The organism is Pseudoalteromonas sp. Of7M-16, from assembly GCF_022347805.1.
GTDB classification, from domain to species: domain Bacteria; phylum Pseudomonadota; class Gammaproteobacteria; order Enterobacterales; family Alteromonadaceae; genus Pseudoalteromonas; species Pseudoalteromonas luteoviolacea_F.
Map to the genome: position 1 here is coordinate 173,014 of NZ_JAKRFY010000005.1, position 115,343 is coordinate 288,356.

98 protein-coding genes (2 of these 98 only partly in view) are annotated in these 115,343 nt (G+C 41.4%); 44 read left to right on the forward strand and 54 right to left on the reverse strand.

The window, feature by feature from the left end:
- Positions 1–211: the final stretch of a carboxy-S-adenosyl-L-methionine synthase CmoA gene (cmoA, locus tag MHN81_RS07170; protein ID WP_036977273.1), read on the forward strand. It extends 515 nt beyond the left edge of the window; only the last 211 of its 726 coding nucleotides appear in the window; the start codon falls outside the window, past its left edge; the stop codon is at positions 209–211.
- A gap of 10 nt (positions 212–221) precedes the next feature.
- A complete protein-coding gene (gene cmoB, locus MHN81_RS07175) occupies positions 222–1,190 on the forward strand; it encodes a tRNA 5-methoxyuridine(34)/uridine 5-oxyacetic acid(34) synthase CmoB (protein WP_239425405.1) in 969 nt (322 codons plus the stop codon).
- 47 nt (positions 1,191–1,237) lie between these two features.
- Here cmoB and MHN81_RS07180 read toward each other — a convergent pair whose 3' ends face one another.
- Positions 1,238–2,791 (reverse strand): AbgT family transporter, encoded by a 1,554-nt coding sequence (locus MHN81_RS07180; protein WP_023401594.1) that lies wholly within the window; start codon positions 2,789–2,791, stop codon positions 1,238–1,240.
- 213 nt (positions 2,792–3,004) lie between these two features.
- Between MHN81_RS07180 and MHN81_RS07185 the strand changes: the two genes are divergently transcribed.
- The 3 genes from MHN81_RS07185 to MHN81_RS07195 all read left to right on the forward strand — a co-directional run bounded on the left by MHN81_RS07185 (position 3,005) and on the right by MHN81_RS07195 (position 7,124).
- Entirely contained in the window at positions 3,005–3,847 is an 843-nt protein-coding gene (locus tag MHN81_RS07185) for an HDOD domain-containing protein (RefSeq protein ID WP_023401593.1), read from the forward strand.
- A 251-nt stretch (positions 3,848–4,098) separates the two neighbouring features.
- On the forward strand, positions 4,099–5,649 hold the full coding sequence (locus tag MHN81_RS07190; RefSeq protein ID WP_023401592.1) for a response regulator: 1,551 nt from the start codon (positions 4,099–4,101) through the stop codon (positions 5,647–5,649).
- 173 nt (positions 5,650–5,822) lie between these two features.
- A complete protein-coding gene (locus tag MHN81_RS07195) occupies positions 5,823–7,124 on the forward strand; it encodes an amidohydrolase family protein (protein WP_052027441.1) in 1,302 nt (433 codons plus the stop codon).
- A 278-nt stretch (positions 7,125–7,402) separates the two neighbouring features.
- Here MHN81_RS07195 and MHN81_RS07200 read toward each other — a convergent pair whose 3' ends face one another.
- Entirely contained in the window at positions 7,403–8,209 is an 807-nt protein-coding gene (locus tag MHN81_RS07200) for a WYL domain-containing protein (RefSeq protein WP_023401590.1), read from the reverse strand.
- Positions 8,210–8,252: 43 nt separating this feature from the next.
- Here MHN81_RS07200 and MHN81_RS07205 point away from each other — a divergent pair, with 43 nt between their 5' ends.
- The 8 genes from MHN81_RS07205 to MHN81_RS07240 all read left to right on the forward strand — a co-directional run bounded on the left by MHN81_RS07205 (position 8,253) and on the right by MHN81_RS07240 (position 14,462).
- Positions 8,253–8,648, forward strand: coding sequence for a DUF4345 family protein (locus tag MHN81_RS07205; RefSeq protein ID WP_023401589.1), 396 nt, complete (start codon positions 8,253–8,255; stop codon positions 8,646–8,648).
- A gap of 327 nt (positions 8,649–8,975) precedes the next feature.
- The gene (locus tag MHN81_RS07210) at positions 8,976–9,392 is read left to right on the forward strand and encodes a VOC family protein (protein ID WP_239425406.1); all 417 of its coding nucleotides are present in this window, start codon (positions 8,976–8,978) and stop codon (positions 9,390–9,392) included.
- Positions 9,393–9,798: 406 nt separating this feature from the next.
- On the forward strand, positions 9,799–10,188 hold the full coding sequence (locus tag MHN81_RS07215; RefSeq protein WP_239425407.1) for a hypothetical protein: 390 nt from the start codon (positions 9,799–9,801) through the stop codon (positions 10,186–10,188).
- Between the two features lie 142 nt (positions 10,189–10,330).
- On the forward strand, positions 10,331–10,738 hold the full coding sequence (locus MHN81_RS07220; protein WP_239425408.1) for a hypothetical protein: 408 nt from the start codon (positions 10,331–10,333) through the stop codon (positions 10,736–10,738).
- Positions 10,739–10,831: 93 nt separating this feature from the next.
- Entirely contained in the window at positions 10,832–11,551 is a 720-nt protein-coding gene (locus MHN81_RS07225) for a glycosyltransferase (protein ID WP_023401584.1), read from the forward strand.
- Between the two features lie 819 nt (positions 11,552–12,370).
- Positions 12,371–12,811, forward strand: a complete 441-nt coding sequence (locus MHN81_RS07230) for a hypothetical protein (RefSeq protein WP_239425409.1) — start codon at positions 12,371–12,373, stop codon at positions 12,809–12,811.
- 105 nt (positions 12,812–12,916) lie between these two features.
- Complete coding sequence (locus MHN81_RS07235; protein WP_023401581.1) at positions 12,917–13,411, forward strand: hypothetical protein; 495 nt, start codon at positions 12,917–12,919, stop codon at positions 13,409–13,411.
- A gap of 244 nt (positions 13,412–13,655) precedes the next feature.
- Positions 13,656–14,462, forward strand: a complete 807-nt coding sequence (locus MHN81_RS07240) for an alpha/beta fold hydrolase (protein ID WP_239425410.1) — start codon at positions 13,656–13,658, stop codon at positions 14,460–14,462.
- 394 nt (positions 14,463–14,856) lie between these two features.
- On the opposite strand, the gene MHN81_RS07245 is transcribed toward MHN81_RS07240, so the two are convergent.
- The 4 genes from MHN81_RS07245 to MHN81_RS07260 form a co-directional block, all read right to left on the reverse strand.
- Complete coding sequence (locus tag MHN81_RS07245; protein ID WP_239425411.1) at positions 14,857–15,930, reverse strand: hypothetical protein; 1,074 nt, start codon at positions 15,928–15,930, stop codon at positions 14,857–14,859.
- 433 nt (positions 15,931–16,363) lie between these two features.
- Positions 16,364–16,765, reverse strand: coding sequence for a hypothetical protein (locus MHN81_RS07250; RefSeq protein ID WP_239425412.1), 402 nt, complete (start codon positions 16,763–16,765; stop codon positions 16,364–16,366).
- 17 nt (positions 16,766–16,782) lie between these two features.
- Positions 16,783–18,093: a hypothetical protein gene (locus MHN81_RS07255; protein WP_023401577.1), complete on the reverse strand. Its 1,311-nt coding sequence runs from the start codon at positions 18,091–18,093 to the stop codon at positions 16,783–16,785.
- A 435-nt stretch (positions 18,094–18,528) separates the two neighbouring features.
- Complete coding sequence (locus MHN81_RS07260; RefSeq protein ID WP_239425413.1) at positions 18,529–20,520, reverse strand: winged helix-turn-helix domain-containing protein; 1,992 nt, start codon at positions 20,518–20,520, stop codon at positions 18,529–18,531.
- A gap of 310 nt (positions 20,521–20,830) precedes the next feature.
- Between MHN81_RS07260 and MHN81_RS07265 the strand changes: the two genes are divergently transcribed.
- Positions 20,831–22,660, forward strand: a complete 1,830-nt coding sequence (locus MHN81_RS07265; protein ID WP_239425414.1) for a fused MFS/spermidine synthase — start codon at positions 20,831–20,833, stop codon at positions 22,658–22,660.
- Between the two features lie 123 nt (positions 22,661–22,783).
- Here the strand turns inward: MHN81_RS07265 and MHN81_RS07270 are convergent, their stop codons facing one another.
- The 4 genes from MHN81_RS07270 to MHN81_RS07285 all read right to left on the reverse strand — a co-directional run bounded on the left by MHN81_RS07270 (position 22,784) and on the right by MHN81_RS07285 (position 27,557).
- Complete coding sequence (locus MHN81_RS07270; RefSeq protein ID WP_023401574.1) at positions 22,784–23,167, reverse strand: nuclear transport factor 2 family protein; 384 nt, start codon at positions 23,165–23,167, stop codon at positions 22,784–22,786.
- Positions 23,168–23,523: 356 nt separating this feature from the next.
- Complete coding sequence (locus MHN81_RS07275) at positions 23,524–24,765, reverse strand: hypothetical protein (RefSeq protein ID WP_023401573.1); 1,242 nt, start codon at positions 24,763–24,765, stop codon at positions 23,524–23,526.
- 178 nt (positions 24,766–24,943) lie between these two features.
- Positions 24,944–25,996: a hypothetical protein gene (locus MHN81_RS07280; protein ID WP_023401572.1), complete on the reverse strand. Its 1,053-nt coding sequence runs from the start codon at positions 25,994–25,996 to the stop codon at positions 24,944–24,946.
- Positions 25,997–26,588: 592 nt separating this feature from the next.
- A complete protein-coding gene (locus tag MHN81_RS07285) occupies positions 26,589–27,557 on the reverse strand; it encodes an aldo/keto reductase (protein ID WP_239425415.1) in 969 nt (322 codons plus the stop codon).
- Between the two features lie 124 nt (positions 27,558–27,681).
- Here MHN81_RS07285 and MHN81_RS07290 point away from each other — a divergent pair, with 124 nt between their 5' ends.
- The gene (locus tag MHN81_RS07290) at positions 27,682–28,572 is read left to right on the forward strand and encodes a LysR family transcriptional regulator (protein ID WP_023401570.1); all 891 of its coding nucleotides are present in this window, start codon (positions 27,682–27,684) and stop codon (positions 28,570–28,572) included.
- 127 nt (positions 28,573–28,699) lie between these two features.
- Entirely contained in the window at positions 28,700–29,875 is a 1,176-nt protein-coding gene (locus tag MHN81_RS07295; protein ID WP_052027451.1) for a divalent metal cation transporter, read from the forward strand.
- A gap of 60 nt (positions 29,876–29,935) precedes the next feature.
- On the opposite strand, the gene MHN81_RS07300 is transcribed toward MHN81_RS07295, so the two are convergent.
- The 11 genes from MHN81_RS07300 to MHN81_RS07350 all read right to left on the reverse strand — a co-directional run bounded on the left by MHN81_RS07300 (position 29,936) and on the right by MHN81_RS07350 (position 44,114).
- Positions 29,936–30,214 carry a YfcL family protein gene (locus MHN81_RS07300; protein WP_023401568.1) on the reverse strand — a complete coding sequence of 93 codons (279 nt, stop codon included), beginning with the start codon at positions 30,212–30,214 and terminating at the stop codon, positions 29,936–29,938.
- A 13-nt stretch (positions 30,215–30,227) separates the two neighbouring features.
- Entirely contained in the window at positions 30,228–31,349 is a 1,122-nt protein-coding gene (locus tag MHN81_RS07305; protein WP_023401567.1) for an ATP-NAD kinase family protein, read from the reverse strand.
- The gene (locus MHN81_RS07310) at positions 31,339–31,893 is read right to left on the reverse strand and encodes an elongation factor P hydroxylase (protein WP_023401566.1); all 555 of its coding nucleotides are present in this window, start codon (positions 31,891–31,893) and stop codon (positions 31,339–31,341) included. Before MHN81_RS07310 ends, MHN81_RS07305 begins: the two co-directional genes overlap by 11 nt.
- Positions 31,894–32,041: 148 nt before the next feature.
- On the reverse strand, positions 32,042–32,737 hold the full coding sequence (locus MHN81_RS07315) for a TorF family putative porin (RefSeq protein ID WP_023401565.1): 696 nt from the start codon (positions 32,735–32,737) through the stop codon (positions 32,042–32,044).
- A gap of 2 nt (positions 32,738–32,739) precedes the next feature.
- Entirely contained in the window at positions 32,740–33,957 is a 1,218-nt protein-coding gene (locus tag MHN81_RS07320; protein ID WP_023401564.1) for a BCCT family transporter, read from the reverse strand.
- Between the two features lie 172 nt (positions 33,958–34,129).
- Entirely contained in the window at positions 34,130–35,782 is a 1,653-nt protein-coding gene (gene betA, locus MHN81_RS07325; protein WP_239425416.1) for a choline dehydrogenase, read from the reverse strand.
- Between the two features lie 9 nt (positions 35,783–35,791).
- A complete protein-coding gene (gene betB, locus MHN81_RS07330; protein WP_023401562.1) occupies positions 35,792–37,255 on the reverse strand; it encodes a betaine-aldehyde dehydrogenase in 1,464 nt (487 codons plus the stop codon).
- Position 37,256: 1 nt separating this feature from the next.
- Entirely contained in the window at positions 37,257–37,847 is a 591-nt protein-coding gene (betI, locus tag MHN81_RS07335) for a transcriptional regulator BetI (protein ID WP_023401561.1), read from the reverse strand.
- A 465-nt stretch (positions 37,848–38,312) separates the two neighbouring features.
- A complete protein-coding gene (locus tag MHN81_RS07340; protein WP_239425417.1) occupies positions 38,313–41,417 on the reverse strand; it encodes an efflux RND transporter permease subunit in 3,105 nt (1,034 codons plus the stop codon).
- Positions 41,414–42,730: an efflux RND transporter periplasmic adaptor subunit gene (locus MHN81_RS07345; protein ID WP_239425418.1), complete on the reverse strand. Its 1,317-nt coding sequence runs from the start codon at positions 42,728–42,730 to the stop codon at positions 41,414–41,416. The genes MHN81_RS07340 and MHN81_RS07345 overlap by 4 nt, the downstream gene beginning before the upstream one ends.
- The gene (locus tag MHN81_RS07350) at positions 42,717–44,114 is read right to left on the reverse strand and encodes a TolC family protein (protein ID WP_023401558.1); all 1,398 of its coding nucleotides are present in this window, start codon (positions 44,112–44,114) and stop codon (positions 42,717–42,719) included. The genes MHN81_RS07345 and MHN81_RS07350 overlap by 14 nt, the downstream gene beginning before the upstream one ends.
- 379 nt (positions 44,115–44,493) lie before the next feature.
- On the opposite strand from MHN81_RS07350, the gene MHN81_RS07355 reads away from it, so the two are divergent.
- Positions 44,494–46,335, forward strand: coding sequence for a S8 family peptidase (locus MHN81_RS07355; protein WP_239425419.1), 1,842 nt, complete (start codon positions 44,494–44,496; stop codon positions 46,333–46,335).
- A 182-nt stretch (positions 46,336–46,517) separates the two neighbouring features.
- Here the strand turns inward: MHN81_RS07355 and MHN81_RS07360 are convergent, their stop codons facing one another.
- The 3 genes from MHN81_RS07360 to fadI all read right to left on the reverse strand — a co-directional run bounded on the left by MHN81_RS07360 (position 46,518) and on the right by fadI (position 50,667).
- Positions 46,518–46,748, reverse strand: coding sequence for a hypothetical protein (locus MHN81_RS07360; RefSeq protein WP_239425420.1), 231 nt, complete (start codon positions 46,746–46,748; stop codon positions 46,518–46,520).
- 505 nt (positions 46,749–47,253) lie between these two features.
- Positions 47,254–49,356 carry a fatty acid oxidation complex subunit alpha FadJ gene (fadJ, locus tag MHN81_RS07365; RefSeq protein ID WP_239425421.1) on the reverse strand — a complete coding sequence of 701 codons (2,103 nt, stop codon included), beginning with the start codon at positions 49,354–49,356 and terminating at the stop codon, positions 47,254–47,256.
- Positions 49,357–50,667 carry an acetyl-CoA C-acyltransferase FadI gene (gene fadI, locus MHN81_RS07370; RefSeq protein ID WP_239425422.1) on the reverse strand — a complete coding sequence of 437 codons (1,311 nt, stop codon included), beginning with the start codon at positions 50,665–50,667 and terminating at the stop codon, positions 49,357–49,359. It lies immediately after the preceding gene.
- Between the two features lie 292 nt (positions 50,668–50,959).
- Between fadI and MHN81_RS07375 the strand changes: the two genes are divergently transcribed.
- From MHN81_RS07375 to MHN81_RS07415, 9 genes are all read left to right on the forward strand, one after another.
- Positions 50,960–51,916: a MoxR family ATPase gene (locus tag MHN81_RS07375; protein ID WP_023401554.1), complete on the forward strand. Its 957-nt coding sequence runs from the start codon at positions 50,960–50,962 to the stop codon at positions 51,914–51,916.
- 16 nt (positions 51,917–51,932) lie between these two features.
- A complete protein-coding gene (locus tag MHN81_RS07380) occupies positions 51,933–52,874 on the forward strand; it encodes a DUF58 domain-containing protein (protein ID WP_023401553.1) in 942 nt (313 codons plus the stop codon).
- Positions 52,875–52,879: 5 nt separating this feature from the next.
- Positions 52,880–53,314 carry a DUF4381 domain-containing protein gene (locus tag MHN81_RS07385; RefSeq protein WP_023401552.1) on the forward strand — a complete coding sequence of 145 codons (435 nt, stop codon included), beginning with the start codon at positions 52,880–52,882 and terminating at the stop codon, positions 53,312–53,314.
- Entirely contained in the window at positions 53,307–54,293 is a 987-nt protein-coding gene (locus MHN81_RS07390; RefSeq protein WP_239425423.1) for a VWA domain-containing protein, read from the forward strand. Before MHN81_RS07385 ends, MHN81_RS07390 begins: the two co-directional genes overlap by 8 nt.
- Before the next feature lies 1 nt (position 54,294).
- Positions 54,295–56,181: a VWA domain-containing protein gene (locus MHN81_RS07395; protein ID WP_023401550.1), complete on the forward strand. Its 1,887-nt coding sequence runs from the start codon at positions 54,295–54,297 to the stop codon at positions 56,179–56,181.
- Positions 56,175–57,821: a BatD family protein gene (locus tag MHN81_RS07400; RefSeq protein ID WP_239425424.1), complete on the forward strand. Its 1,647-nt coding sequence runs from the start codon at positions 56,175–56,177 to the stop codon at positions 57,819–57,821. Before MHN81_RS07395 ends, MHN81_RS07400 begins: the two co-directional genes overlap by 7 nt.
- A 51-nt stretch (positions 57,822–57,872) precedes the next feature.
- On the forward strand, positions 57,873–58,388 hold the full coding sequence (locus MHN81_RS07405; RefSeq protein ID WP_023401548.1) for a sigma-70 family RNA polymerase sigma factor: 516 nt from the start codon (positions 57,873–57,875) through the stop codon (positions 58,386–58,388).
- Positions 58,388–59,113: a DUF3379 family protein gene (locus tag MHN81_RS07410; RefSeq protein WP_023401547.1), complete on the forward strand. Its 726-nt coding sequence runs from the start codon at positions 58,388–58,390 to the stop codon at positions 59,111–59,113. Before MHN81_RS07405 ends, MHN81_RS07410 begins: the two co-directional genes overlap by 1 nt.
- A 110-nt stretch (positions 59,114–59,223) precedes the next feature.
- The gene (locus MHN81_RS07415; RefSeq protein WP_023401546.1) at positions 59,224–60,090 is read left to right on the forward strand and encodes a Tim44-like domain-containing protein; all 867 of its coding nucleotides are present in this window, start codon (positions 59,224–59,226) and stop codon (positions 60,088–60,090) included.
- Positions 60,091–60,306: 216 nt separating this feature from the next.
- Here MHN81_RS07415 and MHN81_RS07420 read toward each other — a convergent pair whose 3' ends face one another.
- From MHN81_RS07420 to pgi, 14 genes are all read right to left on the reverse strand, one after another.
- Entirely contained in the window at positions 60,307–61,149 is an 843-nt protein-coding gene (locus MHN81_RS07420) for a putative kinase (RefSeq protein ID WP_023401545.1), read from the reverse strand.
- Positions 61,150–61,821 (reverse strand): response regulator, encoded by a 672-nt coding sequence (locus tag MHN81_RS07425; protein WP_023401544.1) that lies wholly within the window; start codon positions 61,819–61,821, stop codon positions 61,150–61,152.
- 84 nt (positions 61,822–61,905) lie between these two features.
- A complete protein-coding gene (locus tag MHN81_RS07430; RefSeq protein ID WP_023401543.1) occupies positions 61,906–63,381 on the reverse strand; it encodes an ATP-binding protein in 1,476 nt (491 codons plus the stop codon).
- 209 nt (positions 63,382–63,590) lie between these two features.
- Entirely contained in the window at positions 63,591–63,887 is a 297-nt protein-coding gene (locus MHN81_RS07435) for a PilZ domain-containing protein (protein WP_023401542.1), read from the reverse strand.
- Positions 63,888–63,896: 9 nt separating this feature from the next.
- Positions 63,897–64,280 carry a response regulator gene (locus MHN81_RS07440; protein WP_036977231.1) on the reverse strand — a complete coding sequence of 128 codons (384 nt, stop codon included), beginning with the start codon at positions 64,278–64,280 and terminating at the stop codon, positions 63,897–63,899.
- An 85-nt stretch (positions 64,281–64,365) separates the two neighbouring features.
- A complete protein-coding gene (hrpA, locus tag MHN81_RS07445) occupies positions 64,366–68,247 on the reverse strand; it encodes an ATP-dependent RNA helicase HrpA (RefSeq protein ID WP_239425425.1) in 3,882 nt (1,293 codons plus the stop codon).
- Positions 68,248–68,326: 79 nt separating this feature from the next.
- Complete coding sequence (locus tag MHN81_RS07450) at positions 68,327–68,755, reverse strand: CBS domain-containing protein (protein ID WP_023401539.1); 429 nt, start codon at positions 68,753–68,755, stop codon at positions 68,327–68,329.
- A gap of 87 nt (positions 68,756–68,842) precedes the next feature.
- Positions 68,843–69,874: an isoaspartyl peptidase/L-asparaginase gene (locus tag MHN81_RS07455; protein ID WP_023401538.1), complete on the reverse strand. Its 1,032-nt coding sequence runs from the start codon at positions 69,872–69,874 to the stop codon at positions 68,843–68,845.
- Between the two features lie 184 nt (positions 69,875–70,058).
- Positions 70,059–70,769, reverse strand: a complete 711-nt coding sequence (locus tag MHN81_RS07460; protein ID WP_023401537.1) for a SapC family protein — start codon at positions 70,767–70,769, stop codon at positions 70,059–70,061.
- Positions 70,770–71,108: 339 nt separating this feature from the next.
- Complete coding sequence (locus tag MHN81_RS07465) at positions 71,109–72,629, reverse strand: tryptophan halogenase family protein (RefSeq protein WP_239425426.1); 1,521 nt, start codon at positions 72,627–72,629, stop codon at positions 71,109–71,111.
- A gap of 54 nt (positions 72,630–72,683) precedes the next feature.
- Complete coding sequence (locus MHN81_RS07470; RefSeq protein ID WP_023401535.1) at positions 72,684–75,362, reverse strand: TonB-dependent receptor; 2,679 nt, start codon at positions 75,360–75,362, stop codon at positions 72,684–72,686.
- Between the two features lie 896 nt (positions 75,363–76,258).
- Positions 76,259–76,969, reverse strand: coding sequence for a 6-phosphogluconolactonase (pgl, locus tag MHN81_RS07475; protein ID WP_023401534.1), 711 nt, complete (start codon positions 76,967–76,969; stop codon positions 76,259–76,261).
- Positions 76,969–78,441, reverse strand: coding sequence for a glucose-6-phosphate dehydrogenase (zwf, locus tag MHN81_RS07480; RefSeq protein WP_239425427.1), 1,473 nt, complete (start codon positions 78,439–78,441; stop codon positions 76,969–76,971). The genes pgl and zwf overlap by 1 nt, the downstream gene beginning before the upstream one ends.
- Positions 78,442–78,761: 320 nt before the next feature.
- Positions 78,762–80,408 carry a glucose-6-phosphate isomerase gene (gene pgi / locus MHN81_RS07485; protein WP_239425428.1) on the reverse strand — a complete coding sequence of 549 codons (1,647 nt, stop codon included), beginning with the start codon at positions 80,406–80,408 and terminating at the stop codon, positions 78,762–78,764.
- Positions 80,409–80,779: 371 nt separating this feature from the next.
- Between pgi and MHN81_RS07490 the strand changes: the two genes are divergently transcribed.
- Entirely contained in the window at positions 80,780–81,841 is a 1,062-nt protein-coding gene (locus MHN81_RS07490; RefSeq protein WP_023401531.1) for a LacI family DNA-binding transcriptional regulator, read from the forward strand.
- Between the two features lie 21 nt (positions 81,842–81,862).
- On the opposite strand, the gene MHN81_RS07495 is transcribed toward MHN81_RS07490, so the two are convergent.
- Entirely contained in the window at positions 81,863–83,917 is a 2,055-nt protein-coding gene (locus MHN81_RS07495) for an aminotransferase class V-fold PLP-dependent enzyme (RefSeq protein WP_239425429.1), read from the reverse strand.
- A gap of 153 nt (positions 83,918–84,070) precedes the next feature.
- Positions 84,071–85,138: an AI-2E family transporter gene (locus MHN81_RS07500; protein WP_023401529.1), complete on the reverse strand. Its 1,068-nt coding sequence runs from the start codon at positions 85,136–85,138 to the stop codon at positions 84,071–84,073.
- A gap of 493 nt (positions 85,139–85,631) precedes the next feature.
- On the opposite strand from MHN81_RS07500, the gene MHN81_RS07505 reads away from it, so the two are divergent.
- The 5 genes from MHN81_RS07505 (at position 85,632) to MHN81_RS07525 (ending at position 89,209) form a co-directional block, all read left to right on the forward strand.
- Complete coding sequence (locus MHN81_RS07505) at positions 85,632–86,297, forward strand: hypothetical protein (protein ID WP_023401527.1); 666 nt, start codon at positions 85,632–85,634, stop codon at positions 86,295–86,297.
- 1 nt (position 86,298) lies between these two features.
- Entirely contained in the window at positions 86,299–87,747 is a 1,449-nt protein-coding gene (locus tag MHN81_RS07510) for a M48 family metalloprotease (RefSeq protein WP_239425430.1), read from the forward strand.
- Positions 87,748–87,873: 126 nt separating this feature from the next.
- Positions 87,874–88,221, forward strand: coding sequence for an arsenate reductase (glutaredoxin) (arsC, locus tag MHN81_RS07515; RefSeq protein WP_023401525.1), 348 nt, complete (start codon positions 87,874–87,876; stop codon positions 88,219–88,221).
- Positions 88,222–88,223: 2 nt separating this feature from the next.
- On the forward strand, positions 88,224–88,775 hold the full coding sequence (gene wrbA, locus MHN81_RS07520) for an NAD(P)H:quinone oxidoreductase (RefSeq protein WP_023401524.1): 552 nt from the start codon (positions 88,224–88,226) through the stop codon (positions 88,773–88,775).
- The gene (locus MHN81_RS07525; RefSeq protein WP_239425431.1) at positions 88,772–89,209 is read left to right on the forward strand and encodes a DUF2069 domain-containing protein; all 438 of its coding nucleotides are present in this window, start codon (positions 88,772–88,774) and stop codon (positions 89,207–89,209) included. Before wrbA ends, MHN81_RS07525 begins: the two co-directional genes overlap by 4 nt.
- 69 nt (positions 89,210–89,278) lie before the next feature.
- Here the strand turns inward: MHN81_RS07525 and MHN81_RS07530 are convergent, their stop codons facing one another.
- Together MHN81_RS07530 and MHN81_RS07535 are read right to left on the reverse strand one after the other, a co-directional pair.
- A complete protein-coding gene (locus tag MHN81_RS07530; RefSeq protein ID WP_023401522.1) occupies positions 89,279–89,593 on the reverse strand; it encodes an RnfH family protein in 315 nt (104 codons plus the stop codon).
- Positions 89,594–90,028, reverse strand: coding sequence for a type II toxin-antitoxin system RatA family toxin (locus MHN81_RS07535; protein ID WP_023401521.1), 435 nt, complete (start codon positions 90,026–90,028; stop codon positions 89,594–89,596).
- Between the two features lie 141 nt (positions 90,029–90,169).
- Between MHN81_RS07535 and smpB the strand changes: the two genes are divergently transcribed.
- Positions 90,170–90,649: an SsrA-binding protein SmpB gene (gene smpB / locus MHN81_RS07540; protein WP_023401520.1), complete on the forward strand. Its 480-nt coding sequence runs from the start codon at positions 90,170–90,172 to the stop codon at positions 90,647–90,649.
- Positions 90,650–90,710: 61 nt separating this feature from the next.
- On the opposite strand, the gene MHN81_RS07545 is transcribed toward smpB, so the two are convergent.
- The 3 genes from MHN81_RS07545 to fabB all read right to left on the reverse strand — a co-directional run bounded on the left by MHN81_RS07545 (position 90,711) and on the right by fabB (position 93,084).
- Positions 90,711–91,217 carry a hypothetical protein gene (locus MHN81_RS07545; RefSeq protein ID WP_023401519.1) on the reverse strand — a complete coding sequence of 169 codons (507 nt, stop codon included), beginning with the start codon at positions 91,215–91,217 and terminating at the stop codon, positions 90,711–90,713.
- A gap of 17 nt (positions 91,218–91,234) precedes the next feature.
- Positions 91,235–91,672: a hypothetical protein gene (locus MHN81_RS07550; protein WP_023401518.1), complete on the reverse strand. Its 438-nt coding sequence runs from the start codon at positions 91,670–91,672 to the stop codon at positions 91,235–91,237.
- A gap of 197 nt (positions 91,673–91,869) precedes the next feature.
- Positions 91,870–93,084 carry a beta-ketoacyl-ACP synthase I gene (fabB, locus tag MHN81_RS07555; protein WP_023401517.1) on the reverse strand — a complete coding sequence of 405 codons (1,215 nt, stop codon included), beginning with the start codon at positions 93,082–93,084 and terminating at the stop codon, positions 91,870–91,872.
- 181 nt (positions 93,085–93,265) lie between these two features.
- Here fabB and mnmC point away from each other — a divergent pair, with 181 nt between their 5' ends.
- Positions 93,266–95,251 carry a bifunctional tRNA (5-methylaminomethyl-2-thiouridine)(34)-methyltransferase MnmD/FAD-dependent 5-carboxymethylaminomethyl-2-thiouridine(34) oxidoreductase MnmC gene (mnmC, locus tag MHN81_RS07560; protein WP_239425432.1) on the forward strand — a complete coding sequence of 662 codons (1,986 nt, stop codon included), beginning with the start codon at positions 93,266–93,268 and terminating at the stop codon, positions 95,249–95,251.
- 25 nt (positions 95,252–95,276) lie between these two features.
- On the opposite strand, the gene MHN81_RS07565 is transcribed toward mnmC, so the two are convergent.
- Positions 95,277–96,119, reverse strand: a complete 843-nt coding sequence (locus MHN81_RS07565; RefSeq protein WP_052027448.1) for an OmpA family protein — start codon at positions 96,117–96,119, stop codon at positions 95,277–95,279.
- A gap of 244 nt (positions 96,120–96,363) precedes the next feature.
- Between MHN81_RS07565 and rnt the strand changes: the two genes are divergently transcribed.
- Positions 96,364–97,029: a ribonuclease T gene (gene rnt, locus MHN81_RS07570; RefSeq protein WP_239425433.1), complete on the forward strand. Its 666-nt coding sequence runs from the start codon at positions 96,364–96,366 to the stop codon at positions 97,027–97,029.
- A 49-nt stretch (positions 97,030–97,078) separates the two neighbouring features.
- Here rnt and MHN81_RS07575 read toward each other — a convergent pair whose 3' ends face one another.
- The gene (locus tag MHN81_RS07575; protein ID WP_023401512.1) at positions 97,079–98,710 is read right to left on the reverse strand and encodes a FapA family protein; all 1,632 of its coding nucleotides are present in this window, start codon (positions 98,708–98,710) and stop codon (positions 97,079–97,081) included.
- A 617-nt stretch (positions 98,711–99,327) separates the two neighbouring features.
- On the opposite strand from MHN81_RS07575, the gene MHN81_RS07580 reads away from it, so the two are divergent.
- Positions 99,328–99,747, forward strand: coding sequence for a hypothetical protein (locus MHN81_RS07580; protein WP_023401511.1), 420 nt, complete (start codon positions 99,328–99,330; stop codon positions 99,745–99,747).
- A gap of 317 nt (positions 99,748–100,064) precedes the next feature.
- Here MHN81_RS07580 and MHN81_RS07585 read toward each other — a convergent pair whose 3' ends face one another.
- Complete coding sequence (locus MHN81_RS07585) at positions 100,065–100,565, reverse strand: hypothetical protein (RefSeq protein WP_239425434.1); 501 nt, start codon at positions 100,563–100,565, stop codon at positions 100,065–100,067.
- A 163-nt stretch (positions 100,566–100,728) separates the two neighbouring features.
- A complete protein-coding gene (locus MHN81_RS07590) occupies positions 100,729–101,490 on the reverse strand; it encodes an isocitrate lyase/phosphoenolpyruvate mutase family protein (RefSeq protein WP_239425435.1) in 762 nt (253 codons plus the stop codon).
- A gap of 156 nt (positions 101,491–101,646) precedes the next feature.
- Here MHN81_RS07590 and MHN81_RS07595 point away from each other — a divergent pair, with 156 nt between their 5' ends.
- The 7 genes from MHN81_RS07595 (at position 101,647) to MHN81_RS07625 (ending at position 108,887) form a co-directional block, all read left to right on the forward strand.
- Positions 101,647–102,543 (forward strand): LysR substrate-binding domain-containing protein, encoded by an 897-nt coding sequence (locus MHN81_RS07595; protein ID WP_036977259.1) that lies wholly within the window; start codon positions 101,647–101,649, stop codon positions 102,541–102,543.
- A 354-nt stretch (positions 102,544–102,897) separates the two neighbouring features.
- Complete coding sequence (locus MHN81_RS07600; RefSeq protein WP_239425436.1) at positions 102,898–103,704, forward strand: hypothetical protein; 807 nt, start codon at positions 102,898–102,900, stop codon at positions 103,702–103,704.
- Entirely contained in the window at positions 103,694–106,450 is a 2,757-nt protein-coding gene (locus MHN81_RS07605) for an Ig-like domain-containing protein (RefSeq protein ID WP_239425437.1), read from the forward strand. Before MHN81_RS07600 ends, MHN81_RS07605 begins: the two co-directional genes overlap by 11 nt.
- A gap of 307 nt (positions 106,451–106,757) precedes the next feature.
- The gene (locus MHN81_RS07610) at positions 106,758–107,411 is read left to right on the forward strand and encodes a DUF2589 domain-containing protein (RefSeq protein ID WP_239425438.1); all 654 of its coding nucleotides are present in this window, start codon (positions 106,758–106,760) and stop codon (positions 107,409–107,411) included.
- Positions 107,412–107,482: 71 nt separating this feature from the next.
- Positions 107,483–107,977 carry a DUF2589 domain-containing protein gene (locus MHN81_RS07615; RefSeq protein ID WP_023401504.1) on the forward strand — a complete coding sequence of 165 codons (495 nt, stop codon included), beginning with the start codon at positions 107,483–107,485 and terminating at the stop codon, positions 107,975–107,977.
- A gap of 23 nt (positions 107,978–108,000) precedes the next feature.
- Positions 108,001–108,666, forward strand: a complete 666-nt coding sequence (locus MHN81_RS07620; protein WP_023401503.1) for a DUF2589 domain-containing protein — start codon at positions 108,001–108,003, stop codon at positions 108,664–108,666.
- Positions 108,667–108,677: 11 nt separating this feature from the next.
- Positions 108,678–108,887, forward strand: a complete 210-nt coding sequence (locus MHN81_RS07625) for a hypothetical protein (protein ID WP_023401502.1) — start codon at positions 108,678–108,680, stop codon at positions 108,885–108,887.
- Between the two features lie 85 nt (positions 108,888–108,972).
- Here MHN81_RS07625 and MHN81_RS07630 read toward each other — a convergent pair whose 3' ends face one another.
- Positions 108,973–110,898, reverse strand: a complete 1,926-nt coding sequence (locus MHN81_RS07630; protein ID WP_239425439.1) for a S9 family peptidase — start codon at positions 110,896–110,898, stop codon at positions 108,973–108,975.
- 482 nt (positions 110,899–111,380) lie between these two features.
- Here MHN81_RS07630 and MHN81_RS28065 point away from each other — a divergent pair, with 482 nt between their 5' ends.
- Entirely contained in the window at positions 111,381–112,688 is a 1,308-nt protein-coding gene (locus tag MHN81_RS28065) for a PAS domain-containing methyl-accepting chemotaxis protein (RefSeq protein ID WP_275446954.1), read from the forward strand.
- 494 nt (positions 112,689–113,182) lie between these two features.
- Here the strand turns inward: MHN81_RS28065 and MHN81_RS07645 are convergent, their stop codons facing one another.
- From MHN81_RS07645 to MHN81_RS07660, 4 genes are all read right to left on the reverse strand, one after another.
- A complete protein-coding gene (locus tag MHN81_RS07645; protein WP_023401499.1) occupies positions 113,183–113,380 on the reverse strand; it encodes a hypothetical protein in 198 nt (65 codons plus the stop codon).
- A 246-nt stretch (positions 113,381–113,626) separates the two neighbouring features.
- Positions 113,627–113,962, reverse strand: a complete 336-nt coding sequence (locus MHN81_RS07650) for a hypothetical protein (protein WP_239425440.1) — start codon at positions 113,960–113,962, stop codon at positions 113,627–113,629.
- Positions 113,963–114,034: 72 nt separating this feature from the next.
- On the reverse strand, positions 114,035–114,424 hold the full coding sequence (locus MHN81_RS07655; RefSeq protein WP_239425441.1) for a hypothetical protein: 390 nt from the start codon (positions 114,422–114,424) through the stop codon (positions 114,035–114,037).
- 88 nt (positions 114,425–114,512) lie between these two features.
- Positions 114,513–115,343 carry the 3' portion of a cytochrome P450 gene (locus tag MHN81_RS07660; RefSeq protein WP_239425442.1) on the reverse strand. 546 nt of this gene lie beyond the right edge of the window, so only the last 831 of its 1,377 coding nucleotides appear in the window; the start codon falls outside the window, past its right edge; the stop codon is at positions 114,513–114,515.

Consider the following 115,343-nt stretch of genomic DNA (forward strand, 5'->3'; position numbering starts at 1 on the left):
AGACAATCTCTTGATTGACTTACACCATGACTTTAAACGCCAAAATGGCTATTCGGAGCTAGAAATCAGTCAAAAAAGAACCGCCATTGAGAACATTATGCGTACGGATGCATTAAGCACTCACCTTGATCGACTCAATACCGTTGGATTTGGAAACACCCAAGTTTGGTATCAATGCTTTAACTTTTGCTCAATGGTAGCAATCAAATAACGAGAACATTATGAATACCTGGTTTAACGACTTTTATGCAGCTATCGCCAAAAATCAATTGTGTCATTGGTTAGATACTTTGCCTGCACAATTAACGCACTGGCAAAAAGAAGCACAGCACGGTGATTGGCCAAAGTGGGAAAAAGTCCTTAAGAATTTACCACAGTCACAAACAAACCATATTAATATCACTGACCGTGTTGAGTTTGGCCTCTGTGAGGAACTTTCAGAAGGCCATACGAAACAGCTGACACACCTGCTCAAACGCATGATGCCTTGGAGAAAAGGCCCTTTTCATATACACGGAATTCACATTGATACTGAGTGGCGTAGCGACTGGAAATGGGATCGCTTATTACCACATATTAGCGATTTGCACGGCAGAACGGTATTGGATATCGGGTGTGGCTCAGGTTATCACCTATGGCGTATGAAAGGCGCTGGGGCTGAATTTGTCGTTGGTATTGACCCATCAGACTTATTCTTGAGCCAATTTCAAGCAATCAAACACTTTAACCCAGATCCGAATGTACATTTGCTGCCACTTGGAGTGGAACAACTGCCCGAGCTAAAAGCATTCGATACCGTATTTTCTATGGGTGTACTTTACCACAGACGCTCACCTATCGACTTTTTAAGCCAATTACGTGCGCAATTACGTAAAGGCGGTGAACTGGTGCTAGAGACCTTAGTCATTGAAGGTGATGTCAATACTGTGTTGGTCCCGACAGACCGCTATGCAAAAATGCGAAATGTTTGGTATATACCGAGTTGCGACGCTTTAAAGCTTTGGCTTGAACGTGTTGGATTCAAAAACGTCAGGGTCGTTAACGAAGATACTACGTCATTAGATGAACAGCGAAGAACAGAGTGGATGGAAACCGAATCACTGGCAGACTTCTTAGATCCATTAGATCCAAGTAAGACCATTGAAGGATACCCCGCTCCACTGCGTGCAATTTTTATCGCAGAAGCTTAAACAATCCAAATGAAAAAAGCCGCTCGATTGAGCGGCTTTTTTATGACTTACCCAGCAGGATATATGTAGCTTGATTGCAAGCCTAATGGAATGCTAAGACCCCAATAAGCTAACAAGAAGATACTCCAACCAACTAGGAAAGCGATAGAGTACGGGATCATAAGGGCAATTAGCGTACCAATTCCCGTATTTTTAACATACTTCTGGCAGTAAACAACAACCAGTGGGAAATACGGCATCAATGGTGTAATGATATTTGAGCTGGAATCACCCACTCGGTATGCCGCCTGCGTCAAATCAGGAGACAGACCTAGTTGCATCAACATAGGAACAAAGATAGGACCCAACAATGCCCATTTTGCCGAGCTTGAACCGACAAATAGGTTTACAAACGCTGTTAAGAAAATAATACCAACAACCGTTACAGAGCTTGGAAGCGCAAGTGCTTTAAGTACTTCAGCACCTTCAATTGCAAGTAACGCACCCAAATTAGACTGACTAAATGCACTGATAAAGAGCGCACAGAAAAACGCCATAACAATGTAATACGCCATGCTACCCATGGATTTACTCATTGCATCAATCATATCTTTAGATGACTTAAATGTGCCGACAAGGAAGCCATATACAGCACCGGGGATCCAAAACAGCAAGAATATAAGCGGCACAATGGATTGCATTAATGGGGCACTAAATTCAGTTAACGCACCACTTGGGCTTCTAAGTGCTGAATCTTCGCCACTTGCCGCATAAATTAGCAGAGCAATACCTGAGAGCATAACGCCAGACGCTGCTAAAAACGCACGTTTTTCTTTTGCATTTACTTCGTCAAAAGAAGGCAAGCTATTTGTGTCACCATCAATTTCAGTATTTTTTAAACGAGGCTCGATGATTTTATCTGTAATGTACCAGCCTAGTAAGATGATGAATAAACTAGAAGCTGAAGTGAAAAACCAGTTATTTAATGGATTCACCGCAATATCTGGGTCAATGATTTGCGCCGCGCTTTGCGTGAAGCTCTGCAACAAAGGGTCTATTCCAGATGGAATAAAGTTTGCGCTAAATCCACCACTCACACCGGCAAATGCCGCTGCAATACCAGCTAGCGGATGACGGCCCATCGCGTAAAAAATAACACCGGCAAGAGGGATAACCAATACATACCCAGCATCAGTTGCCGTGTGGCTAACAATCGCAATCAAGATAATTGAAGGCGTTAGTAGCGCTTGTGGTGTACGTTTTAACATGAGCTTTAAGCCCGTATTGATGTAGCCAGAATGCTCAGCTACACCCACACCTAACATAGCAACCAATACAACACCTAAAGGCGCAAAACCTGTGAATGTTTTAACCATGTTGGCTAAAAAGTTAGCAAGTGAATCACCGCTTAGTAGATTGTGGATCACAATAGCCTCACCGGTACGAGGGTCTATTGCATCAAAAGTAGTACTTGAAAATATCCAAGAAAGGAACCATATCAGCAACATTGCCGACAAGAAAATAATAGCTGGATCGGGCAGTTTATTCCCTACACGTTCGATCCCGTTAAGAAAACGCGCAACTGCCCCACTCGGCGCTGCCGTTTCAGGTGATTGACTCATAATTATTCCCAAACAATAAAATTATCTAACCTTAACTTAACAAAGCAAATGAAAGCAATAAAACGTCCCTGAATTACCAACTGGTTGATTATTTAACAGGCAAAAAACACAAAATCTGCTAAGCTCGCTCAAAAATTAACAAGGTGGGACTATACTCAAATACAGTCAGTGTTAATATCTCAGTTAGATGTCATTCATCACAATGGAAGAACTATGATAGAAATAGACAATGTTGTTCTAAATGATGTAGAAAAAGGTTTTTCTCTTCCTCCAAAGCCTGAATTACTTTCAGATCTACACGATTTACTACAATCAGATGAACCAGAGTTAGGTCAAATAGCAGATCTCATTGCCACCGATGTTGCAACGTCAGCAGCGGTATTAAAAGTCATCAACTCTTCATCTTACGGCTTCTCGCGGACGATCACAGATATTCGGCAAGCGGTAATGTTCCTCGGTTTAAACAGCGTCACTCACCTAGTAACCGGCTTTTTGCTCAAGCAAGCTTTTGATCAATCCCAATGCTGCATTAGTTTGGAACGGTTTTGGGATACTGCGAACGAAATATCTGAAGTCGCAATGATAATTGGCCGAAAGATCCCGGTAAAAATACCGTTAGAAAGTTTGCATATGTTAGGGCTATTTCATGATGCGGGCATACCTGCAATGGCACTCAAATTCGATGATTATGCCAATGTTTTGTCCTGTGCAAACAGCAACTATGACATGTTATTAGTAGACCAAGAAGAGGCCATCTATAACACCAATCATGCAACCATAGGATACTTTTTGGCAAACAGCTGGAATTTACCAAAGCCAATTTGCAAACTCATCCTAAGACATCATGATATGGAGTATTTCAAAGAAAACCACGAACAAGAGCTCGCTTGCACCATGGCCACTTTAAAGATGGCAGAGCATTTAGTGCAGATTAATAAACGCTTTGTATCTGTTCCTGATTGGGCCCATATAAAAGCAGACGTACTACATGTTTTAGAGCTTGACGAAGACGCATATCAAGATATCAAAGATGATGTAGAAGAAATATTCAATTAGACCTTATCAGACCAATTGTGTTTTGCATCACAAGTGCTTATTCAGTCAAGTGACATGTGGTGCAACAATTACTCAACATTACAAAATAACGGCCCTTTCCAGTTAAATTTTAAATAAATGTAAATGAAATTACATTTAACGCTATGATTATGTGTGTAAAGCGATTAGAATAGTGAGTTCCAAATTTAACTACAAACTGGATGTTTTTTCAGCATTGTCAACATTGCTAAAGACTGAACAAGGGAAAAAGAGTGCAGTATACAGATCTAAAAATTGCAATAGTCGATGATAATAGCGACAACATCAGATTTTTAGAGGCTTTGTTGAATAAACAAGGTGTTTCTCATGTTCGTTCGTACCGCTCAGGCAGCGCTTTTGAAATTTCAGCGAAACAAAATACCTATGACATTGTCTTTTTAGACAACCGAGTCGACACAATAAAAAACCTATATGACCTTGTTAGTGAGTTGGTATATAACGAAACTTTACCACCAACCACACGACTCGTTTATATGGCCAAGCGGCAAAGTGCTTTTGACTATGCCTGTGAATACCCATTTCACAGTAATCAACACCTTGAAGTACCTTACACGCCACAAGATCTAGCGACCATATTGGAAGAGCATACCCTTCAGGTTCAAGAGTTCAAAAGTGCCTATCAATTTATACGCAATAAACAGTATAAAAATGCCCTACTTAAACTTAAAGAGCTGCGCAAGCAAGAGTATCCTAACTATTTAAAAAAGGCGCGCAATCAATTACTCGTTAACTTATTGCTTAAATTGGGCCATTATTCTCTGGCTAAAAAACTGCTATTGCCACTGACGGAGCGTAATATACAGTGGGCAAAGTGGTCGCTATTTCATGTTAATTATGAACTTAAAGATTTCGAAGCATGTAAATCTTTCTTGTCGGAACCTCAAACTAGGTTGGACTACCCAGTACGCGTATTTTATTGGCAAATTTACATCGCATTTCAAATGAACAACCGGGAGCTTGCAACAGCTCAGGTACTTGCATTTCCCATAGAGGATATGTCACCAAGTATGTTCCGGTTGAGTTTAATGGTTTTGCATGTTTGTAATGAGCGCGATGCAGTAGACAATTTGATAAAGCGCAAAGAGCGAACATACCAAGAAGATGCAGCGCTGACAGCACTGCTATCCGCCTTAACTATCAAGATTAGTCTATTAGAAACCCTTAATAAAAAAAGCACCTTAGACGCTAAAGTGTTCAAAGTAATACAGGGAGACTTAAAGTGCGCTCTTACTAGAAACGCTAGCAACATTCAAAAGTATTGCCCTGATGAGTTCAATCTATTGCTGATCATGATGATGCTATTGGAAAACAAAACCTCAGGTGCAAGTGCTAAGCTTTTACAACTAAGCCAAACTTTGATGGATGACCCCTGCGCCATTACTGTCATTGCTTATCTGTTTTATTTTGTCGACGATATGGAACGTGCCAAAGAGATGCTTTTCAACGCACATAGAGCGCTTGGTAAACAACATAGAAATAGTCATTATGTTCTGGCTGGTTTAATGCATCGGGAGATCTTCGCTCGAATTTATACGGTAGAATCCGAACAGCAGGATGCGTATATGCAATTTGCTTCTCGACTATTCGAGTCTGGTGAATACAGAGACACCATAAAAATGTGCAGCAAAGCACTCAGAAGCGGCATAAATAACCAAGCTTTGAATGATTTATTACTTCGCTCTAGCCGTGAAGCCGGTCTAAAAGAGCAAGATTATCTCCACTACCTTCAATTGAGCAAACCGCGAGAAACCATTGTTAGTTAGCTAACTATCTGCAAAGTATCGTAGATCCCCAGCCTTTTACGGATTTACAGCAATACCGATTGGTAATATTAAAATACCCCTGTAGTTACAAAAACATCACATATTTTATGCCACCAATCGTAAATTGCTTGCGCACAAAAAGCGCCAATGGATAGACTGTAGTCGAAAAAATAATGATAAAAGAGGGGATAATTTTGAAATCAACGCTTATTGGCACAGCCTTACTATTTACCACCACCAGTGTGTTTGCCGATACACTTATTCTCAATGCGGATGCCGCACTTGATGTCAAAACCGGTAAGTTGATTAGTCCAGCGACTATTGTCGTCGAAGATAACACCATTGCATCTATCTCTAAACGAACGCCTAGAAATGCCCCAAAAAACGCTACAATCATTGATTTAGATGGCCACACGCTCATACCTGGTTTATTTGACATGCATGTTCATCTAACTGGGGATGCACAGGTTCACGGCTATAAAAGATTGCGCCGAACAGTGCCTCGCTCTGCAATTACCGGAGTTAGAAATGCCAAACGTACCCTAGCAGCTGGTTTTACCTCAGTGCGCAACCTAGGCGCTGGTGGCTATGCTGATTTGGCGCTACGCGATGCGATTTATGACGGCGATGTACCCGGCCCTCGTATATTTGCGTCTGGGCCTGCGCTAGGTATCACTGGCGGTCACTGTGACAACAACCTGTTTACCCATGAGCATCAAGTCACTGCGGCAGGCGTCGCAGACGGACCATGGGCTGTTCGAAAAAAGGTCCGAGAAAATATTAAGTATGGCGTCGATGTCATTAAATTCTGTGCCACTGGCGGTGTTTTATCAAAAGGCACAAAAGTTGGTGCACAACAATACTCGCTCGAAGAAATGCAGGCGCTGGTTGCGGAAGTGCATTTAAGAGGCCTCACTGTTGCCGCCCATGCACATGGCACTGATGGTATAAAGTCTGCTATTCGAGCTGGTGTTGATTCAGTTGAGCATGTTAGCTTTTTAGATGATGAAGCCATCAAGCTCGCTCTTAAGCATAGAACCTACTTCTCAATGGATATTTACAACACTGAATATATCCTAGGCGAAGGAGAGAAAGCGGGAATATTGCCAGAAAGCCTCGATAAAGAACGTAAAGTCGGAGCGAAACAGCGCGCCAGTTTTTCAAAAGCGGTTGAGGCAGGCGTCAATATGGTATTTGGCTCAGACGGTGGTGTCTACCCTCACGGTGACAATGGCAAGCAGTTCAGTCGCATGGTTAAATTCGGTATGACCGAGCTACAAGCATTGCAGGCGGCAACGATAAACTCTGCAACTTTACTAAAACAACAAGAGAAACTCGGCTCACTCGAAGCAGGCAAACTCGCGGACATTATTGCCGTGCCAGGTAACCCGTTGGACAACATTACGGTAATGGAGCAAGTTACTTTCGTTGTCAAAGACGGTAAAGTTGAAGTTGATAAGCGCCCTATTGAGTAAACGCAGACTCAGGCTGTCAGATTTAACTCTAGGTTAAACCTGACGGCCCAGCGCGATTTTGAAGGCGCTCAAATCGACATAATACGTACATGTTTAAATTAAGGTGAGTCTGCCTGACAAATAAGTTAACTGTATAGAGGGCCTTCGTTACATTTACTTACGTGACCAGCGTAATTGATGTAAACAGGTAGCGCACGCAAATTTGATGCTTGGTACAAATTAATAGCAATCAGGCTAAGGATGCTAGCAAACCCAATTTCCACAGCCAAGAAGCATGGTTATTTAAAATGTGTTTCTCTCAAGCCATCGGCAGGTTTTTTATTACGCTCTTGCCGTCGTATTTTTTCTTCAAATTGAGCTATAGGTATTAAGGTAAAGCCATCCTCTCTCGCCTCAATTGCGGCAATGCGGTCGCATCGAAATATTCTCATATCATTGCGAAGATGGTCCCAAGCCAGCACATACCAGACCGGATAACTTAGAAACAGATAGTGTGGCTCAATCACTCGAACCGTTTGATTGCCCTTTTCATCTGAGTACTTAATTTCAATATGTTGCTGCATCAAAAACGCTTGGTGCAACAATTCAACGGACGACTTTTCTGGCGCACTGAAGTGAGCAAGTACATTTTCAGATGCCGACTTACCAATGATTATTCGCGATTTTATACCGTTTACTTTGTGCTTCATCGAAGGAGAAAACGACGCCATCACCTTGTGACGTACACTGCTTAAGTGGGCCATAAAAAGAGGCGAGTTCATCTGCTCAGCAATGGCCAGACTTATCATCAAATCTACCGCTTCGGTATAATTAAGTTTGATGCGACCAACGCCCCAGCGCCTATCAAGCCGGATCCCTCCGCCGCGGCCTGCATCAGTTTCAATTGGCAAACCTCGCGTTTTTAATACTTCGATATCACGATTTAACGTACGAGTACTGACGCCCATTTCTTTGGCGATCTCTCCAATGGTGGTTGGCTCATCGGTTTTTAATCGGGCAGTGATCGCTTCAAGCCGATCTATTCTTGAAAGTGTTGAATTTCGCATAACTAAACAAATATGACATAAAGTGTCATATTTATCCATATTCTTCTCGCCAGTTAATCGTTACAACACATCTGGAAAAGTTATGACAAAAAGAAACATTGGCAGAACATTACTTGGGCTTCTTGCAGCATTTTTTATCCCTGCGGGCCTCATGTTTATGTTTGCCCCAAATACCATGCTTGCACATGTCTTTATTAGCCCTATAGAAACGGCAAGCGGCCTGTCCAGTGTCAGAGCATTATGGGGAGGTACTGCAACGGCAATATGGATAAGTGTGCTGGTTGGTGCTTTTACACTTCGCAAAGAGTACTGCCTTGTTGGCATTCTCTCACTATCGCTGGTGCTGCTTGGGAGGCTAGTAAGCTACATTGTGGATGGCAGCTTTTCAGAGCTTGCAGTTAACCTTATCCCCACTGTCGTTGCGCTCTCTTTACTTTTAGTGGGTACTAAACTTATCAGCAGCCAACACTCAGATTAATTCTTTACATAAAACTAATTAAAGGCTGAAAACCATGGGGAAGCTCAGCCTTTAATTCACTTCCATTACCTTTCAATCACTTAACCTTCATTAATGGCATTGCACTCGCCCATTTAAATTAAGCTTGAAAATTGCTCCGAACAAACCTTGCTAAAAGCTCGAACACTTTTAGATAACATATTTTTAAGGTGTTGTTATTGTTATGGGTAATTAAATGGCATGAGTGAACAACCGCTGTTATGCGACATGATTCGCGCTCTAGCTTTGCGACATTTGTAATAGATTAAAATGTTATGCTGACGGTCAAACTCATCGATAAGGGATACTATGAAACAGAACATTGTCCGCATCGCTTTGGTCGTGAAAGGCTATGATGAAGCCATTAATTTTTACGTGAACAAACTCAAATTTGAGCTTATTGAAGATACCTGTCAACCTGAGCAAGACAAACGCTGGGTGGTTGTAGCTCCACCGAATTCTCATGGTGTTACATTGTTATTGGCCAAAGCCTCGAAGTCCGAACAACATGGTTTCATTGGTAATCAAACAGGCGACCGGGTATTTCTGTTTCTAAATACAGATGATTTCTGGCGAGACTTTGAGCGTATGAAATCGATAGGTATTAACTTCGTCCGCGAGCCTGCTGAACAAGACTATGAAACGGTAGCCGTGTTTGAAGACTTGTATGGAAATTTGTGGGACCTTCTTCAATTAAACCCAGACCATCCAATAGCAAAAAGATAGCATAAGCGTTCAATAGGACAACCAACGCTTGTGAGTTTTGGCTCACAGTTTAGCATTAGTATTTATGTCAAAATGAGTAGAGTATGCGGCAGCATTGTCTACACATTAACTAGGCGTTAGGTACACTATGCAGTGTTTTGAATTTGAAATATTTGCCGATTACTTTCAGTTTTACGTCCAAGATGATAATAAATCTGTTACTGTAATAATACAGGCTAATAAATCGGCTAAAAATATAGTGGTTTTTGACACAATCTGAATAATAAAATCAATGGGCTATCAAGTGTCGAAGTAACCCTAACAAGCACATTAAGCAATGGGACACGTAAAGTTTGGCTCGGTTTCGTTTTGTTATATATTTAAGCCAAACATTACTTAGCCGCTTATACGGGGGTTATATACACTTATGAAATACCTAATTACTCCCTTGCTATTATTAGCTGCTCCACTTGCTACTGCATGTAAATGTATAGAATTCAATGTTGGCCAATACCTGTCAAATGCAGAAAAAGTGTACCTTGGTCGTATTATTAGTTCCCAGATGCTTGGGAGTAAAAGCCACATGTCTGCAACTTTGAAGGTAGCTGAAAAGTACCGTGGGGAAGTATTCGATCTAGAAGAAGTCGTTCAGAGAAACAGCAGTTGTTCGTTATATTTTACTTTAAACGAGGAATACCTAGTGTTTGAAGGGAAGAATGGCGAAGTTAATCAGTGCAGTATGCGAAATACCCGACATTTTCGTGATTTAGAAAATCAATTAAAGGCATTGCGAGCAATTGCGAAGTTGGGTATATAACAAGGTTGTAAACGCGGATAAATAGCAGTGGGTTTAAGGCGGCATTAGCCGCCATGCAAACTCATTGAATGTAGGTGAACGCAAAAAGTCGCTAGAAATTTATGGATAACCATTAACCTTAAGAAAACTTGGAGTTTCAGTAATGACAAAGATATTAGATAAATTTTTTATATTTCTCGTTTTGTTTGGTGCTGTTGGGTTTGGAACAATTGTTTTGGCAACTTACACTTTTCCAGATTCTATTAACTTCTTGAATATGCCTAAATCATTTTCTTTCGAACAGCTTTCATGGCCAACTATATGCCTTATTTATTTGTTGGCTGGCTTGATTAACGTTTGCCGAGTTCTTGAACCATCAAATGTTATAAATAGGGCCTGTATATTGGCAAATTCATTGAGTTCTATTTATGCAATTTCACTGTCTTCTTTGTCATTACCGGTAATTTTTATTCCTGCATGGGTTAATACCTGGATACTGGTAATGATGACCATTTTTTCAATTCTTGCTAGTATTAAACACACCCCTGAACAAGTAATGCAAGAAGCTTAAGCTTTTAAAATGCCAGCTTACAAGCTGATTAATAGGATAAGCTTAACTGTTCCGCACTATGCATCAAAAAACAAACTCCGACAGGTGGTATAAATGAAAATTAGCATTGTCATTCCAGCCCACAATGAAGAGAAGTATATAGGTCGTTGTTTAACATCAATAAATGACCAGATAGCTCCAAATGACTTGCAAGTTGAAACGATAGTTGTTTTAAATCGGTGTACTGATAAGACAGAAGAGATTGCTAAACTCCACGGGGCTACCGTTGTTAGCAACGACTCAAAGAATTTGTCGGAAATCAGAAATACGGGTGTTGCTCATACAAAAACAGAGTGGGTAATAACTATTGATGCCGATAGCTGGATGTCCAAAGGAGTTTTGGCCGAAATATATAAGCACTCTAAACTTCCAAACTCTCTTGGTGGCGGTATAAAAATTGTCCCCGAAAGGTTGTCACCAGGAATAGCAGTTGGGTATGGAATGATGCTAGTTCCTGCTTTTTTTCTTGGACTATCTTTTGGAATGTATTGGTTCAAAAGGTCTGACTTCGATGCTATTGGAGGCTTCGACGAAAAGCTACATATCGCAGAGGACGTAGATTTTCTTAGAAGACTAAAATTACACGGGCGCAAGAGTGGAAGACGGCACACAACCATATCAGTAGAGTCGGTTACAACATCCTGTAGAAAATTTGATGAATTTGGGGACTGGCATTTTGTTCGTATATTCGGCAATCCACTAAAAGTGAAAAGAGCTATGCTCGGAGGGGAGCGAAAGTACCTTGATAAGTACTGGTACAATGTCAAACGTTAGTGATTGTGTAGGATGAATGCATAACAAAACCATCAAGCGCACGTATTTACGTATAGCTCAGGGTTACTGCTTCTATATCATAACCTAATCGCTTCGTTACCAAGTCTTATACTCAAAAGAACAGCACGCTCTGTGATTATATTTGCCTAGAACTTTAGTTTCCAATTTGAATGCTGAGCATTCAGGCCATTCCTCCAGAGGACAATAGTAGCCAGTCAAGCAAGTAATAACAGTATATGGAACTCGCCCCTTTAAGCCAATCACTTAGATGGGAATCATCCGTTCAGACTTTGCCTCATGTCACTGTTGTGCGACATTTACTGCTTTTCAACAGCCTCTTTTAGATGACATATTTTTAAGGTGTTGTTATTGTTATGGGTAATTAGATGGCATGAGTGGACAACCGCTGTTATGCGACATGACTCACGCTGTAGCTTTGCGACATTTGTCGGAGATTAATGTGTTAGGAGGCGTGAATATCAGAGCATTACTGTCCAAATTGTGAAGAAAAATCTCTTACTTGGTCTATTGACGAGGAGGTTTCATTAAATACAGTTTGGAATTGCTCTCTTTGCGGCTTTCAAGCTGAAGAAAATGAAACACTAGAGAGTGTATGTGAATCTTGTGGAGCTATGAATAATATACATTTAAAGAGTTCGGCTCATAATTTTTGCTATTGCACCCATTGTAAAAAGCAAACAAAATCAGGTGAGTGGTAGCGCCACTTAACAAGCCATAATAGCAGGAAAATTTACAGCTGGCTGTTTTCACTGCGTTCAACATTTTAGCCAACTATAAATACCCTCTTAATGAGGCATTATGATTAAGGAATATATCTGTGATAAAAGTGCTAGTTTTTTAGTTATATTGACTCTAGCAGGTTGTGGCACGCCACAACTTTATAATCCAAATAATATAGACAAGCATGAGTTAGCTACTCTTAAAACCGAAGCAGGCAAGGAGATATTCGTAACGGATAATTATGTTGCATGGATTTTATATATCTATGATGTTAATCACTCCGAAATCACGAATAGAAGTTCATTAAGTGCAAAAATAAATGAAATTTCACTACCAAAAGGTGTATACCGAATAGCAGCAGAGTGTGTAAAACGTAGATATATTGCTACACCTTCAGCTGTTTTTGCAATAGAAGCTTCGAAAACTTATGAAGTGTTTTGCGATATGATACAAGATGAAAATTCCTCAGGAATGGCCGTAGACTCTAAAGTTCAATTAAAAATAAAAGAAGTTAAGTAGCCTAACAAACACTTTAGTCAATAAACGTAAAACAGCGGGCTTGTACTCCTTCGCCGCTAAGTTTAACCTTGCATTTTGCGGCGTTATACATCTAAGGGAACCTGGATGAAAATAAATGAATTTGTGGAAGTATCATTCAAAAAAGGTGCGACCTTCATTTTTAAAGTTGACTCGAACGAAATAGTGTATAAATGTAGCCCTTTTTCAGGTAAAGAACTTGTCTCTGTTAATGGAAATCTGGTTTCTGAAAGCCAGAGCTACAAATTGAAATCTAGCCATCGCTTTGTAGTGGACGGTGTTAAGTATGAGGTTAATTTCGAGAGTAAAGACCTGATTAATGGTGACAATGAATGCTCTTTGGTTAAAGAAGGCCAACTTATCAAACTTTATAAGCTAAAATATATAAAACCGCCTAAAAAGCCAATTTATTACTGGATCCCTCCATTAGTCTTGGGTGCTCTAGCAGGAGTGGGTATTACTCAAGGAATCCTTCCTATTTGGTTATGCATTGTATTTTCCGTGTTAGCTTTTGTTATAGTTTTCATTTTTGAACTCATATCAAATATGGAAAATTGGGAATGTGAAGTTGTCGATGTATAACAAAACCTTAAGCTACAAAGAGCGAAACATAGCTGGCTTTCACTCCTTCTCCGCTTACTTTAGTCTACTCTCTTTTTCCATTTATTAAGGCGTTAAACCTCTCAGATATATCCAAATCGTTTCTTAGTGTTAAATTCCAATACAATAAAGCTATTGACATAAGGTGTATTGTTTTATCTCATACGCTGAAGGATTAGATACAAGTTTTTTTACATAATTAAATAAAAGTAAAGGGAAGAAAATTATGAATTCAGTAGTTACCTTAATTAGCTTACATATAATATTAATGACATTTAGTGTTCAAACTCATGCTAAATGTAAAGATATAGAGAGCGGAGTTTTGGTGAATAGCACGTGTACAGTGGTTGAAACATATAAAAGTACAAAGCTGACTGCATCACCTACACTAGCAATAGTACTTCATGGTGACTCCCCATTCTGGAATCCGAGTGTTCAGTACAGAGTGGCTCAGTATTTAGCAGAGAAACAAGAAAATGTAATTTCTATTGGTATGTTAAGGCCAGGCTATACGGATGACTTTAATAAAAAGTCCGATGGTGAAAGAGGTGAAACCGTAGGAGATAACTACGATGATCAGCGTGTTAGTCAAGTAGGAAAGTCGATTAGAGCTTTAAAAAAACACTATAATGCAAAAAAAGTTGTGGTAATTGGTCATTCTGGTGGCGCAGCTATCACAGCTAAGCTTAGTGGGGATTTTCCTGATTTGGTAAATCATGCTGTTGTTATTTCTTGCCCTTGCAACATCAATGCTTGGCGAAAAGATATGCTTAAACGGAATAAATATGAACTATTTAGCGGTGATTTAAACATTTCTTCTCCCGTAGAACTAGCTAAGAAAGTGTCAATAAATACTAAAGTTGATCTCATTGTTGGTAAAGATGATGACATTACCAAGCCTTATCTTACGAAAGAATACTATGAAGCACTTCAAAAGTATGGCAAAAATGTGTCACTGCACGTTATTAAAGGTGATCACAATATTTTTCAAAATGAGCAAGTGATCTCAACGATGCTAGCGGCTATAAAGTAGTTTTGTGATGTTACAAAAAGTGCATGTAGCTAAAATTAATTTTAGTAGATGATTAAAAGTATACGTACAGATATAAACTTAAATCTATTGCCGAGGCATTATATTTCTTGGAACACTAGTTAGTACGTTACGAATAGAATGAAAATTTAAAGTATTAATTCTGAAGTTCTGGGGGAAGGATATTGTGCCGTAACCCTTTTGGTTCTTTGTCGCCACCATTTGAATGAATTGATTCAATTTAACGCTCACTCTCCCTTGAATTCAGCATTGAAACTATAGACTGGGCTAATCACCCAGTCAATATTGAAAAAGCCATATAAGGTCAAACCCTTGGCAATTTATAAAAGTGCCAGCTCTGGATTTATACATAACCGCGCACTTTTGAGTAATTCACTTATAGTGGGTGTATACGATGACTGATTGTATTGGTATTCCATGTTTCTGGCGTGCCCCAGCCATACCCAAAGCAATTATCTCTATACCCCGACTTGCTAAATACAGTACCTGATGAATACTCTCTTTTAACCGCATATTTCTTAGTTGAATATTGGTCAACTACAGGGTATATACGGGTATTTCTACATGTAGGGTCTAGGGTTTTATCATGGTTGAAATGGTTTCCGAGTACTTCCATCCCCTTACCCATAACTCTTATGCCATTCACATAATAATCCGTACATTGATTATTTAAGAACTTAATATTCTTGTTATTGACACTTGATTGGTAAAAGCAAGCTCCGCCCATCGGTGAGTAAGCTGTTTCAACCCCAGAATTTCTGAGGCGGAAAGTATTATTAGACAATGTAAGATTATTTACATTTAGCATAGCTAGCACGCCGACCTTTCGGGTCGCACTAAAATACGTGTTGTTAATTAAACCTTTATTGATATTGCTAATCGTGATCCCAGACCCTTGTGGTCTGACTCCATCGCTTTCTTTACGCCCAGCTAACCCAGATTCAATTAAACTGCCGATAACAATAGATACCTCATTGAAACCATTTAGGTTGATTAAATCCACACCAGCATTACGCAGAGATACACGATACAAATTAAACTTACCCTCTTTAGCCTCTGCCCCTGCATTTATTAGATTACCTTGATTACCTGAGGCACCAACAATCTCAACGTTCTCAATAGAGACGTTTTTCATCCCTCTAAAATCCCAGCCACGACTTGAAGCATTTATTCTGACTTGATGCATACCATCTCCAGTAATTTTAAAACCTTCATAAATCACTTGCCCACTGAAATTCCAACGATAGAACCCAATATCGTTATATACGCCTTTTTTGAAGTGTACCGTGCCATTTGGTCCAGCCTGATTAACCGCTCTGATAAAGGCTGCCTGACATTGATTATTGACATCGGTCGCGACACTACATGAAGGATCCATATTAACTGTCGCAGCCAAGGCTGGTTTAATTAGCATTAAGCTCAAAGAGCCAAGTATTAATGGTTTATACATAAAATCATTCCTTTTTTATTGTTGCAATAACCAATGTAAAACAAAACATCGAGACTGCAAAGCTAAAATCGGTCAATTAACAACCACAAAGCACTAATTATTATAATGACCTCTGATGTAAGAAAATGAGAGAAAATAAGAGAGGGAGAAGTGAGATAGACATAAAGGGTTATATACTGTTATTACTCGCTTTGCTGGCTACCATTATCCTCTATTGGTTCGCCCTGTATGCTCAGCACGCAAATTGACGACGAAGCGATTATGTTATAACAGGGAAACAGATACACTGGGCTATACGCGAATATGTGCACTTGATAAATCGGTTTGTGAGTCCTCTATTATGAGGAGATCCCTTAACTCCCCGCTAGTAGGCAATAAAATCTGTTGGTTATATTTTAGCGAGGGTCGAGCTATCAACCAACTGTTCGGCTTGTTATATGCCGCTTAACCATGAAGTATATTCGATATTATCAAAAGCTGAATTTGGTACGTATTCTTCTCCCCTATACACCCAACTTGAACCGCTCCAATTTCCATCTTTATACCAGCTAACAATCTGAATTTTATCAGTGATTAAATTATCAATGAATTGCAGCACATCTCGCCACTCTTCTTCTATATTTTCAAACCTTACTCCACCCCAATGGCAATGATATTTTCCAAAACCGACAATAACTTCTTCTTCATCGGTATCAATAGTAAGTTCCAGTTCGGGATAATCAGGACTAGCAATCTCTAACTCAAAATACCCGTTCACTTCTCGAGCTAAACCTTGCCAATTAGGATAAGTTGATTCAAGTAAGTGTAAGAAGTTTCGGCTAAATTGATTCATCATGGGCACTGAACGCCTCCTTAAGCGGTGAGTAATTTTCTAAGTATTGAATATTCCTGCTTAATAAGCTTGTGAACACTTTTTCTTGTTGGCTTACCTCTTGCCATTCTTTCCGACTTTATTGGTTCACTGTAAAGATACTCTAACTTTTTGTCACATCCATGGTGCCTAAAATACTCCATTGTATTAATCTTCGGAATTGGAAGAAGTGTACTTTCTGATTTACTGTATACCGCACCTTTTACTGGGTATAAAGACAACAGATTCCTCAACTTTTTATCGAAAGAAATAAACATAGGTATAAAATAACGACCCTCTCCAATACCATTCATAGCTACAATTAATTTTTCCATAAATCTAGGAGAAGCCATATCCCAAGCTATATTATCCAACTGTTTTAAAAGCCTAATAGTTCCTCTTCCTTTTTGAATTTTATGAAAGATTTCAACATTTTTTCTGTCTAGAAAGTACTTATGAGCTACTATAGATTCCCTGTCAAAATATGCTCCAACCACCTCATGAATATAGTCAAAATACTCAATCATTTTGTTCTTAGCATTTCTGTTAGAAGACAACTGTATTCGAACCATACCTATCAGCTGAAGTAAGATAAGCCTTTGGATAATTAAAAACTCAACTAAGTGTTCTTTACCAGCTTTTGACATATAAAAGTCATAACTGAAGTCTATTGCTCTTTTAGCGGCTTCCCGGTAAGAAAAAACGGGTTTAGGATTACAGTTTTTTTTATATTCTTTACAATCAATGCTACTAAACAATTGTAAGCTTATTAGGTTATTCCGAAAATCCTTGTTCAAGGACTTCCAGAAACTCATCTTTGACATACCTCCACTTTCGACTAAGTGAAGTAAATCTTTTACATTCTCAACCATGTAAAATAATGAATCGAAATTTAAATCATCATTCAGAATTTCATCTACAAGCGTAATTATTTTAGGCTGTAATTTTCCTAATGGTTCGCCTCTAACCAGTCTGTTAATATAACTAGCAATATTGGTATCGAACATAAGAGTGTAGTCTATACCAAATTTGATTTCTTTCGAATCAAACATGTCAGACAGTAGTTCATCTTCAAGAAAATATATATGGTGCGTTTCGAAATAGGGCACCAAGTATTCGATAGGTGATTTTGTATATTTCTTAATACTTAATGGTAGCGCACTCCTTTTATATGATTCCAAACACACAAACCCGACCAAATCAGAGTGACGACCTTGTAGCGAAGTCCACGCTAATACTGCATCACTAGGACTTTCAGCTATCGACAATCTGGATAAACATTCTTGTACACTACTTTGTCTTAAATCTTCCATATTTCTAAAACCAACCCCGATACCGGTGCTTCTCTTAAGCCCTAACGCCTTAATAACTGTAACCAACGGAATGTACGTGCGTCCAGCACCGAAGGCGCGAAGTTAATTGACTTGTTAGGCACGTCAGCTAATTGTGCCTATCCAAACACCTGCTAGTAAAGATAAAGTACTAAATGCCCATTTTTGGGTTTCATCATTGTATTTCTGCGACAAAACCACGAACAAAGCTACCAAACCAAAAACTATCGAAAACCCAAGTTTGATCCATAATTTTGTCTCTTCAGCTATCTTGACGAGCTATACAAGACATATTTTTATATTACCAACCACTTAGATATGCCTGTCCGTAAGAGTCCTTCGTTATAGTACCCACCCCATATTTGAAAAACGTTAGCACCTCGGGGACCTCGTAATTTGCGCCCCCTACACTACTCACTACTTCAATTTAACGAGTGTTTTATTCCGCTTAGGTTCAGTCAGAAATAACAGCTGGGAATAATCATGGTTTGCGTTGATCAACATTTTCTGTTCTTTATTGCCAAGCGGGAATTCTCTAGTATCGCCGGACAATAGGTTGTGCTCCAAGAGCGTATATTCATTTTCTTTTTCTACTGTCACAAACAATGTATTTTCTTTTGCTGTCACCCCAATTATGCCTTTATTTTGAGACTCCCAAACAGTCTCTACTTGGTTGCGCTCAGATAACTTAAAAACGCCTGACTCATTTGAAAAATACACGGTATCTTTGTCATCAAGACTCATCGAGTAGCATGAAAGGCGCGCACCAGACGCTTGATATGCACTAAGCTCGCCGGTATCTAGTTCAAACTTTGCAACATGAAAACCGTTACCATTTTGAGCACGATAAGAAACCAGTAACGCATCTTCATTCCTGAATGCCTCTCGAAGATAGAATGAGTGATAGGTGTGAGGAGCTTCGCTTACAACACCAGAGCTAATATCAATACGAAAAATCGCATTTTTGCTGGCAGTGAACACCTCTTTGCCATCTTTAGACCATGCAATTCCAAATAACTCATGATTGCTCGGGTTATCAAACAATAATCGAGCCTGACCACTCTCATATATAAATAATTGTTTTAGCCCAAAACGATGAGATTCGAACACAAATTTAGATGAATCTGGTGAAAATACAGGTAAGTAGTCGACAGAAGATGAATCGATGATGGGCACTAGCTCATTGGGGTTGTCTCGCGTGCTGTTGAGTATATCCACGTCTACATTTACCAGCTCCATGTATATTTCACTACCATCAGCAGAATAAACAGCATCTCGAACTATTTTGTAGTTTTTAAACTCAATAGGTTTTGTATCCCCCGCCAAATTTACTGATAGTAGTTTGTCGCGATTACTCAACAAAATGCTTTTGCCATCTGGATGCCAACTTAGCCCACTCAACCCGTTCTCAATTGTTACTAGAGTCTGAATGTCATTTTTTACCAGATCAAGCAAATCGATTCTGTACATATTCTGCCCAGCTTCAAACCCAAGAGCCACATGTGTTCGATTAGGTGATAGCGCCTGCATCAGCAGCCAATCTTGTCCTACAGACTGATTTAGGATTTCTTTTTCTCCACTGATCAAATTAACTGTAACAAGTTGCGTATCACTATTTTCTCTGCGCTTCTCAGTAAAGTAAACGACATGATCGTTGGCCCAATCCAGCTTGTGACTTGAGATCATAAAATCTGATGTCGTATAAATTGTTTTATGTTCAGGATTTACGGTTGAGTCTAGGTTGATAATAACCAAAGAGGACGTTTTTTCATCTCGTTTAGCAAATACGAGACCTTTACTGTCTGGTCGCCAACCCAAACTAGTGTAGTCTGCTGGTGACTTGGTCAAACGCTTTTCAATACCTGTCTTTAGCTGCTTAACCCAAATATGTTTACCACCTTCTTGCTCGCGCAAAAAGGCAATATGCTCTGCATTTGGTGCAACAACAAATGAAAACTCATTATGTTCACCTGTGCTGATCGGTAATAAAGTCAAAAATTCGGTTTTGTTGGTTGGTTGCTTCTGCATAAAGAGATAAATTGAGGCCAAAAGCAAAGCCACAATTACGGCGCTTCCTATGATAAGCAGCTGCTTTTTGGACTCGACTTTAGGCAGCTCTAAACTGTACCCTCGTTTAGAGTGTGTAATGATTAACGATGGGTTTTTCGCATCATCCCCAAATGCCTTTCTGAGAATTGCAATGCATCTTTGTACTGAGCTTGGGTTAAATATTGCCTGTGGCCAGACCGCGTAAAATATGTCCTCTTGACTTACAACGTTGCCTTGGTGTGTATGTAAGTACACAAGTACATCCATCACTTTTGGCTCGATGGTTTGAACCGAGTCAAACTCCCTGATCTGGCAGCGCTTTACATCAACATGAAAACTCCCTATCTCAAACTTCGACACATACAACTCCAAAATAAGCTTATTATTCATATATTAAGCTTTTCTTAAGACAAACTCTAGGGATATTACATTGCTACTGACTCTAGGAACTTAGCAAGCTGTCGAGTAACTTTAACGATATTCACAATAAACTATGATACCAGCCCTTTTTACTTCGATTATAGTACTCAGCGCATTTTTGCTGTTTCAAATTCAACCAATTTTATCTAAAGAACAACTGCCTCTATTCGGAGGGGGAGCTTCTGTGTGGTCCGCAAGTTTATTTTTTTATCAGTCTTTTTTACTTTGTGGTTATCTTTATGCGCACTACATGAGCCGAATAAAGGTAAAAACACAAATTTGGCTGCATCTAATTTTAATGGCCGTAGCCACTGCTCTGACATTTTCTCAAGTGGATAAAAGCACATTGACAATGCTACCTCCAACCTGGTCAGTTCTGATTAATTTACTGACACAAGTTGGACCTATTTTCATTATATTGAGTGCAACATCTATTCTAATGCAGCATTGGTATAGTGCAATTTTCCACAAATCGGTGCCTTACCATTGGTACGGATGGTCAAACTTAGGCTCCCTTGTCGCCTTACTCTCTTTTCCGTTTATTTTTGAAGTCTATTTAGACCTGACCATGCAAAAGCAAATATGGATAACCGCCCTAGCCTCACTTGTTATTATGGTGTTCATGCTCTCAGTCCTTTTATTCAAGCATAAATCTCAAATGCCAGATCGAAAAACCTCGACCAATTCAACAAACTTCAATGATAAACGGATCCTATGCATTGTGCTGGCGGCGTGCAGTTCAATGAGCTTGATCTCCACAACACAAATGATCAACGTCAACATCCCGCCAATGCCCCTTACATGGATTATTCCGTTAGTCATATATCTACTTACTTTCATCGCCGCCTTTTGGTTACCAGCACCAAAACAGAGCTTTTATACTTTAGCCGCACTCATATTCGCCGTTTTTGCAGGCGTAATGATGTATTTTCTTGGTGGACAATTTAGTGCAATTGAACAACTCAGTATGTACTGTTTGATACAGCTTATTTGCTGCTTTGTTTGTCACCGAACACTCAAATCAATTGCGCCAGCTAGCCAGTCAATGACCTCTTTTTACCTTTGCATTGCCGTTGGCAGCGTTATAGGCAGTCTCTTATGTTCAATTATTGCCCCCATAATCTTTAATCAATTACTTGAATACCCTATTACATTATTTTTGGTGATCTTCATTCACTTGCCCAGCCTTAAAAAAGCAACAACTACAAAATCACTTCAATTTATATACGCCCTAACTCTCGCTGTAACCGTCTGTGGTTTTAAACTATTAAACCAAGCATATACGAAGTTAGACATCGCTAGCGAAAGAAACTTCTATGGCTATATTTCGGTTAAGGACGTCCCCCTAAACACGGCTATAGAACGACGTTTGATTGACGGGACAACAATTCATGGCACAGAAGTACTCGAAGGACATCCAAATAATCAAAACAGCTACTATCACGCGCAAACTGGAGTCGCCAAAACACTTAATGCTCTGCAATCGAATGGTCCACTGAACATAGGCATAATTGGTTTAGGGGCTGGTACATTATCAAAATATGCAAAGCATCAAGACAAACTGACTTTTTATGAGCTTAACCCAGCGGTACATCATATGGCCCAGCGGTACTTTAGTTATTTACGAAGCAGCCGAGCAGATTTGGAAGTGAAAATAGGAGATGGACGCCAGCTTATCGCTGATGAAGTAGCTAAGCTCTTCCCTGCTCAAGATGCCATTATCATTGACGCCTTTTCCAGTGACGTCATCCCAACTCATTTATTGACTGAAGAAGCAATGACCATTTATTGGCAACGAATGAAACGCAACGGTGTTTTGCTCATGCATATTTCCAATAACCATATCGATTTGATGCCAATTTTACTCAGTCATAGTCAGCAATTTGATAAAACGCTTTTGCTATTTGAACACTTAAATAACAACCCAGCTCAGTTAAGCTCCAAGTGGGCAGTATTAACTAGTAACGAGCGTATCATTGCCTTGCTATCAAATCGTGCCACTACCGTGGGCACCGAGGATCATAACATGATCACTTGGACCGATGAAAAGCATAGTTTATTGCCATTAATTATGTTGTAGGCTGGTGTAGTCTGTTTTAGGTAGCTTAACCTTAGCCGGAAAAGTTTTGGACTAAGGTTATTGCAGCCTAGACCCTAGCGCTCCCTTTAATATCCAACATACTCAGACAATAATAAATCACCATCAGCTTACATCTTTGATGTAACTAATTTTACCATTGCAAAACTCGAAAAAAGATTGCCCTTTTACCGATAGTTCGTCGCCAGCTTTAAGCCCATTTGGCAGATCTACATCGAGTACGCCTAAATAGTCGATGCTGATTTTCGCTTGAGTCTCATCAATATATAGATCCGTTATCGTCTGATTACGCGCGCTAAATAGCTTGGCTGACTCCTTTGCAAGGTTTTCAAATTCCACCTTGCCTTCTGCCCTCACGTTTACTTCGCCATTTGATTCATTCTCAAACACAATGCTGTCATCAAACAATGTCAGCATTTGTTCAATATTAAATGCATTATAACTATTGATATATTGGTCGATGAGTGCCGCTTTATCATTATACAACATGCGCATATCCCTATACTTTCACTTTGCAATTCGGTCAAATAACAAACTACAGACAAATGGATAAAAAGCAAAGTGTTCGCGTTAAAAAGAAAGGTATTTTATCTGGATAAATAGCGGCTTTATTTATCGGCATGCAAAAGAGCGTCAGTCCAAAGCTTCGTGCAATTATCTATAAAAAATCATTGAGGTTGGGAGTGAAAACGGTCAACAAAAGCAGCCTGAAATTCTTTCAACGCTTTAACCTTAATACGAGGAGAGCATGCGTATGATGAGCTTCCTCCTCAATACAGGGTTCGCTCACCTGAGCGAAAACCGCACCCTATTTGCTGAGGTGCGGTGATCTCCTTCCTAAGGAGTTAGTACTTAAAGCGAGCAGGTACTGTGGCAGCAGCGTTGTTTCTTCCACCGCATACAATTCCTGTGTCATCCAGCGCACATACGTAGCCATAATCAAAGTCTATATCGATTGGGTTGACCAATTCTTGCATCTCATAAGGCCCAATCTGCGCAGGGCGAGTTGACCAACCAGACATACCTCGTTCATCGTAAGAGTTAACCCCTGGATAGCCAAACCTTAGCTCAGTGTGAGGTAAAAGCTCAGGTGCGTTAATATCTGCCGCAGGTGCTTGGCCCCAGCATTTCACACCTTCATCCCCTTTCGCACACGCATAGCTTAAACCAACAACAAGGTGAGTTGGGTTCGTGAAAGTCGGTACGTCAGATACCAAGGGCAAGCTTTTTGCTCCCCAGCAGTCAATACCGTCATCATGGCGAATACAGGCAGCTGAACGACCAACTTCTATATCACTTGGATTTCTTAGCTCTGAGTATCTAGGCGGTGCAGTATTTACCGCACCTGGATTCCATTTTCCTGAACTCCAGCAGACAATCTCGCCACTGTCTATCGCGCAATAATTTTCTGAAGTATGGGCTACAAATATTTTTTGCGGATCGGTGAATGTCACAGCTGTTGGCAGTGACTTCCAGTAGGAATCAACCCTATATCTTGAATGCCTGTTGGTCCAACATTTGACTTCTTGGCCAACAATCGCACAACCAGATTTATGATTGATTGCGATATCCTTGATATCAAATAACGGCTCCGGCGTTGGCATATATTGAGTACCGTCGGTTAATTTCCAACATAAAGTACCAGTCATATCTGTACCACACGCGATGCTGTGACTAACATCCACATCGATGATGCGGCTTTTCTTTTCAAACGTCACACTGTCACTCAGAATTTGACTATTGTCCTGATTGTACACGCTGTAATGATAGCTATAACTACCACGAGGGAAGCTGGCAGGCACATTTAGAAGCATGTTGGCATCTGCATAACTCTCACCTGGTGCTAGGTATAACTCAGTTGGAATAGCATCTACGTAGGTTTTTCCGTCTGGAAATACAACATGGCTATATACTTTGACCGATGCGTCAGCTGCACCGTTGTTTGTCACTGTTTTTTGAACCTCAAGTACACCGCCTTCCTTTCTTATTGAGGGGTTTTCTGACTGAGTTGTTAGTTGAATATTAAGTTGGGCATTGACTGAAAAAGCTGCAACTGCAAGCCCTGAGAAGAGAATTGGGAACTTCATTGTTTACTCCAAATAAATAAAGAAAATGCTGGAAAGGTATACATGTCCTCTGTAGTACCTAAATTCCAGACTTCATCACTTTATACAATATTTTATTCAAAGCAAAGGGTTAGAAAATAAAAAAGTGGCTAAAGGGCATATATTCCCTTTAACCACTCGGTTTACTGAGGGGGAGACGTTACTGAAAATACTCGTCCAATGCAGCTTTAAGGTGTCTCTGCATTGCATCACGGTGGTACTTTCTAACACCATAACTTTGTTCAAGGTGAATAAATCGTTTTGAAGATGCATCTGCGCTTTTGTGACAGCTATCAACCGAATCGTTGCTATGACGACCTTGGACATTCCATGTGCCACCTAAGCTTTTGGTATCATTCCCGTAAACACACGCTTTAATAACGCCTTCACTTTCTACACTGCGGCGAATTGAATGCAAAATACTATGCTCTTGTGGGTTTGTAGAGTAACGAACTGTTTCGCTTAAATTCAGCATTAAATCATTATCAGTACCGCACTGCGCCTGAAGCTTAGCGCGAGTCGTTTTTCCAAACCCATGGTATTGGATAAATATGGTGCTCAAATCAAAATCACTCATATATTCGTGCACTACTTGGAACAATGACTCTGTTTGATGTGCTACATCACTGGCCGAGTAGTTTGTACCAGTACATTCGCTCACATCATGGCTGCTATCTCGCCGTGTGCCTGCCAGCATAAGTAACTTAGTTTGTGTATATAAAAACGCATCTATGGCTTGTGTACCAGTAAATGAGTCTCTTTTTGGGTGTGGCGCTTGCAAAACGGCATTTGTGCCTTGTGTGTTAAGTACATACGTACCACCACCGATAAACTTGTCGCTGGGTAGCTGATACTTTTCTTGAAGCAAATAGTATGTTTTATCGGTATCGACATCGTTAAACTGGATCACTTGGTAATCTAACCCAGCGGCCAACTCACTGGCTAGCGGCCAGTTTTGCTGATGAAAGGCAGCAAACAATAGCCCAAACCCCTCTTGAAATTCATGGCTTGGCTGAACCCACTTATTATCCGCTTTTGTACCATAATTGTAAGACTTGAGATGCTTGTCTAATTCACCTGACATAATCACCAAGGCTTTGCTTGGAAAGCTCAAAACAGTCAACAATAATAATAGTAACGTAAAAAGTACGTATATGGCCAAAGGCCGAGAGCCATTGGCTAAGCGAGATGTATGGGTTTCAAATAGTTGCATATAACACTCCAGTGGTGTGTAACAAGCTGTATAAAGCAAACATCCCTGGACAACCAGTACCAAAGTACCAAAATTCAGCTAGTGACCATGTCAAAAGTTGCAATTATTATTACCAATATCTAAACAAAAGCTCTAGCTAAACTGTGAAAAATGAGCTTTTGGTATTACATCAAAAAAGGAACAAACAGTGAGCAAAAGGCGGAAAAATTTAACTCATTCAAGATCTTAAAGCACTGATACGACCACTAGTACTTTTTACATAAACACGGCAAGGCGAAAACGCTTAAAAAACCAAAACAATAGTATTAAATATCAATAACTTAACTAATTACCAAAGATTTCAACGCCAATGACGACAGATAATTCCAGTTAAAAAGAGTATTAGATTTTTATGACAAGACTAATACTCAAGACGGATAACTTACTTCAAAAACCTCGACGAAGAGGTTTCACACTATGACAATCATCTGTTAAAACGTTTTACGCAGTCAGTATATTTGCATAGAAGGGTTTAAAGAGGGTAAAAGAGCTGTTTTGCAAATGGCTATGTTGTCATAGCCACAGTGCTCTATCTTGTACCTAAGTTACTTTTCTAAGGCAGTGGCCTTCCTCTCGAAGTTACATACAGATTGTACCAATCACTTCTTTCAAGATGAATTGTTAGCGCCTGTATTGCACTTTTGATCCGTGTTACGTGAGTTGTGCCAATCACAGGTTGGATCTTAGCTGGATGCCGTAACAAAAAAGCAAGCAAAATAGCTTCCGAACCAACCTGATATTTATTCGCTAGAGTTTTGACCAGCTCGGCTGTTGCTCTTACCTTTGGGTCGTTAGAATCAATACCTTGCTCAGAATACAGCCCTCTTGCCAAGCTCCCCCACGCTTGCAGCTGGATCTGATGTCGTTGGCAGTACTCCAACGTCCCACTGACAAAGTCAACTTGGCTATTGCGCTCACTACCGACAGATACCCCATCATCAAGCCAGTCTAATCTTTGCAAACTCATTTCAATCTGGTTGCTGACAATGGGCATGTCTAACGCGCTTTGCAAAAATGAAATTTGGTGTAAGTTCATATTAGATACAGCGATATGATTGATTTTCCCTTGCTTTTTAAGGCGTAAAACCTGCTCCGCTAGCTCGTCTAGGACCATCAGTGGGTCGGGCCTATGCAGCATCAATACATCTATATATCCCAAGTTTAAACGCGATAAAATGCCATCTACAGATTCCCTTACCCAACTACTTGAAAAATCATACCGACCAACTTGTGCACCATCTTTTTTCCGAATGCCACATTTAGACTGAATGATCATACTTTCTCTATACAAAGGGTTTTCAGTCACTACTTTTTCAAATACCTGCTCAGCTCTGCCGTCGCGATAAATATCAGCATGGTCAAAAAAGTTGATGCCAGAGGCCAGCGCAAACTCAATGACCTCACGTGCTTGTTTGACATCACTATCTCCTATGTGCGGCCCGTTGCCGCCAAGGCCCATACATCCGTATGCTATGGGGCTTGCTAGAGGAAAGTGTTTGTGTAAGGGAATACCTGTATTCATACGTTACTCTTACTGGTAGAAAAGTTTATGTGCCTATATGATATTGTTCTTTAAATTGAATAAAAGAGATAAAAAAAGAACTCTTTGTTCAAAATAGTAAACAATGAATTTTAGGATAGTAAAAGTGAATGAGCATAAGCGCATTGAATTGCTGCTGCTTTTTGTCAAATTGGCAGAGGAGCTTAGTTATACCAAGGCAGCACTCGCTCTTGGGATCTCTAAAGGACAATTATCTGAAAAAATAAAGCGATTTGAGCAGGTATTAAACACGCCTCTGTTAGTAAGAACGACTCGAAATGTGAAACTGACTCAATATGGTGTGCAAGTATATGAGCAAGGTAAATTGATCCGAGCCCAGTTATTTGAACTCGAAAGAAGTGTAAATAATGACGAAATATCAGGGGTCATTCGTATCACCGCTCCGCGCATGTTTGCACAAGTTTACCTGAGCGAGATCTGCTGTGAATTTAAAAAGCGCTACCGTGAGATAGAATTTGAAATTGATGCAAGTTACCGCACACACAATTTAAACGTCAAAGACTATGACGTAGCCTTTAGAGCCACTGTATCTCCTCCTCAAGATATGGTTGCCATAAAACTTTTTGACTATCAACATATTATCGCAGCCTCGCCTAACTATTTAAGTGAGGCAGACTGCTTAACTACACCATTAGATTTAGCCCACCACACATGTATTGTGGTCAATCAACAAAAGCAATGGCCTTTTAAGGAACAGTCTATTTCCGTTACGGGATGGCTTTCAACAAATGATAATAACTTGGTGAAACAATACGCGCTGCAAAATGTAGGACTTATCCGCATCGCTGACTACTTTGTGAAACAAGAGCTTAAAGCAGGAAAGCTAATATCCGTGTTAGATGAATTTATAGAAAAACGCAGTAACGGCATGTATTTGTTTTACCCACAAACAGCACAACCTGCGCATAAACTCAGAACTTTTATTCAATTTGTTAGAGCATATTTCGAACAAACCAACTGTGATAATAAAAATTAACAAGCTGTATCATAAAGTTTTCACTTGGATAATTTTTTTCACGCGCTAACATAGCAAACAAAAACAAGGAAACAACGTGTTATCAGGCATTATTTCTAAAAGTAAGTCGTTAGGTCCCGGTATTTTAATGGCGACGGCGGCCGTAGGTGGCTCTCATCTCGTCGCAGCAACACAGGCTGGCGCATTATTTGGTTGGCAGCTGTTGTGGCTTATCATCATCGTCAATGTGCTCAAGTATCCATTTTTTCGTTTTGGTGTTGAATATACAATACATAGCAAACAGAGCTTAGTACGTGGTTACAAAGACAAGAACCCCTCTCTTTTCTATCTGTTTTTTATCATCAATTTACTCGCTGCGGTGGTAAACACAGCCGGTGTATTGCTGTTAACAGCAGCGCTCTTACAATATATCTTGCCCGGTGACTTGGCATTAACCACCTTGAGTTTTGGGCTTTTGTTTGTCTGTTTAGGCATACTCATTTTTGGCCATTACAAGCTACTAGACAGTGCTAGCAAAGTAATTATGGCATTTCTATGTATAGCAACAACAGCTGCGCTGGTAGTGGCGCTGGCAAACGGGCCTGCACATCCGACTCCGCAAATTGCGCCTTCTCCCTATGAACTTGCATTACTGGGATTTATGGTGGCATTGATGGGTTGGATGCCTGCACCTATTGAAATATCAGCCATCAACTCTCTGTGGTTGAAAAGTAAATTGAGAACAAGCAATCTCACCAAAAAACAAAGCCTATTTGATTTCAACCTCGGCTACGCTTTAACGTTAGGGCTCGCGTTGATGTTTTTCATACTCGGCGTGATGCTGCAATATGGCCAAGAACAGAAAATTGAATTGGCAGGTGTCGCATTTTCAAAACAACTTATTGATATGTATGCTCTGACTATCGGAGAATGGTCTCGTTGGCTTATCGCTGTGGTGGCTTTTTTATGTATGTTTGGTACGACACTTGCCGTATTAGATGGCTACGCACGAACATTGGATGAAGCTATAAAAGTCATAAAACCACACGAGAAGAAATATAGCTTGTCTCTGATAATTGGCTTGCAATCAGCCCTTGGTATGGTGGTTGTCTTATTCTTCAAAGGCAACCTAAAAGATATGCTGATGTTTGCCATGACTATGGCATTTTTGACCACCCCATTTTTTGCTTGGCTCAATTTGTCTTTGATCAAAGGAGAGATTTATGACTCACAACCAAAAGCAGTTAAAGTACTAGCTACACTAGGTTTATTCTATTTGGTGTCATTTTCAATGCTGTTTGTAGTTTGGCGCTGGGTATTGTAATTGGAAGAGAATGCCGCAAGGGGTAACACTCATGACTTTTAAGTCATGAGTGTTAAAAGATTAAGCGGCAAGCGCTTTTACTTGCTCCCAAATGCTGACAACATGCTCTTTGTCTTCATCTGTTAATTCGCCATTTCGATACGCTTTAACCAGGCTCTCTTCAATTTTGCTGTTTAATTCTTGAGGTTGAAGATCAAGCTCCTCAACTTGTGCGTACCCGACTGCTAAGTCAAAATGACCACGTAAATAACCACCAGCAAACAGCTCATCATCATCTGCACGGTCAACTAATTCATCAAAAAACTGCTGTGCAGCCTCTACATAGGTTTCAAATGACATTCCGTCTCCTCACTTATTCTTGATGCCCAACGGCATACATCACATGGTCATTGTACCCTGTGACGACTTTAATATATCCACTTAACTCATCATCAAGTGCTTGATCGCCCGTATCTGCAATGAGCGGACGGCCATTTAATGCTTGTAGCTTGCGTTTTGTCGCAACCACAATAATATTCTCTTTGCCAATTTGCCTGATTAACTCAGGACTCAGCTGCTGGTTACCTCGCCCAAAAATGTGGCCTTGGCCACCGATTAATGTGATCACGAGTTTAGTCTGATGACCTTGGGTAAGCTCAAGTAATTGCGCTGCGGTCAAATCTTGACCCAGCAGTTCATGATCTTGAACCAGATCGACACCTAATAAAGTGTTTTCTAGGCCCAATTCCTCCATGACAGCTTCTACTGTAGAGCCGGAGCCCATAATGTACCTCTGATCTTCATCCATCTCAGAGATCACATAAGCCGCAATGTCGGCAAGGACCAGTTCGTCGCTTTCTTTACCGCCATTTTTAACACTTTGGACAAAACGAACTTCACTGGGTACTTGCATTTCACCGTAGCGCTTAGCCTTGACAGTGCCTTGTCTAAAAGCGGTTTCATCTATGTCCATCACATCGGCTTCAGCCAAAGTGACCAACTCGCCTTTAATCAGCATTTCGACAACTCGACCAGCCGCTTTAGGTGTAATGGCATAAACACCACTGTGAATTTTACATCCCGCAGGAACACCTAGCACTGGGGCTTTGTCTTCAACCACAGCACAAATATTTCTTGCCGTGCCATCACCACCAGCAAACAAAATAAGATCAACGCCCTGCTCTATAAGCTTTTGGGCCGCTATTTCAGTATCTTGTGGTGTCGTTTCATCATCAGCATGATATACAACGTGCGTTTCAAAGCCCAACTCGCCCGCGATGCGCTCGCCCATTTCTCCTGAAACAGTGAAAATAGCAATATTGTCTTTAAATGGTATCAATTGCTCCAAAGCAAGTTTTGTGCGGTTATTGGATTTCGGTTCAGCCCCCAAAGCTAATGCTTTTTGCGCTGTGTCTGCGCCATCGCTGCCCTTTAAGGCAACGGAGCCCCCTAATCCTGCAACTGGATTTACAATTAATCCGAGTTTAAATGACATTTTCTAACTCCTGTGGACAATCCCATGAAAACTGTGCCTGCTGCAAAGGCCAAGGCGTGTTATAAAACCTCGACAAAGCGCTAAGCAGTTGCTCGGTACGCGCATTAAAACCGTGCTCTAGCAGCAGTAATACCTGTTCATGCACTCGCTTTTGAAAGCTAAATCGACATGTTTGTTCGCCGTTTAAGTTGTCTACCGATACATTAAAATCGAAACCAGCTGCGACGCTAAGCGCCCACTCGATGGCTTGCGGTTTAACCTCAACCTTTTCAAATTCTGCTTGTTTGGCCTTGTCTCGACCATCTGGGCAGTACCAATATCCATAATCTTCTAGTAAACGTCTCGCTTCACCAGCGACAAGCCAGTGGGCAATTTCATGTAATGCGCTGGCATAAAAACCATGGGCAAAAACCACTTGATGAAATGAGCACTGCTCGTCGGCGGGTAGATAAATTGGCTCATCGTCACCTTTGACCAAACGCGTATTGTGCGTGGCCGCAAACTGTGTGTCGAATATATTTTTGAGATCAGATATTTGGTGCATAAACGCAATTAGAGCGCGGTCATTCAATGGCGGGAGATTGTACGTACTTTTGGCATGAAAGTAAAAAGATGCGGCTGTAAAACCCTAATTTAAACACGTCTTTTGCTACCTTTAAACACCTTCCTTGGTGTTAAATTTACTTAGCTGGTTACATGGAAAATGAACGAGATACAGAAACAACGACCCTTTCATCTGCTGTATCAATATCTAAACTCGTATTTTCTGCCGCTACTTCAAGATTAAACTCATCAATACTTGTTTGATAGGCTAATCGATAGTGATGATATGATTTATCATTTTCCTTCCACAACCATTTTTCTCCATCTAGAGAATTGGATACATCAAAGCTCGCTTTTATAGCATGGTTAGGAGCAACTTCAACTGTATGAGCTATCATAGCTATTGTATGGCCCGCGCCTGAACCGAAGTAGTCCCAGCTGTACCAAAAGTTAAATTCAGTATTGCCCAAAGCATTGTCATAGCCAAATTTAGCATAAGCTTCTGGATAGTTTCCGTCATTTGACTCGCTCGCGCCATGATATGTGTAATAAGCAATACCAAAGTCAGCACTCCACAGTGTGTTGAGCTCTATAAACTTACCAACATAAAAGTCCCACTCAATATCTGTATCACCAAAGTCGACATTAGATGCCCAAGAGCCAGCATATACGCCGTTATCAAATGCCTTGTCCAAACTCCCTTGAATAGCCGGGTCGTTTTGCGTCTGACTTACACCATTGAAGGTATAATCGGACGCAGCTGTCACAGTTGTACTCCAGTCTGCCATCGCCAAGTTAGAACATAAAAGTAGTGGAAGTAGATGCGCTTTTTTTGAAATATTCATAATTAACTAACTGTTTTTATCTTATTAAAATCGATTTTGTTATCTTCAGGCGAGCTCTGAATCTTACGGACCATTTGCATCTTTTTGCTGAGGATAAACCCAAAACACGCAAAAAATATAGCAATAACTATCGCCCCAACCCATTGGATTTGTAGAAAATTCAACTGAAATAAAAGCGTCAATAATGACAACGAGATAATATTGAGCAATATATAGTTACGCTTTCCTAACCGTTTAACTGTTAGGTTTAAGTTATCGGTGTACAGTCTGACAAGTGAATCCAAGGAATTGATAACAAACACCACACCCACAAACACCATTGCAAAGTTAATTAATCCATCGGTTGCGATTCCGGCTTCATGGTAGTGGTACAATACGGCAAACCATGCTGCAATCGGGATAGATGGAAACACAAGCATGGCCGCGAGTACTTGATAAGTTTTTAATCCGCCTACAAAGCGTGCCGTAAATTGACCTATCATAATGCTCCATGCAAACCACCAAAATAAGTAGAATTCGTGATAATCATTGAGAGGTAATACAAACTGATGCATATTTGCAAAATAGTCACTCATTAGCGCTAAATTACTGAAGTAATTACTAACAGTGCTATCTCCAAATACAAATGCATTTAACCAAAGTAAGACGATAAGTCCAATAAAAACCCACGCTGTCGAAACACTGAGCAACTTTACGTATTTAATGTCAGTGCTTGAATACACTGCCAACGAAATAGCAACAAAGACAATAAAATAGAATGAAGTTACTATGGACTCACCATCTCCCACACTTGGTAAGTACCATGGCAAATTAGACAGTAACAAATAGGCTGTGAATGCACACGTACCCACAATGACAACATTGTTAACTAGCTTCACCAATGGAATTTCAAAAAACTGAACTTTAGGTTCAATTACGCAGAAATAAAAACAGGTAAGGAAATAAAACCCCCAGATCAAAAAGCCCCAGTAGCCAAATTCAATAGCCAATGGGTTGGTAAATCCATATTCTGGGCTTGTGTTTATGTCTGCGTAACCAGCAAACTCGGTTAGTGGGAACATGATCAAACCAACATCAAGCCCCGAGGTGAACAATATTGCAATAAAAGTAAATGTTTTTACGGGTGTGACACCAACAACTTGAACACTGCCCCATTTGTATAGGATAAAAGCGATAGAAAGTAGGGTAAAAAGAACACCTGCACTAAGCCAAATGGTCATTGTCGCCCTCCCAAAATAAATAAAAATAACTCATTTTTTTTTCCCGTATAAGGTTGTTATTGTTTTGTTTGCCTGACTGACACAACCTAACTTTTGCAATGTTAGTGATGCACTCACCTAAGCAAACAGGTGCCCGGCCTTGGTGGCCAAGCATCAGGTGAGAATGAACAAACTAGCGCTGTTGTTCTTGCCAATTGGGATGAATATGCGCACTAGCATTGGCAATTGGTAAAGGCTTGTTACCTAAGATTAAATCGGCCGCTTTCTCTGCAACCATGATTGTTGGTGCATTCAAGTTGCCATTTGGTATGGTTGGATAAATAGATGAGTCGACGACTCTTAGACCCTTTAAACCGTGTACACGAGTTTGTGAGTCGACAACTGCCATGTCATCATCACCCATCTTACATGAGCAAGATGGGTGGTATGCACTCTCTGCTGCTTGACGCACAAATTCATCGATCTCTTGATCGCTTTGAACATGCTCTCCCGGCTGAATTTCTCCATCACGATATGCGTCAAAAGCGGGCTGTGAAATGATCTCACGAGTCAAACGTACACATGCGCGAAACCCTTCAATATCATCTTGATGCTGTAAATAGTTAAATTGGATCTTAGGAGAGACTTTTGGGTCTTTTGACTGTATTAGCACGGAGCCTCGGCTTTTTGGTTTGTTATGTCCGACATGGACCTGAAAACCATGACCTTCAAATGCTGACCTTCCATCATAACGGATCGCAGCTGGCAAAAAGTGATACTGAATATCGGGCCATTCAACACTCGCCTTAGAACGAATAAACGCACAAGACTCAAAATGATTGGTTGCGCCCAAACCAGACTTGTTCAACAACCACTGTGCCCCGATTAAACCTTTTGAAAACAAGCCCAACTTACCATTGAGTGTAATGGGCTGCTTGCATTTGTATTGAAAGTAGAACTCTAAATGATCTTGTAAATTTAAGCCTACACCTGGCAAGTGATGTTTCACCTCCACCCCTGCACTTTCGAGCGTTTTGGTATCACCAATACCCGACAGTTGCAAAATATGCGGAGATCCTATTGGCCCGGCACTTAAGATAACCTCTTTGCTAGCCTGTACGGTCACATTTTGACTTTTATACGTATATCTAACACCAGTTACTTTTTTGTCTTCCAGCAGTACCTTATTCACCAATGCGCCTGTTAATACCGTAAGATTCTTCCGACTTTTAACAGGGTCCAAATAAGCTCGACTAGTAGAACTGCGATAGCCGCCTTTTACAGTCATGTGCATTGGCCCAAAACCTTCTTGCTGCTCTCCATTGTAATCAGCGGTGACGGGGTAACCCGCTTGCTCACCCGCCTTTATAAAAGCGCCGTATAAAGGGTTGGCCATTTCATTTCCATTGTTTACGCCCAGTTCTCCATTGCCACCACGGTAATCATCTTCTCCTTTAAGCCAAGTCTCAGCCTTTTTGAAGTAAGGTAGGCAAGCTTGATAATTCCACCCCTTTGCCCCATGAGCTTCCCATTCATCAAAATCTTTGGCATGACCACGGACATAAACCATGCCATTGATGGAGGATGACCCGCCGAGTACTTTGCCTCTAGGGCAATGCATCTTTCGATTGTTTAAATATGGCTCAGCTTCAGTATGAAACTGCCACGCATACTTATCGGTATTCATCGGAATTGACAATGCCGTTGGCATTTGGATGAAAATACTTTTATCTGAACCACCAGTTTCTAATAGCAAAACTTTGTTTTTGGGGTTTTCAGATAAACGATTGGCCAACACACAGCCCGCAGAACCTGCACCAACAATAATATAATCAAACGTTGACATGAGGCCCCCTTAAAATGGGCTGTCGATTTTGCTCATACCTACATAAACAGACTTTGTCTGAGTATAGTTATTAAGCGTTTCAACTCCATTTTCTCTGCCTATTCCCGATTGCTGATAGCCTCCTACAGGCATTTCGGCAGGTGAATTACCGTAGCTATTGATCCAACAAATACCAGCTTTAAGCTGATGGATGACACGATGTGCACGTTGGATATTAAGACTAAAAACACCAGCACCTAAACCTAGCTCGGTATCATTGGCTCTGGCAATAACTTCATCTTCATCCTCAAAAACAAGCACACTCATAACTGGGCCAAAAATCTCTTCTTTGACAATAGTCATTTCATCTGAGCAATCAATAAACACGGTCGGAGCAACAAAGTATCCGTTCGGTGCTGACTCAGGTTTAAGTGCATGACCACCGGTTAACAACGTCGCACCTTCTTGTTTTCCCTGTTCAATGTAATCTAGCACCAACTGTTGGTGCTTTTTCGAAATAAGCGCTCCAAGGTTTACATTAGGATCAAGGGGATCTCCTGCAACAATATTTTGCTCTGTACGTGTTTTAAGTTCAGTCAAAAACTCCTGATATATGTTTTTATGTACATAAACACGTGTACAGTTTGTGCAAATTTCACCTTGTGTGTAAAAATTGCCAAGCATTGCTGCACTAACCGCTTCAGATATATCGGCATCATCAAATACAATTAGAGGTGATTTACCACCAAGTTCCATTGTGACATCTTTCAAATTTGATGCTGCACTTTGCATTACTTTTTTCCCGGTCCCAACTTCGCCGGTAAAAGATACCTTTTCTATATCAGGGTGTGTTGATAGCCATTCACCTACTTTGGCTGCGCCCTGTACAACATTGAACACACCTGCAGGCATACCCGCTTCAATAAAAATTTCTGCTAGTTTAATCGCCCCTAAAGGGGTTTCTTCTGATGGTTTGAAAATCAGTGAGTTACCTGCAGCAAGAGCTGGACCAGACTTCCAGCAAGCAATTTGCAATGGATAGTTCCAAGCTCCAATTCCTGCACATATACCCAGCGGTTCTTGACGAGTATAAAAAAAATCTTCCCCTACAGGTTGCTGTGCGCCCATTTGCGTAGGAGCAAGACCTGCGAAGTATTCGATAACATCCGCACCGGTTTGAATATCTACACAGTCAGCTTCTTGAATGGGCTTACCGGTGTCTAACACCTCAACTTTCGCCAGCTCATCATTTCGTTCTCTCAGTAAATATACAGCTTTATTGAGTATCCTACTGCGTTCAACTGGCGTCATTGCCGACCACTTTGCAAAACCTTGCTGAGCACTGCCAATTGCTTGTTTTTGAATATATTCATCGGCAACCTCAACGTGATACATCACTTCATCAGTCGCAGGATTTACAACCGGAAATGTTTCTTTTGATTGGTTAGCGACAAAAGCGCCATGAATAAAATTTTGATAAACCACTGCGGTCATTTTAGACTCCACGAGACGAAATTAGAGATAAGATATATTGCTTTGCCAACTGTTCAGCTTCTGCGAACGCTGTTTCATTTGCTTTACTAAGCACTGCTCGAAGCCACAAGCCATCGATCATTGCTGCGCTCAGCTTCGCAGCTCTTCGTGCATCCTCTTTGTCGAGAAGGGCAAAGAAAGAATAAGATAAGTTACTGTAAAGTCTCTTAGAATTGATCCTTTGTAGCCGATGCAACTGTTCATCATGCATCGACTGCGCCCAAAAACTCAGCCAAGTTTTTGTCGCACTTGTTTGCTGCTGTACGACAGAAAAATTCGCCTCAACGATGAACATCAGTCGCGCTTTTGCATCGCAATTTGAATGTGCTTTAGATATCAAACTGGTTTTTAAGCTAGTAAGTAAATATCGAACAGTGGCCTCGATTAGGCCCTGCTTACCACCAAAATAGTGACTAATTATCCCAGAAGATAACCCTGCTCGTTTACTAATACTGTTAATCGTAGTCGCGTGTAAACCAAGCTCCGCAACTGACTCTAACGTCGCCTCAATTAGTTGTTGACGACGTATCGGTTCCATTCCAACTTTAGGCATAATATTTTTAATTGAACGTTCAATTAATATAAATTATATAGAGCTCTAACTATTATAACAATATGAAATTTCTCACACGGCAAGTTAATGGAATCTTCACAAAGAACAAAAAATCAATAAACATAACCATAAACATCTGTTTTTATTGTTTTTAATTTACATTGAATATTTTCAAATGTGATACTGATTGTTTCACATCTTTATTTTTTGTACCCAAAAACACCAAAAATATCATGCCCTCAAACTATTAGATTTCAATATGAACTTTTAATTTTCTCTGTATAAAAGTCCAGATGCGCATAGCGAAATGACACTGCAACCTAGAGATAAAAAATGTCGAAAAGGGAAATGATGAGAAAAACAAGGAATTGCGAGTTCGTACGAGCTCACTTTGGCTCGTCACATAGTCGCATGGTCACAGCTTTACCGAAAAATAAATATGTGACCATGCGACACAACATAGAATTACGCTGTTCTGTAGCTCAATCGGCTTCCGAATGCTTTTATGCGCTCTACCAGTAAATAGTTCACCGGCACTAAGATAAGGGTAATTAGCGTAGCGAATATGATGCCAAAGCCCAAAGACACCGCCATTGGAATTAAAAACTGAGCTTGAGTTTGCTGCTCAAACAACAGTGGCATTAAGCCAAAAAAGGTTGTGATACTTGTAAGCATTACAGGCCTAAATCTCGCAGCCCCCGCTCTAAGCACAGCGTTCATTAGTTCAGCACCTTTCGCTCTTTGTTTGTTGATGTAGTCAACAAGTACCAAGGAGTCATTTACCACAACACCAATTAAGGCCAGCATACCCAGTAAACTCATAATGGTCAGCTCCATTGACATGATCCAATGACCAATCACAGAGCCAATCAAACCAAAAGGGATCACACTCATTACAATTAACGGCTGAACATAGGATTTAAATGGGATAGCGAGCAGCGTATAAATGATGAAAAAGACAAAAAGCAGCGCCCAACCCAGTGAGCCAAATGACTCCCTTTGCTCTTTGGCCTCCCCCTCCAGGGAGTGTGTTACGCCAGGATATTGTGCAACTAGCTGATCTAAAAAGACCTTTAACTCCTCCTGTAACACAGTCATATTGGTGTTTTCCTTTTCAATATCAGCGGTAATATTCACGGTTCTATATCTATCTATTCGATAGATACTCGAAGGACTTTGTCCGGGAGTTAACGTTGCCACATGATTTAACGGAACAGCACCTTGATTTTCGATATTGATCAATAACGTATTAAGCGTTGCTAGATTGCTGCGCTCAGATAGTGGCAGCCTCACCATCACACGCACATCATCACGGCCTCGCTGGATCCGTTGCACTTGAGCACCAAAAAATGCACTGCGGATCTGATTTGACACTTCCGTACGAGTCAAACCAAGTGCCTTCCCTTGCGCTGTGAGTTCAATTTGCAACTCTTCTTTGCCATCACTCAGGCTATCTGTAATATCAAACACAGTTGGGAAAGTCGCCAAATTCGCTTTGACTTGCTCAGCGGCTTCTTTCAACACAGCCAAGGAAGTACCAGTCAACTGCACATCAATTGGATCACTCGAGCGGCCAATTTCAGCCCTAAACGTCAAACTTTCTGCACCCGGGATCGTACCAATCAATACCCGCCACTCTCTCACCAATTGACGAGAGTCAACACGCAATGAACGAGTTTCAGGCGGTGTTATCTCAAACCGAACTCGGCCTGAATTAGACGCCCCACCGCGTCCACCTGTTGTTGCTAAAATATGCGTGATAACACTTTCCCCGGTGTCAGGGTCAACATATTTTTCTTTTAAAACCTGAGCTTTATCAGACATTAAATCGATATATTTGGCGGTTACCTCAAATGGCGTACCTGTTGGTAGTGTCAAGTTAGCGCGCACTGTCTCACTGGGAATACGAGGAAAGAAAATAAACTTAGTCCAACCACTCATGATGAGCGCTAAAATCACCAAAAATACGCCAATAAATCCACTTAAGGTGGCCATTTTGTGTGATATTGCCACTTTTAATATTGGTTGATAATACTTGAGGATCCCGCGCTCAAAACCATCTGCAAACCGTTGCTGAAAAGCACTAAAGCGGCTTGGTTGCTGAGCATTTTTACGTGGTTTTAGGTTTTTTAAATGAGCAGGTAAGACAAATTTTGACTCAACCAAGGACATTAACAAAACAGGGATCACAACAGCTGGGATCTGCGCAAAAATAGCGCCCCTTGCACCATCGATAAATGCCAACGGTAAAAATGCAGCAACAGTAGTCAAAATACCAAAAGTTACAGGAGTCGCAACTTCTTGCGTGCCCCTTATCGCCGCCTCTTCTCCCGACTCTGAGCTATTAAGATGTGTATAAATATTCTCTCCTGTGACAATTGCATCATCAACCACTATCCCAAGCACGAGAATAAAACCGAACAGACTCATAATATTGAGACTTATGCCAAAAAATGGCATTGCTAAAAATGCCCCCATGAAAGACACGGGAATACCAATAAAGACCCAAAACGCAATGGCTGGGCGCAGAAATAGTGTCAACAGTGCCAACACCAATATGCCACCTTGCAGTGCATTAGAAGTTAAGGTCGAAATACGGTTTTTTACTATGACTGAATCATCATCCCAATAGCTTAACTCATAACCTTTTGGCAAGGTCTCTTGGCGTTGTTCGATATACGCTTTAACTTTATCCGCAACCTCAATAGCACTTTGTTGGCCAATGCGATAGACCTCTATAAACGCAGCTTGCTTACCATTAAATCGCGTGCGCACTGGTGTTTCTTCAAAGCCATCAATAATATTTGCAATATCAGACAAGTATAAAACGGAACCGTCTGTATTTGTCTTAATTGGAATGCTCGCAAACTCATCTTTACGATAAGCCTGCCCTTTTGAGCGAAGTAAAATATCGCCACCAGAGGATTTTAGGTTACCCGCAGAAATATCTGCGCTAGATTGGCCAATTAAATTCGCCACCTGCTTTATCGTTAAATTGTATTGCCTCAGTTTGTCTTGGCTAAGTTCAATGGCAATTTCATAATCACGCACACCGTCTAAATCAACTTGCGTCACCCCTTCAATACGCAACAAGTCATCTCGAACCTGCTCGGCGAACTCTCGCGTTTCCTTTTCAGAATAACTCCCAGCGACCGTGACTGTGATGACATCACGCTTGCGCTCAGCAAGTGATATTACTGGCTTTTCCGCATCTGCTGGAAAGGTATTTATGGCATCAACCCGACTTTTTACATCCGCCAACATTTCTCTTGGGTCATAGCCGTTGTCAACTTCAATATTTACATTGGCGCCGCCTTCTGAAGAGCGGCTAGAAATTTGTTTTATGCCCTCTAAGTCTTGTACAGCCTCTTCAATACGAATAGACACTCCCTGCTCTACATCTTCAGGGGTTGCACCGCGCAATGACATGCTGATGCTAATTCTATCTGTTTCAAAAGAAGGGAATACTTCCAGCGGGATCTTGGTCGACATAGCAAACAAACCACCAAACAATATTGATAGCATCAATAAGTTTGCTGCGACGGGGTTGCGTGTAAACCAGGCTATCATATCCCAGTCTCCCGAGCTTGGCGCTCTCGCTCTGCAAGCAGTTGCTTAATGCTTACGCCGCGCTCCGCTGCTATTTTTTTCAATCTACGCTTTTGTTTGTCTGTAAGTTGCTGCCACTTTGGGGATTCAAAAGCCGACCCTTGCTCACCTTGATCATTGCGCAGTGCAACAGGTGTACCCGAACTTACTTGCCCCAAAGACGTCGTTACTAAACGCATTCCCTCACTAATTCCGGAGCGCACAATCGCAAACTCATCGTTTTGCCACGCCAACGAAATATCTCTACGCATAAGTAAGTTCTGCTCATCTAGTACATACACGTAGCTGCCTTGATAAATGGCGCTGCTTGGTATGGTAATGGCATTTTCTAGGGTTTTTCCTTCAATTTTTGCATTAACGTATTGGCCAATCTTAATCGCAAAGTCACCTTGTTGATTAACAGAAAATGGATCGTCTATTTGTGCGACCACGTACAACTGCTGTGACAACTCACTAATTGCGCCTTCTGTACGGACGATTTTACCTTGCCATTGCTGGGCTTTGACCAAATCCGAATACAAAGTAACAGACAGGCTGTTTATGTGGTCGTCACTGTCTCTGTAATGCTCAGGCAAACGCATAAATGCCAAGTCTCGATTGTTTATGGGTAGCCTTATTTCTACATAATCCGTCGCATAGATTTCAGCTAGTTGGCTATTACTAGAAACAACCTGTCCTAAATCAACCTTCTTATTTAAAATGCGACCCGCGAATGGGGCTAGGATACGTGTGCGTTCTAACGCTAACTCGGCCTTAGTCAATTTGGCTTGAGCGGACAATACATTTGCTTTTTGCGCTTCTAACTGCGGCTTTCTGAGCACAAGCTCACCGGCCTGCCCACCATCACCTAAGCGTTGCCAGTCAATTTGTGCTTGCTTCCCCCTTGCTTGCTCTTCTAATAAACTTTGTTTAGCGCCGAGTAATGCGGCTTTGGCAACCTGAACTTCTGCTTGATAATCTCTATCATCAATTTGTAATAACAGTTCCCCTTTTTCAAAAAAACCACCATCTCTGAAGCTATTGCTAATAAAGCTGATTTCACCTGAAACCTGTGCAACCAATACACTTTGTGTACGCGGCTTAACAACCCCATAACTATCAAGTGCCATAGCAAACGGTTTTGCTTGTATCACTTCAAAATCCACCACCATTTGCGCCTGCGCTTTACTCTTACCTCTTTTTGCTTGAGGCGGATTAGAAGTAATAAATACAACCAGTAGAACAGACATTGTCAGTATAGCTACAGGTAAGATTATTCGTTTAGCCAATGTCATTGTTTACATCCTTAGGCTCTGTTTGCTGAAAATCACCACCCAATGCAAGGTGCAGTTCAACTCGATTTTTAATTAACTCGTTTTTGATAGAAATGAGGCTGCTCTTTGCATCAAATGCACGTTTTTGCGCATCTAATACCGTGGTGTAACTCACCAAGCCTTTTTGATATTGTTCAAATGAAAGTTGCTCAGCTAACTGAGCGTTTTTTTCTGCGATTAAGGTTTCTTGATAGCGCTTTTTCAGCGCAACTTCCGCGCTGATACCATTTTCAACATCACTAAACGCTTCTTGCAGGTTGTTCAAGTATTGAAGCTCCAGCGACTTAAGCTGGGCTCTGGCGATTTCTTCCCTCGCAGCCAGTTTGCCCGCATTAAATAGCGGCGCAGAAATACTCGATAACAGTGACCAACCAGCCGCAGAAAAAGACAATACATCGTCAAGTTGCTCGCCACTGGGTCCATAACCGGCGCTCAATTTTAGACTTGGGAAACGCTGTTTGTGAGCAAAAGCTAGCGCAGCATCTTGTGCTAATAGCTGATACCAGCTAGCCAATAGCGCGGGCTTGCGGCTAACCAATGTAGATGGTACGCCCGTTGAAAGCGTTGAATCTAACAGCGGCAGTGGCGCGTTAACAGCTAACATTCCACTTGGATACTCTCCTACCAAACGCTCCAACTTTCGAACCCGAGTCTCTACCACTGATTTCTGTTGCGCTAATTTTGCTTGCTCATTGTTGAGCTCTGTGCGAGCGAGATAAACATCGAGTGCACTGTTAAGACCTTGCCTATACCCAGACTCAATGATGTCCAAGTTTTGCTCAACCACAGCCAAACGATCATTTAACAATTGCTGTTGAGTTTGCCCTTCTATGACAGCAAACCAGCTAATTACGACATCTGCGACCAAATTATGTGTTTGCTGCTCATAATTTGCCAAACTCGCCATCACTGTAAGATTGGCTTGCCGTTCTTCTTCACTCAGTTTGCCCCAAAGATCAAGCTCATAGCCAACTTTAAGATCAAGTGCATGTTCAGTTGAAAAGGTGTTAGACGACGATTTACGCCTCACGCTATCAAGTGATATATCGAGTGTTGGCCACAGCGCACTGCCACTGACAACCAACTGCTGCTTCGCAACGTCTATGTCTATGGCCTGCTGCAACAAAACCAAGTTACTGCTCAATGCAGTTGTTACCAATTGATGTACTTGAGGTTCGGTAATTTGCTCCAGCCAACTTGGTTTTACAGGGCCGCTTGTATGTTGATACTTCCACGACGCGGGTATTTTTAATTTTGAACGATACTCTTCGTCAATTTGATGCGTCGATTGGCAACCGAGTAGTAAGCTCGACAATGCTATCGCCAACGAGGTTTTTAGCCACATTATTACAATTCCTATAGGCTCAACTCTACTATTCTATTTTAGTGTACTGTGTGAAATTGCACGTCCTCAATGAACTTTACATAGACTTACATTACACCAACTCCATGAGCGTAAAAGCACAGCATTCATACCATTGTGAGCCTCTTATAGATCAGTTTTAATCGTTTTTAGATGGCAACAGTATGCTGTTCAGGAATTCAAGCTTAGGTGTGGAAACTTTTATCGGAGAAAATAAAAATCAACTTATAAAGTATTTTAATTATTAAATATAACCTCTTGGAATATAGATAATCGAAATATTTTTTTCATTCGAACTGTTATTTCTTGATCAATCTGCTTGTTTATTAACGTGAACGATTCAACAGATTGGAAATATATAATGAATAATAAATTAAATATTGTTACCGCCGGTTTACTATTAGCACTTGGGCAAGCAAGCGCACAAACATTTGATAATAGTGTGCAAGAATATGACCCGACAAAACATGTCTGGGAATACACTTATAAACTGGCTGATGGCGACCCTCTTGTTGTTCATCAATGGCACCTTCAAAACACGGGCCAATCTGCTGGTGCAATTACTCCTGGAGTGGCAGGTATTGATTTGAACTTAGACTTTACACATCGCCGTGGTATTTTGGGTCAAGGGATCAATATTGCTGTTATTGATGATGGCCTTGCTACCTACCACCCAGACCTTGCGCCAAACGTGGTACAAGGCAACACGCCTAATCCTAACCCTTACATCTATCAGTACGAATCAAGAGGCCGTCTGAGTATTGACGACCACGGTACAAAAGTTGCTGGGATCGCGGCAGCTGCTGCATACAACGGCCAAGGTGGCCGAGGAGTAGCACCGAATGCCACGCTGACAGGTGTAAACTACATAGGTAAAGAAAGCAATATTAACAGCCGCACGCTTGCCATCCGCTCTGTTATGGATATGGATGGTGCTGTTCAACCTATGAATAAACTCACAGACGCGCGCGTTATCAACCAAAGTATCGGTTATTCATTTTCTGACGCTAGCATCTATGGTGATTACCGTGCATTCTTTGATGATATTGACGCTGTAACTAAAAGAGCAGTAACGGAGAGTCACGGTGGTCGTGGTGCAATGGCTGTTAAATCAGCAGGTAATAGCCACTACATTGGTGGTCGTTGGCTAGACAGAGACAATGGTCTTTTGACACTAATTTACCCTAATGGCTATGCACTACCAGCATATGACGCGTCAATTGCAGATCCGACAAATGCCAATTTCTGGAACTTAACGGTTTCTGCACTGAATGCAAAAGGTAATTTAGCGGCTTATTCTACAGGTGGTTCAGCGGTGTTATTAACAGCGCCAGCTGGTGAATGGGGACGTTATAGCCCTGCGACAGTGACCACAGCTCTACCTAAGTGGTGCACAGATGCAACGGAAACACAATGTGAAGAGCCAATGTACGCATTTAACATGAATGGTACTTCAGCTGCAGCACCTGCTCTATCTGGCGCGGTTGCACTTATCATGTCGGCAAACCACCAGCTATCTTGGCGTGATGTAAGACACCTAATGATCACTACTGCAACAAAAGTAGATGCTGATGCACAACCTCGCATGATTGGTGATTACGAAGCTATCCCAAGCTGGCAAGTGAATGGTGCAGGTCACGCGTTCCATTATGACTATGGTTTTGGTTTGGTTAATGTAGATGCGGCAGTTGAAAAAGCACTACAAACAGGTCCTATCCTAGGTGACCTACAAATCAAGTCATATGACGTGCCGGTAAAAGCAGACGCGTTTATTTACGATGGCGATTTCACTGGTACTGAATCAGTTCACACACAAACTGATGACCTAACAGTTGAAGCCGTTCGTGTACACTTAAGCTTAGATCATGAGCGTCTTGGGGACTTATCTGTTGAGCTTATTTCACCTAGTAACACGCGCAGTGTCATTTTAACCGCTGGTACAGACATCGAAGGCAATCAGTTCAATGACAATGTGATCCTTTCGAACCATTTCTATGGTGAGTCAGCAAAAGGTGATTGGAAACTACGTATCATCGATACAAATGCAAAAGACTCATGGTCTGAAAGAGTATACGACCTAGGCACAGGTAAATTTGTTGAAGGTTCAAAAACGGTTATTCCACAACGTGGCGATAAAGTACAACCTAACAATACTAAACCAGGTCAGTTAACTGGCTGGAGCATTACGTTCTACGGTCATTAATCATTGACTCAAAAAGGGCTATTACGATAGCCCTTTTTGCGTTCCAGTTTAAATTCTTACCTGATAAAAGTATAGTATAGGTTAAACACTTCGAATTTATAACTTCTTCGCTTATAACTTTAGTTAACCTTACTGCTTTTAATTCACAGATTTTCTATTTAAGAACAGCGTAAAAACCTTAATCAAGCATAACCAGATGCATAGCATTTCCAACCAGGTCCTATATCCATCTGAAAACAACGCACAGAAGGACTATTAGTTGAATTAGCTAACTTCCTCCACTGTGCAATCACAGCAGTGGTTGTCGTTGATTTATATGGCCCAAAAGTAAAGGTTGTGACAAACTCTGCAGCAGAAGCATTAGCAGATCCGCATAGTAATACCGCAAAAGCTATTTTTGCAAGTAACTTCATAGTGTTAAATCCTTTTTGATGAATATGGAGCAATTTCATTAAGAGCAACTATGGTTTGACTTAAAATATTAGCCAAACTCTTGTATGTAATTGCATTTATTTGAGTAGAGTATATTAGCAGCGATTATTAACCAATAATGCGAATAGAAATCTGTAAAACACTACTTAAATTGGCAACAACTCATTGCAACTTTTGAAATCATTAATTAAAAACACGCCCTTGAAATTCTGATTAAAAAGCCAAAAGAGCCATTCAAAAATAATACAAAAACAAACGCCATCCTATTGATTTATATTCAAGGTTAATTTGATTGGTTCACCAACTTATAGAAGCCACAATGAAAAAATTAGTAATAACTTAATAAGTTAAGGAGCTACTTAAGAAAATATAAAGTTACTGTGAAGACTTCTTCCCATATAAGAAAATATTAATATTTTCAGATGAAAAATAAGTATAAGACGTGAGGAAATACCAAACTCAGTTGGTATTTCCTAATTAAGAGGATTAACTATAGTATGCTTCGCCTGCTTCCGCTTTCGCTTTCAGCGGCTCTGATGGCGTGAATACATCGTTTTCAGTTGCATAAGTAGACAACTCTGAACACACTTTATTGATACCGCGTTTATCCATGTAGCTAAATGGACCGCCTAAGAATGGTGGGAAGCCAATACCAAAAATTGCACCAATATCGCCATCTCGAGCAGAGGCGATAATCCCTTCATCTAAACATCGAGATGCTTCATTTAGCATCTGCGCAACACAGCGGTTAGCAATTTCTTGCTTATTCAAACGTGGAGCCTGCGTGATCCCTAACAAAGCATAAACCGATTCGTCGACAGTCTTGCCTTTTTTCCCTTCATAAGAATAAAAACCGCGTCCAGTTTTCCTACCTAGGCGTTTATTGTCTATCATACGTTCAAATGCATTTGGCGCTTTGAAACGATCACCAAGCTCTTTTTCAAGAATTGGCGCTATTTTAGACCCAATATCAATGCCGACTTCATCGAGTAGTGCAAGAGGCCCAACCGGAAAGCCAAACTCTACAAGTGCTTGATCGATTTTCTCAATTGGTTCACCGGCAAGCAGTAGATTAGCAGCTTCATTTACATACGGTGCCAAAATACGATTCACATAAAAGCCTGCTTTATCTTTCACTACAATCGGTGTTTTACCCTGCTTTCGTGCAAAGTTCACTGTCTTTGTTATGGTTTCTTGAGACGTACTCATATGAGGGATAATCTCAACCAACGGCATTTTCTCTACTGGGGAGAAGTAATGTAATCCAATCACATTCTCAGGGCGCTCAGCTTTTTCTGCAATTTGTGCAATTGGCAGCGATGAAGTATTACTGGCGAATATCGTTGACTCTGAACACTCACGCTCAATATCTGCAACCATACCCTGCTTCAATGCAAGATCTTCGAAAACAGCTTCAATGACAATATCAACATGCTCAAAACCACTGTAATCTGTCGTGCCAGTGATGCTGTTCATGGTCGATTGCATTTCGGCTTTAGATAAAATACGGCGTTTTTGCTTTTTAGATAAAATCTTGTAGCTGTAGTTTAGGGCATTGCTGATCCCTTGATGCGCTACATCTTTAATACGTACTCGTACGCCTGCTTTTGCAGCACTAACATGGGTGATCCCCGCCCCCATCAAACCGCCACCTAAAACTGCAGCACGTGCGATGCTTGTCTTGTCGTCACTTTGCCACTCTTTTTTCATCTCTGTGGTAGCAAAGAAAATTCCACGCAAAGAGCGTGACACATCTGTCATTACAAGATCTGCAAAGCCTTCCGCTTCAGTTTTGTATGCTTTTAATTCATCTAATTCGACAGACGCCCTTACTGCCTTAATGATTGCAAGTGGAGCCGGATAGTGACCCCCAGTCTTCTTCTCGACATTATCTTGTGCTTTTTTGAAGATAATATTTCGGCCAAATGGATTGGATTCAAGCAATTGACTGAGTTTATCTAGCTTTGGCTTGCGAGCCTTTGGCTTACCTTTTCGAGCAAGTTTGACCGCGACATCCATCAAAATGCTGTGCGGAACACTTTCATTGACCAGACCAGCTTTTGCAGCTTGTTTTGCGCGCACTTGTTTACCCGTTAGCATCCATTCCAGCGCTTTTTGGATACCCACCAACTTAGGCAAGCGTTGTGTACCGCCACCACCGGGTAACAAACCAAGTTGCACTTCTGGTAAGCCCAACTTTGTTTTGTCATCATTTGTACACACGCGATAGTCACACGCTAATGCAAACTCCAACCCGCCGCCTAAAGCTGCTCCATGGATGGCCGCGACTGTTGGGAAAGGCAGTGCCTTCATTTTAAAAAATGCCTGCTGACACATTTCTGATAGGCGCAATGCATCTTCTCGTGTATGCGCATTGTCAAGCATCTTGATGTCTGCACCTGCAATGAAGTTGTCAGATTTACCACTGACAAACACCATACCAGTTACGTCATCTTTTTTTCCTTTTTCAAGAATTTCGAGCAACTCATCGGCGAAGGAATCACGTAATGTATTCATTTTTTCGCCCGGCACATCAATTGTTACCAATGCAACTTTATGGCTGTTTAATTCATAACTAAATACTGACATTTATGCACTCTCCAATACAAATGCTGCACCCAATCCACCAGCCGCACAAGCTGTTGTCAATGCGAGCCCACCACCTCGGCGTTTTAATTCATTTAAGCTTTGAGTGATAAGCCTCGCGCCTGTTGCCGCAAATGGGTGACCATAAGCTAAAGAGCCACCATTGACATTAAACTTGTCCATATCAATCTCACCTATTGCTTTACTGCGTCCAAGTTTCTCTTGAGCAAACTTATCTGAAGCAAACATTTTGACGTTAGCCAACGCTTGGGCTGCAAACGCTTCATGCATCTCAATTAAGTCAAGGTCTTTTAATTCGATACCAGCTCTATCTAGGGCCAACGGCGTTGAATGAGCTGGACCCATGAGCATGTCTTCATGTACGCCAATCGCAGAAAACGCATATGAACGCACATAGCCTAAAATTTCATATCCTAGGGCTTTTGCCTTACTTTCACTCATCATCAATACAGCTGCTGCACCATCAGTAAGAGGCGTCGCATTAGCCGCGGTCACAGAGCCATGTTTTCTGTCAAACACAGGGCGAAGTTTTGCATACCCTTCAAGTGACGAGTTAGCACGAATGTTATTATCTTTGTCGATAAAACCTTTATATGGTTCTACGTGCGCGGTCATAACTTCTTGCGACAATAGCCCTGCATCCCAAGCTTTTGCAGCTAAAGAGTGAGAGCGGTGCGCCAATGCATCTTGCTCTTCACGGCTAATACCGTGTGTTTTTGCCATTTGCTCAGCTGTGTCACCCATTGACAACCCCGTTGAATATTCAGCAACTGCTGGGGGAACAGGTAATAAATCTTTTAAGCGCAATTGAGAGAAAATCTTCAAACGCTGGCCTAATGTTCTGGCTTTGTTTAAATCAACTAGGCTACCTGCTAGTTTTTTGCTTACACCGATCGGCAATACTGAAGAAGAGTCCGCGCCACCAGCAATACCGACAGCGGTATGACCTGCAATGATAGACTCAGCAACATTAGCAACCGCTTGAAAGCTTGTCGCACACGCTCGAGAAACCGAATACGCATCAACGGATACAGGCATACCCGTGCCAAGTACTATTTCCCGTGCAATATTCGGTGCTTCAGGCATCTGTACAACTTGCCCAAAAACTAACTGGTCGATTTCTTTTTTATCTATGTTTAGGCGTTCCAGCATTTCATTGACCACAGTTTTACCTAGGTCTAGTGCAGGTACGTGGTGGTAAGCCGTGGCTTGTTTTGCAAAAGGAGTACGTAGGCCACTCACAATAGCGATACGGTCTCCGTTTATTGTTTTTAGAATGTTTTGTTCAGACATGAATTTTGCTCTCCCGCTGACAGGTCTGACCTGTTATTTTAATCCGATTCTAAACAACCGAATCCATTCTGCCAATAGAAAAATGGAAATTGTCTGTAAAATCACAGCGCAAATTAAACTTAGCGTGAATTTTGAACAAATCAAAAAGCGTCTGAAAAATATATTAAAAATATGGAACTAAACCAAATAATACGGTCTAAGAAAAATGTGAAAATCCACCTCAAAAGCTTGAGTTTTCCGTTTCAATCCATATAAATAAGCAACAAATTTGTCATAACAAGGACAAACAAGCATGGCAGTTAATGAGTTTACTGAATTAAAAAAATACTTAGACACCCAAATTTTAGGTCAACCTGACTTAACCGAAGCACTTTTAATCGCAATTTTGGCAGACGGCCACCTATTAGTTGAAGGCCCACCAGGGCTTGCAAAAACTCGTGCGGTGAATGCACTCGCCAAAGGCATAGAAGGCAGCTTTCAACGCGTTCAGTTTACACCTGACTTGTTACCGGCAGATATAACAGGCACTGATATTTACAGACAACAAACCAGTGAGTTTGTATTTGAGAAAGGCCCGCTTTTCCATAACCTTGTACTTGCAGACGAAATTAACCGCGCACCAGCTAAAGTTCAATCAGCTTTACTTGAAGCCATGGCAGAGCGTCAGGTCACTGTGGGGAAGACAACTTATCCACTTCCTGAACTCTTTATGGTTATGGCGACTCAAAACCCGTTAGAGCAAGAAGGTACCTATCCGTTACCAGAAGCACAACTAGACCGCTTTTTATTACACCTCAATATTGACTACCCACAAGCGCAAACAGAGTTAGAGATCCTCCGTTTGACACGCGGTGAAGCGCTAAGTACAGAAGTGGTGAAGTTTAGCCCGATTAGTCAACAAACGTTATTCGAGGCAAGAAAGAAGGTGCTAGAACTACATTTGGCCGAGCCGCTTGAGCAATATTTGGTACAACTTATAATTGCAACCCGTGAAGCAGCCAAATTGGACGCACAACTTGGCGCTTGGATTGAACTAGGTGCAAGTCCAAGGGCGACAATTGCTTTAGATAAATGTGCCCGTGCCCACGCTTGGTTGCAACAACGTGACTTTGTCACGCCAGACGACATCCAGGCCGTTTTACATGATGTTCTGAGACACCGTATTATTCTGAGCTACGAAGCCCAAGCGGATGGTATTACCAAAGATCAAGTGATCAGCCGCATTCTCGAGCTAGTGCCCGTACCTTAAGGTTTAAACACCACCTATGAAAGCAAATATTGATATACAAAGCTGGTTTGCAAATTGCCATAGCAATGGTGTTGAACTTGGGCTCAAAGAGTTACTCTACTACAAGAGTAAATCTCGACTTCTCGACTTAAAACCTAAAGGTCATATTCGCAGTGCGCAAGCGGGACAATATCTCGCACCGCATAAGGGTCGAGGTATGGAATTTGCCGAAGTGCGTCAATACCAATATGGCGATGATATTCGCGCCATAGACTGGCGCGTCACGGCGCGAACAGGAGAAGCACATACCAAGCTCTATCAAGAAGAAAAAGAGCGCCCTGTTTTTATCTTTACAGACTTATCAAATAGCATGCTATTTGGCAGTCAACTACTGCTCAAGTCCGTACAAGCAGCACATTTGAGTGCCCTCGTCGCTTGGTCGGCGTCTCAACGAGGCGACAGGTTAGGCGGCGTGGTCTTCTCTGAACACAGCCACCATGAGCTCAAACCAACAGCCAGAGACAAAGGTGTACTCGCGTTTTGTCACCAATTGTGTGACGTTCATGAAACAAGCTTAGTTAACCGCGACAATAAAAACACCAGTCGTTTTAATGATAACCTGAAACGCCTTAAGCATTTGGCAAAGCCGGGAAGTTTAATTTACCTCATTTCTGATTTTTCCGAGTTAAATGATGAGAGCTTTTCATTACTCGAAGGCTTGAGTCGCCATTGTGAGTTAATAGGCTGCCAAGTAAGTGATCCTTTTGAGCATGCTCTTCCTGCATACAGTGAAGCAATCGAAGTCCAAGGCACCAATAGCGCATGGACCTTACCCTTAAGCGACAAACAATTCAGAGACAAATTTGCCAAACGTGCGCAAGATGTCTTTAGTGCTCGGTTAAAACGTTTGCAACGCGCAGGCATGACGATGCTCAACTTCTCGGCCGATACGCCATTAGAATCTCAGCTTTCTAGGTAACTACAATGAATCCATCTCCATTAGATGCCTTACATGATGTCTTGCCACCTGAGCAGGTAAATTGGTGGCCCCTATCACTGCCAACATGGGCACTTATTATCACCTCAACGCTGATACTTTTGCTATGCAGCTTCTACTTGTATCGCAGCTGGCAATACGGCGCAGCTAAGCGAGAAGCTATCAAGCTCAGTCAATTAGAAATAAAAGATGCACTGGCATTACACGGTTTACTAAAAAGGCTAACAAAACACTACTATGGTGCCACGGTGGCGGCTCAATCAACGTCCAATTGGTGCCAAACCTTGAACTTGTTGTCAAAAGCACAGTTTAGTGAACAAGATATTGCTTCATTATATAAATCAGATAACAAAAACGATCAGGTTGAAAAACTAATGATGGCAATAAAGACGTTTAAAACCAAGGAGCGCTTAGATGTTTGAATTTGAGTGGCCACTGGCATTTTTACTGCTGCCACTACCTTGGCTCATAGCCAAATTAAAACCCATTCCGGCTAGAACCCAGCAGAAAATCCGTATGCCCAGTTATGCAAGTCTGGGCGGCATGGGTACGCAAGAACAATCGTTTTCCCGGAATAAAAACTGGCTTGAAATGCTCATCTGGCTGTTACTAGTTACTGCACTGAGCAATCCCACTTGGTTAGACGACCCTATTACGTTACCAAGCGAAGGCAGAGATATTATGCTCGCGGTCGACTTATCTCACTCAATGGCGGAAGAGGACATGGAGTATAACGGCCGTTACATAGACCGCTTATCAGTTGTAAAAGCTGTACTGGGTGACTTCATAGAGCAGCGCCAAGGCGACAGACTTGGCCTTATCTTATTTGCTGATACCGCATTTTTACAAACCCCCTTAACCAAAGACATAAATACAGTTAGTCAAATGCTTCAAGAGTCACAAATTGGCTTGGTCGGTAGAGCAACCGCCATTGGTGATGCGCTAGGCCTTGCAGTAAAACGATTCAACCAAAAAGAAGAAAGCAATCGCATTTTAATCTTACTCACTGATGGTCAAAATACCGCTGGAAACTTACAACCGGAAGAGGCACTCATCTTAGCGCGTGAAGAAGGTATTAAAGTGTACACCATTGGCGTTGGCTCAGACGGGCGCAGGAATATGGGGTTCTTTTCTTTGGGCAGCATGTCAGGAGCAAGTATAGATGAGCAAACACTCACCCATATTGCCGATGAAACTGGTGGTCGCTACTTTCGAGCTAAAGACGTGCAAGGTTTACAACAAATTTATTCTGAGCTAGACAACTTAGAGCCTATTTCTGCTGAAGACGAAACCTTTCGACCCAAGCTCGCACTATTCTATTTGCCTTTAATGGCTGCATTAGCAATATGGGCCATCGCCCTATTGATTCGTTTTGCAAAACAGTGGAGGCGAGGTAATTAATATGACCGAATTTCAATTTATTCGACCTGACCTGCTTTGGCTGCTGCTCCCGTGGTTGGTGATAAGCCTACTGCAGTGGTATAAAAGAACAAGCAACAAACAGTCTCAAATTATTGCCCCACATCTGGCGAAAGTAGTACTTACCGAAGGAGAGCAGACTAAATCGAGCCATTCCTCATGGCTAACCAGTTTAATCCTGTTGCTGGGCATACTTGCTGCAGCGGGACCAAGTATTGAGAAACAAAGCGTCCCTGTATTTACCACAAAGCAAGCTCGCGTTTTAGTGATGGATATGTCTTACTCCATGTACTCAACCGACATTGCGCCTAACAGGCTTACACAGGCCCGTTTTAAAACTCTGGATATGTTAAAGCAATTTAATGAGGGTGATACCGCGTTAGTCGCTTATGCGCAAGACGCTTTTATTGTGTCACCATTAACCAGTGATGTTAATACTTTAGAAAACCTAGTGCCGAGTATTAGTCCAGCCATTATGCCAGGCAAAGGCGCTAACGTTTTGGCAGGTATAGATCAGGCAAAGAATCTACTTGAGCAAGCAGGATACCCATCGGGTGAAATCGTTCTTATCACTGACGAAGTTGAATTGGAAGATGCCCAAGATATCCATAGCATGTTGAGTGGAACAGGATACACACTCCATGTTTACGGTGTTGGCACAGCCCAAGGCGCTCCGATCAGCGTACCAGAGGGTGGATTTTTGAAAGACAGATATGGGCAAATTGTAGTACCCAAACTATACGTAGATAGGCTTCGTTCGCTAGCACAACGTTTAGGTGGAAAATATGCAACTTATTCGCCAGACAGCTCGGACATTGAAACTTTTGCCTCCAACAATACTCAAGATATTGAAACACCCAAAGAGCCAAATGAAACGCTATGGCGTGTCGATGCCGGTAAATACCTTTTATTCGTCATCGTACCTTTGGCATTGATCGCATTCAGAAATAGCGCTGTTGCTTTGAGTATATGTGCCTTAGCTTTTCTACCCAGTCAACCAACTTACGCGGCGGATTGGCAATCATGGTTTAAAAATACGGACCAAAAAGCCCTTTCAGCATACCAAGCTGAAGATTTCGAACAGGCAACTAACGCTCAAAACGCAGCTCTCAAAGGTGCTGCACTGTACAAACAAGGCCAGTATGAGCAAGCTGCACAGGCACTTCAACATGCCAATACCGCAATCGGCCAATATAACTTAGGGAATGCGCTAGCTCACTTAGGAAAGTTAGATGAAGCAGTTGAAGCTTATGAACAAGCGCTAAATTTGAACCCCAACTTGAATCAAGCGCAAGAAAATAAAGAACTGCTTGAGCAGATCAAAGAGCAACAATCGCAACAAAATCAAGATCAAAGCAACCAAGACCAGAACCAGCAGTCCTCCGAGCAACAGCAAGACAATCAGCAAGGTGAAGGACAGGAACAGCAGCAATCAGACCAGCAAAATGGTCAAAATAGCGAATCTCAAGACGGCCAAGAAAATGAGTCTGAACAAGAGCAAAATGAGCAGTCAGATCAAACAAATAGCAGTGAACGGTCTGAGCAACAAAATCAAAATAACCCAGAATTAGCTGACAAACAGTCAGGTAAAGAAGAGGAACAATCACAAGAGCAAGCTGAGCAAAAAGCTGCGCAACAACAAGCTCAACCTCAGCAAGCTGAGCCGCAAGAAGGTGAACAAACACAAAGTTTGACACCTTCACAAATGAGGGAGCTCACCCCTGAAGAAAAGGAAAAGGCGCAACAGTTGGACCAGCTTCTGCGCAGAGTGCCGGATGATCCGGCTATTTTGTTAAAGAACAAAATGCTTTTAGAATCACGACAAAGACAACAACAGAGACAACCAGTAGGAGCTGAAAAATCATGGTAATGCGATTTGCAATCTGTTTTATTATTTTCGCTGTCGCACTGCCCGCTTTGGCCATTGACAGATTGACGGCCAGTGTTGACAAAAACCCTGTGTTGGTTGGTGAATACTTTACGTTGACAATTGAAGCCAATGGTAAAGTCTCAGGGCAAATGCCTGACACTTCAGCCATCGCACAAAACTTTATTACGGGCCCTGTTAGTACCAGCTCACGTACTCAGATCATCAACGGTAGTATGAGTAGTGCAACAAGCTGGCAAATGCAGGTTATGTCTCGAAGTGCAGGTGAGTTCACTATTCCTGCATTTGAAATATCAGGTGCCAAGAGCCAACCAATCAACCTGCGCGTTGTAGCCAGAGAGGCGGATGACAGCCAGCAAAAAGACGTATTTGTCACCACAGAGCTCAACCCTCAATCGTTATATGTGCAACAAGCAGCACTCTATACAGTAAAACTATTCATTGGTAAGGATTTACTTGAAGCACAAATGACCCCACCATCAATGGAAGATGGCTCTATCACTGCAATGGGTCAACAAGAAGAAAACTACGAAGTGCTAGATGGTCGCCGTTATCGAGTTATCACCAGAGAGTATTTAATACAACCACAAAAAAGTGGTAGTTATACAATCGAAGGGCCCATTTTCAACGGCCAAGTACGGGAAGAATATCGCAGAATGGCCGTAAGTGCCGTCGGTGATTCAATAGATGTGGAAATAAAGCCCATTCCTGATAACTATCGCGGCGCATGGCTGCCAAGCGAATTAGTTAATCTTGCAGAAGAATGGCAACCCGAGGATAACCAAGTAGTTGTTGGTTCTCCGATTACTAGAACATTTACATTGACAGCCTTAGGTATAACCAAAGAACAATTGCCCGATATTGAAGTACCCAGTGTAGATGGTTTTAGAATTTATCCAGACGAAACAGACCGTAATCAAATGGCACGTGATGGGCGAGTCATTTCGCAAATGGTTGCATCTTATGCCCTACTCCCGCAAAAACCGGGGACATATACACTGCCAGAACTAAAACTCCCTTGGTTCAACACAGTAATAAATCGCGTGCAATATGCCACTTTACCAGCCAGAACCATTGAAGTTGTCGCTGATCCCAATCAACCACAACAACCTATCGCTCAATCACAACCCAGTATGGTTTCCCAAACGCCTGCGCAACAATCCATCACTGACCCCCAAATAGTGTACAAGGAAGCAGAAAAATCTTGGTTAGACTGGGGACTAATGGGGTTAGGCTACCTTTTATGGTTTGTAACCTTGGCCTTGTGGCTTTTGAAAAAACCAGCCAAACCAGTAGCTGTTCCCTCAAGCGGATCAGAGGTTGCCGCTAATACAGATGTGACAGTGAGACTAAAACAATTGGGTAAAGCGGCCAAACAAGGCGACAACAGTCAGTTTTATACTTTGCTACGCCAATATGTCGAACTTGCGTTTGACCAGACACTCAAATCATGGTTAGACCAGCAAAGCCCCGAAATTCGGGAACAAATTGCAAAATTGCAGGCTTGCCTTTATAGTGCAAATAAGCAACAAGTCGATCTAGTGGCGCTATACAATCAAGTGTGTAAAATTAAAAAGCGTTCAAAATCAGATACTAAGAATAGCTTAGAGAAGTTGTACTAAAAAATATGGCAAAAAATGAAATAATATTGCTAAAGGCAAGGTCTAGTTAGCATGACCCAAAAACAAAAACGTTACGAATCTTTGGTTCAGGTTTACCATACGGAGTTATACCGCTTTGCTTATTGGTTATGCCAAGATCCAACCATTGCAGAGGATTTGGTTCAGGAAACATTTTTACGTGCATGGCGCTCATTAGACGCACTGCAAGATGAAAAAGCAGCCAAATCCTGGTTATTAACTATTTTACGACGAGAAAATGCACGTCGTTTTGAGAGAAAACAATTTGATTACGCTGATGTCGAGAACGACACATTGGTCGACACCAAAAGTACAGCGTTAGATGATGAAATGGAACAAACTGTCGTACAAAGGCAAATTAGTCGATTAGCTCCAGAATATAGAGAGCCACTTTTACTGCAAGTTGTGATGGGGTGCTCAGGAGACGAGATCGCGGACATTTTAGAATTAAACAAAAATACAGTAATGACAAGACTGTATAGAGCAAGAAATCAGCTAAAAGAGGCACTAACTAACGTGAATGAATCAGCAAAGGGGGCATCAAACTGATGGATGATTTAGAATTTCGCCGTCGCCTGTTCGCCGATCCAAGCGATGAGCAACTTATAGACGAAGCGGAACAAGATCCAGCTAAAAAGCGTTTGCTTGACGAGGCGCAAGATTTCGACGCCTTGCTAGGTAATGCGTTAAATGTGCCTGTACCCGATGATTTGCAGGCAAAGCTGCTGAAAAACATGGAATCTGAGTCTGACACACAGTCATCGGAAAACGTTGTACAGCTATCTTGGTATAAGCGTTTTACTGTGCCAATTGCCTCAGCTGCATCGGTCGCTTTAGCTGTAATGGTGTATTTCAGTACAGTTGTGCCAACGCCTTTATACGCTGGCGAGCATGCTCTAGAACACGTTTATTATGAAGAAAGCGCTTTAAAGCTGAGTAAAGAAGTCACTTTGCAAGTGGTTAACGAAAAGCTTGCTATGCTCGGTGGTAAACTTGAGTCACTTCCCGGTAAAGTAACATATGCTACTTTTTGTAATTTTAAAGGTCAGCGCAGCTTGCACTTAATCTTTCAATCAGATCACGGGCCGATGACGGTATTTATTGTACCAAGTGAAAGTAATGATTACCGTCAAGGTGATACTCAATTTAACGATGATCGTTACAGTGGCTCAATCAATAAAGGAGCAAATGCAGACACCATTTTAGTTGCAAAATTGGGCGCTCCTCTCGATAAATATCAAGGAGAAGTCAACGACTCCTTACGTTGGCTGTAAAACAGGGCGTGTAAAGCGCCCTTTTTGTTCCCGAATCAATCCTATTTCAGTTCAATTTCTTGTCTAATTTCATTAGAATGACAAACAGTATTTAAACTTAGAGGAAAACCATGAAACAATTTTTTGTTTTATTGACTATCGTTTCGATGTTATTTGCAACAGCTTTTGACGCTGAGGCTCGTAAGAAGTTTGGCGGCAAGAAAAAAGGCAAAACACATCAGACATCCACTGTACAACAAAAAAAGCAAGTTGATACTAAATCTCTTGCTGCACAGCAAGGCACTAAAAAGAAATCGAGTAAAAAAGGCATTATGGCTGGTGTTTTAGGTGGTCTGCTAGCAGGTGGCCTGATCGCTGCAATGATGGGTGATGATTTTGAGGGTTTCCAATTCCTTGAGATGATCCTATTCGCCATCGCAGCATTTGTTCTTTTCAAAGTCATAATGGGCTTTATGCGCAAAAAGCAACAGCCACAAATGGCAGGAGCTCCTAACTTTGGTCAGCAACAACAGCAGCAAAACCAAAGCTTCTCGCAACCTCAGCAATTTCAAGCAAACCAGACTGGCGGAGGATTTGGAGCACAACAAGAAGTACCATTTAACTTGCCACGTGATTTCGACGTAAACGGCTTCCTACAAGGTGCTCGTTCGCACTACCAAACAATTCAAACCGCTTGGAACAAGAAAGACTACGCAACAATGGCTGAATACTTGAGCCCAGAGCTTGTTGAAGAGTTCCGTCAAGAGCGTGAGCAGCAAGGCGACGTGGCAACGGAAGTTATGTTTGTTGATGCAGAACTTGCTCGTGCTGATGTAAATGCTGACAAGTGGGAGATCAGCGTGATGTTCCGAGGCAAATACCGTGACTTAGGTGATATGCAAGAAGAGCCAATTCACGAAGTTTGGCACTTAGAGCGCAAAACACAAGGCGACGCGCCTTGGCTTATCGTAGGTGTTGAAGACCTAATTGAAAGCTAATTATAAGCGTTAAAAATGGGCTCTAAAGGAGCCCATTTTTTATCTGTCTGTTTTGTAAAACTATTTTTAAACTATCAGCACATAGACCACATATACAAAAACACTCGGTATCTCACGACTTTTACGTACACATACGGGCTATTTCAACAATAAACAAACTAGGCCAACGCCCAGGCTCAAGCAGAGCTGTTCACCACATTCATATTTAATCCTGTATTAACTTATTCCCCTTTCCTCATCAAGCTTTAGCTCTAGGTCGCATATTGCTGGTAAGGTGGCAAACCCCCACTCAGTTAACCTCTGATAAGACTGGATGAAATCGAAAACTTGACGATTTGTCATGCCAACTCCTTTAGCCGCAATCAGCTTTTTTTCTTGCTCTAGACGCCACTTAAAAACTCGTTCAAAACTCTGACCATTCAAAAAAACCAATTTATCGAAGAGCTTGAACAATATCTGATAGTCCGCCGCTAAAAAGTGGTTTACCTGCGTACGATACTGGCCCATAGCATCGTTTTTCTGTTCAAATACGTTACAAGCACCTTGTATCAAATCTGCTGGTTGCACAGGTAGACCAAGGCACCACCCTTCAATGATAAGTACATCAAGCTTGGAAGACACCCGTTTCCATGCTGAAACTGGATAAGGGTTATCTGTCGATTTATCAAACTGAGGTAATATAAAAGGTTGACACTGTTTAAACTGTGTGATGGCTGATATTGCAGCTTGCACATCATGAGTGCCGGGTGCACCACGAGTCGCGAAAGGAGCACTCAGACGTTTCGCAAGGTTTTGACGTTCAGATTTACCGTAATAAAAGTCATCAATTGATACAAACTCGGCCAGATAGCCATGTGCACGTAAGTATGCAACATAATATGCAGCCAAAGTGGACTTGCCACTCCCTTGGCAGCCACTTATGGCTATACATTGAGGCTCAACTTGGCTATTAACTGTACTTTTAAACCAAGCGAGCGCTTTTTCAGTTTGCTGTATATATTGAGTGGGGACTTTGTGTGTTTCACAAAACAGCCTTTGCCACGATGCCAAAGCAGACATTTACATCACTTCAAATTTGTATCCAACACCATAGATAGAGTGGATAAACTCGCTATCAGGGGCAATGTCTTGTAGCTTTTTGCGTATTTTTTTTATGTGGCTATCGATAGTCCTATCACTGACCACACGGTCATCATCATAGATTGAATCCATTAATCGTGCACGGTTGTAGACACGTCCTGGGTGCTTAAACATAGTCTTTAGCAACATGAACTCGACATGCGTTAAATCGGTCCGTTGACCGTTATAATTAACAAACAATGTCTCTTCATCCAACACTAAACCTGTTTGTATCGGCGTTGAACTACTGGTACGCCTAAGAATAGCTTTAACACGCGCAACGACTTCTTTTGGACTGTAAGGCTTGCATACGTAATCATCAGCGCCGACCTCTAAACCAAGTAGTCTATCGATTTCTTCGACTTTCGCGGTTGTCATAACAATTGGTACATCTGAATCTTTGCGTACCTGTGTACAGATCTCAATGCCATCAACAGAAGGCAGCATTAAGTCCAATAAAATAATGTCGGGTGTAAAAGTTCGTACTTTTTTTAATGCTTCAGCACCATCCATAACAATATCGAACTCATATCCAGCTTGCTCAAGATATTTACCTAATACAATTGCTAGTTTTTCTTCGTCTTCGACAATTAGTACTTTTTGTTTATTCATTTCAATGCCTTGGTGGTACTTTTCTGCTGTTAGTTTTGAATATATCAGCAATATTTACAAAATCCAGGTTAACCAAACTGCCATTTATTGCTCAAGAGGAAGCAAGACATCGACGCTAACACCGCCCAACTCGCTTTCACTCGCTTTGATAGAGCCATTATGTGCTTGAACAATACTGGCACAAATAGCGAGCCCCAACCCAGAACCTCCTGAAGCCCTATCTCTAGCCTTATCCACTCGGTAGAGTCTATCAAATAGTTTTGGCAGCAATTCAGGATCTACACCCGGGCCACTGTCTTGCCATCGGATCAACAGATGGTTTTCTTCTTGAGAGATCACAACCTTAATTTTGCCGGCTAAGGCATCGCTAGAGTCAGTATAACGCAGCGTATTTTGCATAAAATTACCAAACAACTGAGAAAGCCGCGCTTCGTCACAATACAGCACTGTCTTTGATTGCACATCGATCGCCCACTCAAAGTGCTTGCTCTTCAGTGTGGCTAAGTGCGCATCAAAAGTATGGCCAATTATCTCTGAAATATCACACTCTGACATGTGGTAACTGAGCGATCCTCTATCTGACATAGAAAGCTGGTGTAAATCATCAACCAACTTTGTTAGCCGATTAATCTCATCATAGAGTGAATGAAGCTGAGCTTCGTCTGACTCGATAATGCCATCAATCATCCCTTCAAGCTCAGCCTTAAATACCGCGATCGGCGTTCTCAACTCATGAGAAATATCAGCGATCCACTGCTGTCTAGAGTGCTGGTTTTCCGCCAGTGTAATTGCCAATGTGTTTAAATCTCTAGCAAGCAGCCCGAGCTCATCTTTACTATATGATTTAAAAGGTGCTTCGTAATTGCCTGACGCTATTTTTTTTGCCGCAGCTCTTAACGATAGAACTGGCGCGACTAAAAAGCGGCTAAATGGAATAGCTAATAGGCTACTAACCAGCATCGCTATAATCGCAATACCTAAAAACCAATGCTGCTGCCTGTTGGCGAAAACTGAATCTAATGAATTGCTTATTTCGAGGCCATTTTCAAGCCCGATATACCCGAGAAGCTTGCCTGAGTTGTCTTCATTTTCATACACTTCGAGCCAAAGTGTTTTATTTTTACTGTCCTTTTTTCCTTTCAATAGCTCACCAGTAGCTGACTTAAATACCAACCTAGCTTGTGCCCCTCGCATGTGCCTAGGAGGGCGATCTTCTCTTCCCTCACGTCTTTCAGGCTCAGCCGGTCGATGATGTCTGGGCGGCCCTCTTCGTGGGCGCCTTACCATGTCGTCTATCTCATCTTGTGAGCGACCGTGAAACTCTCCAACCAATCTTGTCCAATGGGGGTTTCTTCTTGTCATCCACCCTTCACCGTACATTTCAAAGTTCTCTCTGATAGTTGGCAAAATTGCGGTTAATTTAGCACGGCTACTGTCTTGCAAGTATTCTTTAAAGCTCTTTTCAAATGCCAGCTGATTTGCATAGTACACTGCCGATATAAGCACTGCGTTAACTAACAGCAATATAGCTAGCAGCTTTCGTCTTAGGGTTAACCTCATCGACACTCCATAAAAATCAAAGATACAAGCAGTAACTTAGCACCTAGCCTCACGATTACTGTTATATGGATCAATGCAGGTGGCGTAAGTCGCATATACAAGGCTGGTTTGTAGTCTACTGCAGAAATTATCAAATAAGATTGTGCAAAAATAGTGGAAGTTAGGTAAGCGAAGGCGATGAATTTACCTTCGCAATGGGTTAAAACGCCTTAGTTAAACTGAACGATTTCTAGGCCGACAACGTAACTGTCTTCTGCGGATTCATTACTGCTGCAACGAACAACTTTAGCACTGGCATTAAACGGAGGAATCGTTGTGCTTTTGCTGTTGATGAACACCGCAACCATCTCTCCAATTTCCAATGGGTGTTCAATTTCGATTGACAGCCCCGTAGCACTTAGGTCTTGACAAGTTCCAAGTAATTTTTCACCTGACTGGTTAACAGTCAACTCTGCTTGCGCATTGACCATCATACGCATAAAGCGACGCTTATCTTCATGGATCATAGTGAGCTCCTAGACCATATTTTTTATTTTTTCCAAAAGCGATTGCATAGCGAATGGTTTTACCACATATTCATCACAACCTGCTTCATATCCTGCTTGTTTTTCTTGTTCAGATTCTAGACCTGATACCATCATGACCGGAATATCTTTGGTTTCGGGTGTATTTTTCAACATGCGGCAAGTGTCATACCCGTCCAACCCGGGCATACAGACGTCTAACAAAATGACATCAGGTGGATCAGCTATCGCATTAGATAAACAACTGATCCCAGATTCCGCATAACTGAATTTAAACGCATCTGACAAAGCCATCGACAACATTTCGTAGTTAAAGTACTCATCATCAACAACTAACACATGCGGTGTTCTACTCCGTCTTTGCTGCGTGGACATAGTCAATGTCGCTTCCTTATCACAATCCAAAAATTTAAATCCTCTTATTAAGGTAATTGGCTGAAAGCAAAATGCAAGTCAATTCCTATAAATCCAACTCATTTAACGCATTCATAACACGCTTAGCTGAAATTGGATAAGGTGTACCTAAGGTTTGAGCGAACAATGACACTCTTAGTTCCTGTATCATCCAAAAAATATGTGTCAAACCATCTGGTGTTGGCATTCCCTTGGCAACTTTCTTACACTTTTGAGCATACAACTCAGATACCTTATCTAACTCTAGTACGCATAAGCGATCTCGGTTAGGGTCTACAGGTAATTTTTCTAATCGTTTTTCTATTGCCCTGAGATAACGCAATAAATCTGGCATTTTGTCTGCACCATGCCCACTGACAAATCCCTTAAATATGAGCGATTCTAATTGAGATTTGATATCGCCATGAGCTGTGATCATGGTTAAATCTACCCTGCCTTTCATTCGCTTGTTGACACTATGTGCAATACTTAATACCTGTTCAACCTGTGATGCTATTTCAACGACTTTGTCACCCAGCTCACCGCGAATAAACTCTTTTGCGGTTTCAAACTCAGCCTCATCTCGGATGGCTTCAAACTGTCTCAATAGACTGTCTACACCTGCAGCTGTGCAATCAGCAATAAGATCATGGATCTTACCAAAAGGATTGAAATATAAGCCTAGCTTCGCTTTATTTGGCAAGTGCTGTTGTAAATACTTCACCGGAGATGGAATATTTAACAATACTAACCGTCGCAAGCCCAGTTGATGCGCTTGCGCTGCTTTTTCTGGGTGGTCAAACAGTGTGATGGCTGTGCTGTCTTTTTTATCAACTAAAGCAGGGAAAGCCTTAATCTCATATCCACCTTGTGTTTTGGTATACTCTTGGGGTAGCTTACCAAAAACCCACTCTGTTAAATTTTCTTGCTCAATTCCCTTTTCTGCAACTTTAGAGAGAGTTTGTGACACTTTGCCTTGTAATTGCTCTTTCAATGCGTCGAGATCAAATCCATGGGCAATCACTTTTCCACTGTCATCAACCACTTCAAATTGCATTTTCAGGTGTGTTTCAAGTGACGCTGTATCCCAATCATCTTGTGAAACTTTAACACCAGTCATTCGCAATAGTCGCGTCGCGAGCGACTCTAATAGAGAGCCTTGCAACGGCTCTATAGAGGCCAATACAGCATCTGCATAATTTGGCGCCGGTACGAAGTTTCTTCTCAGCGTTTTTGGTAAGCTTTTAATCAGCGCGCAAATTAAGTCATGTCTCAATGCCGGAATATGCCAATCAAAGCCTTCGTTTTGTACTTGATTCAATAGAGCTAAAGGGACATTGACAGTCACACCATCTACCGATTTACCTGGCTCAAAATGATAGCTCAGAGGAAGGATCAAATTGCCTTGCTGCCACATATCTGGGTAATCAAAAGCTGTTACTTTATCAGCACCATGCTGCATTAGAGACTCTCGGTTCATGTGCAAAACTCGTTTGTCACTTTGCTTTTTGAACCAATGATTAAATGCAGCGCGGTTGTTTACATCACTAGGAATACGCTCGTCGTAAAACTCAAACATGGTTTGCTCATCAACCAAGATATCTCGACGCCTAGCTTTGTTTTCTAATGATTGGATCTCTTCTACAAGAGATTGATTATATTCCAAAAACTGCGCTTTTTGACCAAGCTGTTGGCCTATTAAGGCCTCTTTAATGAAAAGCTCTCGGCTCATCACTGGATCAATTTGGCTATAGACCGTGCGCTTTCTCGAAATAATGGTTAAGCCATATAAAGTTTGCTGTTCAAACGCGATAACCGCACCCTGTTTCTTTTCCCAGTGTGGTTCACTATAGCTGCGCTTTACCAAATGTTGCGCGAGTGGCGCAACCCAAGCCAAATCAATCTTGGCATTGATCCGGGCATACAGCTTGCTGGTTTCAACGAGTTCTGCAGACATCAACCATTTTGGACTCTTTTTGAATAAAGCAGAGCCTGGGAAAATATGAAATAAGCTATTTCGTGCCCCTTTATAATGCTGTTTCTCGTCTTTCATGCCAATATGACTGAGCATGCCACTTAGCAAAGATTGATGAATAGCCTCAAAACTCGCTTCATTTCCCGACCCTTTATAGTCCATTTCATCACAGACTGTTTTGAGCTGATAAACAATGTCTTGCCACTCTCGAATACGCATGTAGGCTAAAAAATCTTTCTGACATTGCTTTCTAAACTGACTTCGAGAAAGCGCCTCTTGCTGCTCCTCTAGGTACTGCCAAAGATTCAAAAATGCCATAAAGTCTGAATTTGGATCTTCAAATCTACCGTGTTTTTCATCGGCAGCCCCCCGTTTTTCCTGCGGCCTCTCTCGTGGATCTTGGATAGACAAAGCCGCTGCTATAACAATCACTTCATTTAGCGCACCTTGATCGACTGATGCCATCACCATTTTTGCCAAGCGAGGATCAATTGGTAAACGGCTGAGCTTGCGACCCGATTGTGTTAACTTTGCGTTCTCACGGCGCGAAGCCGCCTGCACAGCGCCAAGCTCTTCAAGTAATGCCATACCGTCTTTGATATTTCGGCTATCGGGCGCTTGAACAAAAGGAAACTTTGCAATGTCACCTAACCCCAGAGCCAACATCTGAAGAATAACGGAAGCGAGATTCGTTCTCAGAATTTCTGGATCGGTAAACTCTGGTCGAGATACAAAATCCTCCTCAGAGTACAGTCGTATACAAATACCTGCGGCGACACGTCCACAGCGCCCCATTCTTTGGTTTGCACTTGCTTGGGAAACCGCTTCAATCGGCAGTCGCTGCACTTTGGTGCGATAGCTGTAGCGACTTATTCGTGCGGTACCTGGGTCAATTACATACCGGATCCCAGGCACTGTTAACGACGTTTCCGCAACGTTGGTTGCAAGCACAATTCGGCGATGGCTATGAGGGGCAAATATACGGTTTTGTTCAGCATTAGATAAACGTGCAAACAAAGGTAAAATTTCAACCCCTTTTAAATTGCGTTTTGCCAGCGCATCGGCTGTATCTCGGATCTCTCGCTCGCCATTCATAAATATTAATATATCACCCGATCCAGCTTCGCACAGTTCATCAACTGCATCGAAAATGCCTTGAAGTTGATCGTTTTCTGCTTCGCTTTGATCGCCTGAAACATCAATTACGGGACGATAACGTACTTCAACAGGGAAAGTCCTCCCCGATACTTCAATGATTGGGGCATTATTAAAGTGCTTAGAAAAACGTTCTGGATCTATGGTTGCTGAAGTAATTATGACTTTAAGATCGGGCCTTTTTGGCAATAGGTTTTTCAAATAACCAAGAATGAAATCAATATTTAAACTACGTTCGTGCGCTTCGTCAATGATGATGGTGTCATATTGGTTTAGGAATCTATCTTGCTGAATTTCAGCAAGCAAAATACCGTCAGTCATCAACTTTACGTAACTTTTATCGGATACTTGGTCGCTAAACCTGATTTTAAAACCAACTTCCTCACCGAGCTCACAGCCAACCTCTTCGGCTATGCGGTTAGCAACGCTTCGAGCTGCAAGACGGCGCGGTTGAGTATGTCCAATATACCCATCAATACCACGACCTAGCTCTAAACAAATTTTGGGGAGCTGAGTCGTTTTGCCTGATCCTGTTTCACCAGCGACGATCACCACTTGATTTTCAGCAATCGCTTTCTTAATGTCTTCTTTTTTCTGGCTTACAGGTAATGACTCTGGGTAGGTTACCTCCGGCAACCCTTCTTGGCGTTGTATTTTTAATTGTTGGCTACGTGCAATGGATTCGCCGATCTGAGCAACTACTTTTTGCTGCTTTTTTTCATCGGCTATTTTTTTAACACCTTGCAGACGTTTTTTAAATAGAAACTGATCCTTCTTTAAACAGAAAGGAATATCTGAATATAACGACTTTAAGTCCACTACACGACACCTTGAAAATTCCAAAATCGCCGCGTAGTCTATCAAACCCTAAGGGTTCTACCCAAATAAAAACAGACTTTTAGACAAATCTGTTCCCAGATTCATAGGTATCGTGTAAATGTTTATCGAATGCGAGTAAAACATGAGCACGGGTTATCACGCCCATTAACCTGCCATCTTCGTCACAAACTGGGTATAACTTAGGTTTATCGTTCGACATTTTATCCGCAATTTGCAAGATACTATCATCTGGACTCACACACACTGGCGCGGTATTCATAACGTCTGACACAATGCTATGGGACTCATTTTGATAGGTCGCTTCCAACATTTTTTTAATACAGTCTTGCTCAGACAAAAAGCCAATTACTTTATGATGCTCATCTAACACTGGACCGCCAGACTGCCCGCTTTGTAAAAGCTTTTCAACCGCCATTTCTACACGCATATCTGAACTAAAGGTTACGGGTCTGTGATTTAGATAATCTGCTACTTTAACTGATTGCATTGTTTATTCCCCCAAATAAAATGCCAGCCATTATTATAATAGTAGCTGGCACTGAAAAATTTGCCTAAGAATCAACAATTGCTAACATTATTTAAAAATTCCCACATAAGTTGGCGAGTGGCTAGACTTACTTGCTCTATACATCCCTTTAGTGTTAAACGGCATACTGACATTACCTTTTTTATCAACAATGATGACACCGCCAGTACCACCTGCTTTATACATGGGCCCGAAAATCACCTCTTTGCCAGCTTTGTCTATTGATTTATTTTGATATGAAACCCGTGCGCAGATATCCGCCGCGACATTGTATCGAATAAAATACTCACCATGGCCGGTTGCGGAAACAGCACAAGAAGCGTTATCAGCAAATGTACCAGCTCCTATGATGGGTGAATCGCCAATGCGACCGTAGCGCTTTGCAGTCATACCGCCGGTTGAGGTTCCCGCAGCTAAGTTGCCGTTTTTATCTAGGGCGACCGCGCCCACAGTACCCATTTTAAAGGCTTGCGGCAATGCATTGTGCAAGGCTTGATAATCCTTGGTGCCGCTTTCTTGCTGCTTGAGCTTTTCTTTGGCACGCTGTAACGCTTCACGTCGGTGAGGCGTATTAAAGTATTGTGAGTTAACCAGTTCTAGGCCTTGCTGTTTTGCAAAAGTTTCAGCTCCCTCGCCACTGAGCATAACATGCACGGAGTTATCCATGATCTCACGCGCCAAGTTGATTGGGTTTTTAACGTGCTTTACACCGGAAACAGCGCCTGCTTGGCGATTCTTTCCATCCATAATGGATGCATCGAGTTCGTGATGACCGTCATAGGTATAAACAGCGCCTTTACCAGCATTAAAAAAGGGAGAGTCTTCTAAAATATTGATAGCTCGAGTAATGGCATCCAAACTATCGCCCCCCTGATTAAGCACCTGATACCCCGCCTCAACAGCTTCTTTTAATTTTGCTCGATAAGCCTGTTCTTGTTCTGTCGTAAAGCGACTTCTCTCAATTGTGCCTGCCCCGCCATGGATAGCAATGGCAATTGGACTAGCTGATTGCGTTTGTGCTTTAGCATGTATAGAGGTCATTAATGATAGGGCGGCGGCTAGAACGGTTAACGTGCGCATTCTGTGTTCCTTATTGTTTTTCGTATTTACACATCACTTTATTTTGCAAGATAAACACAAGGAAGGAAGACTGCAACATTATGCGTTGGAAATGTACATTATATTGATAGGTTGATTTAGTGTGCGCTGCACTTTAAAACAAAAAAGCGCCATAAGGCGCTTTTTAGAATCAAAACATTTAAAATTAAGCTTCTTGTGCTTGAGCTTTTAAACGAGCTAAACGTGCAACTTGGTGAGTTGACGTTAGGAAAGCAAAAATTGGTGCTAGGTAGCCACGCTTACGTAGCTCTAGGAAATCTTCGTCGCTTAGTTCATTTAGCTTACGCTCATCTACAAGGTAGATACCGTTGATGTCTTTCTTTTCACCAGCGATTTCAACTGTCAAAGTTTGTTGAACCAGTAGTTCTTTTTCAGCAAGGTACTGAGTGAATACTTCAGTAACACGTGCAAACTCAACGTAGTTTACTAGTGCTTCTTTACGGCGCGCTAGGTACTCAGTTTCTTTGCCATCAGCGAATAGCGCATTGCCTTCTTCTTCGCTTACAAGCGGGCTTGCTTCGTCAATAACGATACCAAACTGATCTTCTTCAGGGTGCTTTACTAGACCAAATGGGTAACGTGCTGCTGCAAGAGGTGCGAAACCAGCTTGCCATTGGTCATCTTTAACGTAAAGGTTTTCGCCTGGCTCTAAGCCAAATAGCGCAACAGCTTGAAACTTACCCGACTCAGTGTTTTTAACAAACGCCATTGGGAACTCAGTCGCTACACGCGCAAACTCATGCGCAACAACTGGGATTAGGTGCTGTGATTTTAGAAATTCAACGTTGATGCCATTTTTAACTTTTAGGTTGGCATGCTTCTCGTTGTGTAAAGGCTGCACTTGTTGCTCCGCCATAATACTACTCCATTCAAATTCGTATTTATTACTTTTAGTGGCCCTAAGGCTATAGGTTTTAGAAACAAAAGAAAAGAGTATTAAAGCTTTAATTTTGATTTATTAACAAAAAATTTTTGTTCAACATTTCAGGTTGTGTAAAGCAGTGTCTGGGTATTAAAGAGAGTGTGTGAAAAACATGCTAACTTTGAGTGATTAACAGGCTATCATAGGGCCTTGTAAAGCTTTGGCAAGGAGACATGAAAAATACTGATAATGGCGTAAGCTATAAAAAAGTTGCAAAAACGCCTAATAAAACCATATGTCCTGAGAGGCCGCATGGGCCTCAGGCGGTTTGCTTTATTGTTTGGCCAACCCAAATTGATGGATTTTTTCAAGCAAAGACTTATTGTCAATTGCTAACTCTCTTGCCTGTTTTTGTTGATATTTGATTGTGCCAATTACGTCAGACATTCTTCTAATTTCAGCTGGTGAAATGAGATTTGAATAGACACAAGTTGGATAAGACATGCCATATAATACATACAGATAGTTATCTATATCAAAAACGTCAAATTTACCACCAAAGTCATAATTTGTGGGCACTTTATATTTCCAAAGTTCCAATTTTTCCCGCAGTGAGTCAGGGATAGATTCAGGCGATCTATTGTCAAGCCAAAACTGACTATCACACCTATCAGAAATGCAATAATGAAGCTTAATAAAATCAATGACCTTGCTCCACATATTGGTCACTGTATTGTTAAAGTGTTTTGCTACAGTTTCAAAAGCCAAAGTGCTAGTTGGTAACGTATCTGCCAACATTTTAGCTGTCACGTCAAATACCAATAACCCAGTTGCCTCCAAAGGCTCTACAAAACCTTGAGAAAGCCCTAGTGCTACACAGTTTTTGCTCCAAGCCTTACTTCTATACCCCACTTTCATATCAATATTGCGTACATTTAGACTGTCTAAATTAGTGCCAATATAGCTTTCTAGTTCGGCATATGCTTGTGTTTCAGTCGTATGGCTCGACGAGTACACATGACCAATACCTTTGCGGCTGTATAAGCCAATATCCCAAATCCAGCCAGCGGTCTGTGCTGTTGAACGAGTATAAGAAGGGATTTGCTCATTGTCTGCGTATGGAACTTGGACTGCGAGCGCTTTATCTGCAAACAACACATCGCCTTTTGCCACAAAAGGCGTTTTCATAGCAGTGCCAAGCAGTAGTGACTTAAATCCGGTGCAGTCAATATACAAATCGGCGGTTTCAACACCGGCGTCCGTCACCAAATGGGAAATCGCACCATCATTGTCCAAAGCGACTTCATCTAGTTCATTGTAGTGATGAACAACCCCCAAATTATTGATTGCATTCTTTTTTAGCAATTCTGAAAATGCGCCTGCATCGAGATGATAAGCATAGCTTGCGGCACCATCAAATTGCGGTTGAGTGATTAACTTTGGTGCTAAATTATGATCGCAAAGTGTCGATTGAAACCCGACAAAATCGGCAAAGTGGATACCAGAATTGTCATTAAGCCATGCCGTCACCAGGCCTAATTCAGAACTAAAAAAATCAAATGGGTGATAATATCGGTGAGTCTTACCAGCTTGCGGGGCCATCCAATTCTCAAATGAGATCCCCTGCTTGAAAGCAACATTACACTCTTTGATAAATTCGCCTTCATCAATACCAAAATATTCGAGCGTCTGTCTCATCATTGGGACCGTACCTTCTCCAACACCTATGGTAGGAATATTTGCCGACTCAATTAATTTAACAACGGTTTCAGAACCTAAAAAACGCTTCCCCAGATGGTTGGCTGCTAACCAGCCTGCGGTGCCACCACCAACAATAACGATTTTTTTAATCATAATAAATACCAAAAAAGGAGCCGAAGCTCCTTATTTTCTAATAATTACTAGTTATTAGTAACGTACAGAAACGCCTACGCTGTAACGAGTAGCTTGCTCATATTCGTATAGAGGGAAGCCATCGTGGAAACCATTTCTAGCTACATGGTCAACAAACGTATTGTTACCATACTGCTCTGCTGATTCACCAGTTAAGTTCACAACATCAAATTTGAAATCAATGTTTTCGTTGAAGTGATAAACTGCACTTAGGTCAACTGAACCAAAACCATGGTGTAAACGGTTACCGTAACTTCCTGTTTCACGGATCATGTAGTCACTACGGTAGTTATATGAAAGACGCGCATAGAACAAGTCATTTTCATAATAACCAGATACGTTATAAGCGTACTTTGAGCTATCGCTTAATTCAATGTTACCATCAGTGAATACGCGAGTCACCTCGCCGTTACCATTAGTAAACTCAGTAGCGTCAGCTTCACCTTTTGTATAGGTGTAGTTAACCATCGAACCGAAACCATTACCAAAATCTTGCTGGTACTGGAATTCGATACCTTGTACTTTACCACCTGGACCGTTGAAGTTTTCTTCAATTGTCCAACCATTTGCAGCTTCTTCAGGAGATAGCGCTGGTAAGCCAAGTCTAGTGATATCGTCCGCAGTCGCGCTACGACGGTTGATAACGATAAAGTTGTCTACGTCTTTGATGAAAGCTGTTAGCGCTAATAGTGAGCTTGAGTTGAAGTACCATTCAACACCAACTTCTGCTTGGTTCGCTGTGAAAGGAACCAGACCTGGGTTACCAAGAGCAACTCTTTGGTCATTGTCTTGTTCGTTCGCAACACCCGATAGTGATGGGTTGAAATACATGTCATTGTACTGTGGACGCGTCATTACTTTTGATGCCGCGATACGTAAAATCTTATCGTCCGCTAAGTCATAAGCAAAGTTAACACTTGGTAGTACTTCACTGTAGTCTGCTGCTTCAACTGTACGCTGATTTGCTAGACCTTCTCTGTAATAAATTGATGAAGCGTCAGTTTGCGCATAACGGATACCAAAGTTACCACGGTAATTCTCGCCGCTGTACTTAGCCATTACGTAGATTGACGTATTTTCTTCTTCAATGTGGCTGTAAGCACCAAAGTCTTCAGTTCTACCCTGAATGCTTGCTTTAGCCCAGCTCTTCATTGCATCGATGTCATAACGACGGATCTTAAGGTTGTCAGCACCAACATCGAATGTACCGTGGTTTGTACCGTCAAGCTCGTATACTGGGTTGAAACAACCTGTCGTTACGTCTTCAGTACATAGATTTTGGTTAAACTCAAAACGTCGGCTTGTCGCTTCATGCTCTGCATATCTAAAACCAACCTTAACAGAGTTGATGAAGTCATGGTCAAGCATATATTCAAAATCTGCTTGGATAAACTGCTCTTCGTCAGTCTTAGGTGTAGCATTGAAGTTACTACCAGTTCCCATTGCAAATGCACCATTAGGTGTATCTGCTGTTACACCTGGTGTGTAAGTAGCTAGGTCAAAGTCTGATGGGAAAGCCCATTTGTGGTGTCCTGACGTAAAGTCATAACTACCATTAGAAAGGTCAAAGTTTGAATTCGGGTTCATAACCATTTCAAAGTCAGTACCACCAGATGAGGTAGTCTCACCGATCACAAACTCTAGTTTATAATTGTCACCTGCATACTCTACTTTCAGATCTAGGTAATCTGAGTTCATCGTCGCTTCACGAGGACGCATTTGAGCGAAGCCTACGCCAAGTGCACCAGCCATAGGCACGCCAGGAGTCGCTTCTGAACCATTACCGTGAATATACGCCGTTGTCGCATCATCCGCACCACGAGTTAACCACATCGCATAGTTTGTGTTGTTCGCGTCCATCTTCATGTCAAGATAGTTAACAACAAAACTTAACGAATCTGTTGGTGCGTACTCAACGGAAGTTGTGAAAGCACTACGCTCACGCTCTTGCTCAAAACCTACTGGGCCTGCACCCCAAGCCCAAAACGCCTCGTTACCTTGACGTTGTAGTTGACGAGTTTGCTGTACAGCCGAGAATAAGAAACCTAAGTTCTCATCATCGTTTTTCCAGCTATACATGCCTGAATATTGTGGATCAGTTTCGCCTGAATCATCAGAGTGTGCAAACTCTAATGAACCATATACTGTGTTTGCATCTAGCTCAAGTGGAGTACGAGTCTTAACGATTACTGTACCACCTACACCACCTTCAATGATATCTGCTTGAGAAGACTTATATACTTCCAAGCCACCAACTAGCTCTGATGGTAAAAGTGTGTAGTTGAATGAACGCTTAGCCGGCTCTAGTACGAACCAACCTGTTGAAGCTACATTCTGACCATTTAAAGTTGTTTTAGTGAAATCAGCACCTGCACCACGGATAGAAACCGCGTCGCCTTCACCAAACTGGCCTTGAATTGTAATACCAGGTACACGCTTAAGTGACTCTGCAATGTTTTTATCTGGAAACTTACCAATGTCTTCTGCAGTAATTGCATCTACAACACCTTCAGCGAAACGCTTAGTATTTAGAGATGCTTCTAAAGAACGACGGATACCACGTACTTCAATTACTTCTACGTCTTCTTTGGCTTGAGTACCGCTATCAGCAACTGCTACACCAGATACACCTGCGGTAAACGCAAGACCAATGTTTGCAGCTAGTAAACTTTTCTTAAAATTATTAGCTAACACAGGATTCCCCTTGAATCATTTTGTTGGTTTTTAAATCACTTCTGCCCAGTGATGATGACAACGCTGTCATCTAATAACAAACCATACACCCAAAATTACATAATCGCTACATGTTTTTTAAACAAAAACGTTAAAATTTTTCACTTAAATTTATAACGCATTGATTAATATAGGATTATGTGTTCTTTGGTTATACTTTGTTACAAACGCGTACTAATATAACACATGATATGCATAAATCTGTAGTTTATGAGGTGATTGATACAAAAATTCTGTATCTAAATAAGTGACTGCATAATATTAATGCAATATCGGAAGAGTTGGTCAATATAATAGCCTGGGCAGAAGCTGTTCAAGGTGATAACCATTCTCAATGACAACGCTGTCATTTTAGAGTATTTTGCACTGCGTGTCCAGTAAAAGCTAAAAAACAGCTACCCTTGCGGGACTACAAACAAAAAATAATGGATCAGTTTGAAAATTAAGAAATTAATTTTCCATCTCAGCGTTAGAATGTCATTAATCGCAATAAACCCATTAAAGATCTCAGTGAAACACGCTCCTTTTATTATAACGAATACTAATAAAGTATGTATTTTTTAAAGATAAACCTTATGCCATTGAGGGTATTTCGGTTCACCAAAGGTGCATGCTGATTGCACTCTCAACAAATTCCAAACGAGCTTCTTTGCCAAGCTGCTATTTAGATTAATTGATTATTACTGTTGTCAAAGAGTTGTATGGAATTGTATTTAAGGTCAAAGCGGTGTTGATACAGTCAGTTTTTTCAATATAAACATGTATCAGAGTAAATTAGATAAGGAGGCCTAAAAGGAAATAAAGACAAAGAAATTAGGAAAAATGCACTCGAGGTGCAATTTTCCTAATTAAAAGACTTAAGGGCACCAAAAAACACTTAGCTTTAAATCAGGCAACCCCAAAACAGCTCTTAGGGGTATATCCAATTCTGAGCCCTGCTGTTTAGCTTGTTCATACATAGCGCGCTTTTCTTCGCCGCTAATTAACAAAATCGCATGTTGTGTATTTGCGATACCAGCCAACGTTAAGCTCATACGTTCAGTGATACTACCTGTTACTTCACTCTCATTAGCGTTAATTGCACAAACAAGTTGCTCTGTTTCCAATGCCGCATCTAAACCTTCGGCATGAGGAAACAATGATGCAGTATGACCATCAGGACCCATGCCTAATATAGTAACATCAAATGGTGCCTTTAATGTTTGATAGCGCGCTTCCACTTCATCTTGACCAAGAACAGCCGTACTTGCGCTATTTTTCATGGTTACAAATTGGGCTCTAGATGCTTTTTCTTGTAATAGCGTATTTTGGATAAAAGCCTCATTAGACTTTTCATGACTCGGAGAAACCCAGCGCTCGTCAACCATAGCTACCGTAACTTTGCTCCAATCAAGATCCAAACTTGATAGACGCTTGTATGCTGGTGCAGGTGATGACCCGCCAGACACTAACATGCTAGCCCCAGAGTCACCTTCAAGCGCAGAGTTCAAAGTACTTTCTAAAATAGATGCCAAATGCTCAGTCATCGCATCTTTTGAATCAAAAAACTGTTCGTTTATGATAGCCATTAGCTATTTTCTCCAACGTTAAACCAAGCGTGGTCCTTTTCTGCTAACAATTCATCGGCTGATTCAGGTCCCCAAGAGCCCGCACGATAAAGTGCTGGAGTCCCTTTTTCCTGCCACCTTGCGATAATCGGATCTATCCACTTCCACGCTTGTCTTACTTCATCTCTGTGAATAAACAACGACGGGTTATTCGCCGCGGCATCTAACATCAAGCGTTTGTATGCATCTGAGTGGAATCCATTGCTGTATTTTTCACTCAATTCGATATTAAGATTAACTGGCTCTAGCTGCATTTCTAAGTTATCTAACCTTTTCGACATCAGTGTCAACTGAATGCTTTCCTCAGGTTGTAGCCTTATGATTAATCTGTTTGGTAAGATTGGCCCAACTGTGTCGTCATATACATTGTGAGAAACCGGCTTATACTCGACAACAATTTCAGCACAACGTTGCTTCATCCGTTTGCCCGTTCTTAAGTAGAAAGGCACACCAGACCAACGCCAGTTATCAATATGGGCACGAATTGCGACAAATGTCTCTGTCGTGCTTGACCCTTCCCCTAACTCTTCCAAATAACCAGGAACTAGATTACCGTTTAACTCTCCAGGAACGTATTGGCCTCGAACCACGTTTGAATCTACCAACTCGTCTGTAAGTGGTCGTAACGCTTCCAAAACTTTCAACTTTTCATTTCGAATACGGTTGGCATTTAGCTTATGAGGCGATTCCATTGCAACAAGGCAAAGCAGTTGAAGGAGGTGATTCTGAACCATATCTCTTAACGCACCAGCCTTGTCATAGAAGCCAGCTCGGCTCTCTAGACCAACAGTTTCTGAGATACTAATTTGGATATTATCGATGGTTTTAGCATCCCATAGATTTTCAAAAAGCACATTCGAAAATCTAAGTGCCATTAGGTTTTGAACTGTTTCTTTTCCTAGGTAGTGGTCAATTCGGAAGATCTGGTCTTCGTCAAAAAACTCAGCAATTTTTGCGTTTATTTCTTCTGCTGATTCACCACAATAACCAATTGGCTTCTCAACTACAACGCGTGAATTTTCGCTGATCAATAACTTTTTAGACAGAAGCTCACAGCAGGTACCGTAAACGGCAGGTGGTAATGACAGATAAAATACACGAGATTTATCTTTGTCATCTTGCTCTAAAATATTTCTTAATACATCCCAGTTGTCATCGGCTTCTGTAACATTGACAACAACTGGCACGATGAACTTAGAAAAGGCATTCCAGTCAGCTTGGTTGTATTCTCCCTGACCTAAATGCTGTTGAAGTGCTTTCCCTGCGGTTTCTACATATTCGTTTCTTTTATTTTCTTCTCGAACAGTCGGTAGAATACGGCTACCTTCGGGCAAGTTGCCTTCTTGATATGCACGATACATAGCTGGCAACAATTTTCTCAACGCTAAGTCGCCGCCCCCACCAAAAATTACGATATCAAATGGATTAAGCATAATTATTTCTCACAAGGTTAGGCGCGCAGTCATTACTCCAAAGAGAACACGCGCTACAATCAAAACCGTTTGGTGTTTTCGTAAACATGCCAAACACAACTTCACTTATAGGATTGAATTCGTTCTCAGACCACTATTTTGCTTGGGTTGAAGGTGAAAATTGCCAAGCACTCATTCAGTATATTTAAACGCTTTAGATATCTTTATAAAAATGAGTCTTAGGGGCTCTGTAATTCCTCTCACAAAAATACAGGCCCTAAGTACTCCAGCGCTACCCGTTCAAAGGTATTCTTTACTTTTGTTGCTATCAAGCAACGTAATTACTTGTTTCTCTTTTGCTTGTAGTAAGCAATTAACCCAGACGTCGAACTATCATGTTCGTGACTGATATTTTCATTCGTTAATTCTGTTTCGATGTTACTTGCCAAGCCCTTGCCAAGCTCTACGCCCCATTGGTCAAATGAACAAACACTTAAAATAATGCCTTGGCAGAAGATCTTATGTTCATACATTGCAATTAAACGACCAACGGCTTTCGCATCTACTTTATCTAAAATGATTGACGTAGTAGGACGATTACCTTTGTGAATTTTATGAGCGACTAATTGCTCAATTTCACTCTCAGACTTGCCCTTTTCTTTTAGCTCTGCTCGAACTTGATTTTCATCTACTCCAGCCATCATCGCTTCAGTTTGCGCGAAAAAGTTAGACAGCAATACATCATGATGCTTTCCAAGCGCGATTTGAGGCTCTACCGAAGCAATAAAGTCCGCAGGTACAATGACATTGCCTTGGTGTAAACATTGATAAAACGCATGCTGTCCATTAATTCCTGTCATGCCCCAAATAATTGGCACAGTTGTATACGGAACAGTTTGCCCGTTAAATGTTACATGTTTACCATTGCTTTCCATTTCGCCTTGTTGAAGGTAAGCTGGCAACATATGTAGAGCCTGATCGTACGGCAAAATCGCTTGCGATGTATGACCTAAAAAGCTTGTATTCCAAACACTTAATAACGCCATTATAAGAGGAATATTTTGCTCAAACTCAGCCGTTTTAAAGTGAGTATCTATCTCAAAAGCACCTTCTAAAACCTCAACAAAGGTTTCATAACCAAGGTACAATGCGATCGGTAGACCAATTGCACTCCACAGGGAGAATCGTCCACCTACCCAATCCCACATGGTAAATACATTTTCGTCGGCAATACCAAATGCACGCGTTTTTTCTAAGTTGGTACTTACCGCAACAAAGTGTTTTGCTACGGCGCCTTTGTCTTCGGCGCTTTCTAAGAACCAGTCAACCGCAGAGCGCGCATTATTCATGGTCTCTGAAGTAGTGAACGTCTTAGAAGAAATCACAAATAAAGTCGTTTCTGGCTGAATTTTTTTCAATACCTGTGCCAGCTGCACGCCATCCACATTTGATACGTAATGAACGTTTAGCTTACCGTCACTATATGCATTTAAAGCTTCCGTTACCATCTGCGGGCCTAAGTTTGAACCACCCACACCAATAGCGACAATATCTTTTACAGCTTGACCCGTATACCCTGTCCATTCACCACTTCGAACCCGGTCAGTGAAGACTTTCATCTTTTCAAGTTCAGCTTGGACTTGCTCTGTCACATTCACGCCATCAACATAAATTGGAGACGCATCTCTATTTCTAAGTGCCACGTGTAAGACGGCTCGGTCTTCTGTGAAATTAATTTTTTCCCCAGAAAACATCTTGTCACGCCAAGATGCTATATCAGCCTCTTTCGCCAGCTGAATTAATTGTTCGAACGCAGAGTCATTGATGAGCTGTTTAGAGAAATCAAAAAGTACGCCAGGTATTTGGCGAGAAAATTTATCGAAGCGCCCACTATCAGCCTCAAAAAGAGTCTTTAAATGCTGTTCTTTTAGTTGTTCTGATGCTGCTGATAATGCTTGCCAACTTGCTAACGTTGTACGGCAATTCATAATTTTTCCCCTAGCGATGATAGTGTGCCAAATACATAAAATACACACATAAACATATTCGAGCGTTAACCATAAGTTAAAATGACAACGCTGTCAAACTGCATGTTCCTCATTTTACTTTGCATATAATAACTGATTTTTTATTTTTTGACACCGGTATCATTAAATTTATTAAAGTTATTCAGTAACTGTTAAAATGCAGCGGGGTCTAAATTTGATCGTTTCATGAAAAGCTGAAATATACTATATTGCCTTATAACTACTAATTGGCGTTGTAATTTAGTATCAAAAGCCAGCAAAAAAGAGTGATTACAAATAAATGACTCAAAATTCGGCCACAATTTAAGCCTATTTCCTATAGAAGAAAAAAAATGAAAGTAACCATCAACGACGTCGCAAAACATGCGGGCGTGTCAATGAAAACTGTATCAAGGGTTATCAATAAAGAACCCTCTGTAAGAAAAAAAACTTATGATCTGGTTATGCAAGCTGTTACAGAACTTAACTATCAGCCCAATACCGCAGCGCGTAACTTAGCAGGCACCTCTTCATTTGCAATTGGCCTAGTTTATGACAACCCAAATGCCTACTACGTTATTGATATGCAAAATGGTGTGCTCTCTCGATGCAAAGATGAAGGCTATGAACTTGTCATTCATCCTTGTTGCGCTCAAGATCCCGAGATGCACAAAGAGATTGCAACAATGATCCAACGCTCTAGGCTGGCTGGATTAGTATTAACACCTCCTCTTTCTGAGCAACAAGATATTATTGAAATGCTTGATGAACTAGGTATAGCGTATGTGCGCTTACTATCAGGACAAGATAAAACGCCCAAAAACCAAACAGAAACCCCAACAAGCCCAAAAGCTAATAACTGCATTTACGTAGACGATTATGCTGCTGCATATGAAATCACAGTCCACTTAATTAATTTAGGCCACAAAACCATTGCATTTGCATGTGGGGACGCAGAACACAAATCAACAACTGAGCGCTTAGCCGGTTATCAAAACGCACTTAAGGACCATAACCTGACAGTAGATGAGAACCTAATATATGAAGGTAACTATTCTTTCGAATCAGGTGTAGAAGGCGCAAAAGCGCTATTGAAAAATAATAATGAGTCCAATATAACCGCGATTTTGGGCGGTAACGATGAAATAGCGGCTGGAGCATTATTTGCCGCCCGATTGATGAATATTGCGATACCCGAACAACTATCGATTTCAGGGTTCGAAGACTCGCCTTTCTCGAGGCAAACTTGGCCTAAATTAACAACGGCTCATCAAGCAAATAGTGTCATATCTGAACATGCTGCGAGGTTGCTGTTTTCAAAAACACGAGGCAGTAGAAAACAAGATAAAGATATCATTACGACCTTCACACCAAGTGTCGTGATCCGAGAAAGTACAGGGCCAGCACCTAATTAACACAACAGAATTAGTTGGCGCTCACAGTAGCGCCAACCCTCTTGTGACATTTGCTACGCTGGTAAACCCTAAAGATTTTAATGCCTCAGCCACCTTCTGTGAACGTCGGCCACTTCTGCAAACAATGACATAAGACTTTCGTGGGTCAAGTGTACCGTCAATATAAGCATTAACTACACGGCCTGCAGGCACATTCATAATACGCCCTTTATCGTTTGGACTGAGCTTTTTGGTTAATTCAGTCGTAGAAGCTTGATGTTCCCCTCTCTCTCTTATATCGAGGATCTGAGCGTCATATTTATCTATCCAGCTTGTCACGTCCTTTCGCGTTATTAACGCGACGGGCTCAATTTCTTCTTGTTTCAAACTGCCTTGATTTCGTTCTATTTCTTGTTTGCTTAAATATATATTTCCCTGAGAAATCACTACCTCGCCATCTGCAAGCTTTTTGGATTTAAATTGTTCAGGTGACAAATCTGCTAGGATTACGCCTTTCTCTCCCTCATAGCAGGTCCACTTAAAAATAACGCCCTGCCTTTCAGTCTCAAATTTTGATGTTATCTGCCAGCTTTTACCCGACACTGAAATTTCTTCTGATCTCGAGTTTTCGAGTTTCAAGGTATCTGCACTATTACCAAAAACACGCTCTATGTTTCTTTTAATATGTTCGTCTTTGCAGGTATCATTGGTCAGCAGAAAAACCAATCGCTCAGTGTCGATTGCATCGACGTAATATTTCAATTTCGCCAATAAAGGGTCAATTGGGTTTATTACAATCATTTCCTTTTCTTTAGATATAAATAACCAGCACCCTGTAGATTGGTAATTTAGCCAAGTAAAGCCGCCCCATTGCGAATAGTTTAAGCCATTTTCTTTTACCCAAGCGTCTTCAGAGATCAACAAAGACTTCATTTTACGGATAGCTTTGCATGCTTTTTCAATAAACTCAGTGCTGTCCGCAGGACCAAATGACATACGAATTGCATTTGAACACTGCCAATCGCTCAACCCCATTGCTTCCAATACAAAACTGCGGGAGACACCTGAACTACAAGCAGATCCGCCGCTGACTCGAATACCTGCCGCGTCAAACAAATCTATCAGTTCTTTGCCTGTGAGATAGTCAATTGAAAAATTCAACGTAGTCGGTACAGACAAGTCAAAAGCGTGATGAAAACAGATATTAGTAAAAGTGTCTTTTAGAGCCATTACAAGCATATCTCGGTGCAACTGCAATTTGTTGTGGGGCTGAAAGACTTCATTTTGACCATTTAACAGTGAAAATAGAGTATGTAGACCTGCAATCCCTGGTAAATTCTCCGTGCCCGAACGCATCCCTGACTCCTGCCCACCACCTGCGATAAAAGGGATATATGGTCGCCCATCGCGAATATACAAAAACCCAATGCCTTTTGGCGTATACAGCTTATGGCCTGAGAACGCAGCATAGTCGATTGAAATCGAATCCATTTGCAACGGTACTTTTCCCAATGCCTGAACACAATCGACAAGCCAAGCCACCTCTGGATTATGATCCCGAATCACCTTCTCAAGTGCTGTTAAATCTTGCGTAACCCCAGTCTCATTATTAACAGCCATCGTACATATCACCACAGCCTGTGATACATGCTGTGCAATAAATTGATAATCCAATATGCCCTCACCATTTACCGGGATCTCCAAAACATCTGCATTGAGGCCAAGTATGGCATTCCAATGCTTTAACGTGTTTGGTACCGCTTTGTGCTCTGTCGCGCCATATAAAAGGACCGGCTTCGATATACTTTTGTGCACCGTTTGCAGATATTGATTCAGCGCAGAAACAATGGCGGTTTGGATCCCTTCTGTTGCTCCAGAAGTAAACAGCAACTCACCATCTTTGCTGCCAATCAACCGTTTGCCGAGTTGCCTTGTTTGTTCAAGCAAGTTTTTTGCTGTTAAGCCTGCAATATGTGAGCTAGAGGGGTTACCAAAGTTTATTGTCATACTTTGCATCACACTATCTGATATTGAAGTCAGAACAGGTGTCGTTGCATTGGCATCAAGGTAAATCTGGGCAGAAGGAGAAGTGTTCACGTGTACCGCTTATAACTATATGTACTAAGTTATTCCATTTTACACAAAAACATCTACTTCGTTAAGTTCAATAATGTATTCATATTGAAGTCGAACTAATACAAACTAAAAAGGAGCGCTGTGCGCTCCTTTTATCAACTCTTATCGATTAGATTAACCGACCTGCATGTGTCGTTGACTTGATGACCATGCATTACCCAATGCTTTGACCAAGGATGCCAAAGGAATTGCAAAAAACACTCCCCAAAACCCCCATAGCCCGCCAAAAAATAGGACTGCAACAATAATGTATACAGGGTTAAGATCTACCGCTTCTGAAAATAATAGTGGCACCAATAAATTGCCATCTAAAGCTTGAATAATGCCGTATACAATTAATATGGTCCAAAATTCAGGTGCCATGCCAAATTGAAATAGTGCCACTGCTGCTACTGGAATAGTAACTAGCGCAGCACCAATAAAAGGAATAAGTACAGACAGTCCAACCAAAGTACCAAGCAAAGCAGCATAACGTAGATCAAGTACCGCAAATGCAATAAAACTAGTTCCACCTACAATCACTATCTCTATCACTTTTCCGCGAATGTAGTTCATTATTTGATGATCCATTTCTTCCCAAACCTGGGTTATTAGCTTTCGGTCTTTGGGGATCAATTGCTTAATCCCCGACGTCAAGGTTCCTTTATCTTTCAGCATGAAAAACACCAACAAAGGCACCAAAATAAGATAAATGAGCCATGCGACTAAGTCTTTAATCGAAGTCAGTGATACCGAGACAATTAACTCTCCTAACGCGAGAACTTTGCTTTCAACACCTGTAACAATGTTTTGTACTTGTTGTACTGAAATTAAATTGGGGTAGTCTTCTGGTAAGTGGAGCAGATAATCTCGACCTTTTTCCACCATACTTGGCGCTTCCTGGACGAGATTACTTGCTTGAGACCATAAAACAGGAACGATGACTAATAGCAGCGCTAAAACGACACCAACAAAACCCAACATAACTATATTTGTCGCCATCAAACGACTAGGCATAACTCGCTGCAACCGTGTCACTGGCCAATCGAGCAAATATGCGATGACCAAAGCCACAAGAACAGGAATGACAAAAGAGCCAAAAAAGTACAACATGGTCGCTGTAAAGACGAGCATCAACAATAAAGTGACCGAGTCTGGATCCGAAAATTTTTCTTGATACCAAGATTTTATTAACTCAAACATCCGTGATGTGTACCTCAATAAAGTTAAAGTTGCCTTCTTCTGTTAAGACATGGCGATACGCTTGGCGAGATAAGTAACGCTTTATATCGGAAAGATCTTGAGTTCGACTGCAAATAAATCTGATTTTTCCAATATTCAGGTTCTTCAACTGCCATTTAAATTGGACAAACAATTGAGGACAATTGTAATGCCTTAAATCAATTGTTGTTAGTTCTATGTTTTGCACCTTCATAGGCTACGAAAAGCCCCACCCGTTAACTTTAGGTTAAAAACCAACACTTATAAAACGCTATAAATACATTTTAAATACATTGGAAACGCAATATATACTTTTAATTTTGATTCAATATCATGATACCGCTTTATAAGATACCTCTATAGTAAATAGCAAGCGAATAATCCTGTATTTTACTCATATTCCAGCGTCTTTCTGTAGCTTGAACTAGGGCAATGGTTTATTCTTATAACAACAACAAGCTTTACGGGAAACAATATGCCAAAAGCACACAACAAGGCACGTTTGCCGGCGAACCCCACACTTAAAGAAATCAATTGGTACAAAAAGCAAATCAATTGGGGGGAGCTCCCGCCGTTTTATCATCTTGTCGCTTCTTCAGTCAGTGAGAGTGAAGGGATTTTTCAGCACGGATTTGATAATGCTATCAAACGGTTATTAGACAAGCGTAATTGGAATTTACAGCTTTTGGACGGTTATGAGGACGATAACGGCATCGTCCATTGTAATAGTGCACCAAAAATTACTCTACACCAGGCATTTACAGATCGCGGATACGAGCTTTGGGCTTTTCCAATTGCTCGCAATGTAAAAGTCGACACATATCTAAAAGACAATAAATATCTTGAGTTTAATGTGTGGGACCCCCATACCATGAAGACACTCATTAGATTTAGTCAAATGCATAAATTCATTCGATTTTATTTTGAGCGCGGTGACATCGCGGATAAAGCGTTGATCTTGCACGCACACAAGGTTGTACATCAAACTATCTCCCTTTTGAAAAGAGAATTGAACGTTGTGAGCGTTGACGGTGTCTCAATAAAAGATTTTTACCTGTTATGCGAAAAAGACGCCCGAGCCTGTGAAGACGAAATAAACTTAGCTAAAATCATGCTCGGTGACGACTACAAGAAGGATTAGAATGCGATTTAAAAAAGCACTTGCAACGACTTTATGCGCACTCGCACTAAGTTACTCTACAGCCAATAATGCATCCGAGTTTAGGCTCCCAGACCTTGGTACGTCGGCAGTGCAAGTTTTACCAATTGAAAAAGAGCAAGCCATCGGTGAAGTGATGATGATGCAGATCCGCTCTAGCTCGCCCTTAGTTCAAGACCCTGTTCTCAATGAGTACCTGTCTGCACTAGGCAATAAACTCGTCGCCAGTGCTAATGACGTTAGATTTCCATTTAAGTTCTTTTGGCTGAACAACAAAGCGATTAACGCTTTTGCATTTTATGGTGGACATGTAGGAGTCCATACGGGCCTGATAGCGCAGTCTGATAATGAGAGTCAACTTGCATCAGTACTGGGCCATGAAATAGCCCACGTTACGCAAAGGCACTTGGCAAGAAGAATCCAACAGGCCAAAGACAACAGTGCGCTAACTATCGCTGGCATGATCACAGGGATTTTGGCCACCGTTGTAGCACCTGACGCCGGTATGGCAATCCTTGCAGCCAATAGCACGCAAGCCGCTTTGAGCCAGTTAACCCACAGCCGAAAAGCAGAACAAGAAGCAGATAGATTCGGTATGCAAACGCTGCAAAAAGCTGGCTATGATCCATATGCCGCTAGTGAGTTTTTAACTAAGCTTGCATCCCAAGTTCGATTTAAAAACAAGCCCCCTGCATTTTTGCTTACTCACCCCTTACCAGATTCTCGTGTATCTGATGTCAGACTGCGAGCCCAGCAATACCCAAAACGCTATGTGCCAAGCAGCGAAGATTTTCACTACGCACAAAATCGGGTAATGGCTCGCTACCAGCTAAGCAAAGAAGATGCTCAGGCCTATTTTGAAAACACTTTGAGAACCAGTACAGAGCTCGACAAGAGTCATTATGAGTACGGACTGGCAATTTCATTGCTTGATCAAAAAAAGTATGACCAAGCTGAGAAAATTATAAATAAGCTCTTAAAATTAAAGCCTAATAACTTGTTTTTCTTAGATGTTTATACAGATATTAAACTCGGTCAAAAAAAATATGACCAAGCTCTGTCACTGTTAGAACAGAAGCACCAGCTTCGCCCGAACAATCAGGTCATCACTTTAAATTTAGCTAACACAGCCATCAAAGCAAAAATGTACGAAAAGGCAGAACAACTGCTTAAAGTGTTTTTATTAGAAAAGCCAAATCATGTACTCGCCAAACAATTGCTCACAGAAACTTATGAACTGAGTGAAAATAAAGCGGCTTATCATGAATCGCGCGCTAGTTTACTATCTCACTACGGTGCATTCATGAAAGCGGCAGATGAAGTACAAAAAGCACTTAACTTCATTGAAAAAGAAGATGAAATTAAAAAATTGCGCTTAAAAGCTTTGCTCACAAAATATCGAGGCATGCAAAAAGAGCTTGCTAAATTGTAACCCTACATGTTGCCTATCCACTTACTTATGGACAATATTTTGTCCATATATAAAGATAGGCACACCTTTTTCAATCAGTTACAATCAAACAATACAACTATAAGTTACAGTTTCAAAAGGTCCATTATGTCAGTAACTATTTACCACAATCCTCGTTGTTCGAAGTCTCGTCAAACTCTTGCATTGCTTGAAGAAAATGATATTCAGCCAGAGATCGTAGAGTATTTAAAAACCCCCATTGATGAAAGCACCCTTGACACATTAATATCAAAATTAGGGTTTGATTCTGCACATCAATTGGTGCGCAATAAAGAAACCATCTATAAAGAACTAGGCCTAAGCAAGGACAGTGACGAGCAGACGCTAAGAAACGCCATGCTTGAAAACCCAAAGTTGATAGAGCGACCAATTGTGGTAAAGGGTGAAAAAGCAGCACTGGGCCGCCCACCTGAGTCAGTATTAGATATTATTTAAATATGGCGACAATACTCGTTTTATACCATTCTAGCCATGGCTCAGTCGAAGCCATGGCTAACGAAATAGCCGAAACACTAAGTGCCCAAGGTGCAACGGTCCGTTTACGCACCTTTGTACAAAGGCAGCCTCACGATATCGTAGTAACGAAACAAGACCTTATTGAATGTGATGGACTTGCATTTGGTACACCAACACGATTTGGCATGATGGCGGCTCAAGCAAAAACGTTTTGGGAAACAACCAGTGATGTTTGGTTAAAAGGGCAGCTTATAGATAAACCAGCATGTGTGTTCTCGTCATCAAGTAGCATGCACGGCGGTAACGAAGCGACATTATTGAACTTGTCTCTGCCTTTGTTGCATCACGGTATGATGCTGATGGGCGTCCCCTACGATGTACCTGAGTTATTGTCTACCGAAAGCGGAGGGACACCATATGGTGCAACTCATGTTGCAGGGCTGGACAACAGCGACCAGCTAACAGAAACTGAAATAAAAATATGTCGAGCCGTCGCTACTCGCCTATACACGGTTGCAAAAAAGTTATTATGAATCAGACTCCAAAACAACCTAAAACAAAACAATTTCACCAACTCGCTCTATTTGGCTATTTTGGTTTATTGTTGCTCATGCCTATTTGGCTATTTTTGGTTTCTCCAAGAGAGGGACATAGCGTTGGATTTATGTTTGTTGTGTATATTCTTCCTCTGCTGTTACCTTTGAGAGGCATACTGCAAGACAAACCTTATACATTTGCGTGGGCAAATTTTGTCGTGCTCATATACTTTATACATGGCTTTACCCTATTGTGGATTGCCACCGATGAGCTATTGTGGGTTATTCTAGAATTGATATTCGCCTCTGCCATGTTTGTGGGATGTACTTATTACGCAAAGCTAAGAGGCCAAGAACTCGGCCTAAAGATCCGCAAACTTAAAGACGATTTAGCCGACGAAAAAGCAGCGCACGAGCACCAAGAAAAATAACTCGCTTATTATTTTAAAAACATAAAGCCACTCTTTACAGTGGCTTTTTCATTTAAATCATTTGGTAGGTTAAGCTCGACCACCGGTTATTTTATTTGCCCTGCCCTCTTCTTTGGCTTTGTCTGCTCTTCGACGCCTTGCTTCTTTTGGATCAGCGATTAGCGGTCTATATATCTCAATGCGATCACCTTCTTTAACCACCTGATGTAACTTGACAGTTCTATTCCAAATCCCCAAGCTTAAGTTGGTTGGATCGATTTCTGGGCATTGCTCTAATATCCCTGACTGCATCACAACGTGCTCAGCAGAGGTACCTTCAGCTACATCTACTGTTAGGCAAGTCGCTTTATCAGGTAACGCAAATACAACTTCAATCTTAATCATTTACCTAGCTCCGTAGACAGACTTTGCGCGCTTAGTAAACGCAGCCACCATATTTTTAGCGACTTCATTAAAAACCTTGCCAAAAGCAAGCTCTATCAATTTGCTGGCAAATTCGAATTCTAACTTTAAATTTACCTTACAGGCATGTTCATCTAATTCAACAAACTCCCAGTAGCCTTGCAAAGATTTAAAAGGACCATCAACAAGCTGCATTTTCACTCGATTGCCTTCAAATTGATTTTTAGTTGTGAACCACTTAGTCAGACCTGCCTTCGATATTTCTAAACTCGCCGTCATTTCATCATGTGAACTGCTTAGCACTTTCGCGCCAGAACAGTTAGGTAAGAAATCAGGATAAGCGTTTACATCATTGACCAGATCAAACATCTCTTGTGTGCTGTACATCACCAATGCACTTTTTTCTACTTGTGGCATACGTTCTCCAAACTTTACTGGCCCAATTTTACCAAGCTTTTAAAGATTTATCTTGTTTGCAGCTCCACTGTGAGCGAAAATATGCCATAAAAATTAAATAACACTGTTTTCCCATTCGATTTGTAGGTAGACTAAGCCATTATGGCAAAGAAAAAATCAAATAAATCAACGAGCAATACCATAGCGCTGAACAAAAAAGCACGCCATGAGTATTTTTTACACGATAAGTTCGAAGCAGGTATGGAACTACAAGGCTGGGAAGTTAAAAGCATCCGCGCTGGTAAGGTTAATATCTCAGAGACTTATATTCATCTTAAAGACGGTGAGGCATTTTTGCTAGGCAGTCAGATTCAGCCATTAAATAGCGCCTCTACCCACGTTATCTGTGATCCACTTCGCTATCGTAAACTGTTACTCAACAAAAGAGAAATTGATAGGCTGATTGGTGCAACCGAGCGAGATGGTTTCTCTTTAGTTGCAACAGCAATGTACTGGAAAAAGTGCTGGGTAAAACTCGAGTTTCATTTAGCCAAAGGTAAAAAGATGCACGATAAACGTGCTGATATTAAAGACAGAGATTGGTCGCGAGACAAAGAGCGATTAATGAAGCACAAGGTTTAAAATGCTCACTAATTTACAGCCTAATTATCTTAGGCTGTATGTGAGTTTGCGTTGCAGTCTTTTAGGGTAAGATTGCCCCAGTTTTAGCATCTATTGTTAAAACAGCTTCTGTTTTTGGATCTTTAATTTTTGCCGTTTCTTTATTAACTAGTGCGCTGCGGGGCACTTGGATTTTACTGCCTGTATCAGGGTTTACTACGATTAAAAATCGAGAGGCTTTTTGCGCGATTTCTTTTGCACCTTGGTTTTTGACAAAGTGGATATCTAGTGTCATTCCCGCTGTTACACCAGCTGTAGCCGAAACTCTAAAGTTATTAATTTCATACTGAGAGTTACTCGACAGTAAATCGTTATCTATATCTTCAACGGTTTTTACTGATGCCTTGGTAAAATCCTTTACCTTATTCATGACCGAGATATCTTTAAGGTTGTCTTTTGCATCCGTCGCTTTTTGTTTTATAGAAGCCGTTAGCCCCTCACCTTTTTCCTTTATATTAACGCCCACTTGGCTATTCCCTTCCTCATCCGTAAAGTTTTTTGTCGCTGTTTCTTTTAATTTATTGAACATATCTTATTCCCTTAAGCTTAATAATCGTCAAATCCGTCGTCTTCAATAATCATGGTATCTGCTTCACCGTCAAAGTCAGTGTCAGCAATAATGGCGTCAACATCTCCGTCACCATCAAGGTCCATTGCAACCGCGTCTATTACACCATCGCCATCGGTATCCATTGCGACAGTATCTATGATGCCATCTCCATCTGTATCAACACCGACGGTATCTACATATCCATCGCCATCGGAATCTATCGCCACGGCGTCAACAACACCATCACCATCTTCATCAATCATCACGGTGTCAACATAACCGTCTCCATCGGAATCTATCGCCACAGTGTCAACAATACCATCACCATCTTGATCAATTCCTACGGTATCAATATAGCCGTCACCATCTACATCGGCGACAACTCCATCACTGATACCATCTCCATCAACATCTACTTCGTATATATCTTCCATAATTATCCCTTTCACAATAGTGTGCATTTTATATGCACAAAGCATTTTCTAGCATAGCCAAATTTATTATTCAACAGTTCAAAAAATAGTAATAAATTTATTTATAAATAAGAGGTTAGATTGATAGAAAGGTAGATTTTGACGCATAAAACGCAAAAAAGCCCCGCAGGGCTTTTTATAAAGAAGCTACTTGTGATTTAGCTTTTGTATTTCTGAACTACGAGTGTGGCGTTAGTTCCACCAAAACCAAAGCTGTTTGACATAACAGTATTTAGTTCAACGTCACGACGCTCAGTTACAATGTCTAAGCCTTTAGCTTCTTCATCTAATTCATCAATGTTGATAGATGGTGTGATGAAGTTATTTTCAAGCATTAGTACCGAGTAAATCGCTTCGTGAACACCCGCTGCACCCAGAGCGTGACCTGTCATCGCTTTTGTTGCGCTGATCGCCGGCGACTTCTCACCAAATAGTTCTTGGATAGCACCCAGTTCTTTCACGTCACCAACAGGTGTTGAAGTACCGTGAGTATTTAGGTAATCAATTTCACCATCTACAGTAGCCATTGCTTGTTTCATACAACGCACAGCGCCTTCACCTGATGGTGCAACCATGTCGTAACCATCTGAAGTTGCACCATAACCTACGATTTCACCGTAAATGTGTGCGCCACGAGCCAATGCGTGCTCAAGCTCTTCGATTACCATGATACCGCCACCACCAGAGATAACAAAACCGTCTCGGTTTGCATCATAAGTACGAGATGCTTTTTCTGGCTCTTCGTTGTACTTAGTTGACAATGCACCCATGGCGTCAAATTCCATTGCCAGCGTCCAGTGAAGTTCTTCACCACCACCTGCAAAAATTACGTCTTGTTTACCTAGTTGAATTTGCTCTACAGCGTGACCAACACAGTGTGCAGATGTAGCGCATGCTGAGCTAATTGAGTAGTTAACGCCTTTGATTTTAAATGGTGTTGCTAGACACGCAGATGTTGTACTTGCCATAGTACGCGGCACCATGTAAGGACCTACACGCTTAACGCCACGCTCACGCAAAATATCAGCAGCTTCTACTTGGTATTTAGAAGAACCACCACCAGAACCAACTACAAGGCCAGTACGTTCATTCGAAACTTGATCTTCTGATAAACCAGAGTCTTCGATAGCTTGTGCCATCGCGATATAAGAGTATGCAGCTGCGTCACCCATAAAGCGGTGCGCTTTACGGTCAACTAGTGCCTTAACATCAATATCAATTTTACCTGACACATTGCTGCGCAAATTCATGTCAGCAAACTCTTGGTTAAAAGCAATACCACTTTTACCCGCTTTCAAAGATTCTAATACTTCTTGCTTGTTGTTACCGATGCTTGAAACAACACCGATCCCCGTAATTACGGCTCTTCTCATGGGTAATTCCCTTAGGACTTAAAAAATTTAGGTGTATTCTACGCGTAAAAGACTGATCAAGTGGTCAGCTTTCCAGCGTACACACGTACTCTGAACTGATATTTGCAAAAATGCAACGGACTAATGCAAATAAAACCAGTAAAATACTTGTCATCAATGAGCATTATACCAACGTATTTCTATGATAAGTAACGCACAAATTCATTTTAACGATTCTGGCACACCTGTCGCCGATAATTTTGATGACGTTTATTTCTCCAACGACGATGGCTTAGCCGAGTCAAATTATGTTTTCTTTGAACAAAATGGGCTACATGAACGATTTAAGAGCCACCCAAGAAAACACTTTGTTGTCGCTGAGACAGGCTTTGGCACAGGCCTGAACTTTCTAAATACTTGGGCTCGTTTTAAGCAAAACGCACACATAGATGGTGTTGAACGCCTTTATTTTATGTCGTTCGAAAAATTTCCTATCAAGTTGAGTGACCTCAAACAAGCACTAGACGCCTGGCCTGCATTGGCGCCACTTTCAAAACAATTATGCGATCAGTACCCAATGGCATTACAGGGATGTCATCGATTAGAATTTGAACAGGGCCGTGTAGTACTCGACTTGTGGTTCGGCGATGTGCAAAGCTCATTGCCGCAAATAGCATATCAGAGCAAAGGCATTGTCGATGCGTGGTATCTAGATGGTTTCGCGCCTAGTAAAAATCCTGATATGTGGCAGCAATCTCTATTTGATGCCATGGCTCATTTGAGCCAACAAAATGCAACTTTTGCCACCTTTACCGCAGCTGGCTTTGTCCGAAGAGGCTTGCAAAGTGCAGGGTTTGAGTGCAAAAAAGTGAAAGGCTATGGCCGTAAACGAGAAATGGTCGTCGGTACACTTATCGCCACTACAGAGCATGCAACTACGCCACGATACTATCAACAAGACGCAGCAGCACTTTCACATGTTGCCGTTATAGGTGGCGGCATAGCGAGTAGCTGTCTTAAATATCACCTTGCAAAGCGTGGCATTAAAACACACTTATTTTGCGAAGATGATGCCCTCGCAAAAGGCGCTTCTCACAATCTACAAGGCGCTGTTTATCCAAACTTACAAAGCGAATTTGGTATTCCATCTGAGTTTTATGCCCATAGCTTTTTGTATGCCAGACGCTTCTATGAACAGCTGAACAAAGCCGGCCATTCATTTGACCATCAATGGTGCGGTGTTTTACTGCAAAGCGTTAACGATAGCAAAAAAGCACAACACGAAAAATTGGCGGCTAGCAAAGTTTTTCCAGAACAGTTGATACGCCAAGTCGATAGTGCAGAGGCGCAGTCGCTCTCAAGTATCGACACGCCATATGGCGGTCTGTTTATTGAGCAAGGGGGTTGGGTAAGCCCTGTACAGCTTACAAAGTCGGTTTTTGACGCAGCTGAGTCTTTAACGCCAGGCGAAAATCTCTTTGCTGTCCAAATCGAGCAACTAGAACACAAAACTGACGGCTGGTATTTAAAGTCGAAGCAACAAACATTTGGCCCTTTTTCTGATGTTTTTATCTGTGCAGGCGAGCATAGCGATAGATTTGAGCAAACCAAAGATATTGGTATTCACGGCGTGAGAGGCCAAGTCTCTCATATCAATGAGGGGGCAGCCTCTTCAAGGCTTTCCACTGTGTTATGCCACAAAGGTTACTTCACCCCTAGTCAGAGCGGGTTGCATTGCATGGGGGCAACTTTTGAAAAGCACAGTAAATCAAGGGTTGTCACCGAACAAGATAATATCACCAACCGCCAACAGCTAGCTGGATTTTATGAAGGTACTGAGTTTGATAAAAGTCTTGGCAATATTGACAGTGCCAAAGCAGCTGTAAGGTGTTGTTTTAACGACCACACCCCTATGATTGGGCAAGTGCAAGACAAAGCGGACTTATTGCAAGCTTATGACAACATCAAACGCGGTAAATATTATGGCTTCACCTCTCAATCGATGCCACATAAAGGATTACATATTGCCACTGGTTTTGGCGCCAGAGGGTTATGCACAGCGCCACTTGTTACGGAACATCTGGTTGCGAGTTTATTTCAAGAACCCCTCCCTTTTAGTGAAAGAGTGCACGAAGCATTGCACCCTGCTCGACTCACTATAAGAGATATGATCCGAAATAAAATATAGCTTCGCGCAAGCTCCAAGCCCGCTATCAGGGCTTGGAGATTTGAATGATCACTCGGCGGTTGGCTTCGCGGCCAATTGGAGTTGTATTAATTGCAACATGGCGTTTTTCACCGAAACCTTCTGTCATGATTTTCTCTGCTGGCACACCTTTGCTCGCCATATACTCTTTAATTGCCATCGCACGCTTTTTAGAAAGGTTTAAGTTTACATTGGTTCCGCCATAGCTATCTGAATAGGCAGATATATAAATTGAGTCAATGTCGGGATCATTGTTTAAATACTCCCCTATCATATCGAGGCGCTTTCGCGAGGAACTGGTTAAATCACTTGAGTTTTTACGGTAGTTCATCACCACAAAAGCAATGTCTTCGAAGCTATAAGGCAATAAGTTATCTCTACACTGTAAAAAGTCCCAATAAGATTTCTTAAAGTTGACTGAAGACAACGCGACGGAAATTTGATCTTGCTTATTGTGCCAATCTTGATAATAAAAAGTAGGCTGATAACCCTTTTCTAACTCTGTCAGCATTTCCCAAGCAACTGGGTTCGCAAGCTCACCATCAAATTTTTTAAGTAATGCCATTTTGCCCATTGAGCGAGCTGGTAAGCCTGCCCGCCAGCTTGGCGGCACAGATTCAAGACCTGCAAAGTCATAGTCCTCCGGTCGGATCACCATATCGAGATTGAAAGTAAGATCTTTATTCTTACTGGCCGATGCACTAAATACTGCTTCTCCATAATAGGGAACCGTATGAGAAAGTGTGCAAGATAATCGAGTCGTTCTATCAACCATCCATTTAGAATCATCGACAGTGGCACTATACTGCCGCATCGCACCATATGCATTGGTAGCTAACACAAGCGTCATAACGGCCGCTAAAGTATTGAAATATAGCTTCACTTTTCTCACTCCAAGTCTATTAAGCCAAAAACAGACTCTATTTTTGTGCCTTCATTCTGATTCACCTTACACATAAGCAATAAACATACCGAATCGATATGCCAATAAGTCGACTCCATTAAAAAATATATTGAGGATCCATCGATCCCAATTAGCATCTTATCTCATGATCAGTATAATAGGCGCCTCATTTTAGAAATCCAAGTTTATCATGGCAGAACAAGAGCAAACCCTATTCGCAAAACGCTTCAGAGGCTTTTTCCCAGTTGTAATAGATGTTGAGACCGCAGGGTTCAACAAAGAAACAGATGCCCTATTGGAAATAGCGGTCAGCTTGTTAAAAATGGACGATAACGGTGAGCTCAGTATTGATAACACTATTCACTTCCATGTCGCGCCATTTGAAGGCGCTAATATTGAGCAATCGGCCATTGAGTTTAACGGAATAGATCCATTTTCAGAGCTGCGAGGTGCCGTTGAAGAGAGTGAAGCAATTAAAGAGATTTGCAAAGCTGTTAGAAAGGCGCAAAAAGACGCTGGCTGCCAGCGCTCTGTCATCGTTGCACATAACGCGGCATTTGATCATGGCTTTTTAAACGCGGCGATAGAACGCAACAATATCAAGCGTACGCCTTTTCATCCATTTGTTAGCTTTGATACCACTTCCTTGTCTGGCCTTGCACTAGGGCAAACTGTGCTGGCGAAAGCATGTCGCGCGGCGGGTATTGAGTTTGACAACTCCCAAGCACATTCAGCACTTTACGATACTGAACGCACAGCTGAACTATTTTGTTACATCGTAAACAAATGGCAAGCACTTGGCGGATGGCCGCTACCTCAAGTAGACCCAGACAGTGATCAAGAAGAACAAAGTTAGTTGTCGCTTGTAAATTACAAAGCTAAAAAAAGCAGCCTAAGCTGCTTTTTTAATTCTGGAACTCTTGCGTGATTTTTCCAGCGTCTAATTTAACTGAATGAGGTGGGTAGATTCTTGAAAAAGATCGACTATCCTTCGCGATTGTCAATTCTATACCCGGGTGCATTAGCTCATTTACTTTAACTCGGCTCAGTTTAACCAACCGAAGTAGCTTTTGTGCCACCAGTTTACAATTACGAACATTGCGTTTGTAATGCGCATCTAAACGCTGCTCTGTGACAGCAAGCTTTTTCAAATAGCTGTCACGTTTATCTGACGCAGGTGTTTTTTTTGCTTTTACTTGAGCTCGCTTAACTGCCAAAATTTTATCAGACAACAATTTATCTAGCTCTTTAAACTCTTTTTCTTTTTTCTTTAAATCATACCAGTCTTGGGCGAGGACTATTCGAGTCCTAGTGCCTGAGGGCGCGCCGACTTCGCCGGCTTCAATACGCATCGCATTATAAACGTTACCGCCTATAAGCTTGCCACGCGGCGTGTCTCCCTTACCAACTCGGATCAGGCGCTTAGACTTCAAGTCACAATGCAACGCCTGACGCTCAATAAATAAGTCCTGTTCAGATTCTATATGGCAATATTGTCCATAACCCACTGAAATAGTTCGTTTTGCTTTGATAATGCAAGAAAACTCTTCGCCATCGAGGCGTTTTCTGCCAATCGCACCTAACATGACCGTCACCGCACTGTCACTTTCCAAGTGCGCTGACTCAACAAAACCAATAACAGTAATATCACCTGAGGCTTTGATTTTCATGCCATCTTTCACATCACCGCTAACAACGACACTGCCATCAAATTCGATATGGCCGGTTGTGACATCTACATTGTCATAGCATAAAACATCATCAACTCGCATCCCTCTTGGCACCGCTACAGGCACACCTTTTGCGTCAGCAATTAACAAATTAGGGTCTTCAGGGCTGATTTTTGTGCCTTCAGATACCTGCAGTGTGAAATCTTTGCCTGGCTTAGGCTCTAATACATCACCAAATACTGAAAAGCCTTTCTCTCCTGGAGTAGGAGGAACTCGCTTCATTAGCGGGCTGCCTGGTTTAACTGTGATAATTGCACCTAAGTCACGCATATCTACTTTGCCACCAGACTTTTCCTGTGGACTAAGTATGCGGTCTTGCGCTGTCATGCATAATCTTACAAATCTTGCATCTGTGCCGTCTTTCGCACGAACACCATGAGCCACAATCCCTGAATACACACTCCCTGGAGATTGCTCAAACTGCTGCCCCAAAAAGGTGTCTAGTGCCCTTTCATTGATCCCCTTAACCACGCCTGCATCGGTCAATGCATCTCTTGCTTCATCAATTGTTATTAGCTTACCGCCTCTCGCGGTTGTTAAGCGCGCTTCCGCAAGCATGTTGTTTTCTTCAACACGAATAGAAATTGAAGCATCAACTGCTCTAGCAACAATTAACAGATCTTTCTCTCTGTCATCAGATGGAGAAAATAATTGACCAATATTAGCGTGAATGACATCAAAGTCGGCATAAGAAGACTGCTCCAGCATTTCAACTAGCTGTGCAGCACTAGCGGGAAACCCCGAGTGCGCAGGATGTTCCTTTAAAGAAACATACCCAGACTCCTCATCAAATTGAAACAAAGACATCACTTCCTTCCTAAATACTATTGCATATTTTACTTTTTTTTATGCAGCTCTCGCCATTTCAGCACATCGCTCTCACAATGTTAAGTTTAAATTGGCCACTTTCTAGGCAAATTATGAATGATTGTAAACGCTCTTGGCGCTTAAATTACACAAGTTGCTATTATTACTAAATTTATCGGAAAAATGCGTGATTTCTTTAGTAAAATTCGCAATATGAGACTTTATCATTAGCTTTAGTCAGGCTTGAATATCGACAATTAAGTGAAATATTTATTCCATTAACTGCGATATTTTATTGAAAACTACGTAAATTCCAATTCAATACATTTAGTCATTAATAAAAATAACCGTGAAATTTTATGCATTTTTTACGCCACAAAATACATCCCTACCACTTATCAGAGCACAGACCTCTTTACTTGGAGCGCAAAGCACTTATTAGAAAGTTCAGATGAATGCCAATCACTCATTATTCACTATCTTCTTCATAGGTGTTCTCAATAATTGGTGTAATACTTGCTGACTAAAATTCATAGCTTATTAACGCGTCTATATTACGTAGTTGCTATTGACGCTAAACGGCTAAACTTGACACAGACTTTTGCAGGGAGACAGGTATGAAAACGCAAATATTAAAATTAGCTACTCATGGTCAAAGTTTTGGGTATGTAACCGTAAACGATGATTCATCTGGCGTTTTTTATGGCAATGGTCACATAACCAATGCAGCTAAATTTGAGTTAACCCCCTGTGCTAGAGACGAACAAGCGTTTTATTACAAGCTGGTCGGCTCTAGTAGCAGCTACATGGACTTTTCACTCGCATCTAAGGTCGTAAAAATCACGCGCTCTAAAAGCCCGGAAGCATCAAATATTTGTGCATGGAAAATGTTAAACGGCGCATTGTGTGCGATTATTCCCGGGACTAGTGTATTTAAAGCCCTCAGCCGCTCCACATTCAAACATGGATCAAATGTACTATTTGCTACTTCCCCTTGCGATCAAGATTTTTGCAAGATAAGTATTATCACCCATTGAATGCTTGGTCGCGTTTGAAACAAACGTTTTTGGTTTCAACTATTTCAAAAACGTAGTATCTATTAGAATGAATAGAGTAACACAAGGCATTACACCTTGATGGCGTTTGAAAATTGATTGCTTGGGTTATTAGGCTGCATTAAAACATTGGGGATAATTAAACAACGCGGGCAACCCAGATAACGCCGATAAAAGCGGTAGTACGTTTCTCTAACCTCTCTCCAATTAATAATGGCAACTTACTAAAAATATTGGTTCTCACTGTTACGGCCATTTTGCTAAAAGTTCAGGTGCTTTTTTGAAAACAGCCGTATAATTTAATTGAGACACGCCCCACTCTTTCCACTTTCAAGTGCAATCGCTTTAGCCGGATTTTCGACTTGATAATACAATGACATGATTTGCCACTGCTGATCCGCTTTGTAGAATTGAATGCTATTCACACCAGTAAAATCAGGATTCGTTTGGTCTTTGTTAAAGCGAGTTTCAGCGACACTGTAAACGTGAGAAAACCTATCATAAGTTTGAATCTTGCGGACAATTTCACATTCATAAAAACCCTGCTCAGATGTTTTATCCAGTAGCTTTATAAATTCCTGCCCTGTCAGACTCATCAGGCTAGGCATTCCCTTTTTTAAATGCACGCCAAATACTTTTGCCTCAGGATGAAAGAGCTGTTTCAGTTTGTCTATATCCGGTTTTTTCTGTGGCTCATGTGACATAGCTTGAAATAGTGAATTAACCGCGCTCTGGGGTGTATCGCTCGCAACACAGCCAAAAGCTAAACAGACTAAAGAAACCATAAATAGAAACCGCATGACCTACTCCTTTGTTATAATTGTTTTTTACACTCGATCCATTGCTAGGCCAAGTCCATCTATATTTACCATTTATGATGCGAGCTTTTCAACTTCCCAAAACGACAGCAAGTATCGACTCCTCCCTCACAAGAAGTCGACTGGAATATAACAGTGCTGAGGTTTATTCAAAAAGTGACTGGCAACTGCCTTGTGTTTTAATTTGTGTCAGTGTTGCACTCAACCGCTCATAAATAGCCATATGTGCAAAGTTACCAGTGCTGATCCGCTTAACTCCCAACTCCGTCAACTTGGCCACGCTTGGTAACTCCGGCATCGCCATCACATTGATAGGTAGTGACGTAGAGCTAGTAACTTTACGTATATCTTGCTCAGCCGTGATACACGGGAAAAACAATCCATCCGCACCAGCCATTTGGTAGCTGCGGGCTCTCATACAGGCCTCTTCAGCTGCACCTTCAACACCTAGTAGAAATACATCACAGCGAACATTAATAAAAATCTGCACATCGCGTGCTGTTAAGTGCGCGCAGACTTGTGTTAATAATTCTGAAAACTCATCTTTGTCACATAACCTACGAGAGTCCTCTACCCGGCTATCTTCAATATTGATACCTACCACCCCCAACTCAGCAAGTTGCTGAATATGATTGGCAATCACGAGTGGATCGCTGCTAAACCCTGACTCGATATCTACGCTTAGCGGCAGAAGACTTGATGCAGTGATCCGCTTAACCACAAACAGAAGCTCTTCAAAAGGGATGTTCTCACCATCTTCGTAGCCAAGCACAGCAGTCAGTGCTGCGCTCGATGTACCCATTGCTTGATAACCAGCTTGCTCAGCACATTTTGCGCTGGGCGCATCCCAAACATTTGCCAATAGAAGTGGAGTAGCTTGTTGGTGCAGCGAATAAAATTCGTTCATTGTCGTTCCTTTTTATTATTTGGTTTAGTAATTACGGTTTGTTGCGATACGTGTATTCTTGCAACCACGCAGTAAAAAGACCAACGATGAAAATCGACTTTTAATATAAGCATTGCTTATAATACAAGGTAGATAATAAGAATAAATTGTGTGCGTGTGTTTAAAAATATTAATCTTCTAGTCACTTTCGAATGTGCCGCCAGACATCGAAGTTATAGTCTAGCGGCAAAAGAGCTCTGTATTTCTCAAGCTGCTGTCAGCCAACAAATGCGTCAACTCGAATCTACACTCGGTACTCGTTTATTTATCCGTAAAGGCAAGCAAATGCAGCTCAGCCAATCTGGCCAAACTCTTTTTGAACACGCCCAAAAGGGATTAACCATATTGAGCCAAGGAGTAAGCCAACTACAAAAAGAAGAAATCGACGGTGAATTGACCATCACTTCAACTCAAGCGTTCATCGCTCTGTGGTTGATGCCAAGGCTGCAATCCTTTACAGAGCAATATCCAAATATTCAAATCACTATTTCATCTTCGGCAAGCTTCGTTGACTTAAAGCAAAACCACCTAGATTTAGCCATCAGATTTGGTCAGTCTGTAGAGCAAAATACGCCGAGCAATTTAGTCTGTGATTACTTCGGTGAATCTGCGGTGTATCCCATTTGTTCGAGTCAATTTGCACAACAGCTAAATTTCAACTCACCCGAAAACCTGTTATCACAGCATATAGTAACTTTAGAAAACCCAGGGCCTTATGACTGGCCAACTTGGTTTAAGGCAGCTGGCGTATCAGGCGTTGAATGTCACACCCAGTGGACTAAGGTTAACTCGACGGATATGGCAATCAGTGCTGTCGCAAGCGGCCACGGTGTTACTCTTGCAGTTCCTTATTTGTGCCAACAACAGCTCGACAACGGTACGCTGGTAATTCCTTATAAGCTTGCCCATCCAAACACCGTCAAACGATACTTTGTATATGATGCAAACTCCCCAAGACTTGCACGACTGAAGGTATTTACCGACTGGATCAATAAAGAAATGGAACAAGACTAAGCCTTTGTTACTTTAATTTTTTAGAGCTCCTTTTATAGCGGTCCTCGCGCTAACATTGAGTTCTTTACTGGTGCACGTTCACATAAGCCTCTTATGACTTAATTCCCCACTTGATAAAATCATCATCAAACCTCCGTCCCTCAATAAACCGAAAAACGGATATTTGTGGCTAAAATATGACCAAGAACAATAAACGCGCCGTAACATCGCTTTGATAGCACAAATATATTTACAAAATATGACCAAGAACAATAAACGCGCCGTAACATCGCTTTGATAGCACAAATATATTTACAAAATATGACATACAAATTATATTTCAGCACAAATTTGGTACAAAGTTAGTTCTAAAGGATGAGATCTAGTTTATTAATTTCCATTTTACTGTTTTTATCGGCGTGTTATGACAACGCTATCATTGAGTCGTTTGAAACATTCCCCTACAACCCACAGAGTCAATATTATTTATCCAACAATCGAATAAATACTGTCTCGAACGACCACCCTATTTTTAACACATGCCAAATTCATGGTTGGGATTTTTATGCCCTTTATGACCTTGAAAAGCACATACTCGTATGCATGGATAAAACCGAACATAAGCCTAAGTATCACTTGTTGTCAAAGAGCCAGACCCTCGATTTAGGCCACTCACCACCACTCAGTATTAAGTCAAACTATCTGATAACTCGACAGCTTTCGGTTTATAAAATCGGCCGCACGATCAAAAAAGTACTATCGAGTAAGCACACCTTATCTTATCGCTCCGCCGCTATTCACAGGGAGCAATTCAATGACGTAATAATTTTGAAAGGCGCATCAATATATACATTTAATGGCTCAGAGTTCCATCGCCTTTTGCCTTTAAAGCAAGGACTCATTAATCAATTCACCGTCCACGATTTGGCCCTCAGTACTGATGAACACACTCTGTACCTTATTTCCTCTTATGGTAATCGGGGGTTAAAAGATATCTATATTCACGCATTTGATTTGAAAAATTTAAGTTTATCAACGCAATCCAAAGTTGAATCTAACTGTATCTGCTTTCAACACACCCTTAACTATGAACAAGGAGGTCCAGTATTTTTTTATATAAACAAAAGTAAAAAGTCAGTTGTAAAAGGAAAAATAAAAGGAAAGGAAAATTATGAAAAATAAACGCTATTTAACACTGCTCTTGGTTGCTTTGACCTGCACAAAAGCATTGGCATTCAAACAAGGCATACATGAAAACATCACTGATACGGTACTTAAAAAAAACGATTTTCACCCGGGCTCCACAGATGAGGTCTCTGACTCTAACTACTACACTGATGTTGCAGAACCACATGTAGAAGCTGCCCATGCAGATAACAATGTACTGGATCTTGCCTCCTCACGATTAACAGAAAAAACCAATGAAATTATAGCGGCACTGGAAAATTGTGATAAACGTAGAGCACTTGATGCACTTGGAGAAGCCCTTCACACAGTACAAGATATTGTGTCTCATAGTAATACTGTCGACAATAAGCACAATATTGATGACATGTTCGCACTGCAAAACGGTGCTCGATTCCATTGTGACCAAGATAACAACTTTGCGCCTGATGGACTTGTTACGGGCTATTTTTCTCTTTCTGGGTTTCTCTCCCTAAAACCTGGGGTCACACAATGTACGGGTATGCCTGATGGTGAGTGCTGCCACAAGTTTTTGAATAAGGATAATGATAGCCAACCAAATGGCGATAATTTTACCGCTGCTAAAGCAGCCGCTGAAGAACTGACACAACGATTTCTAGATAACCTCTATCAAAAAATCGACCAGCAATTTTCTACACACGCTGAATACTACAAAAACATGCTTAAAAAAGAGCAATCGAAGATTTATTTTGTGATTGACGACACAGGTAGTATGGGGGCCGATATCGCCGGTGTTAAAGCGTCGGTAAATAGCTTATTAGATAGCAAATTGGCGTCAGGAGAATCCCCCACATTGGGCCTTGTTACATTTAAAGATAGCCCGTCAGATCATGGTCTAGTCTGTGATATTGAACGCTTCAGAAGTAAAGTTAATTCGATTAGCGTTTGGGGAGGGGGCGATTGCCCTGAAGCCTCCGGGGCAGCGATACACACAGCACTCAACCAATTTACTGTTAGTCGTGGAGATCTCTACGCACGAGGTGGTGAGATTGCGCTATTTACCGATGCTTCGCCCCGCAGTCCAGCTTTAGTCGGTGCAGCACGCGCTCGCGCAATCGTTCAAGGTGTTAAAATCAATACTTTTTTAACGGGCACGTGCTCTTCCTTTCGCTCGGCTGAAAGTGTTGAGCAACAAAATACCAGCATCGATTTCCCGATTGAAACGGCACCTAGAAGCCTCAGTTCAATCGATCAATTTGAAAGGCTATCCTACGAAACAGGCGGTCTAAGCTTTAAGGTCAATCGACGCGAAATTGCCAGTGTACTGCCTATTTACTTAGAATTGAGCGACCTCGAAAGTACCACTTTGGCCAACCGTCAAGTCACCTCATCCGCTGAAAAGCCAGGAGTTGAAGCCATAAATGTAGATAAAACAGTGGCAGGCCACCCCCTTTCTGTGATTATTATGAAAGGGAAAAACACCAATTTTCCAGGGGTCAAGCTCCTTGACCCTACAGGCAAAGATATCACTAATGATGCCAAAGTAGTAACACGTCAATTTAGTAGTCTTATCGCTATGTCTATTTCAGATACACTCTCAGGCTCTTATCAATTGATCTTGTCTGGTGCAGACAGTACATACCCAATACGCGCTTTTGCTAAATCGTCATTTAGAGTCAATGATGTAAAACTGTATCAAGTTCCAGAGAGAGAAATACGGCATGTCGAGTTAGTACCTCTCGTTGGGCAACCTACGATCGGGCAAACGGTTCACGCCAAAGTGCGTTTTTCTCAAGCACCTAGAGACGCTACATTGCAGTTGGTTGATTACACAGGAAAGCTAATAAAGCGCATCCCTTTGCTCAAGGAGCCGACACATCATAGACGTTTTAGTGCCGAATTTATTGTACCGGAGCAAGCTTTCCAACTCCATCTTACTGGTCAATTGGATTCTGGTGGAACCTTTACCCGAGAGTTACCCAACGTGATTTCCACACAGCCTTTTTTCCTCAAGGCAACGCCACAGTGGTCAACCGCAGAGCCGGGAGAAGAGAAAATAATTCAAGTACTGCTTACTAATCGCTCAGAGCTACAACACAAAATTGAATTACATGCGACTTCCACCTCAGGCTCAACACTCTCTTTTGCTAAAGACCATAGCATTGGGGCAAATAGCACCAAAACCATTGAGTTAAAAGTGAAAGTACCTGCTTCTTCTACCATAGGTAATTATGACGAGCTGATTATAGAGGCACGAAGCAAAGAAGACGCAAACGTATACAACACCACCGTCGCCAAAATACTAGTTGCTGAGAACCACGCCCCCATTGCAGTGAACGACCAATTAATCTCACCACCCAACGAAGAAGCAACAATATCGGTACTATTAAACGACCGAGACCCAGATGGTGATACTTTGGTTATTGAATCTTTCCAAGGTACCTCAGCACAAGGAGGCACAGTCACACTTGCTGGTGATAGCCTAAATTATATGCCGCCCGCTGATTATCTAGGTCCGGATAGTTTTAGCTATACCATTAATGATGGTCGCGGATTGTCTTCAACCGCTCAAGTATTGGTTTCGGTGGAAAAAGCATTACCTAAATGCGCCGATCACCAACACTGGGAAAAAGGGAGAGCTTTTGTTAAAGACAGTATTGTTTACCTAAATGGCATGCTGTACAAAGCCAATTGGTGGAGTTACAACGATGATCCTAGGTTAAACTCCAGCGACAGCCCATGGATGTTCGTTTGGCAAAACCTATCAGAATGTAGAGAGTAATTGTTGCCCAAAAGCGACAGTACGTAGTACATGAAACAAGGGAAGCGCTAGTGATCGGCTTCCCCCTTAACTTAGCTAAGCGCCCACACACTGAAGCCAAGTAAAACGAAAGCGCGGGTAGATTGTTCTTTCAGTCACCGCGGTACTTTCACACATCCTGACTTTCCCCGTATTTATCCTCGCTTTCGCCAATTCCCCACCCTCTATGCTGTTTATCATTACCAGTCAAACGTGCATTGCAGATTTGGCTCAATAGGCCATTTGTGGAAATAACTCGCTAACGCTCTATACAACTAGGAGAAAATATATGTCAGGACTCGTCTCTATGGCCCAGCAGTTTAGCGGCCTACCAATGAAATCTTTAATTGGGGGACCGCTAAAGGCCGCAACAGATGCAAACGGTATGATGGCACGTACCCAAACCCAATTTATGCTTAGTACATGCTTTGAAAACGGTGGTGGTGGCGGAGGCGGTGGTAACCCACCAGCATCTGGCAGCAACAGTAAACTCACGCCGATAATGGTCGAATTTGCGCTTAGTCGCCCAGTTATTAAAGCAGATGGTACTGACGGAAAAGATGCCACTATCACCTTAAAACTGCCATTGCTGACACTTATTCCACTCAACTCCCTAGCTGTTGATGATGTCAAAATTCATTTTGAGATGGAAGTCTCAAGCTCAACGTCAAAAGACAACGAAAAAAGCAGCGAGCAAGAAACAGCTGCAAAAGCCGATATTACTGCAAAATATAATGCTGGTCTGTTTTCTGTGGAAGTGCACGGTTCAGTATCACACAGCAGTAAGTCAACCTCGAAGCAAAAAGAACACTACGAAGCGTCAAACAAGGCAAAGTATGAAGTCGATGTACACGCCGGGCAGCTTCCTTTGCCTACGGGGGTAACAACCATTATCAACGCATTTACTAAAAACATTGACCCTATTATAGAAAAAGAGCAATAGCGTCTGACTTTAAACACTCATCAGAGGAAGCACATCACTTCCTCTGCAAATACTAATAAGAAGAGACCACCATGATCGAATTTCAATCGCTGATGAAAGCCATTCATAAAGGGGTTAAGGACGCTGCTAAGTCCGTTGAAGGTGAAACCATTGACTTTGTTAAGCGCTTTTTCGATGAACACCAAAATGAACAAGGGTTGCCACCAAGTTACTCTCCTAAAACCTGCACAATGCAATTTCCTAGCAGAACTGAAAATGGCATTGATACAGTTAATGCAGAGGTTCCACTACTGGCCTTGGTGCCTATTTCATCTCCTAGAATAACCGAAGTTAAATTTTCTACCGATCTGGAAATTAGCACAAACGAGCAAGATCAACTTTTAGTAGCATTTGCCAAAAATACGACCAAAACAGGCCTTCGAGATAAAATCATTGGTACAAGCGGTGGAGAAAATACTGCCAATGCGCACCTTGAAATCACACTCACAGGTAATGAGCCTCCAGAAGGATTAAAAAAGCTCATTGAAGGTTATGAACGTGCTCTTCGAGCTCAAATCCCTGGCTAAAATAAAACATAGAAGGATTTAGCATGAACACCAACATTGCCTCCCAATTTTCCGGTCTGCCAATGAAAGCCCTCATTGGCGCACCGTTGAAAGCAGCAACAGACGCCAATGCAATGATAGCCAATGCGCAAACCCAATTTATTTTAACAACGTGCTTTGAAAAAAGTAATGAAAGTGGTGATCAGCTTGTTCCAAAGATGGTTAACTTTACATTGTCTCGCTCTGTGATTGAACAAGATGGCAACATCAGTAAACAGCCAATAAAAATGGACATTTCAATCCCATTGATGACGTTAATTCCGATTAATTCGCTGGCCATCGAAAAGCTAAAAGTCTCTTTTAACATGGAAGTTAAAAGCTCACGCGAAATCAAAAAAAAGGCAACGCAAGAGCAAAAAGAAGTGCCCTCGAAAAGCCGCAGAACAACAGTTCAGGGACGCCGGCAAAGAAGCGCTCAAAGCAAAAAACAAAACAGCGAGCCGAGCTCAGAGCCACAACAAGCACATGACTTCGAGACCGAATTACACGGCTCTTTGGCGAAATCAGCACAAGGAGAGCAACAATCCAGTGCGGCTCATGCCAGCTATGAAGTGACCTTAGAAGCAGGTCAACTGCCATTGCCAAACGGTATCACCACCATATTAGAAATATTCTCAAAAAACATGATGCCATTACCAAGCAAACAGTAAGGAATTTAACAATGAGTATAAAATCCAAATTAGACTGCCCCGAATGCGGTGCACCAATTTACTTTGAGTCAAACCTATTGCTCACAGGCCAATCATTTTCATGTTCTAACAGTCTTTGTGATGTTTCCATCGCCTTAACAGCGACAGATAAAGAGGTGGTATCGGATGCATTCAATAAATTTGAACAAATTCGAAATACCGCATCTTCACAAGCCGGATAACACGACAGTTCAACAAAGCACACATGCCAAACGACAGACTCGTGTTTGGCATGCCTCAAGTCTATTAGCGCTCAATACCCATGGATTATTTAAGCTGTTTATCAAAAAATGCCAACATGGCTTCAAGTGTAGTAATACGATGGGGCTGATAACTCAAGTGGTGATCGCCATCTTCAAGCTCTATGTAAGTGACATCTTGGTTGTGTTCTTTGAGCGCTTTTGCCATTTTTTGACTGTGTTTTACTGGTACAACTGAGTCTTCGCTACCGTGGATCAGAAGTATCGGCTTGGACACCAAGTTGGCAAAATTAATCGGTGATATGTTTTCTAATTTATCGCGGTCTTTTCCTAGTTGTTTGCGGATCACTTCTTTGCTAGTGAAGTACCTGGCCTGTGAATATATAGATGCTAAATCAGTGACACCTGCAAAACTGGCCGCACACTTAAATGTGTCTGGGTGCTTGATCAGGGCCATTATTGCTGCGTAGCCACCATAGCTACCTCCGGCAATGCACATTTGACTCTTATTCGTATAACCCTCGTCAATCAGCCACTTGGCTGCGTCGTCTAAATCGTCCTGCATAGCTTTGCCCCAACCTCCAATCGCAGCTTGCGCAAATTCGAAGCCATAGCCATATGAGCCTCTGAAGTTTGGTTGGAACACAATATAGCCGTGAGAAGCAAAAAACTCAGACCAATAATCATAGCTTTGATAGTCACGTGCTGCTGGGCCACCATGTGGTAGTACAATTGCGGGGTAGTTTTTCCCTGATTTATAACCCTGCGGTAAGGTTATATAAGCTTCTATTTTGATGCCATCTCTTGCTGCATACTCCACCTGTTGCTTGCCCAAATAGGTCTTTTCATTGATCTGCGGATATACCTGAGCTAAATAATAAATCGAGTTGTTTTTTCTATTTCCCAATAAATAACTGCCAGGATCCTTGCTAGATTGGCTATATACTATATAGCTGTTTCCGTGGTTATCCATGTCAGTGATGACGTTAGTTGCATTGGGTAACACCTGAGAAATAGAGGTTTGCAGCGTTCGTAATTCCTCATCCCAATAGTGAATAACATTGTCTATGTTCGAATGAGAATACCCTGCAACAGCTCCTGTTTTTGGAGAGTAAACTAAAGAACCATCAGCGTCATAGTTTGGATCGTGAAACACCAATTCACTAGAAAGAGCCGGATCTGTGATATCCACCTTAAAAATTGACTCTTTATCTTTATGAATGGCTTTTATATAAAGCGTATTCGGATCTATATCAAAACCAAGCACAGCGACTTTATTTTTAGAGAAAACTTCGTAATCGAATATTGTTTTCCATTTATTCGTTTTACTGTCTAGTAAACGATAAAACACACGGGTATCATCCTGATGATATGAAATCCTTACATTGCCTTGTTGATCAGCTATCCAATCAACCACATGCGCTTTAAAGCTCATAACCCGTTTTAAACGCCGCTTCTTTACATTCAGTTTGTAAACACCTGGGCGGTTTCGTTGTTTAAGATCAATAGAAACCAACACGTGATCTGGGTCATCAGGTAGCATACTGATCACATTGTCTTTGAATTGAGAATTATTCTGCCCTCTTTTCGGTCGAATAACCGCTTGCGTGCCTTTTTTCTTTTTCGTTAAGTCATAACTTAGTAACTCTGTGCGCGTATATCTTATAAGGCCTTGTCTTTCTGTGTATGAGACGCCCAATAATAAAATGTCCTCATTAACCCAGTCGAACCAATTAAGTTTTGCATTTAGGTTGTCGGTTTTTGTCACTGGGTAAACTTTGCCTGTTGTCGCTTCTTGTATTACTAAAATTAATACTCCGCCACGATTTACTACATAGGCATATTTAGAGCCATTTGGAGAAAGGTTAAATTGGCTTACATTCGGCAAGCTCGCATGAGCTTCAATAGGTAGGATTGGCTGTTTACTAGCTAACACACCGAAATGAAACGTTGTTATTATTATTGCGATGAAGATCCAAAGCGGCTGACGCATTATATTCCTATTGTTTAATTAATTCCCAAACAGGAATTATCAAACACATTAAATCCACTTTCTACAACTTTTCCTAAAGCATATCAAAAAAGCCTATTAATTACAAAAACAAAATAAAAAGAAAAGAAAAACCAACAACCTTTAACTTTATTTTAATGATGCATCATTTGAATACACGCCCTCATTGGCCCTCAACAAAAGACAAATAAACGCACCATTAAGAATAAATTAAACACAAAATTATTAATAATTAGGTCAAAAAAAGCAGCAATAACACCTTAACTAAAATAACCTCAATTAGAGACGCCCCTTTCAACATACAGCCAAGTCATTGTTTTTATTATCTTAAATCACAAAACTCACGAAGAAAGCGTTTATAATTGGTACTTAATGATGAAATTTAGCGTCAAATATTGACTTTTAAAGCCACATCACAATAATTCGCCAATCCTGAACAATCATCACAAGGTTTACGAACATCAATGTTTAGTATTGGAAAAGAGAGAAAAGCACTTCAACAAGCCCTTGCTATAGAGAAACAAGATCGACAAGCTCTAGAGCAAACCCTTTTTTCTGTCGGCCGCTCTACTGCTATCATTGAGTTCACTCCTGACGGCAAAATCATTACTGCCAACGATAACTTTCTTAAAGTTATGGAGTATGATTTAAGCGAGTTAATAGGTCGACACCACCGAATTTTCTGCGATAAACAATATTCAAGCACTGCCGATTATCAAGCCCTATGGAATAGCTTAAACCGAGGTGAATTTTTCTCCGGTACTATTGAGCGTTTCACAAAATCGGGTAAACAACTGTGGCTTGAAGCCAGTTACAACCCTGTTTTTGACGCAAGTGGAAAACTGTTCAAAATCATTAAATTCGCATCGGATGTGACAAAACGAGAGTATACAGCCGTATCGCAACAAAATCTCATTGATGCTTTATACCGTTCGATGGCAGTCATCGAATTTGATACTTCAGGCAATGTTTTATCGGCAAACGATAACTTTTTGGCTGCGACAGGCTACCGGCTAGATGAAATTAAAGGCCAGCACCACCGTATGTTTTGTCCCGGACATATTGTACGGTCTTCTGAATACAACGCCTTGTGGAGCCAATTGACCAATGGACACTATTTTAGTGGTCAGGTTGAACGTCAGAATAAGCACGGACACGAACTGTGGTTGGAGGCGAGTTACAATCCAATCATAGATAAAAGTGGTAAAGTTATAAAAGTAACTAAATTCGCCTCTGATATAACTGACCGTATTGTAGGTACTCGCCAAGCACAAGAAAAAGTTGGCCAAGCCTCTAACTTGGCTGATAGTGCAGCTCAAAGTGGATCAAAATCTGTTTCAGGCGCAATAGACCTAATGCGATTACTTAGTAAAGATATGGGCACTGCCCTCACTAAAATTGAGGCACTGAATAAGCAGTCAGACCAAATCAATAACATCGTTTCAACCATCAGTGCAATTGCTGAGCAAACAAATTTACTGGCGCTAAACGCAGCAATAGAAGCGGCACGAGCCGGAGAACAAGGTCGAGGGTTTGCGGTGGTTGCCGATGAAGTGCGTCAACTGGCAGCAAGGACAAGCAGTTCAACGACAGAAATCGCCGATGTGGTAAAAGAAAACCTGGCCCATTCAGCCGAGGCATCCGCTTCGATGCGAAAAAGCGCAGAACAAGTCGCTTCAGGCGTCGAGTTAATTGAAGAGCTCAACACCACAATCAATGAAATTAATCAGCAAGTTGACAGTATTGTAAATACGGTCTCAAGGCTTAGATAGCCCATTAAGCAGACTGTACTTGGTGTGATTGCCGTATTTGGATCGCACCTTTTGATTTAGTAGTCGGTTTTCATTACTCTGAGTAATATGTTTTCACCAAGCGATTGAGCTTTACGTGGGTGTATGACGCTCCTTCGTGTCATTTATTCGACCCCCTCATTGCCTATAGCTTTGTATTTTTATCTTTAATACTAAACACTCTACAGCTCCAAAGCCCCGATATTCGAGAAACCCGCTTGGATTTAGAGGAATTTTACTCTATACCTCTTCGCTAATTACTATTATTAGATGGTATATACTCTTATTTTAAAAAAGGGGAAATAACCCCATAAATGTGGGTCAACACCGAAATCAAGCCAAGCATATAGATTCATATAGAGGAAGACTTAACGACAAAGTATATTAAAAATCAGAAAGAAGTAGGCTGGAGAAAGTTAAGGTATAAAATCTACATAAAGGCCAGCAAGTTCTGGCCTTATAGATATTTCGATTACTTATGCACAAGTATTAGTTGTACAGTTCGTATCATTCGGGTCATTTGATAGGCAACCTGTTGATGTTGGTCTATCGCACTCGTTATAAAATGAAATCCATCTACCACCACCAACAATGCCTCGTGTCGCTTTTGTAGGTAATGCAGCTTTGTCGTTTGAAAGAGTCTTAAGTTTTGATTTTTTGAAGTTGAGTTTCATTATAATTCCTTTAACTTTTATTTTTAATTGGCAATAACCCTGCCATAAATTTTATTAGCTCACACTTAATAAAGTACGACCCAAATTAAAATAAACAACAAGAAATATTCAAGCTATTTAATTTAACGACAACAACCTTGTCACAAAAAAATACAAATGTAAAGTCAACATCATAAGTTTTGAAGGTTTCATTTTCTTACTAGTATACCCACCTATATACGGTGGGCGCTAAGTAAGTTTTTGAACCTAAAATCTCGATTTAGCTTTAATCTCCACTTCTTCAGGTACTAAAAATACGCCAGAAATTGCTTTTAGATTTACCTGTTTACCTTCGGGTATAGAAAATTCAAACTTATGTGCCAACTGAGCATCAGGGAAAGCGGCAAGATATAACAAGGCCCAGCGCATCGAGAATGCGCCAGCGCCCGCAACTTGGGTTAAAGATCCTACGACAATTCCATTGAGGTTAGAGCTAAACTTCTCGATCGCATCACCATATTGTTGATAGTACTTTTCTTGTAAATCCGTAGGCATTAATTCATGGCGCGTGTTGTTTATAAAGCCATTCGGCAACCAGCTCAAACTCTTTTATCGAAAATACTCAGTTCAAATTCACCAAAGCTATCATCAAACATGACTGATACTCTGAACAATTTATAACTTTACACGGGCAATAGACGGACGACTCTGGCCATGTTCAAAGCCGCTAGTACCACAGTGGTTTGCATCAATCGCGATACTCACAGGCTGTTGCGCTGTTTTTGCTGCAAGTAACATAGGATATATATGGTCAACATTGGCATTGTTAGGGTCAACTATGAAAAAGTTACCACTTACTCTGGCGCAGTTTTTAGGATTTGTGAAAACGCTACTACCACCCTCTGTATTAAAAGACACCAATAAATAACCTTCTTTATATCCTGCGCTCAACTCAGCCACATTGACATTAACCAGCCATTTATCAGCACTGTGCGCTTGGGAAATTGAAATGAAAGAGAGAAAAAGTACTACAGAAAAAACCGAATCATAAAGTATAACAACCATTAATATTAATAAACCACTTATTTTATGATTTTTTAAGGATGGATGCAAAACCATCCTAAGTAGGATGGCCTTGTAATTTATTGCTGAGCTATAATCTCGATTTAGCTTTAATATCCACTTCTTCAGGTACTAAAAATACGCCAGAAATTGCTTTTAGATTTACCTGTTTACCTTCGGGTATAGAAAATTCAAACTTATGTGCCAACTGAGCATCACCATTGTCATCTAAAAAACGCTCGGGGATAAATTCATCTGGGTTTTCCCACAGCGTCTCGTCACGGGTAACACTGTAATTATTAATCACCAGCGGCGTGCCTTCTGGAATAAAATAACCGTCTAACAAAGTATCTTTGCTAGTTGCATAATTCGCCGCTGGCATAGACGTAATAGAACAGTGACGTAGCACTTCAGCGATAAATGCTTGTGTATAAGGTAAGTCAGCTTTGTGCTTATTGAGCGGTACCTCATCATCCCCAACAACTTCATCTAGCTCCTTTTGCACACGCGCTTGATATTCAGGAAAAGCGGCAAGATATAACAAGGCCCAGCGCATCGCGAATGCCCCAACGCCACCGCCTGCACCCGCAACTTGGGTTAAAGATCCTACGACAATTTCTTTTTCTCCGATATTTAAGCCCGCTTTGGTCGCATCATCAACACTATCATTCGCTGCGAACAAATAATCACATAAATCGCGATACTCCCCGGCCACATAGTCTTCTTTACGGCGATTCACGTTAAATGAAACATATTGATCTAGACCATTGAGGTTAGAGCTAAACTTCTCGATCGCATCACCATATTGTTGATAGTACTTTTCTTGTAAATCCGTAGGCATTAATTCATGGCGCGTGCTGTTTATAAAACCATTCGGCAACCAGCTCAGACTCTTTTCATCGAAAATACTCACTTCAAATTC

Coding starts and splice junctions, on each gene's coding strand:
- MHN81_RS07575 (WP_023401512.1), bottom strand. CDS start 98,710: ATGTCTTTGTTTCAATTTGATGAGGAGTCTGGGTATGTTTCTTTAAAG.
- smpB (WP_023401520.1), top strand. CDS start 90,170: ATGGCAAAGAAAAAATCAAATAAATCAACGAGCAATACCATAGCGCTG.
- fadI (WP_239425422.1), bottom strand. CDS start 50,667: ATGTCTGAACAAAACATTCTAAAAACAATAAACGGAGACCGTATCGCT.
- MHN81_RS07610 (WP_239425438.1), top strand. CDS start 106,758: ATGTCAGGACTCGTCTCTATGGCCCAGCAGTTTAGCGGCCTACCAATG.
- MHN81_RS07400 (WP_239425424.1), top strand. CDS start 56,175: ATGGTAATGCGATTTGCAATCTGTTTTATTATTTTCGCTGTCGCACTG.
- pgi (WP_239425428.1), bottom strand. CDS start 80,408: ATGAATTGCCGTACAACGTTAGCAAGTTGGCAAGCATTATCAGCAGCA.
- MHN81_RS07395 (WP_023401550.1), top strand. CDS start 54,295: ATGACCGAATTTCAATTTATTCGACCTGACCTGCTTTGGCTGCTGCTC.
- MHN81_RS07350 (WP_023401558.1), bottom strand. CDS start 44,114: ATGTGGCTAAAAACCTCGTTGGCGATAGCATTGTCGAGCTTACTACTC.
- rnt (WP_239425433.1), top strand. CDS start 96,364: ATGGCAGAACAAGAGCAAACCCTATTCGCAAAACGCTTCAGAGGCTTT.
- MHN81_RS07500 (WP_023401529.1), bottom strand. CDS start 85,138: ATGTTTGAGTTAATAAAATCTTGGTATCAAGAAAAATTTTCGGATCCA.
- MHN81_RS07245 (WP_239425411.1), bottom strand. CDS start 15,930: ATGTATAAACCATTAATACTTGGCTCTTTGAGCTTAATGCTAATTAAA.
- MHN81_RS07220 (WP_239425408.1), top strand. CDS start 10,331: ATGACAAAGATATTAGATAAATTTTTTATATTTCTCGTTTTGTTTGGT.
- MHN81_RS07270 (WP_023401574.1), bottom strand. CDS start 23,167: ATGTTGTATAATGATAAAGCGGCACTCATCGACCAATATATCAATAGT.
- MHN81_RS07620 (WP_023401503.1), top strand. CDS start 108,001: ATGAACACCAACATTGCCTCCCAATTTTCCGGTCTGCCAATGAAAGCC.
- MHN81_RS07230 (WP_239425409.1), top strand. CDS start 12,371: ATGATTAAGGAATATATCTGTGATAAAAGTGCTAGTTTTTTAGTTATA.
- MHN81_RS07225 (WP_023401584.1), top strand. CDS start 10,832: ATGAAAATTAGCATTGTCATTCCAGCCCACAATGAAGAGAAGTATATA.
- MHN81_RS07280 (WP_023401572.1), bottom strand. CDS start 25,996: ATGCAACTATTTGAAACCCATACATCTCGCTTAGCCAATGGCTCTCGG.
- MHN81_RS28065 (WP_275446954.1), top strand. CDS start 111,381: ATGTTTAGTATTGGAAAAGAGAGAAAAGCACTTCAACAAGCCCTTGCT.
- pgl (WP_023401534.1), bottom strand. CDS start 76,969: ATGGCTATCATAAACGAACAGTTTTTTGATTCAAAAGATGCGATGACT.
- MHN81_RS07375 (WP_023401554.1), top strand. CDS start 50,960: ATGGCAGTTAATGAGTTTACTGAATTAAAAAAATACTTAGACACCCAA.
- MHN81_RS07240 (WP_239425410.1), top strand. CDS start 13,656: ATGAATTCAGTAGTTACCTTAATTAGCTTACATATAATATTAATGACA.
- MHN81_RS07405 (WP_023401548.1), top strand. CDS start 57,873: ATGACCCAAAAACAAAAACGTTACGAATCTTTGGTTCAGGTTTACCAT.
- MHN81_RS07580 (WP_023401511.1), top strand. CDS start 99,328: ATGAAAACGCAAATATTAAAATTAGCTACTCATGGTCAAAGTTTTGGG.
- MHN81_RS07360 (WP_239425420.1), bottom strand. CDS start 46,748: ATGAAGTTACTTGCAAAAATAGCTTTTGCGGTATTACTATGCGGATCT.
- betB (WP_023401562.1), bottom strand. CDS start 37,255: ATGACCGCAGTGGTTTATCAAAATTTTATTCATGGCGCTTTTGTCGCT.
- MHN81_RS07510 (WP_239425430.1), top strand. CDS start 86,299: ATGCGATTTAAAAAAGCACTTGCAACGACTTTATGCGCACTCGCACTA.
- cmoB (WP_239425405.1), top strand. CDS start 222: ATGAATACCTGGTTTAACGACTTTTATGCAGCTATCGCCAAAAATCAA.
- betA (WP_239425416.1), bottom strand. CDS start 35,782: ATGTCAACGTTTGATTATATTATTGTTGGTGCAGGTTCTGCGGGCTGT.
- MHN81_RS07530 (WP_023401522.1), bottom strand. CDS start 89,593: ATGATTAAGATTGAAGTTGTATTTGCGTTACCTGATAAAGCGACTTGC.
- MHN81_RS07185 (WP_023401593.1), top strand. CDS start 3,005: ATGATAGAAATAGACAATGTTGTTCTAAATGATGTAGAAAAAGGTTTT.
- MHN81_RS07320 (WP_023401564.1), bottom strand. CDS start 33,957: ATGACCATTTGGCTTAGTGCAGGTGTTCTTTTTACCCTACTTTCTATC.
- MHN81_RS07435 (WP_023401542.1), bottom strand. CDS start 63,887: ATGATCCATGAAGATAAGCGTCGCTTTATGCGTATGATGGTCAATGCG.
- MHN81_RS07420 (WP_023401545.1), bottom strand. CDS start 61,149: ATGTCTGCTTTGGCATCGTGGCAAAGGCTGTTTTGTGAAACACACAAA.
- MHN81_RS07275 (WP_023401573.1), bottom strand. CDS start 24,765: ATGAAGTTCCCAATTCTCTTCTCAGGGCTTGCAGTTGCAGCTTTTTCA.
- MHN81_RS07430 (WP_023401543.1), bottom strand. CDS start 63,381: ATGAGGTTAACCCTAAGACGAAAGCTGCTAGCTATATTGCTGTTAGTT.
- fadJ (WP_239425421.1), bottom strand. CDS start 49,356: ATGTCAGTATTTAGTTATGAATTAAACAGCCATAAAGTTGCATTGGTA.
- MHN81_RS07265 (WP_239425414.1), top strand. CDS start 20,831: ATGAGCCGAATAAAGGTAAAAACACAAATTTGGCTGCATCTAATTTTA.
- MHN81_RS07410 (WP_023401547.1), top strand. CDS start 58,388: ATGGATGATTTAGAATTTCGCCGTCGCCTGTTCGCCGATCCAAGCGAT.
- MHN81_RS07295 (WP_052027451.1), top strand. CDS start 28,700: ATGGCGACGGCGGCCGTAGGTGGCTCTCATCTCGTCGCAGCAACACAG.
- MHN81_RS07590 (WP_239425435.1), bottom strand. CDS start 101,490: ATGAACGAATTTTATTCGCTGCACCAACAAGCTACTCCACTTCTATTG.
- MHN81_RS07345 (WP_239425418.1), bottom strand. CDS start 42,730: ATGACATTGGCTAAACGAATAATCTTACCTGTAGCTATACTGACAATG.
- MHN81_RS07440 (WP_036977231.1), bottom strand. CDS start 64,280: ATGTCCACGCAGCAAAGACGGAGTAGAACACCGCATGTGTTAGTTGTT.
- MHN81_RS07210 (WP_239425406.1), top strand. CDS start 8,976: ATGAAACAGAACATTGTCCGCATCGCTTTGGTCGTGAAAGGCTATGAT.
- mnmC (WP_239425432.1), top strand. CDS start 93,266: ATGATAAGTAACGCACAAATTCATTTTAACGATTCTGGCACACCTGTC.
- MHN81_RS07255 (WP_023401577.1), bottom strand. CDS start 18,093: ATGGAAGATTTAAGACAAAGTAGTGTACAAGAATGTTTATCCAGATTG.
- zwf (WP_239425427.1), bottom strand. CDS start 78,441: ATGCTTAATCCATTTGATATCGTAATTTTTGGTGGGGGCGGCGACTTA.
- MHN81_RS07310 (WP_023401566.1), bottom strand. CDS start 31,893: ATGCACCAAATATCTGATCTCAAAAATATATTCGACACACAGTTTGCG.
- MHN81_RS07180 (WP_023401594.1), bottom strand. CDS start 2,791: ATGAGTCAATCACCTGAAACGGCAGCGCCGAGTGGGGCAGTTGCGCGT.
- MHN81_RS07235 (WP_023401581.1), top strand. CDS start 12,917: ATGAAAATAAATGAATTTGTGGAAGTATCATTCAAAAAAGGTGCGACC.
- MHN81_RS07285 (WP_239425415.1), bottom strand. CDS start 27,557: ATGAATACAGGTATTCCCTTACACAAACACTTTCCTCTAGCAAGCCCC.
- MHN81_RS07585 (WP_239425434.1), bottom strand. CDS start 100,565: ATGCGGTTTCTATTTATGGTTTCTTTAGTCTGTTTAGCTTTTGGCTGT.
- MHN81_RS07645 (WP_023401499.1), bottom strand. CDS start 113,380: ATGAAACTCAACTTCAAAAAATCAAAACTTAAGACTCTTTCAAACGAC.
- MHN81_RS07455 (WP_023401538.1), bottom strand. CDS start 69,874: ATGCGCACGTTAACCGTTCTAGCCGCCGCCCTATCATTAATGACCTCT.
- MHN81_RS07505 (WP_023401527.1), top strand. CDS start 85,632: ATGCCAAAAGCACACAACAAGGCACGTTTGCCGGCGAACCCCACACTT.
- MHN81_RS07600 (WP_239425436.1), top strand. CDS start 102,898: ATGAGATCTAGTTTATTAATTTCCATTTTACTGTTTTTATCGGCGTGT.
- MHN81_RS07460 (WP_023401537.1), bottom strand. CDS start 70,769: ATGGCGGAGCAACAAGTGCAGCCTTTACACAACGAGAAGCATGCCAAC.
- MHN81_RS07465 (WP_239425426.1), bottom strand. CDS start 72,629: ATGATTAAAAAAATCGTTATTGTTGGTGGTGGCACCGCAGGCTGGTTA.
- MHN81_RS07380 (WP_023401553.1), top strand. CDS start 51,933: ATGAAAGCAAATATTGATATACAAAGCTGGTTTGCAAATTGCCATAGC.
- MHN81_RS07450 (WP_023401539.1), bottom strand. CDS start 68,755: ATGCAATCAGTTAAAGTAGCAGATTATCTAAATCACAGACCCGTAACC.
- MHN81_RS07355 (WP_239425419.1), top strand. CDS start 44,494: ATGAATAATAAATTAAATATTGTTACCGCCGGTTTACTATTAGCACTT.
- MHN81_RS07605 (WP_239425437.1), top strand. CDS start 103,694: ATGAAAAATAAACGCTATTTAACACTGCTCTTGGTTGCTTTGACCTGC.
- MHN81_RS07385 (WP_023401552.1), top strand. CDS start 52,880: ATGAATCCATCTCCATTAGATGCCTTACATGATGTCTTGCCACCTGAG.
- MHN81_RS07490 (WP_023401531.1), top strand. CDS start 80,780: ATGAAAGTAACCATCAACGACGTCGCAAAACATGCGGGCGTGTCAATG.
- MHN81_RS07340 (WP_239425417.1), bottom strand. CDS start 41,417: ATGATAGCCTGGTTTACACGCAACCCCGTCGCAGCAAACTTATTGATG.
- MHN81_RS07415 (WP_023401546.1), top strand. CDS start 59,224: ATGAAACAATTTTTTGTTTTATTGACTATCGTTTCGATGTTATTTGCA.
- MHN81_RS07250 (WP_239425412.1), bottom strand. CDS start 16,765: ATGATGAATCAATTTAGCCGAAACTTCTTACACTTACTTGAATCAACT.
- betI (WP_023401561.1), bottom strand. CDS start 37,847: ATGCCTAAAGTTGGAATGGAACCGATACGTCGTCAACAACTAATTGAG.
- MHN81_RS07425 (WP_023401544.1), bottom strand. CDS start 61,821: ATGAATAAACAAAAAGTACTAATTGTCGAAGACGAAGAAAAACTAGCA.
- MHN81_RS07615 (WP_023401504.1), top strand. CDS start 107,483: ATGATCGAATTTCAATCGCTGATGAAAGCCATTCATAAAGGGGTTAAG.
- MHN81_RS07315 (WP_023401565.1), bottom strand. CDS start 32,737: ATGAATATTTCAAAAAAAGCGCATCTACTTCCACTACTTTTATGTTCT.
- MHN81_RS07625 (WP_023401502.1), top strand. CDS start 108,678: ATGAGTATAAAATCCAAATTAGACTGCCCCGAATGCGGTGCACCAATT.
- MHN81_RS07630 (WP_239425439.1), bottom strand. CDS start 110,898: ATGCGTCAGCCGCTTTGGATCTTCATCGCAATAATAATAACAACGTTT.
- MHN81_RS07205 (WP_023401589.1), top strand. CDS start 8,253: ATGACAAAAAGAAACATTGGCAGAACATTACTTGGGCTTCTTGCAGCA.
- MHN81_RS07200 (WP_023401590.1), bottom strand. CDS start 8,209: ATGGATAAATATGACACTTTATGTCATATTTGTTTAGTTATGCGAAAT.
- MHN81_RS07215 (WP_239425407.1), top strand. CDS start 9,799: ATGAAATACCTAATTACTCCCTTGCTATTATTAGCTGCTCCACTTGCT.
- MHN81_RS07300 (WP_023401568.1), bottom strand. CDS start 30,214: ATGTCATTTGAAACCTATGTAGAGGCTGCACAGCAGTTTTTTGATGAA.
- MHN81_RS07550 (WP_023401518.1), bottom strand. CDS start 91,672: ATGGAAGATATATACGAAGTAGATGTTGATGGAGATGGTATCAGTGAT.
- MHN81_RS07535 (WP_023401521.1), bottom strand. CDS start 90,028: ATGCCACAAGTAGAAAAAAGTGCATTGGTGATGTACAGCACACAAGAG.
- arsC (WP_023401525.1), top strand. CDS start 87,874: ATGTCAGTAACTATTTACCACAATCCTCGTTGTTCGAAGTCTCGTCAA.
- MHN81_RS07565 (WP_052027448.1), bottom strand. CDS start 96,119: ATGACGCTTGTGTTAGCTACCAATGCATATGGTGCGATGCGGCAGTAT.
- MHN81_RS07195 (WP_052027441.1), top strand. CDS start 5,823: ATGATAAAAGAGGGGATAATTTTGAAATCAACGCTTATTGGCACAGCC.
- MHN81_RS07390 (WP_239425423.1), top strand. CDS start 53,307: ATGTTTGAATTTGAGTGGCCACTGGCATTTTTACTGCTGCCACTACCT.
- MHN81_RS07525 (WP_239425431.1), top strand. CDS start 88,772: ATGAATCAGACTCCAAAACAACCTAAAACAAAACAATTTCACCAACTC.
- MHN81_RS07655 (WP_239425441.1), bottom strand. CDS start 114,424: ATGGTTGTTATACTTTATGATTCGGTTTTTTCTGTAGTACTTTTTCTC.
- MHN81_RS07545 (WP_023401519.1), bottom strand. CDS start 91,217: ATGTTCAATAAATTAAAAGAAACAGCGACAAAAAACTTTACGGATGAG.
- MHN81_RS07305 (WP_023401567.1), bottom strand. CDS start 31,349: ATGTCATTTAAACTCGGATTAATTGTAAATCCAGTTGCAGGATTAGGG.
- fabB (WP_023401517.1), bottom strand. CDS start 93,084: ATGAGAAGAGCCGTAATTACGGGGATCGGTGTTGTTTCAAGCATCGGT.
- wrbA (WP_023401524.1), top strand. CDS start 88,224: ATGGCGACAATACTCGTTTTATACCATTCTAGCCATGGCTCAGTCGAA.